The following is a 100,622-nucleotide window of genomic DNA, read 5'->3' as shown; positions in this document are numbered from 1 at the left end:
AATCGCCGCAAGCCCCCCGGCGACAAGAGGGGCGCGCCCGTTTGATGGTTCAGACATGCATTTCTCCTTTCGAGCATTTGATCGATGGTTTAAGGTTAGTCCCGTAGTCATGTACGGAATCAAGCGGTATGAAAAACAATTTGGAAAGCCTGACCATTGGCGCTTTCGCCAAGGCGGCCGGGGTCAACGTGGAAACCATCCGGTTCTATCAACGCAAGGCGCTGTTACCCGAACCGGACAAGCCCTACGGCAGCATTCGCCGTTACGGTGAGGCGGATGTCGCCCGGGTGAAATTCGTTAAATCCGCGCAACGGCTGGGCTTTAGCCTCGATGAAGTGGCCGGGCTGTTGAGGCTGGATGACGGTGCTCACTGCGATGAAGCGCGTGTGCTCGCCGAGCAGAAGCTTGGGGATGTGCGTGGCAAGCTCGCGGATCTGCGACGGATCGAGTCAGTTTTGGAGCAACTGGTTCACGACTGTTGTGCGAGCCACGGGACTGTTTCCTGTCCGCTGATCGTTTCGCTGCATGGGGACAACTCGGGCGTTAACCGAGGATTTCCCGTTGCGTAAGGCGCCCCTGTTGGTCGGCTTGCGCTTAGAAAAAAGCGGCGCTCAATGAGCGCCGCTGAATGGCCAAAGGAGCACTTGCAAAGGGCACAGTTTGGTATTGCTATTTGCCCTCGCGCCTCAGCAGAGTGGGCTCACGTTGCATCTGGTCGAGTAGCACAGGCTCTACTTTGCAGGCGGACAGGCGGGCTGCGCTTCGCTACGGCCTGCCGCCGTGGGGCCCAGTTGCTTAATCTCCTTGACGGTTTCCGCCACCAGGGTCGCTTCAGCCCTCTCGCGTGCAGCAATTCGCTCAATCGCTCGGTCGCTCCCGCCCTCGGCCCATACGGTGGATGACAGCAGAGTCGCACCCACTACCAGCAGCAGTCTTAGGTGTTTCATAACGGCGATCTCCTCTCGGGTTTTCGATCCACGATTCAACTCTACCTCCGTAGTTAAGTACGGAATCAAGGAGAGAGGAGATGAAGGTCCTGGATTATGGCGCTGAGAGGAAATGGCAGGGCTCCGCCATGAAGACGGCGATTGCTTCAGGGCCGTCTAGGGCTGCTGCTGGGTCGTAGTCGTAAATTTTTTCGCTCATTCTGACCTCCACTCGCTGGCGAGTTTTTTAGCCGCTTCAATATCACGGCTTTGGCTGCTTTTGTCGCCGCCGCACAACAGCAAAACGAATTCATCACCTCGCTGCTGGAAATAGGGGTTGGGGGAGCAACGGAACAGAAAGTGCACTTAAGCTCAGTCGCTGCCCCGCAAACCCTTGCAACGTCTGGATAGTTTCGAAAAACGACCGTTTTATGAAACCGTTTCCGCTATCGCGAGGAAAGGTCACCAACACCCGAAAATCAGTGCAATAAACCTTTCTCACGAATCAAAGTTCGTTAATTCGCAGTCGCTGACGAGTAAAACGAACTCTAATTCGGCTTACGTTGGTTTTCAGTTCCATTGCTCCCCAACCCCCGATGTCGCCCGGGTGAAATTCGTAAAGTCCGCGCAACGGCTGGGCTTTAGCCTCGAAGAAGTGGCCGGGCTGTTGAGGCTCGATGACGGCGCTCACTGTGATGAAGCGCGCGTGCTCGCCGAGCAGAAGCTTGGGGATGTGCGTGGCAAGCTCGCGGATCTGCGACGGATCGAGTCTGTTTTGGTGCAACTGGTTCACGACTGTTGTGCGAGCCACGGGACCGTTTCCTGTCCGCTAATCGTTTCGCTGCATGGGTAAAACGCTCTGCGTTGGCCAGTGGTTGTGAAGGGAACCAGCGGACAAGGTCTACGGCTGCCGCGGCTGTGAAGCCGCACCGGTCACCGCCGACAAACCGGCTCAACTGATCGAAAAGAGCATGGCCAGTCCTAGCGTCCTGGCGATGCTGTTGATCACCAAATACGTCGATGGTCTGCCGCTGCACCGCTTCAAAAAAATCCTCGGTCGTCACGGCGTCGATATCCCCCGCCAAACCCTGGCGCGCTGGGTGATCCAGTGCGGCGAGCACCTGCAACCGCTGCTGAATCTGTCTACGAAAACAGCCCGGCGTGCCGCGTCGGCACGAAGGCCGTATTGCGGTGCAAACCAGCGATACGCGTTGGTGCTCGGACGGCTTTGAGTTCCGCTGCGAGGACGGAGCCAAATTGAGCGTAACCTTCGCCCTGGACTGCTGTGATCGCGAGGCCATCGGCTAGGTCGCGAGCCCGACCGGGTACAGCGGCGATGATATCCGCGACTTGATGCTGGAAAGCGTGGAGAGGCGCTTCGGTGATCAACTGCCCGCCACGCCGGTGCAATGGCTAAGCGATAACGGCTCGGCGTACACCGCCGACCAGACGTGCCTGTTTGCTCGACAGATCGGCTTGCAGCCGGTGACCCCCCAGTTCGCAGCCCGCAGAGCAACGGCATGGCCGAGAGCTTCGTGAAGACGATCAAGCGTGATTACGTGGCGCACATACCTAAGCCGGATCGAGAAACGGCACTACGTAACTTGGCCAATCCCTGTGATCCTGCGTGGTCGTCTTACTTTGCCCAACGTCGAGCTGCGATAGACGTGGATTGATTGCCCGGTACTAGACCATGGTGCTGACGAAAGACTTGAGCCGGATGAGGCGCGACTCTCATGCCCGGTTCTTTGGGGGCGGTGGCGCAGTAATGCGCTGCTGTTACCCGACGAAAGTGTACTTAAGCCCTACCATCTTATCTCGGCGCCATAAACCAGGACCTTCATCTCCTCCCTCCTTGATTCCGTACTTAACTACGGAGGTAGAGTTGAATCGTGGATCGAAAACCCGAGAGGAGATCGCCGTTATGAAACACCTAAGACTGCTGCTGATAGTGAGTGCGACTCTGCTGTCATCCACCGTATGGGCCGATGGCAGTTCCGATCGCCTGTACGGTAAGATGATCCAGGCCAACGAGCAATCCATGCGCGAATACGCTAGCGCCCAAGGCAAGAACCCGCCAGAAGTCACTCACTACCGCTATGGCATGAAGCTCGACATCGCCAAGGTCATTCACGTCACGTCGACCAATGGCAACTGCGATGTGATGCCTGCGCAAATGACCTACGAGGATTCGAGCGGAAACCTGCATATTCTGGAGTACCGCGTATCAGGAACGGACTGCAGGAGCCAGCACTGAGCATTGTTGACGTGTTGCTGACGGAAAAGTAATTTTCACGTCACCCTGACGTTATTTTGCATGTGGAAGTATGTAAGAAGCGCACCCGGCTATGCCCGGCGCGCTTCGGCATATACACAACCGCACAATGAAAAATCTGCCAAAACATCAAGAGCGTTTATGAACAACGGGTATACGGATTTAATGGTTGATGGGGCACCTTCACCCCATCAATCTGATACCACCCTCAGATGGTTGATAGATCGACTCCGTAGTTGAGTTCCTCTGCGAAGTCCGGCAGTCCGTAACCGATGGTTTTCTTGTAGAAAGGAGAGACCTTCGCAGTCGGTGCCTTCTTCTTGTGCTTCGTGGTGTAGAGCATTCGTGCCCGCATCACCTCGAAGGAGTAACCGCGCCCTTCACGGTTCTTGTCCTTGGCCAGTCGGTTGATGGACTCCGTGTAAGCGTTGGTGACGGGCATGTCCGTCTCGAAGTAGGTCATGGTCTCTTCGCGCCAGTTTCCCACTGCCCTGACCAGATCGCTCCAGACTTCCTTTTGGCCCTTCGGGATGGTGGCTATCCACTCGTCCAGGGCGGCTTCTGCCTGGAGCCGTGTGGTGGCGTCCCAGATGCCGTAGAAGCGCTCCTTGTGCTCGTAGGCGGCCAGCAGTTGCGGGAACGCGCCTGTCCAGGTCTCCATGATGAGGCGCTCCCGGTCTGAGACTTCGTGAGCGCGTTTCAGCAGGATTTTCCGGTCTCCCTTGAGAGTCCGGCTCTGGGACGGTTTCAGCTCCTTTCTGAGGCCCTTGCGCACTCTCTCTAGGGCATCGTTGGCCATGCGCACCACATGGAACTTATCGACCACGATACGGGCCTGGGGCAGCACAGCCTTGACCGCTGCCCGGTAGGGGTTCCACATGTCCATGCTGACGATCTCGACCTTCTGCCGGTCTTTCAGCTTCATCAGGTAGTTGGTCACCACGTCCTGGCGGCGGGTGGCCAGCAGGTCGAGCAGGGTTCGCTCCTCAATGTTGGTCAGAATGCAGCGGTAGCGCTTGTTCAGGTATAGCTCGTCAATGCCCAGGATGCGGGGCGTCTCGAAGCGGTGCCAGCGCCCCAGGAACTCGGCGCGGGCGTTGAAGATGTCGCGCACCGTCTTCTCGTCCAGGCCGGTCTGTGCCGCCACAAAGGTGTAGGGGTGGTTGAAGGATTCCTTCTCCACGTACTCATGCAGCCGCAGTGTCATACGGAATCCGTCCACCATCTCCGGTAGCTGGGGCCTGAATGTTGTCTTGCAGGCCCGGCAGGTGTATCGGCGGCGGACCACCCAGAGAGTGACCCGCTTGCCGTGGATGGGCAGATCACGATAGGGAACGTCACGCTTGCCGAACCGTACGAACTCACCCTGCACGCCGCATTCCTCGCAGGCGATGGGATCGGGCACGTCCACCTGGAAGTGCATTTCGTCGTCGGTTGATTTGCAGCCCAGTACTTGGTATTGCGGCAGGTGAAGGATGTTGTCGGGAAGTTCGGTCATGGTGTTGTATAGGCGTAGGTGTCAGTCAGATCCATCCGACTCGGCATTGGTGTTTGCTTTTTTACCCAACAAGCTGCTGGAAACGAAAAGTAAGGCACCGAGGACAATTGCAATATCAGCCAGGTTGAAGGCCGGCCAATGCCAGTCTCGCCAATAGAAATCAAAGGAATCCACAACATAGCCGCGAAAGACCCGGTCAATCAGGTTGCCCATGGCGCCACCGAGGATAAGACTGTAAGCGATGGCTTCTCCTTTATGACGATTTTCAAGGATCAGCTTGATCAGAAAAATCGAGACCACTACCGCGATTCCGATAAAAAAGTAGCGCTGCCAGCCTCCACCATTCGCAAAAAGACTGAATGCGGCACCGGTGTTCCATAGGTGCACCCAGTTAAAGAACGGGGTCACCGAAACATACTCGCCATAGGCCATTGATTGCTGCACCAGCCACTTTACAGCCTGATCAGACGCTGCCAGCAGGCCCGATATGGACAATAGGGCATACGGCGAGAGCTTTTTGCCAATAATGAGCATTATTTAACCCTTCAACGCCAAAATGCGTCTGGCACCGTTAAGTACAATGCCCCCCGCGATGGTGCCGATAATCAGATCCGGATAATTGGAACCGGTCCACGCGACCAGGGCGCCGGCGGTGATGACCCCCAGGTTGATCACCACGTCGTTGGCCGAGAATATCCAGCTTGCCTTCATGTGCGCCCCGCCTTCCCGATGTTTGGATATGAGCAGCAGACAACTGGTATTGGCAATCAATGCGACGAATGCGATAGCCATCATCACCAGCGATTCAGGCTCACTACCGAATACAAAGCGTCTCACCACCTCTACGAGCACGCCCACAGCCAAGATCAGTTGCAGTACACCAGCAAGATGCGCGGCACGTACCTGCATTTTCACGCTATGTCCAACCGCATAAAGGGCAAGCCCGTACACCGCCGCATCGGCAAAATTGTCCAGGGATTCTCCAATCAGGCCGGTGGACCGGGCGATCAGACCGGCAGTCATTTCCACCACGAACAGAAGTGCATTGATGCCGAGCAACCAGCGCAGGGTCCCGGATTCTTGCTTAGCAGAAGCTGCCGAAAACTCGGCGGCCTTGATGGTCTCCGGATTTGCAGCGACGGTTTCCTGAAGCGAGGCGCCTAGCCCCAAGGTCTTCAGTTTCGAGGTGACGGGCTCGACCTCGCCGTCATGCACGACCTTCAGCCGGCGGTTCGACAAGTCGAAGGACAGCGCCCGAATCTCCTCAAAGCCGTTCAGGGCTAGGCGAATCATTCGTTCTTCTGATGGACAGTCCATCTTCGGCACGGCATAAACACTGACCCATCTCCCTGGCGCCTCGGAGGAGGCCTGTATATCGGTATCCGCTGCGGACGTTGCATCACCGCCACAGGCGCCACCACAGGATTTGCTCATGATACGACTCCACTTGAACAATGTTGTGGTACCATTTAAAACTATAAAGCTACTATAAGGTCAATAGAGTAAAGAATCCGTTGGGGAGGAGGCTGATGCGCATTGGTCAGTTGGCGCAGTTGGTAGGGGTCGAAACACAGACGATCCGCTTCTATGAACAGCAGGGCTTGTTGCCGCCGCCTGATCGGCAGGACAACGGTTACCGTGTCTATACCGAGAAGCATGGTGAGGGGCTGGCCTTCATCCGTCGCTGCAGAATCCTGGGCCTGTCACTGGCTGAGATTCACGAACTACAGAGCTATGAGGACGACCCTCATCAGCCTTGTACCGCCGTCAACGCCTTGCTCGATGATCACATCTCTCATGTGCGGTCGCAGATAACCGCTCTGCAAGCGCTTGAGAAACAACTCGTTTCACTGAGAGCGAGTTGCAACGATGACCGGGAAGTTGAGGCGTGTGGGGTTCTTGCTGGAATTAGCGAAGGAAACATGCACCAGCAGTAGGTGAAGCATCAACCAGATAATCCGATGAGATGCCGGTCTGTCTCACTCTCATGCAAAGGTAAGATCAACCATTTAATCCGCTTACCCTGAACAACAAGGCCCTGTTGGGACTTTCTCAGATCGTCTTGAGCATCAGCGCTGCGCAGGCTGCAATGGCCGCCGAGGAAAAAGGCGAGGGATTCATCGAAGGCAGCAGCCTGAGCATCCTCAATCGAAATTTCTACTTCAACCGTGATTTTCGCAAAGGCCAGTCCAGCAGTACAGGAAATGGCTACTCGGAAGAATGGGCCCACGGAGTCATAGGCCGATTCGAGTCGGGCTCGGCCAGGCCGAGGACAATTACTCCAAGCTCGGCGGCGCCGTAAAGACCCGTTTCCTGGACACTGAAATCAAAGTAGGCGATGTCTTCCCTGTCACGCCTGTCGTGCAGTACGGCGATTCGCGACTGCTTCCGGAAAGCTTCCGCGGCGTCACCGCATACAACACCAGTGTCGAGGGCTTGGTGCTACAGGGCGGACGCCTGCACGCGATGAGCCAACCCAGCTCCAGCAGCATGCGGGATGATTTTGCAACCTTCTACGCAGGCGAAGTCGGCTCTCCGTGGATAGTCGGCGGTGATTACACACCCAACGACAACCTTGGCTTCAGCCTTTACACCAGTTGTCTCAAGGATGCCTGAAACCAATACTATACCGGCACTACCTGGAGCTACCCGCTTGCAGATGATGTCGCCTTGGTCGGTGGTTTGAATTACTACAAGGCCGTCGATGAGGGGAAGCAGCTCCTCGGCAGTTTTGAGAACGATATCTGGAGCGGCAAGGTCGGCCTCCGTGTCGGGGCGCACACCGGCGAGGGACGGAGACGGCCGACGTGAACCAGATCGCTATTGTGCCTTGCTATCGCCCTTCGGGGACTCCATTCCAATGTGTTGGTTCATGTTCTCCATCATTGTATTGCAGTTTTTCATCATCTTGGACATTTCCTGCATGTCCATCATCGGCATATGGTTGCCGTCCATCATGTGCATGTCCTCACCCTTATTTGTCTCGGCACTGCTTTGGGCGGGGGCTTTGGCCTGTTCGGCAAATCCCGTGGCAACAGTTCCAAGGGCTATGAAGGTAGCAAGGACGGTGTAGGTAATGGCGTTACGCATGGCGACTCTCCTCATCTACGACCTTGGTTTCCAGCCAGGCTGTGTATTGAAGAGTTGATTGCTCCACTGTCCTCCTGTTTGGCTCCTTTGGTTTGGAGGATGGTTTCAGGCGCCTGAGGTAGGCGCCTTTTTCGGTCAACAAGTCTTCGGCTTCATCGCTCTGGACTCTGCGAGCTGGCTTGACAGCACCGCGTTGTCTTGCACGAGAAGCTGCTTTTCTGTGGCCAACTGGCTCAATTGGCTTTCAGTTTGGCTTAAGCGTTCCGCCAGCAGGCTTCGCTCCCGTTCATTGACGGCCAGGTAAGTCCGCGTCTCAGCCAAACGCTGCTCACCTTGGCCATGGCGCTGCTCCAGTGCCTGATGCGACTGTTGCAAGTCGGTGAATTGAAGTAAGACGTGTTCATGCGCAATCTGACTCTGCGCGAGCGTCGCTTGCGTCGTGAGCAGGGTGCTCTCTAGACGATCATGGTCCTGCACCAGGCGTTGTTCCTGCGCCTGCAGTTCGCCCAGGCGGGTTTGCTGCGCGAGCAGACGCTGCCGGAGCGCTGCCAATTCGTGTTCCAGGCGCTGCTGGCGTTGCTCAGTGGCCTGGCGCTCGTCGCTGCGTTGTTGCGCGACCGATGCCTGGTAGTGCTCAAACTGCTCCCGCGCTTGTTGCAGTTGCCGGGTCAGTGCGGCCGCCTCGGCGGCGCGGTCAGCCAGACGTTGTTCGAGCCCGGTCTTTTCACTGCCCAGGCTGGCCAGGGCGATCTCCTGACGCTGCAGGGTGTCAGCCAGCCCCTGGCTGCGCGTAGTGGCTACGGCAAGTGCCTGGGCCTGCTGCTCCTGAACGCTGAGTTGCGCGTCGCGCTCGACGAATGCCTGCTGCAACTGTTCCTGCAACGCGTCGGCCTCTGCCTGGTGAGCCGCTACGGCCTGCTGGAGTTGGACGGCCGCCTCCGCCTGAACTTTTTCGTACAGTCCTTTCAGCGCCAGGACCAGCTCCGCGGGCAATCCCAGTTCGGCCTGGGCCAGCGTGCCGGGATGCGCGGCTTTCCAACGCTTTAACAACGGAGCAATCGTGCTTTTGCTGCCCGTCCCACCCAGGGCGACGCGGATGCTGTCAATGGTGGGGTTGTGGCCCGCAGCCACCAGTTGGGTGGCCGCCTGGGCAACATGCAGGTAGAGGACGCCGGAACGGGCCATGAACACCTCGGATTTTTTCGTACCGTATTATGGAAAACGTAATACCTCGATTTAAGTACAGAATAGTTCAGCCGACTGAGACCGTCAGTTGACCCACGATAAGCGCGGTTATCGTGAGTTAAGTCATCGCGATCGAGGGTTGTGTCTATAATCTGCGGTACACATGGCCTAAACAGGCGCTTCGTGATGACAGCCGGCAATAATGACGAAAACCTCCCCACCAGGCGGCACGAAGAGCCGACAGTACTTGCGCGTACCCCCGGTACGCTCACCACCCCCGAACAATTGGCTGAGCAACATCAGCGTTTTCTCGCCGCCGCGACAACCGACAACACCCGGCGCACCTACCGCTCGGCCATTCGCCACTTTCTCGCCTGGGGCGGCGTGCTGCCGTGCGATGAAGCCGCGCTGATTCGTTATCTATTGTCTTTTGCGGAAGTATTGAACCCGCGCACCCTGGCCCTGCGCCTCACGGCGCTGTCGCAATGGCACCGTTATCAGGGTTTTCCTGACCCTACCGCCAGCGCCACCGTGGGCAAAACCTTGCGCGGTATTGAGCGGGTGAACGGGCGGCCTCGACAAAAAGCCAAGGCCCTGGTCCTAGAGGATCTCGAACGCATCGTGGTGCACCTGAACACGCTCGACGGACTGGCGACACTGCGGGACAGTGCACTGCTCCAGGTCGGGTATTTTGGTGCGTTCCGGCGCAGCGAATTGGTCACGCTGGAGATGCAATACCTCGAGTGGGAGCAGGAAGGTCTACGGATCACGCTGCCCCGTTCCAAGACCGATCAGGAGGGCGAGGGACTCGACAAGGCGATCCCATACGGCGACAGCATCTGCTGCCCCGCGACAGCGCTACGCCGGTGGTTGGACGCGGCTCAGATCGTTCAGGGGCCACTGTTCCGGCGCATCAGCCGCTGGGGCGTACTCGGCGAGGTGGCACTGCACGAGGGCAGCGTGAATACCATCCTGACGGCACGTGCCGAAGCCGCAGGGCTGTTGTATGTGCCCGAACTGAGCAGCCACAGTCTGCGTCGGGGACTGGCTACCAGTGCGCATCGGGCTGGGGCGGATTTCCTTGAGATCAAACGACAGGGTGGCTGGCGGCACGATGGCACCGTACACGGCTATATCGAGGAAGCTGGAGCTTTCGAGGAGAATGCGGCTGGCTCGTTATTACGACGCAAACCGTAGCCAAGGTTTGTAAGCAGGGCTGGTTAGAATCCCAAGTGGCCACCCTCTATTCTCGACCGTCCTTCCGCAGCACATGAGCAGTTCCCTTAAAAACAGTTACTTACAGAACGAATGTCCTAATTTTTGGCTTATCTCGGCACGCCCCCTGGACGAAATCGCCGAGCTACTGCGGCTGGAGGATGGCACCCATTGCGAGGAAGCCAGCGGCCTGGCCGAGCACAAGCTCAAGGATGTGCGCGAGAAGATGGCCGACTTGGCACGCATGGAGGCCGTGCTGTCTGAACTGGTGTGCGCCTGCCATGCGCGGAAAGGGAACGTTTCCTGCCCGCTGATTGCGTCACTGCAAGACGGAACGAAGCTCGCTGCATCGGCGCGGGGGAGTCACGGGGTGACTACGCCTTAGCGTGCTTTATTTTCCGAATTCTGAGACGACCCCCTGAAGGGATGTCCCCGATAGTGAGGTGGCAGAACATGCAACCACCCAAGGTACCGAATCCGGCATGGATCGCTCCGCACCTGGTCACGCTGACGAGTCGGCCCCCGGAAGGAGAATGGAGGTATGAGATCAAGTACGACGGGTATCGTCTGATGACCCGGATCGATGGTGGCCAGGTGCAGCTTTTTACCAAGAACGGTTTTGACTGGACCGATCGCATGCCACTGCTTGCCAAAGACCTCCGCCGTCTGGCTGTACATTCAGCCTGGCTTGATGGCGAGGTCGTGATCCAGGAGGACGACGGTCGACCGGCCTTCCAAGCCTTGCAGTCGGCGTTCGCCACTCGAGCGACCGATGACCTGGTCTACGTGGCCTTCGACTTGCTGTACCTCAATGGTGCGGATCTTCGGGGTGAAGCCGTTGAGCTAAGGCGGCAAGTCCTCGAGGCGCTGCTCGAGCATTGTCCGCTACAGCGGGTCCGCTTCTCCGCAGCCTTGGATGCAGACCCTTTGCAACTGCTTGCCAATGCCTGCCGGATGAACCTTGAAGGCATCGTAGGCAAGCGAGACGGTAGCCGCTACAGCAGCACCCGGGACGGCGCCTGGGTGAAGCTTAAGTGCGGCAGTCGACAAGAATTCGTCATAGCCGGTTACACACGTGCTGCAGGTGGCATTGGATCGCTATTGCTGGGACTGCATGACGACGATGGCCAGCTGGTCTACGCAGGGAAAGTTCGTTCTGGCTTCAGCGGGCGAACTCTGGAGGCTCTGCGGGTTGCTCTCGCACCGCTTGTGCAGGATCGCCCCTCTCTTGCCGACCCACCTCGAATGAAAAGCGCAGGGGTTGTTTGGCTAGCCCCGCACCAGGTGTGTGAAGTGAAGTTCGCTGAGATTACCCCTGCCGGCAAGGTCAGGCACGCGGTGTTCGTCGGGCTACGCGATGACAAGCCGGCCGACGCTATAAGCCTGGAGAGCGACAGCGAGCCGGTATGAGCGGACGTTTTGAGGCGTCCTGGGAGGTGGGTTTGTATCAGGTGGATATCGAGGCCGAGGCCTGCGTGATCCAGTGCGAGATCACAAACCTGGTTACAGCAGAACCTCAACCTGGTGCCTGGTCAAGTGATTGGGATGCCGAGGGATACCACGAACTTGAGTTCAGGGTGGTATCTGGTCAAGCGTTCGATACGGATGGCACATCCGTGGATCTTGGACGCAATGGCTGCGCTGAGCTTGCAGAACGCTACTCTGAGTACATTGAGGCCGAGCTGTGGCGTCACCTCAATGCGCAACAACTGACCGGTTAGGGTCAGCGTCTGCAAGCCGGCGGCGGCAGTTTAAAAATGAATTTGCTTGAACTGCGCGATTTGTCCTTTCTCAAGCATACGGACTGCGCCGCTGGTTTGGGGGCGAAGGTACTTGAGATCTTTCACATCGATTTTGAGCTTGCGAGCGGCCTCATCCCAATCTGCAGTAGCCAGGTTCAAAAGCAGCAAGGTGCCGGCATTTTTGATGAAGTCTGAGCTGAAATGAGCCGGGGACTGTCCAGCAAGGAGGATCGACAAACCGAATTTTCGCATTTCAGTAACGATGATGTTTATAGGGTTACTGACATCTTCATCGTTGAATTTTTTTGATTCATCGAGAACTACTAAACGACGAAGTTTCCCCCCTGACTCACCCCGCTGCATCATCTCGCGGATGATTGAACGGAGGCGAAAGCGAACGAACATTTTGAGTTCGTCTTCTGATTGAGCCAAGGGTTTCAAGTTGTAGCGACGAACCCTCGCATTACCAAAGGGAGGAGGATTGGGATTGAATACACCGGTTGCATGCAGATTTTCCAAGCGTGTAATCACGCTCAGCACAACGTCTTTACTGTGATACTTGATGGCATCCTCAAACTCATGCCCGGTTTCGATATTATTCAGAAACGTCTTGTGAGCCTCCTCCGCTTTGTCCTTCGCTGCATTGAGTCGCTTTTGCTGCGCCTCCATATCGGAATCATCGCCGCGTGCTTTTGCCTTTGCGAGCTCCGTGCGGCGTTTATTCACTGCCGACATACACCGGCAGTATTCCTCAAAGCAACTCAAGGCTTTCTTCCCATCGCCACTGTCGTCGACGCCCATCCAGAGTGATCGCAATTTTCGCTTCGCGAGTCGAATCACATCAGGGAGGGTGGGATAGACTCCACGAAGCTCATTCCACTGCTTGGTCTGAATGATGTGGCGAATTTCATCCTCAGTCGCTTCCCGACGCACCCAGGTGCGCGGGTCGCCAGGCAAGATTCCCCGAGCAGTATAGGCGTCTGTAAGGAGGTGGCGAAGCACGCCTTCCTGGTTCCCTCCGAGCTTTCTGGATGTCGAGTTGATTGACTCGATAACGTCGTTCACTGCCCGACGGACACCGCCATAATGTGGGTCAGTATTCAGAATGAGCGGGTTGAATCCAAAGCGCGACGACTCGCTGAACATCACTGTCTCAGCACCAGGGATCTCGATGTCGCCGTGATAATCGAAGATATCAATTTCAACATCTTCATTCATGTTGGTCACGAATTCGCGGATCCAGTGCGTTTTACCAGCACCAGAAGTACCAGCCACGCCGACATGATGATTAGATACGCGGTCCTCAGACCACACGACGGGTAACTCAACATTGTCTTTTTTGAGTTTCCAGTAGTCATTCCCCAATTTGATAGCTGTGGACATATATTCTCCTTAGTCGTCGAAGGCTTCTTCGGGGATGTCTAAATCATCCGCTTCGTCACCAAGCAACTCCTCAAATTCGTCTTCTTCACGTACCTGATGGTAATACCCAGTCAAACCTTGAGCTTCGGCAGCGTGCACAGCTTTGCGGGCCGCTTGGAACAATACGATGCCGCGTTGCTCTGGGGTTACTTCAAATCGGGTAATTCCATCCAAGTGCGTCGCAGTGGCCACGACTTCATCAAGGATAGGATCATCAAGTTTCGGATAGTAAGCTGATTCGACTCTGCGCAGCTGAGCCGTAATATAGTCAACCGAATGGTGATCAGTGGTGCTGATCTTCTCTGCGCTGTGAGGCAGTCTCGAATATTCCGGACGTTCAATTTGAAGGAACCGGTTAATTCGGGCAGATAGTTTGCTAGTTTTTTTGTGCTCATCCGGGATGTAGAAACTAGAGCTCGGCACGACGCTATCTTTGAAGATGACCATGCCTTCGCCCGCTTGGAGCTTTTTCAAGTCAGGCAGCTCGATCTTGTTGCGCTTTTCAATATTGGCTCCCGCTTGGGCGCGGAAGGAGGATTGCATGGCACCGGAGCTTTCGTCATACCCACCCAGGACACTGTAATACCCTTCACCACCAGCCTTGCGGATGAAGTCATAGGTGTCCTCGGGGTCTTCCAGTGCGAGTACCCACTTAACCTTGGTGTTGGCCAGCATCGAGGCGGCTTCGTCAGCTGCCTCGCCACGTTTCAGACCTTGCATGTCCTGAACTGCCGCAACCATCATGAAGCCCAGACTTCGAGCTTGTGCGAACATTACAGCGATCCCGGCCGCGAAGTAGTACGCCAGCTCATCACTGATGATGAGGTAGGGGTTGGGCGCATTGGTCGCTTTTGTATCCAACACCTGCTCTTTCGTCCCCTCTAGTTTGTAGCCGAGGTTTTGAGCCATCATCAAGCGGATGGACGAGATGTAGAGTTTCCCCAGCGATGCCGCTTCGGAGGCTGATTTCTCCAAGCTCGGAATCATCACCACGAGCAGCCTATCGTTGAGCAATACATCCATCATGTCGATTTCAGGATACTTGTCGCTGAACACATGCGAATAGGTATCCATCATCATGGAGAAGATGCGAGAGAATTGGCCAGTCAAATAGCCATGCTGGTTGAATACTTCGGCATCCCATTTGGAGGGATCGTCCACAAGGTCGGGGTTGAAGCCCGGCAGGCCTGTCTCAAAGTAAGCTTTGATCGGAAGATAGGCGGTCTCGGGAATCAATCCCTGTTGACCCTCTTTGTAAAGTTCGACCAGATTCTTGAGCGCGAGATAATGGCGGAAAGTGGCGACAGAAATTTCAATCTCGCCCCTGGCTCGTTTGTAGCAAAGCGTCCTGATCACTGCGTCGACCATGTTGATCGCTTTTTCCTGCCACTTTGCTCCATCGCCACTGGCCGCTGGCAGCAGCGACGCCAGGAGCTGCAGCAAAAAGTCGGCCGCACCATCACCGAACGGATTCAGCGAGTTCGACTGAGCCCTAAAATCTGAGGTCCACTCTTTACCGTTCTCGCGGGCCACCATGCTGTCGAAGGGGTCCATACCCCCCGTCAAATAGTTGAGAATTAGGAAATCGTCTTCACGGCCAAGGCGCCTGGCGAGCGACCACAGGCAAAACGCAAGGTTAGAGTCTGCTTTGCCGTCGGCGTAGCAAGCACCCGATCCCCAGCAAAGAGCGTTGAAGAACAACGCCATGAGAGTTTCACTTTTGCCACTGCCGGTGGTTCCTGGAATCCACATATGCGTACGGCAGTCAGAATTATTGAGCCAAAGTTCTCGACCTTCGTCCTCGCTTCGAGCAATGCCCTCTGCGTTTGGCGTACGCAAGTAACCCAAGTACATAATGCCACCTGCAGCCATGAGCTTGCGAAACGTTCTAGAGCTTTTGAATAAGCCCCATAAGGTTTTTTTCTCGACCAGCTCCTCATAATAATCAGTTCGATCTTTGCCGCCGATGTCTTTAGGCATCCGCAATGGCATTCGAAATCGCTGGTCGTTGAATGACATTACCATCATGCACATTACGAGTATCCAAACTGGCCACGCGGCCGGTTGATACACCATCAGCCCAATAAGTGCGAGCATCGCAAGCTTGAAGTTGTTGGGCCGGTGAAGCGAGACCATGAATCGGGTCCAGCCTGACCGGGTGTCCCTGGACAAACGTCCCGCTTGGATCTCATGTTGAGAATCGATAGCCATTATGGTCTCCTACGCGCTCAAGGAAATGCCAATAGCGCGCTCAAATTGCAAGCTAAGCGCTTTCTTGAAAAGTGCAGCGCCGTGGATACGGGCAATTACGGCTCGACCTCGTTCCGCTGCTTTAACTTGGGATTCCGGAATGCTGTGATCGAGGCGATGACATACGAAATCAGTGAGGAATTGGCTGAGCGGCTGTGCCTGGTTCAGCATATCCTTCCAATAGTCGACACCATGCTCTCGAATAATACTGTCCGGATCAGTGCCTTCTGGCAGGAACAGGAATTGCGCATTTGTTCCGTCGCGCATTTCTTCTAAAACAACTGCAGATGATCTCAATGCTGCATTACGCCCTGCTTTATCGCCATCGAAGGCGAAGGTAACCGTATCTGCATTCTGAAAAAGCCGACGCATTTGCGTATTGGTTAGAGCCGTCCCCATGGGAGCAACAGCGCGCGGATCGCCAGCCTGGTGGAGGCTGATAACATCAAAAAACCCTTCAACCACTACTGCATGCTTGCTGGCTCGAATAAATTGCCGAGCAATGTTGAAGGCATATAGCTCCTCACCCTTCCGAAACAGCTTCGTCTCAGGCGAGTTAATATATTTCGGCGTTCTGTCTGGTTTCTCGACCACAGACCGCCCTGCAAAACCAATAAGCGCGTTTGCCTGGTTGTAAATAGGGATCATGATCCGGCTACGGAATCTGTCGAATATCCGGCCATCCTCAGCCTCACAGACAAGGCCGCAGTCAATAAGGGTCTGCCGGTCGTGCCGTTTAAGCAGAAGATCCGCAATTCCCGTACCGACGGTTCCCAGCCCATATTTTTCGATTGTCTCGGGCGTCAGAGCGCGTTGCTGGGTCAGATAACCAAACGATTTCACATTCCTCTGAATCCCCCCCATGTAGAGCGCCAGGGCGTCTTTGAGGGCACGATACATGGCTGCCATTTCAGCATTCCGGGCTTGGTCATCCGGAGTAGCCTGGCTCGTCTCTGGAAGTTGGATTCCCGAAAACTCGGCAACCGCTGCAACAGCATCAGGGAAGGGGAGGTGGTGGTGATCCATCATCCACGTGATAGCGTCACCCTTAGCTGAACATCCGTAGCAGCGGTAGAAATTCCGCTCTGGGGAAACACTAAACGACGGCGTCTTTTCCTTGTGGAACGGACAGCAGGCACTGAAATTCTTACCAGATTTCTTCAGTGTGATGTCACGCGAGATCAACCCAACCAAATCCGCGTCTTTGCGGACTCGATCGAGAAACTCGTCACTGTATCTAACGTACTTCCCCATGAGCGATTCCTACTGAGCCTGGGTCTGTTCCAGCCACTGGGCAATAGCTGCCGCCTGGTTGGGTAGAGTGAGCGGCGTCTGAGCGCCCTGTTGGTTGATCACAGTTGGGGTACCCAAGAACTGCAGTTTCCGGAAGACCTGGTCGTTCGCCCTCACATGGGTAAGGCCCTCTTCGCATACTGGACCTTCAACCGGACGCCCCTTGGCAATGGCCTTCCACATTGATGCGCGCTGCTCGACCGGGGCGCAAAGCATCTGCGCGATTGGCTTGGCTGAGCCTTCGCCACCGATCACCGATACTGGGAAGATTTCAACGGTATGATCCGCGGCGAGTTGTTCCAGCTCAGGCTCGAATTTCTGGCAGTGGGGGCATGACGGATCGGAGAAGATGTAGACAGTCCCTTTTGCCCCTTCGGAGAGCTTCACCGAGTACTTGCCCGTGGCTACCCCGGCTTTGATCGCCTCCCTGACGACTTTCGGGTCTGCCGCCTTGGGCAGCCCTGGGATGTTGGCGAGGTCAGGAGCGGGCTGTTGCAATGGCTGTGGGCGCTGGGGTGTGAAAACCGGCGCAGGGGGTTGAGTGCCGATGCCAGGATCGTACTGGGCCTCGGTTGGAGCCTGCAGGCCGGTCAGCTTGGCCGCAAACATGTTCAGCCCGAGAGCAAAGATCACTGCGAAAGCTGGGATGATTCCCCATTTCACAATGCCCTTGGCCCGGGAGGACCAGCGCCGGCGCAGCCCATGCGAGACGATCGCTGCCTGGAGCGCCTCAAAGGCGTCTGTGGCCAGTTGTTCGGTGCCAAAGGACTCAAGAACGACCTGCTCCAGTTTCCCACCGAAAGCACTCGTCACGAGGAGTTGCTTACCTTCTCGCTTCAGCGACAGCCCGCGCTCCAGCGGCAACAACGAGACGCTCCGTTCTTCACCCGTCGAGCCGAAATGAATGTGGAGAGTGTTATCGTATTGACGGATCTTGTCTCGGTTTTTCATTGGCTATCTCCTGTATTCGGGTCGACGAGACCAAGCTTGGCCAAGTACTTTTCAACCCCGTCGATTGCATCTTCGATAAATGGCTCGGTTAGCCTATAACCTGTGTCATCGGCAAAACTTTCCCAGTGGGTTTGCGTATAGACTGCCCCGGCTTCCATAAGCGGAGCTTTACGCTTTCCTAAATTCAGGGCGTAGAACAAGGGACGGTCCATACCTTTCAGCCAACGAAACTGTGACGATGGCAGTTTCCCCAAGTTACTCGCTTGTTCATGCATGGCGTACAGCATCGTTCTGGGATAGGGGTGTTTATTCAGCCAGGCTTGAGCCTCTGGGTGCGCGGCGTATTTTTTGAAGGCATCCTCGGCCAAGCTCAGGTCGGGATAGCCTTTTTTCCCTTCGTGAGTGTTGTGGTGACAAGAACGATTGAGAGCGTCCAGCAGCTCCTGGGCTTTCTTCATATCGCGACCATCCGATAACAGCCGGGCTCCAAAGACAGCGAATAGTGCTCGTTCAGTAACACTCAGCTCATTCAAGTTTTTGATAGGACTGCCCAAGTCCTTGACCAATAACTCCCGGCAACGCTCGCGATCAAGCCTACGGTTGACGATGAGGCCATGTTGCAAAGCCCATTCTTCTGGGTGTATCGCACTTCTGTGTTCAGGAGGGTCATCATTCAGAAGCAGTGTATGCGGATCACCGTAATACAATGATGGAATGATTGCCGGCGAATGGTTAGACATGACCCACGGGAGTGTTTCTACAGTGATAACGCGGCGAGTTTTGTTGGCTGAATGGCGATGCGCAGCGCGGAATCCACGCAGTGCCAACAAGATAGGAACGAAAATGAAAAAGTAGCCGGAAATATTGAGTAGGCGTAGCAAGTCGCCGAATTTTACTTGCGAAGGGTTCATCGCAAGTAGGGCCGCTTCGTATCTCCATTGGCGAATCTGATCTGGCATAAATGACCAGTCGAACACGCCCAATTGGTACCAAGCCCATTTCAAACCCCAATAGCTAATGGTGCCATGCCAACGGTGCCAACACATCCAGCCGAATACCACAGGAACTGCGATCATGAGCAGCCACACTGCCCACATGCCATCCGATTCGACTTGGTTATTGCGCGCCATAGTTCCTCCTAGAATCGCAATGAGTTGTTATATACGCGCTGTATATAGGGGTATTTGTATTTGGGGGTCCTTGAGTGGTAATGGCCTACGCCATCCCAGAAGCTCCCGCCGGCTTGATTGATCTCATACCGAAGGATGTAAGCGCCGGCCCTAGCCGCCCAGCAGAAATCACTTGTGATGAGCTCAGGGGCTACGCCGAACTCGCTTTGCAGTCGGTTTGCCCAAACCGTGTTGATTTGAAAAGGTCCGTGATCGACCGTCCCGTTCTTATTAAGGCTCTTCAATGGTTCGCCGCTGCCGCTTTCGGTCAGCCATACAGCGATTAGGCCGCGCAATGGCAGGCTGTAATCCCGGGCGGCCTGCACCATGCAGGCAGGTACCAGGTCTTGGGCGACATCAGGCGGTGGTGCAGGAATTGGAACCATTAGGCAATCCTTCCGTAATGACCCGTGATGGTTTATGCTTTTCCGTATGGTAGCTATTCTACGGAATCAAGGCAAGGCAAACCACACCGGTCGCTGGGTAGATCCAAGCGGCTCCAGGCTCAAGGGTAAGGAGGGTTGATGGAAAAAATTCTTTGGATAGCTGAGAAAGAATCCCAGCTGTCCCAGGGTGTATTCCCTGTGCTCAATGGACACACTTCTGACCGTGGGGCAGGCTGGACAAAACACGGTAATGACTGGTGCGTCTGGCTGGATGGGCATGCCTTTCAGCAGGCGACGCCTGATGACTATCTGCCTGACGATCTGCCTAAAACAGGCAAGGGTCGGAAAATTTGGCGGATGGAGGACCTGCCGATTATCCCACCAGAACAAAACTGGAAAATTCTGCCTGATCCTCGCAAACGGCCCCGGCTCAGCAAACTAAAGGAGCTTTTGGCCTGGTGTGACGTTGTGTATCACCTCGGCGATCCCGACAGCGAAGGACAAAGCCTGGTGGATGAGGCGCTTGAGTACTTCCGCTGCCGCAAGCCTGTTAAACGGGTTTTGATCAACGACTACAACCCCAGCAAGGTCCGCGAGGCGCTCGCTAACATGCGTGACAACTCGGATCCGCTGTTCAGGGGATGGCGGTTGTGGGGGCTTGCTCGGAGCCGTTACGACTGGCTCTTGGGCATGAACGGTACGCGGGCGATGACCCTTCGGGGGCGCGACATGGGTCACCAAGGGCTGTTGCCAGTTGGTAGCGTGCAGAGCCCTTTGCTCTACGTAGTCCGTGAGCGCGACCGCGCGATCGAGTCTTTCAAACCTGTCCCTTATCAAGACATCACCGCCGTATTCACGACCAGCGCCGGGGTTGAGATTCGCGGCCGCTGGTTGCCACAAGAAGACCAAACAGGCCTGGATGAATCCGGTCGGCTGGTAGACGAGGAAGTTGCGAAACAGCTTCTTGCACGCCTGCAGGAAGGCGTGCCCGGGGAAGCCTCGATCATCGAGCACTCGATCACTGACAAGAAGAAAAAACCTCCACTTCCCTTGTCCATGAATGAACTGCAAATGGAAGGTTTCAGCCGCTTCGGCTACACCGGTGACGAGGTGATGGAGGCTGCTCAAAAGCTCTACGACACCTACAAGGTCATGACATATCCTCGCACCGATGTGCGCTTCCTTTCTGAAGCTCATCATGCCGAAGCCCCCGGCGTGATCGCTGGCATCATGCAGCTGCGGCCAGATCTGCTGACTATTGCTCGTGAGCTGGACCCTGAGCGCAAATCAGCAGCCTTTAATGATGCGAAAATGCGTACCCCCACGGGCGAGCCTACCCCGCACCACGGGATCATCCCGTCAACCCCGGAAAATCCAGTCAATTCAGCTGATTGGTCCGAGGCTGAGCGGAACGTGTATGACATGGTGGTCCGGGCTTATCTTGCCCAGTTCGCTGCCGATTACCGGTATCGCTCGATGCTGTTGCGCATTGGCGTTCAAATTGGCGAGGTCTTCGGTGCAACGGGTGTCTGCCCAACCGATCAAGGTTGGAAGGCTGTGTACAAAGAGCCTCCGCCGCTGGACGGTGCGCCTGCCGAGGAAGAAGGGCCAGAGGGTGAACTTCCTGACGTGAAGTCGGGTGATTTGCTGCAGTGGCTGGAAGTGAATGCGACAGGCAAGGTAACCACCGCGCCCCCGCGTTTCGACGACAATATGCTGCTCGATGCGATGAAGAACTTGCATCGGTACGTAGACGATGCGGAGTTGAAAAAGCGGCTCAAAGAAGGGGAGGGGATCGGTACTACAGCCACCCGTGCAGGCATCATCGCCGACATGAAGCGGCGCAGCTTGTTCGTGCCGGCGGGAGGAAAGGGCAAAAAGCTCATGACCAGCCCCGAAGCCAGAAGCCTGATTGACGCGCTGCCCATGCGCGTTAAGGATCCCGCGCAAGCCGGTGCTTTCAAACGTTCGCTGGATCAAGTCGCAGACGGGGCCATGAGTCTGAGCGACTTCATGCGCTACGCCGAGGAGTTCGTTCGGGACGTTGTTGCAACTGCCAAGGCCGCCTCTATTACACCTCTTCCGCCCACAGCCGGCGAAGGCGTTCCCTGCCCTAACTGTAAGAGTGCTTTGCAGAACCGGGGCAAGCGAACCGTGTGTTCCAGCTGCGAGTTCGTGCTTTGGCACGAGGTTTCGGGTAAATCACTCACTCCAGGCCAGATCGAGCTGTTGTTGGTGAAAGGTGAAACACCAGTCATCAAAGGGTTCGTGAGCCGTCAAAAGCAGTCGAAGTTTTCCGCGAAGCTGAAGCTGGACACCGCCACAGGTAAAACGACATTCGTATTCGACTCGGCACCGAGCAATGCAGACCGTTCAGCGCCTGCAGTACCGGCGATGTCATCCAGCAAGCTTGAATGCCCGCGCTGCTCAGGTGAGATTGCAGCGGTACCTGGACACTTCCAATGCTCAGCTTGCCAGTTCAAGGTCGGTGCAGTCATCGCCAGTCGGCCGCTGAGTGCCGCGGAAGCGCAAGCGCTGTTCTCGAGCGGAATGACGGAGAAACTCTCGGGTTTTCTCAACCGTGACAAGCGTCCGTTCACCGCTCACCTGAAGCTCAACCGGGATAGCTGGAAAGTGGAATTCGACTTCGGCAAGAAGGCAAGCTGAATGAACACTGAATTCTTGACCGAACACGACAGGCAGCTGTTGGCCCACAAACAGGAATTCCAGGATCTGGTGCTCAAGCATATGCGTGCCCTAAGTGCGCTCGAGTGGATGATGTTCAGAACCATTGCACGGGACAGATCCGCCTGGGGTGATGCCGCTGCGCGCAACCTCTACAAGCATGGCGATGTGTTGCAAGCATCCTTCAACTTGCCAACGCTGCGCCTGGGCGACCTGCCTAAGTCCTTCTCTGCCGGTGCCACAGTCATAGGCGAGGTCGAGGGACAGCCCGTGCTCTATTTCGAGGGCTCCGGCTATTACGCATGGGCTTTGGCTCCTGAATCTCCAGTTCTAGAAGCGTCAATCACATACCCTGCCTACCCGCCCGGGTGGGCAGAAGGAGAACGTTCATGATCCGTCGCACACTATCGATCCTGCTGCTGATCCTACTGGCCGGTTGCGACCAGGAATCAGGCGCACCGAGGGAACCTGGTGAACATAGGGAAGTGATCCAGGGGATGCACACCCAATTCATCAAAGTCACCGAGGGGAACAACCAATGGTTTGAAATGGCCATTTCGGTTGACGAAAGCAATACGTTCCGTATGCCAGTGTTCTTCGCTGAAGATGGCAAACTGGTTCGTGTCGATGACAAGCAAGCTCGCAAGGTGTTCGATCGGTGGCTTAAAGAACGGGCCAAGGGGATCGCAGCATTCAGCTCAGTTGACGAGCAGGTAGGCTTTAAAGGGCCTTTTCTGGCGCTCGACGTCAAACGGTAGGGATAATCATGTTTAACGCGACCGAAATGAAGGTGGTCCCGGCCTACTTTGCCAAGAGTGATGCTGGCGATCCGGTGCCTTTCATCGTTTCCCTGATGCTGGTGGACGCAGACCACAAACCTGCTTTGCCGCCGGCAGTGGAAGCCTCGATCAACCGCACGGTGGAAATTACAGGTGCCGAGGGTGTGGCATTTGCAAATGTCTATGACACCGATGATCTACGGGCTGTAGCGACCCGCAGCATCAATCGAGCGCGTGGTCTCAAAGACTTGGCCATTGTGCTGTTCAGGTGCCAAAGCGCACCAACTGCAGAACAGCTGATGACGGTGCTGAATGGCTCATACGAGCTGGCCTTGGTCAAAGCCAGCGCCGCGAGGGTCAGCGATGAATAATCGGATCGTGCGATTCCTAGTCGGGGCGCTGAGTCTAATAGTGGGCCTGGCCATGGCGGTCAACTATCACTTCAACGAACTTCGACCCTTGAATGAAGGGTTTCAGTCAGCATTATTTATGATTCTTGGCCTCGCCTTGATCTACAAAGCCTCGAAACCAGCTAAGAAGGACAATGCCATGCCGGCACAGTGGACGGACCAACAGCTTGCGGCCTTTGAGGCAGCGATGGAAACCATAGGCAACATGATCGCCCTCAAAGCCCGTGATATCCACGCCGAGCGTAGCAAGGGCGCTCCGAATCAGGCTTTGATTGATCAGCTTCGGGCCGAGCAAGCTGAGCTCGTGGTTGAGCGGTCTCGACTCCGCATTGACGACTCAGTGGCGGTAGCGCACGCGATCGAGCGCTACGGGCCGATCGTCAAAGCATCGGTTTGAGGGGTAACCTCATGCCATCTCACGAACAGGTCGGACTAACCGTTGCTCAGGCCCAGTCGATAGTGGATCGATTCATGGCTGAATATCGTGGTCACATAGGCGTGACTGCTATCATCAAGGCCACGCAGGAGGAAATTTATGGACCCGACGCCGCAAGAGAAAAAATCGGATATCGAATCGACGCAGCCTACCACCCAGCAAGAGCCCTCTTTACCCTTGCCGCTTCCAATATGGGTGATGAAGGGGCCGTCAAGCGAGCGCTGCGCCACGAGCTCCTCGGGCATTATGGGCTCAACACCTTCAATCCCGAAGAAAAGCGAGAGTTCCTGGATCGCGTTCTTGAAACGCGCGGTGAACCATCGCTAGCCCACATATGGGCGTACGTCGACGAGCACTATGCCAAGCTCCCGGACATTCATCGTGCGGAAGAGATCTTCGCATTTGTCGCCGAGGAGGAGCGTTCGTTCCTCGGTAAAGCGTGGGACCGTACCCGCAGTTCCCTACAAGGCATGTTAAAGGCCGTAGGGCTAACAGACGGTCGGCTTACTATCAGCGAGCTGCGCATCGAAGCTCAGGCAATCGCTGCAGGTATCAAGGAAGGACACCGACAGCAAATGACGTTTCCCAAGGACGACCAGTCGCAATTTCGGCTGTCCCCCGTTGAGCATGATGCCATTTTCGACGACATCGCCATGCTGGCACTCTCCACTACCAAGCCTGTCAATCAACCAACGGCCGTGCTCCTTGGGGGCCAACCTGGTGCAGGTAAGGCCGGGCTCAGCAGTAGAGCGCTGGATGAGTTTGGCGGCAACACCATCAAGGTTGATGCCGATGAGCTGCGCAAGCACCATCCGCAGTACCTGCAGCTTATGCGCGAGAACGATCGTATGGCCGCGGATCGCACTCATCCAGATGCCGGCGCCTGGTCGGTAAAGCTGACCAATTTGGCGATAAAGAATCGCCGAAACTTGCTGATCGATGGCACCATGCGTGACCCCGATAGTCTCGCAAGGCTTTGCTCACGCCTTCACTCTGCAGGGTATCGCGTCGAAGCCCGGGTATTGGCCGTGGACCCTCTGGTCAGTCGCATGAGCATTCATATGCGCTACGAGCTTCAGCGTGAGTCCAACGGCTTCGGCCGCTGGTCAAATCGAGACAAGCATGACCAGGCCTACGCAGGTCTGCCGGTAACCGTAGAACGGTTAGAAGCAGACAACCTGGTCGACACGCTGCAGGTATTCAGCCGAAACGGCACGGAACTGTATGCGCGTCGTCTCTCCGAAGGAGACTGCGCACCTGCAGGTGGCCGACAGCGCATCACCCAGGAGCGCGAGCGAGTTTGGACTCCCGAGGAGATCCGGGGCTTCAGTTACAATCTGGAAATGATCGAAGGGAAAATGTTGGTGCGTCGAGCGGCCCCCAGCGAGCATGCCGAGCTGGATGGCATCCGATCGGAATACCGTCACAAGTACCCGACCGACCTTAGCCAGGGTGACTTCTTGAGGCGACCTAAGCCGGGCTACTGATAGTACCCCTTTAAAAACAGCGAGTTAGAGACTCGCATTGTCGCGCTTTCAGTAGTTTGTATAATGACTATTATACAAACTGAGATAGGAGGCGACGGCAATGCCTAGAAAACGGCGGCAGACCCCAGAAAATCAGGGGCAGATGACGTTCGATTTCGCTTTTCAAGAGACGGTAGATACGATCGAGGACCTACAAGCTGGCCTCGATTCCGACGAAGACCAAGGAGACCGCCATTATGATCACCAATCAAACACAGCCCCTGGAAATCTCAGCGCGAGTCCTGAGCCAGCAGACACTCGCATCGATCCGCCAGTCGCCGTCGTTCAGCCTCCAAGGCTGGAAGATTCTCGACCGCTGGGCTCTGAACAATCCAGAACGCCTCAAGTCTCTGGAGCTGCAGGGCGAGCTGCAATTGCTCAGCCGGCTTCTGGATCAGCAAGCCTTGGAACTGACAGCCATCAACAGCCTGCCGGTGGAGAGCAAGCAGGGGCTGACAGAGCACGAGATCCTGGCAATGCTGGAGATCGAAACGGACCTGTAACACCTACTGACTACGCGATCAGCAGCGCGGACGGACTAGGTTCCGGCGGAGCGAAGTCGAAATTCCGCGATAATATCGCTGCCCTACAGCTGCTGCAGGTGCTGCACAAGGAAGGCCGCGGCCCTACTCCCGATGAACAAGCCACACTGGTCAGGTATGTGGGCTGGGGTGGGCTGCCGCAGGCTTTCGATCATCGAAATGATGCTTGGCGAACCGAGTACCAGGAACTGTCCACCTTGCTGGGCCAAGATGAATACGAGAGGGCCAGGCGCTCCACTCAGGACGCGCACTACACTTCAAGCACCGTCATCGCTGGCATTTACGAGGGACTGGAGCGCCTTGGTTTCGAAGGCGGCAAGGTATTGGAGCCAGCTGCCGGCACCGGCAATTTCATCGGCCTGATGCCGGCCCAAATGCGGCGCAACAGCCGCATCACTGCCATCGAGCTTGACCCGCTCACTGCGCAAATCGGCGCCCATCTCTATCCGTCGTCTACCTTCATCAATCGTGGGCTGCAGGATGTGGCTATCCCAAGCGCATACTTCGATGCCTGCGTTGCGAATCCCCCCTTCGGATCGCAATCGCTATATGACCCGCATCACCGCGAATTGGCAGGCTTCTCGATTCACAACTACTTCTTGGCCAAATCGCTCAACACGCTCAAACCCGGTGGTGTGATGGGAGCGGTGGTGAGTCGGTACTTCCTCGATGCCGCCAACAGCAAGGCGCGGGAACATATCGCGGATACGGCTCACTTCCTGGGGGCGATTCGCCTACCCAACACAGCGTTCAAAGAAAATGCGCTAACGGAAGTGACAACTGACATTGTGTTCTTCCAGAAGGCGATGCCAGGCGATAGGCCTGAGCGGCGCTGGGTGGATGTCGGTGAAATACGAGATCGCGAAACCGGTGAGCCGATCACGATCAACCAGTATTTCATCGACAATCCTGCGCAAATGGCCGGCCGCATGGCCCTTACTGGGAAGATGCGCCGCGACGCCGCTGATTTACTGGCCGAGCCAGGCCAGGACCTGGCAGCGGCGATCACCGCCAGGCTTCAAGTATTGCCTGCAGGTGCTATGCGCAACCTCGAAGTTGACGCAACTGGTGAAGGCGAACCAGGTCAGGAAGGAAAGCCCGAGGTCGACCTCCCCGCGAATACCAAGGTGGGCTCCTACTTTGTTACCGCCGACGACCAGCTGGCTCGCCGCTTGCCTGATCAGCTCGCAACCCACGACTACCAGTTCATAACCCCTAAAACAGAGCGAGCTGGCCAGCGAATTCGTGGAATGATCGAGGTGCGGGACGCGCTGCGCGCTTTGATGAATGCTGAGCAATCCGTTGATCCTCAGGATCTGGACAACTTGCGAGGCCGTTTGAATGGCCTCTACGACAAGTACGTTCGCCGGCATGGTCATCTGAGTAGCCAGGCCAACCGCCTGGCGATGGGGGAAGATCCTGAATATCCCCTGCTGAACTCATTGGAAAGCAACTACGATCGCGGCGTTTCGGCAGACATGGCGCGAAAGCATGGTGTACCGGCGCGCAATCCCTCTGCGGATAAAGCCGCCATTTTCTCGCGCCGAGTGATGAGCCCACGGGAAGAAATACGCCATGTTGAATCGGCTAAGGATGCACTGGTTGTCAGCATGAACCAGGTAGGGCGTGTCGACCTCGAGCGCATGATCCGGCTGTGCGGTCTCAGTGAGGCTGAGCTGCTTCGGGATTTGAAAGGGCTCGTATACTTCAACCCTGGTAAGGATCGCTGGGAAACCGCCGATCAGTACCTGACCGGAAATGTGAAAGCCAAACTCAGGGGAGCGGAACGTGCTGCGGAACACGATCCCAAATTCCTGGAAAACGTAGAGGCGCTGCGGCCAATTCAGCCTGCAGACATCGAGCCGATCGACATTTCCGTGCAGTTAGGTTCAACCTGGGTACCGGCGAAGACAATCGATGATTTCGTCGTGCACCTCATGGGCGATGTGCGCCGGCGCATCGACTACCAAGAAGCCTTGGGCAAATGGATGGTGAATATCTCCGAAGGGGATAACACAACCATGCGCGTAACCTGGGGCACCGATGCGTATCCTGCGAACAAGCTGGTGGAGGCAGTTTTAACAAACCGGCCGATCCAGGTGAAGGTAGAGGTCGGAAAGGACGATCATGGCCATCCGATCATGCAGGTTGATGAAACTCAGACTGCAGCAGCTAACCAGAAGGCCGACGAGATCCGCGCTGCGTTCACCGACTGGATCTGGGAGGATCAGGAACGTCGAGAATCCCTCGCGCGACTCTACAACGATCGCTTCAACACCAATATTCCTAGCCGCTACGATGGATCACATCTGCAGTTGCCTGGTACTTCGCTGGACATCACGCTCCGACCACACCAGAAGGACGCGATCTGGCGCGGCATTCAGGACGGCACAGCACTTTTCGATCACGTGGTCGGCGCCGGCAAGACGCTCGTGTGCGTCGGCACGGTGATGGAGAGCAAGCGGATGGGGCTGTTCCGCAAGCCAATGGTGCTGGTACCGAACCATCTCCTACTGCAGTGGAAAGATGCCTTCTACGATCTGTATCCCAACGCCAACGTGCTGGTAGCAGAGAAGACGGATTTCAAGAAAGAAAACCGCGAGCGGCTGTTTGCCCGGATTGCTACAGGGGACTGGGATGCAGTGGTAGTGGCGCACAGCTCGTTCAAAAAAATTGGTATGCCACCTGAAACGCTCGAGGAGTTGCTGCAGGAGCAGATCCAGGACCTCACGGACGCGATTCTCGACCTCAAGAGCAGCCAGGGCGATCGTGTGACCATCAAAGAGATGGAGAAGGCGAAGGAACGGATGACCGAGCGTCTGGAGAAGAAAGCCGACACCGGTTCGAAGGACCAAGCCGTTAGCTTTGCCGATTTGGGTGTTGATGCCCTGGTTGTCGATGAGGCTCAGGAATTCAAGAACCTGTTCATCACCACCTCGCTCAGTCGGGTATCGGGCTTGGGGAATCTAGCAGGCTCGGAAAAGGCATTCGACCTTTTCGTTAAGTGCCGTTACCTGCAGCAACGGAACGACGGCCGCGGCGTGTTCCTTGCCACAGGTACCCCACTGAGCAATACGATCGCTGAGCTCTATACCGTGCAGCGATACCTGCAGTACGACGAGATGAAAGCCCGGGGCATCATTCATTTCGATGCCTGGGCTTCGACTTTCGGTCAGGTGGTAACTGGTTGGGAGCTGGACGCTACCGGCGTTAACTACAAGCTCAACTCGCGTTTTGCAAAGTTCCAGAACGTCCCTGAGCTGACAGCGATGTATCGGACCTTCGCCGATGTGATCACCCGCAAGGACCTCCAGGACCAGGCCGAAGCCCGCGGTACCCGATTCCCGGTACCAAAACTGAAAGGCGGTCGCCCGCAGAACGTGATTGTGGATCGATCTGAGGCTCAAGCCTGGTACATGGGCATTCAGCAGGAGGCAGTGGACACAGATGGTAAGCCCATGCTGAAAGCGGATGGATCGACATTCAAGTCATGGAACGAAGGATCCATCATCCATCGCATGGAGCATCTGCCGAAAGACCCACGTCTCGATAATCCGTTGAAGATCACCAATGACGCGCGCAAAGCGGGTTTGGATTTCCGACTTATCGATCCAGGAGCCGGGGATTTCGCCGGCAGCAAAGTGAACGCGTGTGTCGATCAAGCGTTCCGCATTTGGGAGGCCTGGGACGAGCGTAAAGGAACGCAGCTGATTTTCTGCGACCTTTCCACACCGAAGGGTTCAAAACGTCCAGAACAGGCTCCTGTGAGCTCAGAGGATGAGGAGGAGGGTGAGGCCTCGATATCGATGGACGATATTCTGGCTGGGTCCAGCTCGTTCAGCGTGTACGACGATATTCGCTCCAAGCTGCTTGCTCGAGGGATCCCGGCAAACCAGATTCGCTACATCCATGAGGCCAACACGGACCTGCAGAAAGCCAAGCTCTTTGCTGAGATGAATGCCGGTGAGGTGAGGATCATCTTGGGCTCTACGGCGAAGATGGGCGCCGGCATGAATGTCCAACGTCGACTGGTTGCCCTGCATCACCTAGATGCACCCTGGCGCCCAAGCGACTTGGAACAACGCGATGGCCGCATCGAGCGGCAAGGTAATTTGTTCTATGAGATGGACCCTGACGGATTCGAGATCGAGATTCTGCGCTACGCGACGAAGCAGACCTACGATAGCCGCATGTGGCAGACCATCGAGTTCAAGGCGGCAGGCATCGAGCAGTTCCGCAAGGGCGACAGCCTCCAGCGAGTGATCGAGGATGTGGCCAGCGAAGCAGCCAATGCTGCCGAGATGAAAGCCGCCGCCACTGGCAATCCTCTGATCTTCCAGCAGGTGCAGATCGCGGCCGACCTCAAGAAGGTGGAAGCATTGTTCTCCAACTTCAAACGTGGCCAGCACTCTCTTGACAGTCGCATTGCATGGCTGCGTGACGCCGACACGCGTGCCGATCGAGCAATCGCCCGCTGGTCATGTGAGATTGAGCGTCGCAATGCCGGCACCAAGTCCGAATTCGAGTTTTCGGCAAATGGCAGGACGTTTAAGGACGCCGACAAGGAAAGGCTGGCCGCAGTTTTTGCCGGCGCAATGAAGCGTGCCGTCGAGCGCAGGTCAGAAGACACGTTCCAGCGCGCAGAGCTGGTGCCCGTTGGGAGCTATCGTGGTTTCGAAGTTCAGGTGTCGTGCGAGCGGCAGAAAATTCACTTCACCGTCACCGGCCGGGACTCGTACGAGCCGGACAACCTGGTGTATCGCGTCGACGACAAGTTCAGCATTAGTGGATTCATCAGCCGGATGGACAACTTCCTGGAGCGTCTGGAAGGTTGGAGGGATGAGGCCGAAGCTACACGGGGACGCGAGCTGTCGGAGCTCAATAAGGCGATCCAGGAGAAGGCGAAGCCCTTCCAGCAGCAGACCAGACTCGACTACCTGCGCGAGGATGCCCGGGATGTGCTCAGGGAGCTGAAGCTGATGCAGGCTGATGACTCCTATGTGTCCAAGTGGGAGCCAAAATCAGTCCTCCTGCAGGGTTCCGCAGCACCAGGGCGGAGTAAAATGCGGGCGTAATGTAAAAGGGCGCCTGAGGCGCCCTTTTCATTTCTGCTTTCAGAATGTTATGTGCGTTGATGGGAGGTCTGTTTCCCTCATCACCTCGGCGGCTCGTGTTTCCCAGTAACGAACAGGGGCCGAAAGGGCGAGCAGCGGGATTGGAGCGCCCATCAATGCAACCACCGTCCAAGTTTGAAGCACGAGCTCTACTGAACTGGGAACCCAGCCGTAGGGATAGGCCACTGCCACGTAAACGGCGAGCAAAAAAGCCGCGCTTCCTACAAGTGAATGCAGGGAAATTTTTGCTACAAAGACCGCCCAGGCTTTGACCAAAGCATAACGGTTAGCGGGGTCAGCCTTTAGAGCCGCAATCGTGCTATTCAAGGCGACCTGATGGTCCAGCCAGCGCTCTTCTAGTCGATTCTTAAATTCTTCATCCATAAGCACAATTCTCAACGATGCAAAGGGCAGGGACGTCAACCCAGGTTGCCCGAAACATCCAATGCCTGAATTCCTCAACAGTCTGCCCACTTTTCTCCTGCAGGTTAGCAAGCAAACCCGATAGCCGCTGCTCCAGAACGCCCCCGGCTTCTTCCTCCTCATATTGCTCGAAGTAATCACCGTAAGGGTCTTCTGGCTCAAAGACCTGCGAAATGTGGGAGCGGTGTTTCCAGTGGTAGTACTGATGGTCCCGCCACCCCTTGGGGAATCGAGTGGCAAGCTCGCTCCAATCGGTCAAGCTGTAATGATCGGGGTAATTGCAATCTGCGTTGGATGTGTAAACCCAGTACAGCCTGCCCAAGGCCGGATGAACTGTGCTGACAAAAACTTCGCCCATGGCTGGTCCTCCTTTGCCGTTACTGCGCGTGCCGTAACCTGCACTCCGCAAACCAAAAGCCCGCTATCGCGGGCTCCATGGCATTTACTTCCAGACTTCATTCCAATTAGTCGATGAATCCGCCGGGTCACTCGTGTGTCCAACCTCGACGGGGTTGCTGATGTGCGTATCACCGCTACCCACCACGGTACCAAGACCTGTGTCGTTGACACCGGTCTGATTCACGGCATCGGTTACCGCGCCATTCACCTCACTCATGACACCATTGATCTGGCCGTTGACTTCGGAAATCACACCGTTGACCGACGAGCTGGCGATCGAGCAAACCTTGTCCTTGATCATCTGCCAGATGGCCGACAGATCGGGGAACGAGGTTGTGCTGAAAATGCCAGTGATCCCCCCGACACATTTCCCCAGAATGTCAGACGATGTTTGCGCTGCTGTTTGTGTGGTGTCGGCCGCGTCCTGATCTCGGGCCAGGCCGGCCTCACCACCACGCACTGCAGCCTCGCCGCTACGGCAGGTGGCAGCATTGGCTGTCACAGCCGAGCTCAGCAGCAACACAACGAATAACGCGCGGGTCAGTGTTTTCATACCAGTCCTCCAAGAACATTCAGCGGCCAGGAGCATCAAGCTCGAGCCCGGGGTTTAACGGTGGTTTGCGCCGGGCTTGGCTGTGCCATCGCGGGCTGTGCCGGCGCTTCAGGCTTTGGGGTGGCGCTCGATTTCTCCCGCTCTTTTCGTTGCTCAAGGAAACCCAGCTTACGGTGCATATCCGCATCAACGTGCTTGGTGACCTTCGCCTTGAGGATCTGGTTATCGACGTTGAAAAGCACCTCGTCGAAGTACACAGCTTTCCCGTCGCCGCGCCGATTGACTGCGTTACCAAATCCGATCTGCGTCCATTTCTGGTCGCTGCCATCATTGTTCGGCTGGGACAGGGTGATGAAATTGGGCTTGATCTCACCAGTTCCAGGTTCGGGGTGCCGCTCGTTGATAAACGCGAGCACCTGGTGCTTCTCGCCGTTGATCTTCACGTACCCTTGCAGGTAATCACCGCTGCCCTGGTAGAGGAGCACTGTGGTGTCGTACTGGTCGTTATCCAGCTTGGTCACACCGCGAAGGATGAGTTTCTGTTCCGCATTGCTGTCAGCGTTTGCCATACCGACCTCCTGAGGAGTGGTTGAATCACTGGTAGTAGCGCCGGGAATGTCTCCGGGAACACCGGAGTTGCTCGAACTGCCATGAAGGCCAGCGCCGAAGCCTTCAATCTCGGGAAGGGGGGTGGGCTCATCCTTGATGAAGGAATTGGCCATGATCCAGTCGTACTCATTCACTGGTGCAGGAACAGGACGGCCTGTCTTGTCGAACCAGTAGTACTGGTCGGTCGCTGGCTCTGGTCCAAGAGCGGCCAGGTCGTGCTCCAGCTCTTCGAGCGACTTGCTCCAGGTGTTGATGGCCTCCGACTGATCGCGCCACCAGACAGCGGCGTTTACCGCAACAAGGTTCTCCGCCCGTTGCAGATCGGATTCGCCTAAAGGCACTCCCTCGGTTGCCTGGAAATGTTGATGCTCGACCGCGGCTGCAGCTACATCACCAAGCTCCACTTCATCAGTAGGAAGGGCGTCCTCTCCTGAAGGATCCAATGTTCTGGACTTTTCGTATTCGGAGATCGCACCTGCAAGCACGGCAGCATCTGCTTCAGGTTCGTTGGCCAATGGCTGTGCAATGCGCTGACCATTGAGGAAGGTTGCAGGAGGTTTTATATCCCCGCCGGCCCCGGTCAACTCTGTGCGGATATTGGTCTGCTGACCTTCACCGTCAAAGTACGCAATTGTGTAGGTAACACCATCGACCCGATCGGATTCAGGCACTAAATCAATCTTCGCGGTGTAGCCTTGCTTGGCAGCCTCGCTATTCAGCAAATCCCACCTGGCCGAAGGAGTCGTATTTTGGTCATACGGATACTGGCTGTAGCTATCGAGCGCGAATGACTCCAGCACTTCCGCCGGTACCGAATTGGATGGGGAACTAGGCGCCTGATCTGCGCCTTGATGGGTTTCCAGAGCAGCCAGGTAAGCCGCATCAGACTGTTCAATCGCCTTGATGACTTCTTCCGGATCCCAGGAATTTTCTAACTGGACCATCCGGTCAAAACCATCGCTGCCAGGCTCTGGCAGTGGTCCAAAGCGCTTCTCAGCGTCCGCCAGCAGCTCTCTGGCGATGGCGTAACCCTCGGATGCCTCCATCTGTCCGCGGAAGTGCGTGTTGAGCTTACCGACTTCACTCTCAAGCTTGGCATGGAAAGCAGCGCGGTATTTTGCTTCGGCCATGCAGCTTTCGATTGTCTGCAATCCTTCAGGTGAGCGGTCATGTTCCCACATGACGGCCATTGCATGATCCTCGGCCCGATACGGCAGCAAGTCGGGGTAATCATTGATATCACCGGGCAGACCGACTGACTCAACGAATCTCGCATCCCGCCCAGCCACTGTCAGGGACTCAACGGCCAAAGGTTCGACTGGAGGGGCCTGCTCTGGATCTGCTTTAGCAAGCAGAACGGCTTCCCATTCATTGCGATGAACCGTTTTCTCTTCGTAGCGCTCTACACGGCCATCGCTACCACGCACAGGCACTTCTACAGTTACCTGCTTACGTCCCAGGTTGTTCAACGCGACGGTATCGCCTGGAGCAATTTCGTTTTCGCGGAACACTCGAGAAAGGTCCACTCCCCAGGTAACACGTTCTTCGCCGTCGCTATTGCGCAATTTCACGAAGAAGCTTTTGCTCTGCTTCTTGTCGAAAAGATAGGGCGCCGGCCCGAAATCGACGATCACACCCTCGCGGGCATTAACAGGGGTTGGATCGGTTGCAGCCGGTTCTGCGGATGTCGTCGGCCCTTCACTGGGGGTGCCCACCTTCTCACCGGTCGCTTCATCTGACGGCTTCGGCGGCTCAGCTTGCGGGGCGTTTTTGTCTGGTACAACTGCTATAGGAGGCAAGCCGAGCAGCTCGCGTCGAATGGCTTCCTGGGCAGGGTTGTTGAGTTCGACCGGAACCTCATGTTTGATCAGAACTTCGATCGCTCGGCGCTTGAATTCTTCACTGCCCGTAAGCTCGATTGAGCCACCGAACTTCTGTTTAGCCATGTAGAGGCCGGCCAGAATAGCCATCTCATCATCTTTGGCTTCAGCCACCATGAGGATTTGCTGCCCATGGTCGATGAAAATGGGCTTCTCATGGAGGGAATAGAGGACGCTGCCGTCGCGCCGCTCCTTGTAGGTGATGTCCTTCAAGAGCTCGCTGATCTGGATTTTTGGATCCTGATCAACAGTTTCTTGATCTAGATCAGGATTTCCCCGCCCAAAACCGTTACCGAATGCTTCATGCCCCTCCAATCGCGAAATAATTTCGCTGTAAAGGGCTTGGTCTAGTTCCTTTAGCAATTCCGCATATGTATCGTATGCGAAAATATTCTGATAAACGGTAGTTGCTGCATCAGCTGTATTCTTGGCGTCAATCGAGCGCCATGACGACAGGTCTGCAGCGACCCAATGTCTGACCAACGCAGTAGGGACGGCCGCGGCTTCATCTTCGGATGGTTGGCTATTCAGCCAGGCCTGGTACGCCTCAGCACGACGCACAATAGCTTCACGAGGAGAGGCCTCAGCTGCTTGAGGCGAATTCAATCGCTCATAAACAGCCTGGCGGAACTCTTGCATCAAGGCTTCGCTTTCTTCGCTCATGGCAATCCTGCCTCCTTCCGGATGGTGGGGTAGTCCGTTGCCCTGAGCCCCCGTAGAGGGGCTGGGTAAAGTTGGGTTAAACGCTTCGCTCTGGGCTGGACCGTGACTGCTGAAATTTCGTATTGTGTATATTATTCAAAATAAAGCGGAATGGGAAGCTCCGCGCCCTAAGGCCCAGGAGGGCTACGTCTGCTACATTTGAGGGGATCAAATGTCCATTGGAACTGATGAAATTCAGCCAATTTGTGGGACGGATTTGGAGAGATGGCGGATCGAGAACGGTCTGACCAAGGTTGCCGCTGCTGATGCCTTTGGCCTGCAGAAAGCGAAATGGGAAGAGCTAACAGGCCCGGAAAAGTCGGCTGAGCAGATCAACGACCCCGTGGTGGCTATGCTGCTTTTTCTCTACAGGACGCATCCGGAGTCTTCACCGGTGCAGCCACCGCTGGATATCAAGGATTTTTACGACTATTTAGGCCTTCAAGATTCGCCTCAAGATCGAGATACATTTGCCACGCTTATTGGCAGATCGCCACCCTCGGTTTACCGCCTGATGCTTCACGATGGCAAGCCAGGGCGACCTGTCATGAAGTGGGTTGAGGCCTTGAAGCGCATGGATTTGACACCTAAACAGTGCAAACGCGTGATGCAGGATGTCGTAAGTAAAGTAGGTGAACGACAGAAGGTGGAAAAGGTCTTGATTCAGGGTTGGTCAAAAGGTGGCATTGGTGAGCACGACTGAGAAAGCAGACTCGCACATTATCGAGCTCTCCAGCGTTTATTTCTACGCTGGCCAGGCGCCGCGCGCGATCGCCTTGAAGGATTGCGGTGCGCTTCTCAATGGGCAACCTGGGGACGTATTCCCGGCACTTTATGGCTATCAAAGCAAGCAGGACGGCTTCATGGCCGCTAGGGCTTACGCGGACAAGAACCGACTCCATTTTACCGTGATCGATTTCCTGGTGGAGCTCGATCATAAGCAGAATCCACTCATGATGAAGCCTGAGGATCTGGCCAATCACGACTTCGTGTCGTTTGCCAGAATGTCCAGGAGCATGATGGATGATCTGCAGGAGCTATTGCGTGAAAGGTTGGTCAGCGAGGGCCTGACCCCGACAAAAACCGAATTAGCGAAACCTCATCTATTGCTTCAACAACGGCCGGAATTGCTGAGTACTCTGACCGCCGCTCCCGAATGGGAACATATGAAGGTAATTGCCTACCCAGCTAAGGTGGCCTTCAGTGAGAAGGCTTTGACGGTGGGTGTTCTACCCCATAAACACTGGTCTGCTATCAAGGAAGCGACTTGCCGCCTCAACCCCGGAATTCGGATCACGCTGGAACCGCCAGGGCCGGCGAGCTCTGACGCAGCACCATTGGCTGCTCAAGCCAATAGGGACCGAGGTCCTCGAGCACGTTGAAGGACTGAAAAAAAACCGCCTCCAAGGCGGTTTTTTTTAATCCCTGAAACGCTTCCTATACCACCACGGCCGGGCCACAATCCGTCCGCCGCGGGCGAAGCCCAAAAACTTGTTCCAGCACACATTCAGCGTCCACCCGATATGTGCCATGACCCCAAAGCAGACAATGATCAGGACAGCGACGATCCAGATCCACAAGCTGTGCCCAACATAAAGGCAAGCCAACAGCGGCATGTATGCGCCACATGGTATGCCGAGAGCTTTGGGTGAAATCGACGCACTTCTCCAACTAGATGCCATGGTCTAGTCCCTCCTGCTCACAACGTTTTTTGAATTCCTTCGCCCCGGCCAGGCTGACAAACTCGACGGTATCTATGCGACCAGCTCGGAACAATCTCCAAGCCTTATCATCCAGGGTGGCCTCGGCTTTTTCCAACAAACCGCGAATGAAACGCCCCCAGTCTGTGTAAGGCAGGGATTGCAGTTCATTGCGCACTTCACGATCAAAAACGAGGTATTCGCGGATGGCTGCCCGCTTGCCGTCTGTAGTTTTGAGCAAGCGTTGTACCAGAATCACCCGTAATGCACCGGCCAAGCGTGAAGCCATGCCGGCCTGTTGGTCGGGAGGGTAGGTTTGAATCGCACGGTTGATAGTTTCTGCCACTGACTCTGTATGCATGGTCGCAAAGCACAGGTGTCCAGTCAGCCCCGCTTCAGTCATTGCCTCAATCGTCTCACGGTCCCGAGCTTCACCAATACCGATGATACTGGGTTTGCGCCGCATGGCATTTCGTAGAGCTTTCGGGAAGTCGCCGATGTCTCGGCGCAGCTGCGACTGGGATGGTTGCGGTCCCAACCAGTGCGGACCACCAAGGACGTACTCGATGGGGTCTTCATAGGTGATGACTTTCCGGTCAGGCATTTCTGCACCTGCCTTCTTGTACAAGCCGGCGAGGAAAGTTGTTTTTCCAGATCCCGTAGGGCCGCAGACCAGTACGAGCCCCATTTCTGCGTAGCAGCCCCGAATCAGATCAGGCTCGATGCCCATTTTGTCGATGTCGGGCAGATCCGAGGGGATCACTCGCATGGTGATCGAATAAGCCTCATCAATACCGGCGATGCGCGCTTGAACGAAGTTGGTCCGAAAGCGCAGCGTCGTGCCTCGTGCCAGCCCAAAGCCTTCGCCTGCCAGCTCCAGGGCCCGGTCAACACCCTCGTCCCCCTGCTTGATCATGCTTTCAATTTCTGCTGACCAAGCTGAGGCCATCAACGGTGACAACTGACCTTGTTTGATGGTCGTCGTCGACGCTTTCAATTGCCGGCCATGCAGCTCGACCCATATGTAGTCGCCGCCCTGGACAAGGATGTCCGATACGCCCCGGTCCGCACACAGCTTCAGAAAGCGCATGAAATTATCGGGAGACAAGTCACCCTCAAAATTGTACGGCTCGAAGGTTGGACTGATCACTTAGGCGCACCTTGACTAGGTTGGCGGATCTGCGTTTTAACCGAGGGACGCCATTTCTTTGGGTCAGTCTCGAATGTCGCCCGGCCGGTGACGCGACGCAATTTGTCGCCAAGCATCATCTGCTTACCATCACCTGTGACAGTCTGCTGGCTTTCAGCCACGCTCGTAGAGCTAATCATGTCGGACTGCAAGAGCGAGGAGTACAGGTGCATTCCGAGATAATCACGGCTCAAGCGATTGAAATTGGCCTCGAGGATAGCGTCAGCCTGCTTGTATCCGTCGTCCCAACCTTTCCGAACAGCCTGCTCCCAGATTTCAGCCTCGTCGCTGTCTTGGGGACGCGCTTCGAAGTCGGGCAGTTCAACACTGCCATTGAGGGGCAGACCAACATAGAGATAGTCCCGCCAAGTAGGTGGGACGCTCACGAACCTTTCTTCCCGCTCAATTTTGTAGACCCGATTTGCAGTGCGCACTTGGTCTTGCGAGAAGGCAGCAACGTCCCGGGCCTCTACGATCACCGGGGGAAGTGTGCCGTTCTTGGCGATGAGAGGTGCGAATTTGAACATCGCATCTAGTGACGGCGATCGGGCATTAAGACCGTCAACTAGCTCACGAGCTCGGGCTGCCATACCGCCGCGGAAACCGACAGTGTTACCCATGTCGGTCAGCAATTGGTTTCGGATATCGGTGACCTTGGTGGTCGCTTTGGACTGGGGCTTAAGCAACGAGTCGAGATCAGGCGGTGCCGTTTCAACGACCGGCGCGGTGACCTGGCCGCTTGCGTCAAGCTCAGGACTTTCACTGGCATGGACAGCAAGGGATACCATCAAAGGCAACAATGCGAGAATCCGCTTCATAACGTGCCTCCAGTTCAGGCCTTGGGCCGGTTGTAATGGAGTTCCAACTTGCCAGGCATTTGGGTCACATCGGCTCGGTACCCAACCTGGGAGCGGATCATCAACATCAGGGTGTCGTAGGGCACCTTGTTGACATCGATGTCGACCGGCAGCGGCATACGCACGCCCATGAATGAGAACTCAAGCCCACGGTCTCGGGCCAAAGCCGCCAAAAGCTCGACTGCATCGCCCTGCCACTTGAGCGACACACGTTGCTTGTCGTCCAAAATGGTCGAAGGTAGGCGCATCACCACGCGGCTGTTGATCGCCCCTTGCTGATAGAGATCGGCCTGGGCCATCTCGATACGCTGTGACGCCTCGAGGATCTGTTGGTCGATCAGATGCTGTGCCGATTCATCAGGTTTCTTTGATGCGCAGCCCCCCAGGGCTACAGCCAGGGCAACCAGAGCCATCGGATATCGTTTGTTGGCCATTTTGCGAACCCTCCATTGATTTCGTATAGATACTATAATACGGAATGAGCACAGGCAAACACTATCCCCCGCGGGGGCCACTTCTTGACCTCTGCTGTGCGTCCCGTTCGGCCTTGACCTTCCGCAGCAATTGTTCAAGCTCCGGATCTGCCAAGGGGCCGGCGTACCGTTCATCAACCAAAGCCTCAACCACTGAGCGCTTGAATTCGGTGCTGCCTGTAATACGCAACGCAGCATCGGAAGCCGATATGTTTGGCATCGCACGTATGGCTCGAGTGATCAGCTCACTGTCAACCACCTGGCCAGGGAAACTGAACTGACCCCCTAGGTCTACGAACCCTGGATCGCCTGCAGCCCGCCGGTAGATGATCGATCCGTTTTTTCTAACCACGCCGAGCATTCCATCAATCGATTGATATTTGGGATCAAGATCCAGAGCAAATTCGAACCTGTTAGCCCCTTCGGCTTTTGCAGCACGTTTTTCGCCATAGGCGAAACCACGAAGTTGGCTGATTGCCCCCGGATCTCCAGTGGCTGCTTCTTTCTCAACCCATTCACGATAAGAGAACCTTTTGTTAGATGGATCATTTTTTAGCTCTGCCCGCATTTTAGAAATCTTAGTTTTCAGTTCTTCTCTGGCCCTTAGTGTTTCGAAAGCCAAGATACTGTAAAATGCTTTTCGATCCTTAGGATTTCTGATACGCACTCTGATGTCCAGGCGCTGCTGCCTGGCGTCGTCGCGTATGCGCTTGAATTGTTGCTTTACCCACTCTTTATCAACTCGGCGATAAACAAATTTTGTCCGATAGGCTTCATATCGGGCACGTAGCGCCCTGCGCAAGTTAGCCCGCTCTGACCGGCGCTGCTGGCGATCTTCCGGATTGCGTCGTGGACTGACAAACTTGTCATAGCTCATAAGAGCCATCAACTCTTGAGAGACTCTGCGCTCTTCATAGTCCCCTAGTCGCTTTTCCAAGCGCGCTTTAGAAAGCGCTTCATGCATATCGCTTGCTTTGATAGGCACCAGACTCAAATCATCAAGAGAATAAATACCCATCCCGCGGCCTTTGGGTTTCATCCCCAACCCGTAACGTGCCAGTTCGGCGTGAAGCTTCTGCCAGGTTAAACTTTTCTTTTTCAGAAGTGAGGCAACAGCCTCGCGGGGCTCACCACGACAATAAGTGTGCAAGCTTTCCTGGTCCAAATGATGTTCCATATCCGCAGCCCGAGTTGGCTGCTTACCCTGGAATTTCGGTTTGGGGGCCGACCAAGAAATTTCTGGTGTGCCTGTGGAATTGGTTACACTGTAAGGACCATTGTCGTGTGCCCAGCCATAACGAAGCTCAAGCTCACGCATTGCATAATCGAGCTTGAAGTAATCTCTATCTGGATACACCGCGTTATACGAGTCAGGGTGGACACGATTCACTGTCATATGTAAGTGAACATTGTCCGTATCATGGTGAATAGCAAACACGTACTGGTGTCCACCCATTCCGACCGCATCCATCGCATGCAGTGCACAATCAAAGGCTTGATCGTCAGTAGGCTTCTCTGATTCTGGCCAGCTCAGAATGACATGGTAAACAGGATCCTTAACACGGGAATTCTGAGCAGCCACTGCTTTCATCTCGGCGGCGGCTGTCGCCAGGCTCAAGCAATTATGCTGGCAGGAGACGCCGGAACGTGTAATTTCCCTTACTGGAGCTCCGAGGAGGAGTCCTGATTCGAGCTCGGCGATAGCATTGAGCTCATCTCCTGCATCCCTTCTTTGAGCGGCTGCAGCATGAAACGCAAGGTTGGCTCCACGGGATCTTGCTCTTGCCGCAAAGTCAGGATGATCTCTAGTAGCTTGTCGGAGATGGTTTGCTGCTGCTGCAAGATGGTGCTGAGCAACGGCAAGACGGCTTTCATGTCCATCAGCGTTTACCCCTCTGTCTGTGATGGGTCCAGGCTCGTCAAAGCGGTCTGGAACTGAGTGTTGATCCTGTTGATATCGACGCCCATTGGTATCAAGAGCAATTCCAATACTTCGAGCACGTTCTCGGATGGCATTTTGAGTTGCAGCATCAATTCGTCCAATCTCTCGCAAACGGTCTGCTGCTCTTTCGATATGTTCTCGAGCAGACTCAAGAATTGAGTCGTCTCTTCGGCTGTGGCCTGGAGTGAGCTCATCAGTTTGTGTCTCCTTATCTTCGTCACGCTCTGTTGCGTAGTCGACCAACGCTGAGAAGCTTGAGCTCCCGTCGGCCCGCTTTGGTGGCACCTTCGCTAACATTACGAACCGATCCTTTCAATAGCAGCCTTCAATGCCACCAGGATCTGTGCGTACTCCTTCGAAAGTTTTCCACCGCCTTCATTGAACAGATGTTTCTGTAGGCCTCCAAGCCTCCTCAACTCATTGAGGATATGGCCCTCCACTTTTGACCTCGTACGCCTTCCCAGCGCAGCAGCGAGCATGAATTGACCCACGCTCTGCCCGCAGTCCTTAGCTTTGTCACGGACGATTTCCTCTTCATCCTCGAAGCACCGGATAGGTGGTAACCGACCGGTACGACGCCTTTGCTCGCTGGTACTCATAAGCAGGATCCTCAGGTGTTCCAAGGGGTCTCGGGGCGTAGCCCTGAGCAGGGTGGTAGGCATCGCAAGGGAGTGAAACGACTGCCAGCGATGCCGGTTGGACGGACGCCATTTATGGCGGGAGTACAAACCCTACCCTGTCCAAAACCATAGACCTCATTTCGTATCAAGGCTATCGTACGGAACTTGACTCCGCAAGGGATGCCCATAGAATCAGGGCAAAGAGGACATTAGGGGGGAGGCCAAATGGGATTCACCATTTCGCAAATCGAGAAGCTCATGGGTGATCTCGAAAACCTGCCAGAGGTGGAGCAACCGGACAAGCCGGTCTCGAAGCTGAAGGCAGTCGAGATGATGCAAGAGTCGATAAAGGTTCTGCAGGCGCGTGGATACAGCCTGGCGAAAATCTCGGAGATTTTGACCGCAGGTGGAATGCCAATTTCAGAGACAACGCTGAAAAGCTATCTCACTAGGGCGAGGGGTTCGGCGAAAGGTCGAAATCGACGCACGCCTGTAACACGTCGTAGGGCTCCCGCTGAGGTTCACCAAGGGAGCAAAGAAAAATCCACTGAGAAAGGTACTGAAGCTGTGCCAAGTGGACGCCAGGTAACAACCGGGGTAACACGACAAGGAAATCCCGGGTTTACACCGAAAAATGATACGGATGACATCTGAGGAGAGAACCTATGAAAGAAAAATCGATTGCCCTGGTTGGTCAAATCTACCTCGTCGGTGGTGGTAAAGGTGGCGTAGGAAAGAGCTTCACAACGGTAGGCCTAGTTGACACATTGATGCAGGCTGGTTTCAAGATTCTGCTGATTGAATCGGACACTTCCAATCCAGACGTTTGGAAGATGTATAAAGACGAAGTTGAGTGCAGGCTGATTGATTTGGACGATGCAAACGGCTGGATTGATCTTGTTAACGTCTGCGACGAATTCCGTGATCATGTTGTAGTTGTCAATACCGCTGCACGGAATAACAAAGGCGTAGCAGCGTATGGAGAAACGTTGAACAGCACGCTCGGTGAGTTGAACAGGCAACTGATCACGCTGTGGGTGATTAACCGGCAACGTGACAGCTTAGAACTGCTCAAGGAATACCGTGAAGCACTCCCAGACTCCACTATCCATGTAATTCGTAATGCTTACTTTGGTGACGAAATAAAGTTCGAGCTTTACAACAATTCAAAAATCAGAGAATCCATCGAGGGTTCTGGTGGTAAGTCTCTGATGCTGCCAGATCTGGCGGATCGTGTGAGTGACGACCTCTACAGCAAACGACTATCGATCGGGCAAGCATTGAAGGAACTGCCGATCGGAAACCGAGCTGAACTTACCCGGTGGCGCCGTGATGTGAATAAAGTGATAGGGGAGGTTCTCAATGGATGATATTGAGGTTGCCTTTGAGAAGCTCTTAGGACGACAGGCTTCTGAGAAAGAGGTGCAGGATCTCTATCGGGTTAAAAATGCCTTGAACCTGCATAACAATGATTCTCTCTGGCTTATCTTAATGGCTTTGCAGTCCTACGATACAATGTATTCCAAGTATCCAGAACTGATTGCCAGGCAAGTTGATAAACAGGTCGACAAGCACAAGTCATTATTTGCTGAGATGGCTGATGCTGAGACAAAGAAGGCACTGTCCACATTGTCGGCTGCTGTAAGCGAAGCGAGCCAGGCTGTGGCTCTCAAAGTGGCTGATGCTGCTCGATGGAGGGCCTGGGGTTTTGTTCTATGCGCACTGCTTTGTTTTGCAGGTCTGTGCATGACTGTTGGGTTTGTGCTTGGCAGTGGCCAAGTTCCTTATTGGGCGAAAATTGCCTCTGCAAAAGGACCTCTATTCAATATCTGCTCGATGATTTTCAATGCGCCCGTGGGATGGCTCCTGCCTTTAGTCGCTGCTGGGCTGTTCGGAACGACATTCATCAACCAAAAACCAACTCTAAAGTCGGTGTTGTTGCTGGGCCTGTTGCTTGCCACATCGTCGCTTTCTCTGGGATTTGTACTTTGAGTAGGGGCCATTTTTTTTGGCCTCTTTATTCCGTATAATATACACAATACGGAATTAACGGGTATAATGTCTGTACGTTAATACGGAGGTCAATTATGGACAGGTACTCAAACATCAAGGCGTATCGCGGTGTCGGGCTGGACATTAAGGGTTACAAGGAAGCCGAAACATCGAGAGGCCTCGCGTGGTCATGCAAAGTCTATCTCCATAACAAAATGCTTGGACTCGTATCCAATAATGGCGATGGCGGCATGACTCGCGTTGAAATCGACCCTGCGCTGCAGACGGCTTTGGTTGCGGAGTTGAAAGCGAACGGCTACCAACTTCAATTGACTTTCCAGGGCCTCGCCATGGATGAACCTACAGATGCACCTGAATGGTTCGACATGGCGATCACTCAGATGGTCGACGAAGTTGCCCAACTGCGGAGGCTGAAACGCCTTGGCAAGACTCATCTGATTGTCCTGCAGCATTCGAGCTCGCCCGAGTTCTCGTTTTATAAGGCGGCTCCAACGGATAGCTCTGTTGCTCGTATTCGCCGGCAACTGGGCGCCGATCTGGCCTGCATCATGAACGCTGAAATCACCGCCCTGTAGGCCGACCGCGGCTCTTATTGTTGGGTTACGAAAGGATGGATCCTATGGACTTGAAAGACATGCTCAGCCAGCTCGACGATGATTTGCTTGCGCAAATTTTGGAAGCTGCTCATTGCGCGTTGAATCGACCAGGTGCAGCCAAGCGCGTTGCCAAAGCAATGAACACCTCGGTTGATCGCGTTCGGACGCTGGCCTACATCTCGGCGCAGCTCAACCTGACCCCAAGACTCGTTCCTGACATCAGCACTATGCAGGAAATGGAAGCATTTCAAGCTCGTTTAAGCGCAGGATAACCACCCTCCCCCTACGTTCCTAAATTGGTGATAAAATACGTTATCACCAATTTTAGGCAGGGAGTGGATTCGTGGACTGGTTTGATCCTCTGCGTGACTTTTTCGAACACACGCGCCGAAAATCCCCTAAAAAGACCAGAATCGAAGAACCTGTTCAGTTAGTGACTGAACGGGAAAGTTCGCACCCGCTGCAGTTTGGCTTTCCCTCTCCGACTCTTTACGCTGGCATCTATGCCGGCGCTACTCGTGTGGGCAGCATTGAGTACGGTTTGAACCCGGCCCTCGACCGCGTTTACGTTCACAAGATCGAGGTCGACGATCAGTACCGTGCGAATGGTCATGGCCTGGCCACGCTCAAAGTGCTTCATGACCAGCATCAGGTCCCGATCGTCCCGGTACACATTTGGGGATCGGCACTAGGCTTTTGGTCGAAAGCAAGATCCGCGCTAGCAAAGGCTGGAGGCTCCATTGCCGCGGAAATCCGTGGTGAAGCTGAAATGGATGCGGAGACCCAGCGGTGGGAGCAGCTGCTTAACGCGAAGCTTGTTGATCCTGTCGAAACCAGCATGCCCAATAGACGACGGCGGATGCGTTGATGAAAGAACTCCTGGTAACCAGGCAGCCTGGCAAACTCACCGAAGCACAGTACCTGGCTCTATCGGATGTACCAGCTGCTACCGAGTGGTTGGCCAACATTGATAATCCTCAGACCAGACGCGCCTACAGTATTGATATCGGCGACTTCACCGCCTTCGTAGGCATTGTCCACCCAGACCAGTTCCGGGAGGTTCAACGGGCGCATGTTCTTGCCTGGCGATCGGACCTAGAGCGAAGAGTGCTGTCAGCTGCGACGATCCGGCGAAAGCTGGCGGCGCTGACCAGTTTGTTTGACCACCTTTTGGACAGCAACGCTGTAGCGGGAGGAAATCCTGTTCATGGCGTCAAGCGGCCTCCGAATGAGAGCAATGAAGGTAAAACGCCGGCGCTGGGCGACGACCAGGCCAAGGCGTTGCTCGAGGCTCCAGATCAAGACAGCGTAAAGGGGCTTCGGGATCGAGCACTGCTGGCGGTTCTCCTGTACCACGGTTTGCGTCGTGAGGAGGCAGCAAGCTTGGATGTTGTCGACCTGCAGGAACGCCGCGGCATTCGTCATTTGAAGGTGCATGGCAAGGGCCGCAAAGTTCGTTACCTCCCACTCCATCCGGTGGCGGCAGAGCGGATCTACCAGTATCTGGAGGCTGATGGGGAGCGGACTACCGGCCCATTGTTTCGCTCCGTTCGCGGGCGTACGCCCGGGGCTCGTTTGCTGGCCAACGGTATCTATTCGATCATCGGGTTTTGGGCCAAATCAGCCGGCATAGCGGTGGCTGGCCTGGGCGTGCACGGGTTGCGAGCTACTGCGGCAACCAACGCATTGGAGCACGAGGCTGATATCGCGAAGGTTCAAACCTGGCTGGGACATTCCAATATCAGCACCACACGTCTCTACGATCGGCGCGGCCAGAGGCCGGAGGATTCTCCGACCTATAAAGTAAAATACTGAATCGACTTCCCGAGTTTCCCTACGGGAGATATTTCAGAAACCCGTACAGGCCAATGGCTAGCAATATCACCCAGCCAAGACTGTAACCCGCAAGACGCAACTCTGCCGCCTTCATGTCTTTACGGTAGTTCGAAGCTAGTATCAGGCCTTGAATGCCCTTGGGCGCCAATGCTACTACCCCGAATAGGATTACGAACAACCAGCTCTCGGTCACCCCACCATGAGCGGCAGAGTACACCGCAAGCTTGCTAACGATCCACGCCAGGGAGCTGAACCATATTGCCCAGGCGTAAAATCGCAATGCTCCTTCCTGAGCGTCCATCAAATGTGCATCTCCCAAATCAAAGTGCTAGAGGTGACCAGCGCATGGCACCATTGTAGGGGTCACCACCCTCAGCGATGAACACCTTCCCGGCTGAATCGACGGCGAAAGCGCCTGGCTGTTCATGCTGGGGGTCACGCAGCTCGTTTTTCCAACCGTACACAGCCCCCTGCCACATCAGGACAATTCCCCCCTGATGACACTGATTACTTTCTCGCCAATGCTGAGCCGTCTTCTGAAGGGTTTCGATCTCAATATTCACTTGCTCCTCCCATCAAAAATCCAGTCCGAATTTAGTTGAAGCTTCTCCGGTACAGCCAGTAGTACCCACCACCCAGTATTGCTGCGAGTCCTAGCCACTTCACCGCGCTCGAGGCCCACCAAGCAACCGGTGGCGTCTGTCCAGGAAACGCCAAGCCGACCGCTCCCCACTCCGTCATCGCAGGCCAAAGCCCTCCCCAGAAAGCTGCAACGGCCAGGGGTGTAACAGCAATTGCCGAGATCATGCCAAAGTTATCAGGCTGGATTTCGCACCAGAGACCTGCCCCCAGTATGCCGACAGCGATCAGCACCCCGATCATCATCCAGCTGTGCGCGGCAAAGCTCACTTCTGGTAGCAGCTGCAGCACACCATGAGTGCAGGCGGCAGCGACAACTGCCACCAGCGCAGTACCGACCGAGATCAACCCCTCGGTTCCTACAGACATAACGATCTCCTTGAATTCAGATCGAGGCGTCTACGCGCCTCGAAGCGATGTGTTTACTTGATGATGCGTTGGTGCAGCTCGGCCAGCGATTCCGGCAAAGGAATGTTGGCGATCGAAAGCAGCTGAGCGGCGGTAGCTTTGGTCCCGTCGACCGTCTTCTGCATTTTGCCCAATACCACGCACCGATTCTCCCACATGCCGTCGCTTTTCGACGGTTGAAGAGCTTCGAGGGGTCTCATGACATGCCACTTAGCCTTGCCAGGATCAACGACCTTGGCGTTCTTTTCTTGAGGCGATAGATGCGTACCGTAGAACAGCGCTTCTCGACCGAACATCCCGAGCGCCTCAAGGAAGACCGCGTGTCCGATGACGAAATTTTCGCGAACGTCCGAGGCAGCGATCTTGCCGGATAGCATGTCGCCCCACTGAGGGATGTACTTCTCGCAACCTTCAAGGAACTCACGCACAAGGTCGGCGCAGTCCATTAGCTCTTCATCCTCCAGGCCAGTGATGGTTTTCTCGCTGAGCCCAGTGAGCAGCGTCACGAATTTTTTGAAGGCAACCAAGCTCCAAAGCTTAGACGAACGCATGCCCGGGGAACCGTTCTCAAAGTCGATTTTGCGCTTGATTGCAGGCAGTTGGGTGAGGAGATCCTGGAGCCAGGTGTTGTAAGGATTGCGGTGGTCATACAGAGCATTGATCGCACTGGATGGCTTCACCGCCTTACTGTTGATGTCAGCAAAGATTTGCTGAGAGCGCTGCAGGCCCTGGTCAAAGTGAATCTGTACCGGCGCTGTTTCGTGGCGAAGGGTTTCGTCGTTGCGCAGTGCCATTTCGATAGCCAAGCGACGGTGCTGCCCGTCATTTATCAGCATGGTGGCGCTCATTGGAATGTGAAGCGTGCCAAGCTGCTCGATACCTTCAAGTGCTTCGAAAGCCATAGCCTTGTCGACGCTAGCTGTGAGCGCCGGCAGTACATAGGTGTCCCGGTTGTCGAGCATGTATTCACTAATGGATTCTGCCCGTTTCTTGTTCAACGCGCGCTGAGCGCGTAACTCTGCAGGCACTGCTTCCTCTTCGTCGAAAACAAACAAGCGAGCCAGGATCGGGTATGGAATCTGTGCCAGAAAATACTCCTGCCCGGCCTGGATACCGCGAACGGCCGGCACGGCGAAGCAGGGTTGGTTCCGAATCTCGTCGATCGCCTTTTGAGCCTCGAAGCCTCTTGCGCGCAAGTGTGCATGCTCCTGGGAGCGGATCTGTTGCTCAAGATGCTCTGCCCGAACCTCTTCTTCGTACCACTCCTTGAGGTCCTCCAAGGTAATGCCTAAATGCTGCAGGTGATATCCAGCGTCGTCAGCCATTACGTTGCGCTTACCGGTGAGCTCATCAGACAAGATTGCCCGCATCAGACGCTTGCCATACTCACGGCGCTCATTCAGCTCGTACTGATTCAAAAGGTCTTCTCGCAAATCCCCCTTCTTCACCAGGCTCTCTGAGTGAACCGCCACAAAAAGGCCGTATTCGCCTTTGCGCTTGTTGGCTTTGTCCGCGGCATTACGAGCCGCTGTACCGTCTCTGTGGATCGAAACAACCTCCCCTGGCACAAACTGCTGCGCCTCAAGGGAGCACGCTTCTTTGGCGATCACTGCGTCGTACATTCCAGCCTCCGATTACCTGGTGAATGCAACAATGATAATATACGTACGTACGTATGTATATAGATTTTTCAGTGTTGGCGTGCCAGGCTGAGGCGCGGCGGCAAAGCTAACGTATATATGTGTTAGGGTATTGTTATTCATTTACGCTACCGTGGCGGTAGATCAAGCACTCCAACCGGACAGGACCAGCAGGAAGCGGCGATGCCCAAATACTCCAAAATTGAACGCTACGACTGGCTGCTTGGCCAATGCTACGACCGCATCGTGGCTTATCTGGCAGGAACGACAACCAATGCAGTGCAGATCCGTCGGGCCAATAAAGGCATTCCACCATGGTCGGGCGACAATGCGGTCAGCAAGGCGTATGACTCGCTCTTAGGTACAATGTCGGACGTAGCGCTGGCAAAAATATTCGGTGTCACTGCATACGAAATTGGCCGCCGGCGACGGCTACTGCAGGTCGGCATTTTTGAAGCTCGCCCAGGACTAAAGCTGGAAAATTTCGACCATCTTCTGCCAACCACGAGTAATGCGGAGATTGCACGCCGCGCAGGCTGCTCTAGGCAAGCTGTCGCTCAGCGCCGGAAGAGGCTAAAAAGTGCAAAGCCAGGTCTCCCCTAACGAAGCGGCAGTAGATTAAATTCCCTAACATATATATGTATTAGGGTGCCAAACGCATGTATGTATTAAGCTCCTATCACCCTTGGAGCTCCTTTACAGCGGCCTCTACGCGGTCGCCGTACTCCTCCTTGTGGCGTTCACGTATCACAGACATTTCGTAAATGAGCATACTCACCTGCGGTGCCAGCTGCGCTTCAATGCTGGCCATATCCTCGCGCACCACGCCAGATTTTTGAGCTGCAGTACGGCCTGGCGTACCGAAGAAAGTCAGCGCCTTTCGGAAATCTACCCCGCGGCCGATCAGTCGTTCAAAAACGTGCTCAACAACCGTTGGGGTGATATCCATGCCAGCATCTCGAGCGTTCACCAGCTCTGAAAAGACTAATCCACGCTTGCATCGTTTATGCGCTGCAGCAACTCGCGCACCGCATCGACCGGCCATAGACCTAGGATCCCCTACTCCAAGGGTCAGAAAGTTCATAAACGCATCAAGAAGCTCGGCATACGCGGCCTCAATCTCTTCTTCATAGACCTGTAGCAGCCTCTCCTTTTCAATCATTTGCATAATTTTGCCCATGCTAAAACATATATTCGTTAGGGTATCACACCGGCATTCGCCCATGGCTACGTGTTGCTGAAACCGCCATTTGTCTAACTGAAGCTAGTCGCGCGGCGATTGCTGAATTACTGTATATGCAAACAGTTATTCTCTGGTGCCTTTATATGAACGCCCTCACACCATACCTGCCGGCGCCTTCAACGCAGCTGCTACAAGTCCTGGCTGGCGCTGCAGCGGGCGGCTTTCCCAGCCCTGCAGCTGACTACTACGAAGCGCCATTGTCCTTGGATGAGCGCATGAACATCCGTGCTCCCCATGTCTGGATCGTCCAGGTTGAAGGTGACAGCATGCGTGACGCCGGCATCTTCGATGGTAGCCTCCTGGTAGTTGACCGATCGATCTCTCCGACTGCCGGCCATATCGTTCTCGCCTACGTCGATAATCAGCCTCTGGTGAAGCGGTTGGCCAGGTCTACTGCAGGGTGGGTCTTGGAGTCAGCAAATCCAGCGTACAAAAGCATTGCTCCCAGCGAGTATGGCACCATCGAGGTGTTCGGGGTCGTGACCTGGGACCTGACACCACATGCACTGTGAATCGCGGCCGATTTTCGGTCTGGTTGACGTCAACAGTTTCTACTGCAGCTGTGAGCGCATTTTCAGGCCCGAGCTGCGGCAGCGCCCAGTCGTCGTCTTGTCCAACTCGGATGGCTGTATCGTGGCCCGCACCACAGAAGCGAAAGCGCTCGGCCTGAAAATGGGTGACCCCTACTTCAAGGTGCGGGCGTTCCTGGAGCGGCACGGAGTTGCGGTGTTCAGTTCGAATTATTCCTTGTACGGCGAGTTAAGCCATCGCTGCGGGGTTGCTATCGCGTCGTTGGTGCAAGATTGGGAAAGGTACTCAATCGACGAACTATTCGTGCGGCTCGATGGACATCCTGAGCCTATCGGTGATGTTGGCAGGGCCATCCAGGCACGGGTGCTGCAGTGGACCGCCCTGCCGGTCGGCATAGGCATCGGGCACACAAAGACACTGGCTAAGGCTGCGCAACACGCTTCAAAGGTGTGGCGGGAAAGGACTGGCGGAGTTGTCGACCTGCGCAAGCCCGAGGCCATCGAATGGCTACTCCGTCGCATGCCGGTCGATGAAGTGTGGGGCGTTGGCAGACGCATGCGTGACAACTTGGCGCGCGACGGCATCAGTACGGCATGGGAACTATCCCAGGCAGATCCTCGGGCCATGGGACGCAAATACAGCGTCGTACTGGAGCGCACAATACGCGAGCTCCAAGGTGAATCCTGCATGGACCTGGAGCAATCCGTGGCACCTAAGCAGTCAATCTGCTCGAGCAAGATGTTCGGCCAGCGCGTCCACACGCTCAAGGGCCTTCAGGAGGCAGTGGCGACGTACATTCACCGCGCCGCAGAGAAATTGCGCATGCAGAGCTCGCTGTGCGGTGCCTTGCGGATCGGCATCCAAACCTCGTTTCACGGGGATGGGCCGAAGTACGCGAATTCGGCAACGTGCATTCCCTCCTACCCCACCGACGATGTACGCCAGTTGACCAAGTACGCACTGAAGGCAGTCGAGCAGATCTACCGACCTGGCTTTGCCTACAGCAAGGCCGAGGTCCTGTTGATGGATCTACGTAAACGGGGCGAGTTCACGCAAGATCTGTTCAGCCCAAGCCAGCCTGAGCGATCCGACGCACTCATGGCAACAATGGATCGGATCAACCGTCGCTGGGGGCATGACTGCCTGCGTACTGCTGCTGTACCGCTGACGCCGGACTGGGGAATGCGCCGGGCATTGCTAAGCCCCAGTTACATGACCAGCTGGGACCAGCTGTGGAAAGTCAGGTGCGTTTGAGGAGCAAAGCATCCTCAAAGAGGCGGAGGGATAAACAAAGCCCGCACTATGGGCGGGCTCGATGGGGGTATTCCCTGCGACATCACATTGTCATTGCAAATTCCAGCTGAACCGGTAGGGGTCCATGAACGGTATATCGTCATCAAAGCTGTCGAAGTCGGCTGCCGGCTGCGGTGCTGGTTGCTGGGGAGCCTGGCGTGCAGGCTGCTGACGCGGCGCTTGCTGACGCGGCGCTTGCTGGTTGCCTGACTGGCTGTACTGATCGCCGCTCTGTTGCTGGGGCCGGCCGCCGAGCAGCTGCATGGTGCCGTTGATGTCTACGATGATCTCGGTGGTGTAGCGCTTGACGCCGTCTTTTTCCCACTCTCGGGTCTGCAGCTTGCCTTCGATGTAGCACTGCGAACCTTTACGCAGGTACTCGCCGGCAATTTCTGCAACCTTGCCGAACAGCGACACACGGTGCCACTCAGTACGCTCGACCTTCTGGCCGGTCTGCTTGTCTGTCCACTGCTCACTGGTGGCCAGGCTTAGGTTGGTTACAGCGTTACCGTTGGGCAAGTAACGGACCTCGGGATCCTGGCCACAGGTGCCGACCAGAATGACCTTGTTTACTCCTCGAGCCATGATGTCTCTCCTTTTCTCGACACGACTGCGTGCCTTTAGCTGTGTTGATCGAGCCGGTACTAGGCAGGGTGACTTATCGACCTGAATAGCACCGGCCAGCAAGCCACCAGGCGCGCTAGGCTTCCGCCTCTTGGTGCCGCCATTTCAAATAGGTCTCTACGCGACTAAACCCGGCTGCCGCGGCGTTACGTTCAAGTAACCAAAAATTTTCACCCTCGTTGACGAACTGGCGGCAATCCTCGTCAACGCGCCATAGCTCGTCGGCGATCGGCTGTTCATTCGCCATTTCACGCTCGAACTCTGCTTCCATCGCGGCCTCAAGTTCGGGATCAATCGGTTCGTCTGGATCGAAGTCTTCGTGGTAATACTCACCAGGATGATCCTGCTGTTCCCATTCCTTGTTGGCCCAGGCGCGTTTGATATCGTCGTCGGAGTACCCGGCATACACCAGGGAACGGACCAGATAAGCCAGGACGCCCTCGGGGAATTCTGTTGCCTCCAATGCGAGGAGTTTCTGCACATCAGCGGCGGCGTCCTCTTCCATACTGTTTACGTATCGCTCGAACTCCGCGTCTTCCGCTTTTTTTGCTTCATGTGCTCCACGCGCACGCTCGGTCATGGCCTGTTGATCGATGCGCGCTTGCTCGCGAACGGCCTCCCAATTCGGCGGTTCAGGGCACGCACCTGTCTGAACCAACGATGCGTTGATCATGTTGAGCAACGCCATGCTTTGCTCTGGGACGCTTTCAGTCACAACAGGATCTGTCGTCACATCCTCGATGACCGGAGACAGCCCGCGCTTCATACGGCCGCTGCCTACCCGATCGACAAGGTACCGCTCGCTCCATGCCCGGCCCCGGCTTTTCTGCCCTTCCCGCTCCAAGCTCATGGTGTATTTCATGAGCCATTTGTGCATGAAGCGCTGACGCTCGGGGGCCATGCGGATCGAGATGTCGTGGTAACGCTGATAGAAAGCTTCATCATGGCCACACGCAATGCTATCGCCCTGGTGAGCGACTTCGTGCTCAACCAGCCCGAAAATGTAGGCCACCGTCTCCAGTGGTTTGCTGCTAAGCCGCTTGACGATATCGCAACTGATGGCCAGGTACGTCCGACCATCCGTCCAAGCCTCGGCAGTGTTGGACTCACCCAGCAGGATCTGCAACCGCTCTTCGTCGTAGCGAAGGGTTCCGTCCCTGTAGCGCTCAGCGCCTACGCACGCACCGGCATAGTGCTGCAGACACCACCGCAGCGCGGTCCAAGCCCTGCGCGTTTCCTTGTCCAGGGTTTGGCGATCGTCAACGATCAGTGTTCTTTCGATAAAGGCGTCACGAAATGTGGAGTATGCCGCCAATGCTGGCGCATCCAACGGTTTACCTCTCCAGAACCAAGGGCCCCGCTCGCCGCGATCTTCGATCGCCTGCGCTGCCTCACTGACGTTGCAAAGAGCGCGCTCGAGCGCTTCCTCAAAGTCGATGTGATTGTGACAGCCGAATCGCTCCAAGGTCTTCGGGTGGACGATTTGGATCAAACCTTCCCGGGCGATAGCTTCACCTTTGGGAATATCATTGCCATGCTCGATCAGGGTGTACGTGCCCTTGTGCCAGTTGAAAGCCTTGAGGCGAAAGTCCATGAGCGTGATGTGCCGCTTGCCAGGGAGCAGCGTAATGACTTCCTCCTTAGCAAACACATCGCAGATATTCTCGTCACCGCTGAGCAATGATCGCGCCGATTTTTCCCGGCGAGCTTCAGTCTTACGGTGATCCCCCAGCTTTGCCGATACATCCTGAGCCAGGCGCCTGAACTCTTTGGCGATCGGTTTCCAGACGGGGCAAGTTTTGCGCAGGATTTCTGTGCGGGAGACGTTGAGGTTGATCGCCTTTTTCGAAACGATCAGGCCTCCAGCCCCCCAGACATGAGACGAATCATGTCGAATCAGCACCCCTTGGTTGTAGATTGAGACGGGGCCTTCTTCTTTGGCTCGGTAGTAAGCCCAATCGTCCTCGAAGTCCCATTTTTCATTGGCCGGATTGCGCGTAATGACACGCCCGTTCAGCTCAACGCTAATGGGCGTGTAACGAACCAAATCGCGAATTTCCTGCACCGCTGACATCAGCTCGAGGTCGTTGAGGGCTTCGTACCAGGTGCCGGTGATACTGCAACCGTTGAGCGGTTCTTGGAGATCCTCAAGCTCGTAGCTGTAGCCCATGACACGGGTATCAACTCGCATTGACCAGCGGTTAGATATCCATTCAGTCCTGGCATGCGCCATGATCTGGCCGCGGCCTAAACGAAAACGTCCGTAAGTCGCATCGCCTTCCTGGTGCGGCGTGCCGAATCGACCGAAGTAGCGGACAACATCATCACGGCTGGCAAAACCTGTGCCGTCGTCGACGCAATCGAATCCAGCCTTGGTCATGGTGAGTTTCACCGTGGTGGCCTTGGCGTCAACCGAATTCATGATCAACTCGATCACTGCCTTACCGATGGAGCCGGCCTGGCTGTAGATGATGTGGTGGATGATCTGGGGGTCAAGCTCAAAAGGTAGAAGCACGATGCACCTCCTTCATGGTTTATCGGAATGGTCGCAACGTGCCTTTCAACGCATACGCCGGCGAGGACGATCAGGGGTTTCGGCCCCTGCCCTTACCTGTTGCGCGATCCATTCGATTTGGGCAGTGTCCAGTCCGAACCGCTTCGCGTAATCGTCCCGGTGCTGGTCGAGGTCTTTGGAAAACTCACCCGAGTTGAAGTCTTTGCCAACGCGACGCAGGAAGCGGCCGGCGGCATCTTTGCCTTTATGAGTTGGATGTGAGCCATCCAGGATCAACTTCACTTCCTGGAGCAATTCGTCGTGGTTGAAGGTTTCAAGTGACATTTGGGAAATTCCGTATAATAGCCTGAATACGGAATATAGCACACGTGTATGTACTGTGGGCTACCCTGCCCTTTTGCATCAGGCCAAAAAAATCCGCTAACGATAAGCGGCAGATGCAATCGGATGTTGCTACTAGCAACACCAGTCTGTTGCTACTAGCAACACACCATTGTCCCCGGCTGGCTTGGCCAGCCGGGAATCGGAATCGGCTAAATTACCATTGCCAGCTGCCCAGTTGACTCCACTACCGAATAGGCCACATCGCCTAGCCGATCATTTAGCAGCTGAGTAACTGCGCGGTCATCACAGTCGTAATACGCATCGTCCAGCAGAGCCGAAAGGTCTTGAAGCTCAAGCCCGTGCTGAACAGCAAGTGCCATTAGTCGAGGGTCGATGCGGTCATATTTTCCGCAGATTTCCAGTACTGGATTGTCAGCAGCGTTGTTGGCCAAGAAGAAGGCGTATGCAAAACCCTCAGGTGTCACGCTTCGTGCATTCTTAGTAGCCAGACTGCTTCCGCCGTACTGTGTGTGCATTTTTGAGCCTTCGATAGGAAGGACCGGTGCGACGGGCAAATCTGCGTTGAAACGACCCCAAATCAGCGTCTTTTTGGTGTACGGATCGCCGAGATCGCACGGGTTGAAACTGAGCCGCCATGGGGGCAGGCCCGCTAGTTTCTCGATCCGACCTACTGGATTTTCAACCGCCCAAATCGAAGGCCGATAGTACTCAACCAGACGCATCGTTTGATGAACCAGTTCGATCGAGATCGCAGTTCGGCCATCGAGGTCCTTTGCTGCAAAGTGCTTTGCACCAGAGTTCGCAAAGTCGGTGCATGGGCAGGCGGCGATGATCGCGTACACGTCTGCACCCTGGAAATCGCCGAAGAATTCCTTGAAAAATTCAACGTCGAATTTGCTGACGTCGCCTAGTTCAGGGTTGTCTTGAATATCGAATCGATATACCTGGTACCCGGCTTCAACCCATGGATCCGACCATTGACCACTTTTGTCGAACAAGGACAGGACAACTTTTCCGCTGTTAACGCCTGCCTTCGCCTGAGCCGCGGCCTGGTCTTTCCACTTGGTGATGACGCTCGCCGCATCGTGAAGGGACAAAAGACCATGCGATCGAGCCTTGGCACCGAGTCGAACTACATCGGTCGCTGATGGGGCTTCGAAAAGACGATGAGATCCCTCCTCATCCATCTGCTGGGCGATAGAGGCATATGGTGTGACGACTTGGCTCAATGGAAGATCTGGAACTGAGCATTGATGCTCTGGGGCATGGCTTAGTGGGGTGTGGATGGTAGTAAAACCGTTCATGTTCTTGCTCCTAGACGGGTAGACCCGCAGAGGCGGTAGCCGCCACCCCTGCAGGATGTCTAACACAAGAACATTATATACGTACGTACGTACGCATACAACAAACAAGCCAGGTTATCAATGAGCTGTTTCAACTCACTTTGTTTGGTGCTTTTCCATATGGCTCAGCACTACTTGCCTGTCGACATGGACCATCGAGCACGCGGAGAAATCACCCTCCCACACAGCGGTCGCCCATGTTCCATCCAGCCCCGCCTGCCAGAATGCCCCCCACTCGCCATTTGGCAGCTCTAGTAGGAGCCATTCAGGAAAGGGGCATTTCCTGGCCAGGCTTAAAACGTACCTGACATGATGTGGTTCACTAGGCCTTCCCATGCGTTGCACTCCAATCGCTGATTGAACCTGCCCAAATTCGGGCGGGCTCACCTAAGCTCACTTTCCTTTACCAGGTGACGCAAATTCAGCGGCATCAATCGAATCGAGGAAAGCCGCGAGCTTGTCCATGATTTTCTGTGGGTCCACTTCCTTATCGATCTTGAATTCCAGCTTGCGACCATTCAAGCGAACAGATCCAACCCCTTGCAACTTCCGAGGCTCCGCCGCCTGGGCCTTAGGACCGCTACAAGCAGCGAGCTTCTGCCCAATGATCCGAAGTGCGGCCTCCTGGCCAGTCCCCTTTTCAGCCATTTGAATCACTACTCGATGCACGATGTTCACATCAACCTTCGAGTGCTCTACGAACTTTTTCGCATAGTTGGCAGTGATCAGGTCAGGTTTCGTGTTCAGAATTTCTTTGATCTGGTCAGGAAGCTGCACCAGGTCAAGGCACCGGTTCACGACCGTATGATCGACACCAAGGCGTCGAGCTAATGCACGCTGACTTTTGTCAGTACCTTTCAGCATATATCGCTGATAGCTCACAGCTTTTTCGTAGTCGGTCAGGTCATTTTGAATGTTATCGGTGATGGCCAACAGCATTGCCATGTCGTCAGACATGGGTTTGACAAAAGCCTTGATCGTCTCGCGACCTAGCATTTTATGAGCACGCCAACGGCATTCACCGCCGACAAGCTCATAGCGCTCACCCACAGGCCGGATCAAAATCGGTTTACCGAGGCCAACAGAATCAATTGATCCGGCGAGCTCTTCTAGCTTTGCCTGGTCGAAGAACATCCGTGGCTGATATGGAGATGGATCAATCAGTTCAACCAATACCTCTTCGAGCCATTCATCCTTTGGTATAAATTGACCTTCCCGCGGTACTGGTGCCAGGGGCACCGAAATTTCTGCATCCTGAGCAGACCCCATGGCCTGCTCAAGCATGGCGGATCTGCTGCGACGGCTGCCCGTTGATGGTGGCATTTCTGATGGCTTTCGTAGCGATGCCATTGCTGTGCTTGGCTTGCCTGGGTAGTCAGTCGATTTCATACGTCCCTCCTGTGTTGCTACTAGCAACAATCCATTCGGCTGTTGCTAGTAGCAACAAATTTCTGGGTGTTGCTACTAGCAACACTGTGAAAACCTGTTGCTACTAACAACATTCAATCCAGGGGCTGCGCAGCAACACGGCGGATTTTCTCCAGGACCTCTGCATGCACAGCACGAGCATTCTCGATTGTTTCCCGGTTTGCGCCTTTCCAGAACATCAGGGGAACACCGTCGTCGAGGGAATTTACGTAATCTGCAGAGTGGTAGATCTTTTCCTCAGTAACGCGCCCCGGAAATAGCTGATTCAACCGATACAGATTGTTCAACATCCGAGGCCGGCCCTTAGAAAACATCGTAGGCACCGCGACCAACTCTGGGGCAAATTTGTATTCACGGGCGAAAGCCGCGCACCATTCATGCAGTCGCAAGATCGCTTTGAATGAAAACTTATCCATTCGTACCGGGCTCATGAGCAAATCACTAGCAGCCACCGTGTTCTTGGTAAGGCGGGAACCTGCGGGTGCGTTATCGAAAATTATTACGTCGTACTGCGAGAGGTTGCAGCCTGGAATCAGTCCTGCACTGCCATCTTCAACCCACTTGGTGTACCACATATCCGAATTGTTGGCTGCGTCCAGGGCAACCCCAAGGTCCTCCAAAGAGGCGTCGGCGGGGATTAAATGAGGACCGTTTTCACCAAACGGTTTTTTAATGACTTCATCGAGAGTTTTAGGTTGAAACGATCGCATACGAAGCATTGGGCTGATTAGGTGGCCAAGATGGCCATCAACGATTCGGTCAGCGGGGATGCCCAACTCCTTCAGATCTTCTGGAGTAGCGTCTGGGTCATAGCCCAGCATGCTCGAGGTATCCCCCTGCGGATCATTGTCGACCAATAGAACCCGCAAGCCCGCAAGGGAGCAGGCTATCGCCTGACCGACTGCAGTGGTGGTTTTATTAGTGCCGCCTTTCGAAATGTATGTAGACATGACCACCTGACGCGCCAAGCCCTTAAAGTGGCCAAGTTCACGACGAAGCGCTGCCAAATCGAAAAGGTCCGAAGGTGTGTAAACCCTGGAGGTTACCGTCCCACGCGGTACCCGCCGAATTTCAATATTGTTTGCTTCTTCAATGTCCTTCAGGCGCCGAGTCGTGAGGCCGAAGCAATCCGCGGCGAAACGCGGCGTGAAAAAGAGCTCGTTGAAATCCACATAGGTTGCGACATCATCGACCATTTCTACATTTGAGTTCATAGCACTTCTCCGTTTTGCTGATGAATCTAGTATAGAACCTGAATTTCTATTGTAAACCAGTGGATTCAGGTTATTCCTAGTTTTTTGCCTTTAAACCTGAATTCGGAGCCGTGACGTTGCTAGTAGCAACAGACCGGCCGCCCATGGCAGCGCAGGCATGCAGCGAGCAGGGCTGAAAGCATCGGAGGAGGGCGGGAAGGAGGGTAGATAAGCTGAAGAGGCGTGGTGCGACGAAGGTTAAGCAGGGTTCATACGAACCCGCTCGAGTATCACTTATTAGGCTGAGTTGGTTCGATACCCCAGAACTTTTCCAGGGCTTCCTCGATCAGGAATGACATCGCAGTGTTTTGTTCGAATGCCTGCTTGCGAAGACGCTCGTGGTAGTCGTCACGCATGGTGATAGTTTTTTGGCTCCGCTTGGTTTGCGAAGGTGCTGCCGCAGCGTCTTTTCGTCCAGCCATGACCAGGCCTCCATATGGATTGAAGTAGTGACAATAATAAACCGTTTGCTGTGTTATAGATACGTACGCACGTACGATGCGTACGCATCAGCACAGATCTTCACTGGGGCTCAACAAGCCTCGCGCCGCGCCCGTCGCTGGCTCCTCGTTTCAAGCCTGACAGCTGTTGGATAGTGTCTTGGAGGTTGCGCATGACATACGCAGGAAAGCCTGGCTTGCCTTCAGAATGGCGGTTCTTCAGATCTGCGATGTGATCGATGTCGAAGCCTAAACGCGTAAGGCTCAAATCATCTCCTTCAACAAGGGCACGATTAGCGGTGGTCATTACCGAATAGGCCTCTTCCAGCTTCCCGATTTCATCATCGAGATGGAGGGTGTCGTCGCGATCAACGGACCATAACGAAATGCGCTTCATGGTATAGCTCCTAGACGCTGATTGGTGGGCCTGGTAGCCGCCAGGCACAACACGGTGGGTTTCCTTACACACATTATACGTATGTACGTACGCATGCAACTATCAATGTCGGCGATATACGACGACATGGCTATTTTTTCTATCTGGTGTCGCGGTTTGCTGAGACATTGAGCCGCAGCCGACGCTTGCGGGCGCACTCTTTCGAGCAACCTGCAAGATCGGCAATGGCCTGGTCAGACATAGTCCCCTGGAGATGATCAAAGTCGGTGATCGCTGATCTCTTGAAGGTGGGCTTTTCCAGCTGCTTGATGCGCTTTATGACAAAGTAGGCCGACACGCCTGCGAGCTTGGCGATTTCAGCCACTGGGCGCTTACCGAGGAGATGCTGATGCTTGAGAAGGGCAGGGGGACAAGCCTCAGCCAGGGCAAATCGAACCTTTCCGATCTTGAGCCTGCGCCGACGCACGGCTTCGGCGCTGCAGTCTGCTAATAGGGCAATGGCCTGGTCAGTACGCTCTCCCATCAAATGATCGTATTGCTCAAGCCTCGATCGTGCCGGCATTCAACACTCCATGTCTCGCTTTTCAAGAGCAGCGAACCACTCCATTTCACCTTTTGCAGCCAACTCCTCGAGGAGTGATTGCTCATCGCGTGTGTAGAACACGATCCGATGGGGCTTCACGCTGGTATCCAGCCCCATGTGGTAATCCGGTAGCAGGTCTCGCTGAATGATTTTGCGAATATCCGCCCTGAAATGAGTAAGGCTCTGTTTTGAGCCGCATTTTTGCTGCAGCGCAGCGATATCAGCTGCCCAAATCATCTTGCTGCCCAGGTGCTTACGAGCGAGCTCATACAGGCGTCGCTCAAGAGGCATCCGCAACCCAAAGTAACGTCGGTCAATGCTCATTACTTCAAAATGTAGAAAGGCGTTGTAGATCCACTCCGACAGCACGACCTCGCATTCCAATACGCCCTTGCCATTGGATGCAGTCTTGGTGACGGTGTAGTCTTCAATCCAGCCAAATCCCTTCGTCTGCTCTTGACCACCAGTTACGATATTGGTTTCGATCTGGGTGCCTCTTAATCTTCGAAGCATGTCCAAGACGTTGGAATACGCATTTCCACCAGGATCCCGAGATGTACCCGTCAAAAAATCGTACGTATCGAACTTGACCCGCTTGGAAATTGGCATTCCTGCTTTACGTGCCTCGATAATCTGCGAGCCGAGGAACAGCAACAGGTCTTTATCGAATACCGTGGCAGCACCGATCACTGGCGGAATAATGCGTACTCGCTTGTTCGTGCCTGGTTGGCTGTACTCACGAACGCTCGTATCAGGTTTGGTCGACAGGCTGAATAGCGGGAATTCCATGCTGGCCAGGTCGTCCTTCACTGGCCACTCGACAATGTTCGCCTGGAACATGTCGGTCTGAACGTAGGGGGCTACGTTTGATTTTCGCCCTCTTTTGAGGGGCTTATCATCGTCCGCTGCCATATCGGCTATCTTCATCTCGATCATTACGCGATCCCGCCATTGTACACAGGTACGTACCGCCGCTTGTGCAGGAGGCGGCTGACCCTACGTATCAGTTTTGAACAGGCCTCATCAGAGACCAATATGGTTCGTATTTCACCGACACCAGGCTCTCCGGCGATTCCCCAGTTGCGCATCGCGACTGTGTGACCGATCAAGTCCACGAGGATCCGCAGCTCGTAAAAACGTGCACCACGTTCCCATCTTGCATAGTAGGGTCGGTTGAGGTAGCTGGTTGCAGTCGTTATCATGTGCGAACCCAGACGCTCCTAGACGAGTTCATTTCTGGTAGAAGCCCGGATCCGGTAGCCGCCGACCGGGCTTCGCTCTACTTAGGAAAGGACTTTATCGTCGTAGAGCATCACCATCTCGGCCATCACACACAGCTCCCCCTTCACTTTGGCCAACAGGCCGCGGCAATCACCTCGCTCCAGGATGCCTGCATCCCACAAACTGCATAGCTCCGAATAGGTGTAGGTCTGTTTCGGCCAGTCACAGTGCCGAACGAACGTCCAACCATGACTGTCGCGAAATTCGCGGGAATATGACGCGCCCATAATCACAAATTGTCGCCCATTGACCTTGACCGTTGGGACCGACGGCACCTTGTCCCCGGCCTCAGCGAATGCTCCAGGACAAACTGCATTATCCCACCGATGAGAATCGAGCTTGTGAAGGTGGACCACATCTCGAAAACTGGTGCGGAAAAAGCTCGACTCCCACGGAACAAACTCGCTCCAGCAACGTTGTTCAGCGCTTTTCAGCCAAGCCTGTATGACTACCGATCCTACGCCAGGAACATGGATTCCGAGGGTCTGTGAGCGCGGTGCCCGGCGCTGTTTAAAACGGCATCCAACTGAGCCACCCGCGTCCGCCAAAAAGGACAAATCAGCCCATTGATCCATCGAAACAGGTAACGCGGAGCGCCACGAATATGAGCCTGCTTGAACGGTGTCGGTGCCACAGCGCTTTTCCTGCAGCAACGCTTGAAGACAGGATTCGATTCCTTGCTGGAACATCGGCCGGACCTCGGCGGGGACCTCGTCCAAGCGGCTAAAGGCGGTGTCCAACAACATCTTGTAAGCATCATGGGTGTATTCAGGTGATGACCAGCTCTCACTTGCACTGAAAGCCGTTTCAGCGACGCTCTCATCAAAACTCAAACCCATTTGCACAGGATTCATCTTCAGCACTCCTAGAAAAATTCAACCCGGTAGCCGCCGGGGAAGCAGGACAAGCTTCGGAAGAAATTCTAACATACGTACGTACGTATGTGAAACCACGTAAATTGGAAACACCTGTGCGAGCTGGTGGAGGGGAGTATGAGACTGACGCAGGGCTGGACAGCTTGGCCTGGGGGCGTTATCCGTTATTCGGGTTCGTTGATGGCCAGCTCAACACCTCCATCCCACTCGGCCAGGACCTCGGCACCGCACGAAGCACAAACCGTCGTCACATCGAGCGCAGATTCTGCCAGGTGCAACTGGCCGGCTTGCCCGCAAGCCTTGCAGCGATAAACGTACAGCACTATCGGGGCGGTCGTATCCATGGTCACATTTTCCAAAGGTGCTGGTTTCGCAACCTTCACGGGCAGCGTCTGATCCTGGTGATAGGCGGGCATCCAGCGAGTAAGCAACTTGATCCCATGGAACGAGCTACCCTGACCGCTGACTACATAAGCGATGGGAGCCGTACCCTTCGGCACTCGTCTACCTTCCTTCTTCCAATAGCCCTCGGTTTTTACATCATTCGGTTGAAGCGGCCAACAAGACACATCTGGCTTGCAATCGTAATGCGGAACATTCGGATGCTCGGCAGCTTCGATCTTCAAACGCTCAATGATTGCGGAGGAACGAGCCATACACACCTCGATCTACGTGTGATGAGAAATGATGCTACTTGGGGTCAGCAGGCTTGCCTGTAGTAGGCTTTATTCCCTGACCTTTCTGCCGGCTGTTGGCGGGACCTAACCGGCTCATGAGCTCGCTATTCTGACGTTGCACCTCTTGGAGACCGCCTGCAGTTTTTGCCAACTCGCGGGAGCTTTCGTCAGCTACCTGCCGCCACTTCTCTGCATCAGCCTGCAGCGCGGTATGTGATCGCTGGAGCTCAGAATGCTGGGCAACAACAGTAGCAACCTGCGACTGTAGACTCTCGTTCTGTTGAAGCCTTTCATCCAGGGCCGCACGTACCCGAACCAACTCCGCATTCGATGCCTCAGCCTGGGCCTGTGTTTGAGCAAACTTCACCTGGAGATCGGCCAAAGCGGCTTGGCGCAATTCAGCTTGTTCCGTGGCAGATTCAAGGCGAGCTTTGGTTGTAACCAGGCTCTCGTTCAGTCGCTCGATCTGCTCGGCCGCGACGCCCTTCTGCAGGTCGAGCTCGGCTACGTGACTCATCCGAACCTGCGACAATTCCTGACGCACCGAAGCTGTTTCATCGTGCGCAAGCCTCAACTCGTCTTTCAGATCGTTTGCCCGACGTTCGTTCTCGACAGCCTTTGTTGTCTGCTCGGCCAGGCCCTCGCGTACCTCAGCCAACTGTTGAGTGAGCTGCTGATTCTGTTGAGTGAGCGAATCGTTGGACCGCTGTACCTCAGCGTGCGCGCTACGTGCCTCCTCTGCATCGGTCACAGCACCTTCATATGCCTCCGCAAGCTCGCGGCGCATGGTCTCGTTGTCACCACGCTCCAGCTCCCATTTAGCTTCAGCTTCCCGGAGGCTGGAATTTGCTTGTTCCTGCGCTGCGGTCCAGACGATACCCACCGCTTCCAAGTGAGCGAGCTTTACCTGGTCAGGTACTGCCACTGCGACAGGGGCAGGTTTGGCAGTCTGCTGCCGCTTCCATTCTTTGAACACCGCTGAGCAGGTGTTCATGTCAGCCCGCGCACGCCCGCGGACATCGCTAACAGTTGGAAACTTATCGACGCGGCCAAGCTGGTCATACAGCTCTTCAATCGCATTGATGATCCGCGCACGAACGTCGGGATTGACCGGTGAATGTTCCATTCTCAGCTCCAAAGGGATGATCATAAGAATAATAATATTCTTCTTATTATCATTATGCAATCGAATCCACGGGCTCCTGCAGAGATGGCAATGGGAGCCGACGCCAGCCTGCCAAGAATGCTTTGGACGGGCCTCAGGGCTGGCTGAAGGTGGAGGGATAAAGAAAGGTGATCGAACTAGAAGTTGCGAACGCAACATGAGCAGGGGGACTGGCTACGCTCATCCATAAGGTGACGGCTTCCCTTTGATCGAATCGCCCCGGCGACCGCGCCGGAAACCAAGTGCTGATCGACGCCGCCCCAGTAGCGCTAAAAAAAGAGAGCGCTCTATGCTGCAATCTGAGCAATTCGCAAGGGTGAGCTGCACCAGAATCGACGTAGAAGCGAGGTCTTAACCAAGCCTGGCAGTACACCAACGCGATGGATCATGAATTAAGGTCAGCCAGGGTAGGTGCAATGCAGGTTATTCAGTGCAGGCTGGAGGTTCAGTGTGTCGTATCACTCCCCATTAGCCTGCACCATCTACTGACTAATCAGGCAAAGGCGGAAGCAAAGCAGCCCCGGTAGGGGCAGGTACCTGATATACAGCATCCTTTACACCAGCTTCGGATGGCTCAGGCCCCCGATTTTGAATGGTCGGGATTCCTTCGGAGGAGGTAGAAGCGGTTATCTGCTTAGGGCGCAGGGGAACAACAGAAGGCGACTGCGCTTCAGCGATTACCGCCTTGTACTTGGCCACTGTTTGGCGAGACACGCCGGCAGCCAAAGCGATGGATACATACGTAAGCCGATTCCCGTTAGTGACCAACTGCCGGCAAGCACGACGGATTTTGTGCGCGGTTTGGTTTTGCCTGACTTCATGGGTCCGTTTAGCGGCGAGACTCTGCCGCTCCTCTAAAGGCAGCGATCGATCAAGCTCCATCACACCACGGTGATAATCGCCGGCACCGCGGTAATGCGACCAAGTCCACCGGGCGATCGACTTCGCTGTTGCGCGCACTGATGACAAGGGCAAGTCGTTGTAACGCTCTCTCGTGCGGAAACGGTTATCGTTGTGACATTGCGCCAGGACCCGAGAGTAGAAGGACTCGAAGTGACCATCAGCTCGCTCAGCATTGACGATGCTGTAAGCGTAAAACCGCACACGTTCGAACAAGGTGCAGTGCCTTGAGTGGGATACTGCGTCCATGTCCGGTCCTTTGGACCACAAGGGCATCGGCCTGGCCAGGTCCAAATCATCGGCGAGTTCGCCCAAGTCATAGACATGGTTGTGAAACTCGGTAGTGATCCACCAGGGGTGGCCTGGTGTCTTGGCCACTGGGCCACTGTGGTAATCCGGATCTGCCTTGAGCAACGCGGCCATGCTGTCGTAGACAGCCTTCATGTACAGGATCGGCTTTTCACGGGCGCGTTCAGTGGTGCACACCGGAGCAATCGCATAGTAAAGGTGCGAGTTGCCTGAATTTCGATTTCGCACAATGAAGTTCGGCGGTGGCAGGCCATGCTCTTCCCAGATCAGGGCGTTGGAATGGTCAAGATCGAAAACGAGCCATGACACACGCCCAGGACGATTCACCTGCATGTAGGGATAGCGGATCGCGTACTCCCGCGGCCGTACTCTCATCGCGGTTTTGTTGTCGCTGCAGCGCGCGAGGTAGGAAGCTTCTTCGAGGATCCGGCTCATCGCTGATACCGGTTGGAAATACCCCGGGTGTGCAGGGGCTGTCGAAGCAGCTGTGATGAGATTGTTCACCTGCAGGCCTCAATGAAGAAGCTGATAAATTCAGGGCGAATTAACCCGTACCGCGTATTGCGCAGCAGAGTGCAGGTGTCCATACTCGAATTACCTGAAAGGGGCCCTCACGTCATCGATCTGCCAGGACCAGATGTGTGGGCTCTTTTTTTTTGCCCGGCAACAGTGGCCGGATTCCGCTTTTAGTCGCTCGACTTTTCGATAAAACCTTCCTAAAAAGCGCCATTCGTTGAGCAAGATTTGGCGAAGGCTAGAGCCTCATTTCTTCCCCGTCAACCCGCTGAAACCCGCGTATTTACTGGGTTCTAGGCTGATGCAGGTACCGATTTTTTAATTTAGATCGGCTCGGTTGCAGGACTGGTTAACGGCTTTTACCTCTAACCCCATTTCCGCACCCATCCTTGCATTTCGCGGTGTGTAGCCCCTTTGTATATCGGTGAAATACGAAACTCCGTATCGGCGATATACGAGCCCGGTGTCGGTGATGTACGAAATAAAAAATCGGCGATATACGAGGCATGCCAAACAGAAAAAACTCTCATCGGCGATATACGAACCACATCGGTGATGTACGAACGCTGGCCACGTTACCTGCAGGGCATCCAGGTGCTTGGAAATACCCTTTGAAGCCCCTGTTTTTGGGGGGTTATGTACACCGGAGCAACTCACTTTTTATCGGTGAAATACGAGCCGTACCAGAAAATATCGGTGAAGTACGAGTCACCATGAAATCACATCGCCATTACTGGCGATTTCGTATTGTAGGTATGCCGTAAACCTAGAATCCATGCGGCCCCCGTGAACACGGGTCAGGCAAAAGGTTTTTTTGTGTTGACCGATTCCGCATCATGGTTAGAATACGGAAAACGGAGGGGCACACATGACCGACACCAAGGACGCCGCAGCGCCGCATCTTGACCAGCCTGGATCAAAGGAGGATCTCGGTCGGGCAGCATACGAACAAGAGCTGATGGCCATCGCTGAAAAACTGCATCAGAACCAGGATGCCGTCGATCCAATCGCACGCGATCTCGAAGACCGTAAGCAGCTGGCTAAACATACGTCCAGCATCGTGAAGTCAAACCTGGTTTTGTCTTGGGGGCTGGGGATCTCGATCTGCCTGAACTGCGTGTTTGGGTGGTTTGTCATGCACCCGCATTACGTGTACTTCGCAGCCGATGGTCTACGGATCGTCAGGCTGGTTCCTCTCAATGAGCCGTACATCACCGACGCCGAGGCAATTCAGTTTGCCCGCGAAGCGTTGAACCGTTCGATGACGATCAATTTCACCGACTACAGGCAACAGCTTGAGGCCGTGCGTGGCGATTGGACCAAACGCGGGTTCGCTCAGTACTTGGAGCAGTTGCAGTCTGCAGGTTACCTGGACCTCGTCAAAACCAAGCGCATGAATATGACGGTTACCACGGAAACCGGCGTGCTTGTGAAAACCGAGATGGTTGACGGTGTTCTCGTGCGCCATATCGAAGTACCGATCGAGATCAAGCTGGTCGGCCAAACCACCGACCTTCAACCCAAGCGATTCATCGCCAAAGTGCCTGTCGCACGTATTCCCACACTGGATTCCATCGTGGGCGTAGGGCTGGACGGCATTGTCACCACGCCCAGGTAAGGAGGAACCCATGATGATGAAATCAGTTTTCGTCGCGTCAGTACTGACGCTCGCGATCGGCACAGCTCAGGCAGAGCAACAAGGCAATGGCGCGCAACCCCAAGGCCAACCGATGCAAGGTCAACAGCAGCCCATTCAACCCCCAAACGGCGGGCAATGGGTTCGAGTAGAAGGTCCAGCTCGGCAGCCGGGATTTCCGGCGGCACCTGGTGCTCAACAGCCTGGTGTAAATCCCCAGATGCAGAATGCCTTCCCGCAGACCAACTACGGCCCGGCTAATTACGCGGTCGCTGGGCAACCCGCTGGTGGTGCACAAGAGCAAAACGGCACGGCTCCACTGCCACCCCTCAACCCGCCTGAAAATGACCACTTCGACGAAGCGATGGAAGTCGCGCAGCCCTTCACGCCTGAGCAAATCAAACAAATGCGTCAGGCGTTGGAAAACACTCGAAAGGCCAAGGCTTGGCAGCCAGTGAGAGGTATACCTCGCATTTCCAGTGTATCGGTTGATCTGAGCCCTGGCGCATCAATGCCAGTGCTACGCGTGGTTCCAGGCGAACTGTCCAATCTCATTGTTCTGGATTCAACGGGAGCGCCCTGGCCGCTGGCCGCTACGCCCCGTGTTTCAAACCCCGATCTTTATAGCGCGGAGTGGCTGAAGGGCACCCATACATTGGTGGTATCGACCCCATCGCCTTACGAGACTGGCAGCCTGGCTCTGTACCTGGAAGGGGCCACGACGCCAGTAATCGTCAAGATCGTCAGCGGTGAGCCCGATGGCAAGAAAGATCGCGCTCGGGTGTACGACGCCAGGCTCGATCTTCGCGTTCCCGGCCGAGGCCCACTAGCCAAGGCCGCGGTAATGGGGCCAGGGAAGATCGCGCTGTATGACGACCTGCTGCAGGCGTTCCTGGATGGGATTCCGCCAAAAGACGCCAAGCAAGTTAAAGCGCAAGGTGCAGTGCCCTCCCATACCCAGATCTGGCAGTACGACGGAAATCTTTACGTCCGTACCCGGCAGGATTTCCAAACTGCATTCGATAACACCTTGGCTGCCGGCGACGGTACTCGCGTGTACCGCTTACCCGTGACTCCCTTCATCACCCTCTCGCAGATGGGTCAGAAAGTCACCCTCCAACTCGATATTTACTGAGGTAGCGCATGAGCACTCAAGCGGACATTGGACGGCAGACCAAGGTAACCATTCTCGCGGCAGCAATTGCTGTCGCAGCCCTCGGTTATGCCGGATACACCTGGTTCAACAGCCGTCATCAAACCAGCTCAAACCTCGGTGTGATTACCGCTGATGGGAAAGGTGGGGCTACTCAGGAAAGCGAGGCCTATCGCCAGGTCTTGGAGAAATACAACCACAACAACGCCAAACAGGCGGAATCAAACGGGCAATCTTACATGTCCGTAATGTCAACTACGCAAGCATCTCCAGCCGATGCCTCAAACAAGACAGGCGCGGGCCAGCAGCAACAACCCCAAGTCAACTATTACTACCAAGCCGCCCCGCAGCAACAACAGCCTGTCGAGCGCAACAAGGAAATGGACAAGCTTGTAGCGCAACAGGTCAGCGCCTTCATGAGCGGGTGGACGCTGAAAACCCATGGTACCGGCACCACTACTCAGGAGGAGGCTTACTCGCAATCCATCAAACCCGCTTCCCTGACTGGAGTAGGCGGTACGGCCGGTAGTCAAGGCGCTGCGCAAACCTCGAATTCGCGCGCCGCCAAGGCTCAGGACCAGGTTGTCGTTGATGGATTTTTCATTACGCCTGCACTGCTTAAAACCGAGCTCGACACTGATGAAAATTCGATGGTTACAGCTGAGGTTCCCGGAGGCCGACTTGCCGGCGCACGGGTCTTCGCGATGGGCTACAAGCGTCTGAATGAAACCATCGACATGACCTTCACCTACATGGAATGGAAGGGGCGCAGTTACAAGATCACAGCCAAAGCTGTTGATCCTGAAAGCATGCGTACTGCTCTGTCCGGTGAAGTAAACAACCGCTATTTCAGCCGAATCATTCTCCCGGCTCTGGCGCTGGCGATCGGCAAGACGGGCCAGCTTTACGAGCGCTCCGCCTCGGAGAACATCATCACCAGCGAGGGCGCAGTAATCCAGACGTATCCCACTACGCCTAGTGGGAAAGCAGTCGCGGGCACCTTTGCGGGCGGTATTGGCCAACAGGCCGGGCAGGTGCTGGCCAATGACGCCGCAAACATGCCACAGAAACAAGTAATCCGTCCGATCAACTCCACGATCGGTATTCAGTTCGTAGGGCCGGTGCTGGCCAGTGACCAGCTGGAAAAAGACGCGCTGATGGCGAATCAGAAAGCTGAGCTGAATACGCTCGGGCAACCAGGTGGCCAGCCTCAGCAGCAGTACCGCCTCTCACCGAATGCCGCAGGTGCCACCAACTCAAACGGGTTCGGCGGGTACCAGGGTGTCTCGCCAGGATACGGCCAGCAGTACATGGGCCAGCCAACCATCATCGATCCAACTCGCTACTGAGTTAGGGCAGGGGACTTCAGATGACTACACAAGCAGCGGAAGAGTTGGACATTTTCAACGCCGGCGTTAAGCCGGGTAAACAAGCTGAGACGCCGAAAGCTCAGACGCAACAGCCTGAGAAAACGCCTCCGGTTAACTCGATCCAGGGCGATCGCAAAAAACGCATTGCCAACTTCGTCAATCGGATCGAGGCCTGGCACTTTTTGGTGTTGGCGGTAGTGCTGGCGGCAGTGTTCGTACTTGTTCCAAAAATGCTTCCAAAGGCGCAAACCAGCGCTCCACAGCAGCAGCCTACTCCCGTTCAACAAGCGGCCCCTGTAAGCCAGGTATCGGATGTGCTGGCACCACAAGAGCCAGTAGCACCCGTTGCAGATCCGGAACAGGCGGGTATCACTGTCGAGCAGTTGAATGCGCTTAATGAGCAAGTCCGGAGCCTGGGCGGGATCGTCGTCGGCCTTCAAAAGACCATCGACGAATTGGAGGCCAAGGTTTCTCTCCTTGAAGCCGCCCCTGCAGCGAGCAAAAAGGGGGTGCGGCAACAGGCAGTGCGCCGCCAACCACAAGCAACACAACCTTCGGCAGTGGCTGGCTATCGCCTGAACACAGTTTATGCAGACCAGGCATGGATCGAGCACGGTGAAAAAACCTTCGTTGTGCAGGTAGGCGATCTCGTAGATGGGGTGAAGATCATTGGCATTGATCCAGTGGCCCGCCGAGTCACCACTTCGCGTGGCGTGATCCGCTGAGGAACCGAAAATGGATCTGGCGAGCATGATCATCTCGGCGGCCAACGGTCTGGTCGCCGCACTTTGGGGGTTGCTCTGGTCCTTGAGCGCACTCGCTGGGATGGTTTACGCCGGTAGCGTTCTGCGTCGGATGCAGCTGGCCACAATCGAGCCCGGCCATCGTCCAATTACCCTCGGGAGCACGTTTGCGGTGCTAGTGATTGGCGCTGCTCTGTTCAACATGCCCGGGATGATCACCGCAACTTGGACCAGCTTCGGCAGCGGTGCAACAACCTACGGTGCCATCTCCTACAGCGGCGCCGAGAATTTCGGCAAGTTCAAGGAAGCTGTAAACGCTGTACTGACCCTGGCAGCTTTTGCAGGGGGTTGTTTCTTCTTCAAGGGCCTGTTGCTTATGAAAAAAGCAGTCATTGAAGGAGAGGGTTCGCAGGGAGCGGACGACGCCGTTTGGCGCGGCCTCACCCACATGATTTTCGGTGCTGCGTTGACCCATGTCGACAAAGTGATCGAGGCCTTTCAGGCCACCTTCAAACTCTATTGGTAACAACACTAGGAGCGTCATCATGAAATTCAAACCTTTCGAGTTCGCTGTCGATGCTGTTCGCCGTGGTCACATCCGTCTGTTGACCAAGGTCGAGGAATACAAAGCCGATCCCGTTCAGCGGGGGATCATGCTCATGGGCGCAGGCCTCACCATGTCAACGCTGTTCGTGACCAAGGCTGCGTACGCGGATGGTCTCGCTGGCATGGCCGAGAAGGGCAGTGAACAGGGCGACTCCATCAAAGACAGCCTCGGTCCAATTTTCCTGGCCATCGGTTTCGCGTTGGCGTCCTTCGGCGGTTTGAACGCCTGGAAAAAAACTAACGATGAAAACTCGCGCATCACCGGTAAGCAGATCTGGGGGCCATTCCTCTCAGGAGCTGCCCTTGGTGGCACTGGTTTCATGATGACCACTGCCGGCGAGACTGTTGGTATCAGCGGCAGCGAGTTTGGCAAGGTTCCGAACTGACTACGACCACTTGGCAGCCTGAAACATGGCTGCCTTGGAGACTGCATGAGCGACGTGAAACAGGATCAGACAGTACCGGTATCGGGGCTTGGGAAAAACTTCGAGAAGCCAGTTCTGCCGTTGATGGCCATGGCCACAAAAGCGCGCGTGTGGGGCGATGCCACTCCAAACGCTATTGAGCCGAACCCGGCACAACTGACGACCGAAATGCGGGCGACCATTACCCGCCAGGCGCAGGGGCAGTGCTATTTCTGCGGTATACACGCTCGTGCCGGTCATGTTCATAACATCAACCACAACCATCAGGATCTACGGCCGGAAAACCTCCGGCTTGTAGATCCGCTGTGTCATGGGTGGCAGCACCTTGGAGAAATCGATGACGGCGATGCCTTCATTGCGTACCTCCCGGGCTTGTCTCCCCAGGACACGAATCATCTGCAGCGGGCCACCATGATCGCCCTGGAAACCGGGGACGAACAAACAAAGGCGGACGCCAGAAAAATCCTCAATTGGATGGCTTCCCATCGGGAATACACCGAAAAGGCCTGGGGCACCCACTCGCCCAAAATTTTCGCTGAGGCGATGACACGCCTGGGCAAGGTCGACGCCGATGTTAACTCCCTCGTTTTCCAAGGGTTGAGCGTCATCTTCAATCCCGCTCAGTTCAGCCAGGTTGTAAAGGGCTGGGCACAGGATGCGTATGGTGCAGCCCCCACCTCAACGTGGGCCCAGATTCATCACGATGTGATGAACGCGCCGAGCTAAGGAGGCAGCATGGGACTTCTCGATAAGTGCGTGGATGCACTTGAAGGTACTTTGGAGTACCTCGCAAAACACTTCATTCACAAAGACATGACCAGTTACTGCGAACTGGCCACTGCCGTGGGGTTGACCGATGCCGATATCGAGAAATCCCCGGATCTCAAAGATCCCTACACCTTGGTCAATAGCGATTACTCGCTGCTGACAGTATTCGACCTCCAAGGTACCTATCAGATGCTCTCTGAAGCCGAGTTTTCAGAGATGCTGGAGTCCTTGCGTGTCCGCATGACTGGCTATATGCGCGAGAAAGGGCATAGCCTCACGTTCAGCTTCGAGCGTGATCCGGAACGGGCCACCGATGAATTGATGCGCCTGGCCGAACCGCTACTGAACACTGCACGGCGCATCGGTTTGAAAAGCGAGGACATCATCCTTGACCGCGTGAAGCGCAACGCTCCGCACTGTGCTTGGGAACAAAACCTGTTGGTTGTGTACACGCACCTGACTTCGTTGAGTAATGAGGAGCAGGATCGCGAGCTCGGCGAGCTGAGCAAGAAGGCATCAAAACACAAGCTCCCGCGACTGGTTTACGGGCAGAACCCTGCATTTGCCCTTGCCGCTCTCAAATATCGGCATGACACGATGATTGAGCGACTCATGGATGACTTCATCTCGTGTGGGGTCGAGGGTAAGAAAGGCATCATGATGAAGCCCCTAAGCGCCCACGAGGCGGCTAAGCGCATCAGGATCATGTTGAACCGCGAAGGTACTTCCCAGAAATTCCGGCCCCAGATCGTGGGTGATCGTTTTATGTTTCGCGGGGCTACCGATGCAAAGGATTTCTCGGAACTTGTGCCGCCACGCCTTAGCTATCAGATCTGCAGCAACGATGTGGAGCCCGTAGGCAATTACGTCAAAACGGACAGCCTGTGGCACGGCTCGCTTGCGATGGAGCTTGGACCACAAGACGTTGTGCACTTCACCAAACTTTTTTCGGCTGTTGGCAAGAAAGATCCGTGGAGGATTCGATTCGATATCGCACCAGGCGGTCTTTCGATGATGCGCGCCCGCCGATTGATGGTTGGTTTCGTCGGGGTTCTTCCAGACAACAGGCCTATTCGTGATTCCTTCAAAAGGCTGGAGACCATTGCGAAGGATGAAGCCGTGATGTCTATGAAGGTCATGGCTTCTTCCTGGAGTACCACAAAGGCGGACCTCGAGACTCGACTTTCTCGACTGGAAAAAGCCATTCAGTCCTGGGGTACCTGCCAAGTTCAGAAAACGCATGGCGATCCCATGGCCGCGCTAGCTTCCTCGATCCCCGGCTTTACCACCAAAAATACCGCTAACCGACTTCTGCCCCCCCTCAAGGAAGCCATGAACATGTTGCCGCTGCAGCGGCCGGCAACCCCGTGGCCCGACAATGGCTCGTGGATCACGCGAACACCAGACGGGAAGATTTATCCCATTGGTCTTGGCAGCTCGATTCAGGATACCTGGATCGAGCTTGTTTCAGGCATCCCGGGCTCGGGTAAGTCGGTTGCAGCTAACTGCATGCACAATGCGACTCTTCATCGTCCAGGTGCTACCCAGCTCCCCTTGCTGACGATTGTGGATGTTGGTCCATCGTCCTCAGGTTTGATCCAGATGATCCAGGATTCGCTGCCAGATCACCGTAAATCTGAAGCTGCATATCTCAGACTTCAGAACAGCCGCGATTTCGCATCGAATCCATTTGACCCCCAGCTGGGGGCGCGTCAGCCCACTCGCCGCGAACGCGAATACTGCGTCGACTTCTTGAACTTGCTCTGTGCCAGCGTCGCCACTGATGGTCAAGGTGGGGCCAAAGCCCGCACGCCTTCCGACTGTGCTGCAGTGAACGAAATGCTCATGACCCTCGTGTATGACGACAAAGCGGGTCGAGGTGCGAATCAGTATGAGGCAGATGTGGTGCCCGCTGTTGACAAAGTGCTAGCCGAGTCAGGCATCAGCGCTGAGCATGACGAGAAGTGGTGGAGCGCTGCAACCTGGTACGAAGTGACTGACATGCTGTTCGCTGCTGGCTATGTGCGTGAATCGACCTTAGCTCACCGCCAAGCGACCCCCGTTCTACCCGACTTCACGGCGATGCTGAACAACGAAGGCGTGCGGCAGACCTTCGGTGAAATCAAAACCGCCGCGGGCGAACCGCTGCTGAAGTACATGAGCCGTTGCTTCACTTTGGCATCGACGACCTACGCCGTATTTTCCGGACGCACCCGATTTGAAGTCGATTCGACGACGCGAGTTATTTCGGTGGATCTCAACGACGTTATCGGATCGAAAACACCTGAGGGGTCGATTAAAACCTCCTGCATGTACATGTTCGCCCGCCACTTGGGGGCGAAGAACTACTTCCTCCGCGAGGAGGACATCCGTCTTGTAGCTCCGCCGCTGTACCTCGACTACCACCTGAAACGTGCCGAGGATGTGGCTTCGCAGCAGAAGACCATTGCCTATGACGAATGGCACAACACCGAAGGCATGGATACCCCAGTACAAACGCTGGTGAAGGACGGCCGTGAAGGCCGGAAGTGGGGTATCCGGATCATGGTGATTTCGCAGTATCTGCGAGATTTCCCGCTCCCCTTGCTCAATGCGGCCACATCGGTCTACGTGTTGCGCGGCGGCAACGTGGATGACGAAAACGTGCTGCGGGAGACCTTCAAGGTATCTCACGAAACGATCCAGCAGCTGCACCTGCAGTGCACGGGCCCAGGGCGCAACGGTGCCAACATGCTCGCTCTGTTTAAGACGAACCAAGGCACGATCACCCAGATTCTGACCAACACAACTGGTCCCCTCGAGCTCTGGGCAATGTCCACCACTCAGCAAGATACGGCGCTGCGAACGGAGTTGTACAAGCGAATTGGTCCTATGGCTGCTCGCCAGGTCCTCGCCAAGCGCTTCCCGCTGGGCACCGCCAAAACTCACATCGAGGCACTCGAATACTCGTCCCAATCCAACACCAAGCTGAGCGTCGTGAAGCAATTGGCAGAGGATCTGGTAACCGAGTACTACACCGACCGAAGCCACCGAGGAGAACACGTATGAAGAACATTTTCCGCATTACTCCTCTGGCCATAGCATTACTGGTCGGGTCCGCTGGCTCTACCCCTGCGTACGCGCTCTGCGACGGCTGTGTCGTTGGGGCGATCGGTACCTCAACAGTTACTTTGACTGGGGCAATCGCCGCTACTACAGCGTCTGTGAGCGCGATGAACCTATCGGTTAGTCAGCTGCTTTACCAAGTGGGGACCGCGACCACGCAAGGGGCAAGCAAAGTAGCTAACACCATTGAGACTGCAGCTCGGGTGCAACGGGAGTTCGATGCCAACCAGGAGCGCAGCCGTCGGTATGAAAATGCCCGCCAAAATTACTACGTGCCTAACTCTATCTGCAGCGAATCCGGCTCAGGCGGCTTCAACGAGGTTAGAGCGGGGGTTGCTGCAGTAAAAGCTTCCATCCGCACAGGGGGAGGGGGCAAAGCTGCCAGCACTAAAATCAACCAGGCTCTGACTGCCCCCGCACAGCCCCCTTCGATCGATGCGATGCGCTCAGCGAGCATCCATGCGGACTACTGCGATACTGACGATTACGCTGCATATGGTGGCGCCACTGCCTGCCCAGCCGTTTCGACAACGATGCCCGGGGCCGACAAGCGTCTGGATTCGCTGACGATCGGTGCCGGCAAGGATGGAAAGGACCAGGACCTCACATTTACACAGGCACAAACCGACGCAGCCAGGATGTATACGCAAAACTCCGCAAGACGTTCAGTGGCTCCTCAGCTCAAGAAGGGGCAAGCCGAGTCTGACGCAGGCGTCCAGTACATCGGCTTGATGAACCAGTACAACTCAATCATCTCTGCTGCGACCGATCCTCAAGACCAGATGATCGCCGCAAGCCAGCCTCTGGACTCAACGAAGGATCTGCTGAAAGAAGCGCGCTCCTCAAAATCAGCTGAATCCTATTACCAGAAGATCGCTTCTGCAGAAGCTAAACGCACAGGGACAATGTCGGCTCGCGAATTTGAGTACTTCGAAGTCGGGCGCCGTTACGCAAACACTGAGTACCAGGCCGACCTGCAGAACATGACTGGCGATAACCTGGTGCGGGAGCAGATCCGTGTCCAAGCGCAGACCAACTGGTTGCTCCTCGAGCTGCGCAATGATGTGACGCGCGGGAACATCATCAACGGCCTGAACCTGGCCAGCTCCGCACGGCAGGAATTCGAGCCTGTACTGGGCGAAAAATACCGTGCTGTAAATGGACGCATGGGGGGTACCAACTGATGAGTGACGAGCAACAGAAACCTTCCAAGACTGATGACCAACCGCAACCCTCCAAGGTACGTCGAGGGCTATCCATCGGCCTGCACGTGGTGCTTCCGTTCTGGGCCATGCGTCAAACGTATCGGCTGGCAAAGAACGAAGTAGCCAGGTCCAAGGAGCATTTAGGGATCATTCGGCAGCTTTCGGCTGAAGCCAAAGAAACGCTTCGCGACCGCCGCGAGAAGGCCGATGATGAACAGCAGTCGTTCAGCGAGGCGATTAACAGCCGCAAGCCTGGATCGATGTCCATTCCCGAGCTCTATCGCTACTTCCTATCACGCAAGCGCGCCTGCCAATTGGCTGCTCTAGTCCTTGGACTCTTCGCGGCTCTCGGCATCCTGCTAGGGGTTCATTTCGACTCGTCGAAGGGTGTAATCCAAGGCTTGCTCTCGATCGCAACGGCAATGCCGCTGCTCTTTGCGATGGCGCTGAGTGCGCAGCTTCGCCTCTGGCAGCTCAAAACGGAGCGCCTTTCAAAAGCTGAGAAGGGTGGCTTGAAGGACTTTTTCCGGGAAAACCGGAATTGGTTCAGGCAGCTACTTGATCCGGAATACGGTCACGGGAAAGGAGGCCGGCCATGAGGACTCAACACAAAGCGCTTGCAGCGCTTACTACCATGCTCTGCAGCACCCTCGCTTGGGCAGACAGCACCACACTGGGCGAGATTTCGGAAGCGGCCAAACGCAGTGGCGATAAATCGCGTGAGGCACTTGTATCCATCTATGGCCAGGTCGTGAACAACCCATTAGCCGCGGCCGGCGGAAGTGGCGACACGATCCTCGCGAACATCTTCCAGGTATTCAACAGCGCTTTACTTGTCGTTGGTGCGATGTGGGCTTGCTATATCGTGTTCCGGAAGCTGACGCGCACTGCCCACGATGGCTCTATCTTCGACCGTCAGCAATCCTCTTCGTGGGGGCCGGTGCGACTTGTGTGGGGTGTCGTCTCGTTGGTTCCAACTGCCAACGGGTGGTCGCTTTCGCAGCTGTTGATGCTGTGGTCGGCATCAGTAATGGGTGTTGGTGTGGCCAACCTGGGCGTCGATGCTGCGATCTCCAGTTTTGAAGATGGCCAATCGATGGTCGTACAGCCAGTCATGCCGTCTACGGCCGCTCTGGCGCACAGCGTTTATGAGGCGAATCTCTGCTTGCACGGCATCAACGCCGGCATCGCTCAAGCCCAAGCAAGCGGTGGACTTGTCATCCCAGGTGGCTACATCCAGCAGACCGCGACGAACAAAGGTTTCATCCTCAAGAACAACAGCTTTGTCTGCGGGGGAGCGGACATCAGCGGCGATCTCACAGCACAACCAGCCTCCACCAACGTCATCAGTGGCACCATCGATGTCGCCGACATCAGGAAGGCGCACCTGGATGCCCTGAAGGCGATGCAGGCCTCCTTGAGCCAGTCCGCTCAGTCATTTGTTAATGCCTCCGTGCAGCGTGCAAATGGTTCGAAAACCGCGTTGCCCGATAGCGAATACGCCATTCAGATCGCTGCACAAACCTACGAAAACTCGGTCAACAAGGTGGCCGGAACCAAACAGGGCGATATCAAGCGGCTTGCTCAAGAGCTCAGCTCGAACATCAGCAAATCAGGGTGGTGGGTACTCGGTGCGTGGTACCAGACATTCGCTCAAGCCAACACCAAGCTTTCTGACGCCATGGCAGCCAAAGCAACCGTGTTCGGCATGTCGACCAGTGGCGACCCTTCAGTCGTATCCGTGTACGACGAAGCCTACGCGGCCTACAAGGCCCAGCAGGAGACAACGTCCTACACGCCTACCGCTGGCACCAGTACCAGTGGCGACTACTCCAAAGGGGTTGTGGGTGCGGATGCCGGCAACATTATCGGCAGTATGTTTGCTGCGCCTGGTCAGCGGATCGTGAACTACCTGATCGATGTCAATGCTGGCGGCGAAGGCCTGGGCCAGCTCAATCCGCTGATCAAAATGAAGAACCTGGGCGACTACACAATGGTTGCGGCCGAGACCGCCATGGGCGCTTACGTGACTGCCAAGGCCATCGAGAAGGTGAAAGATGGGTGGAGCGTCGCCGGCGTATTCGCCAAGGTGGCAAACGCGGTTACATCGGTGGGAGATGCTTTGAGCGGTGTGCTTGAAGGGGTATCGCCTTTCATCATCGGCCTCGTTCTGGCGATGTTTATCCTGGGCGGTACGCTCTCCACCTATCTCCCCATGGTCCCGTTCATCATCTGGTTCGGCGCAGCTGTCAACTGGTTAGTGGTGGTTGGCGAGGCGATCATTGCAGCACCGCTGTGGGCCTTCACGCATTTGGGCAGCGAAGGGGAGGGCATGGGCCACAAAACCTCTCATGGCTATATTTTCCTGCTGAACGTGATGATCCGTCCTGCGCTGATGGTTGTCGGGTTCTTCCTAGGCGGGGCTGCGCTCATCGCAGGGGGGACATTGCTCAATCAAGGCTTTGGGATCGCTCTGGCCAACGCACAGTTCGATTCCGTGACTGGGTTGTTCTCGATCATCTTCTTCTTGGCTATCTACTGCGGCATGTGTTTGACCTTGGTTCACAGCTGCTTCAACCTGATCTTGATCGTTCCCGACCAGGTCATTAACTGGGTCGGTGGTCACGCTGCAGCATCGGTTGGCCGTGAGGACAACGAAAGAATGCGCAACGCAATGAACATCTTCGGCAGCCGCCTCGAGCACTTGATGCCCAAGGGCGGAGCAGGGGGCGATAACAAGGTCAACAAGGGAGGCGATGGGATCAAGGGATGATCAAATCGGGGGCCTTCGGGCCCCTTATCAATTGAGCATTGACCTGTCAATGGGTCATGGTAGAATGAACCTAACCTAATTCCGTATTGTGTATCTCATACGGACTTTTGAGGGGATCGATATGAATATTATCTGGTGGGTCCTTCGTCCTTTTTACTGGCTCGGTCTGTTGCCAGTGATAGCCGTATTCCTGGTTGCCTGTGTCCAGTTCTCCAGGGACACCGAGGTATCGCTGGGGATCATGGCCATCGCGCTGGTTTATTTCGGGATCGGCTACCTGCTGTTCGCGGTAGCTCCACGCTACTTCAAATCGCGCCTCGATCGCATGGTCGAGAAGGTCAAGCTGACGGGCTTCAACCCCAGCCACGAAGCTGTCTCGGTAATGTTCAACCGCTATGTCGGCTTCGATGCCGCCGCGAAGAAGGCCTTGTACGTCGACGTCAATCTGAACAGCGCAACGGTGATTGATTTCGATCAGGTGTCCAGCTGGGAGCTGGTACCCGATAAGAGCCCACACCTGCTGTTCAAATTGGTGACCCGCGTGCCGAACTTGCATGAGATCGGGGTACGCATCAAGGCGAACCAGTTTGGTGCCTGGAAGTCGGATATGCACTCTCTGTTCGGCTGACCACGAAATTCAAAGGAATTGATGTTTTATGAACCTGAAAATGACTGCCGCCGCATGCGTTGTCATGGGCCTCCTGACTGGATGCAATGACAAGGAACCGTCCGCACCTGCACCTGCATCTGCTCCTGTACCTACGCCTAAGCAAGGCCAGAGTGAGCAGACCCAGTCTGTGGAACCGGCAAAACCAGCAAAGGTGATCGACACTTCTGTCCCGCTCAACCAATACCAGGACTTGGCTCAAAACAATGGCCAGCCACTGACCTACCTGGTGCTGGCAAAGGCCCCTGGTGCCACGACGGAAGACAAGATGGGCTACCTGTCCCCCGACTACCTGGCCACCAACGACTCGTTCAAGCGCAAGGACATCGAAGCGGCACAGTGGCCTGCCTTTGAGGCATCGCTGAAAACCTATGCCGCGAATGACTACTACTCGCTGCCGATTTCTGGTTTTGGGGTATCGAGCGTACTGAGCATGCAGAACATTTCGGTCGGTCCATACGATTTCAGCACGCAGTCTTTCCCCCTGAACAGCTATGGGCAGTACTGCTGGGCCAATCCGGTTCGTAATGCCCAAGGAATGAACCTGCAAGTTAAGCCATCGGCATTCCCATGCAGCTTGGAAGTCAAAGACGCAGCACAGGCACGAGTCATCGAGGAAGCCAGGGCCAAAGGCAGCCTTGACCTGCGAGGCACTTTGTATCTGTACATCCCCGAAGCCGATGGCAACACCGCAGTAGGTCAGGTCGTGCGCGGCTCAATCGACCTGGTCAACCAACAAACCAATCAGGTTATGGCGAACTTCACCATGTGACGATCTAAAGCGAAGGAGGTGGCCTATGAAGCAACTTGTGACTCGCGAGCCGTGGTGGGCTCAACCGCCCAAACCCGGGCAAAGTGACAAAGACTGCACGTGGGGCTACCTCGAGCGCTACGACGACGGGTCGTTCTCGTTCGATCAGGCCAATCGCCCAAGCGATGAAGAAATTCAAAACCGAAAGGGATGCCGAGTGCCGCCGCACTCTACGTCGCCCTCGACCGGGATTTTACAAGGCAAGGAGACTTCGATGAGTGCGAACTCGATCCAAGAATGGCAAGGCATCCTGCAGGACATTGCCGAACAGAAACGGCATCGCCTGACGGGCAGCGAGTACAAGGAGGTCATCGCCGCGATCGAGGCGCAGCCTAAGGACATCGAAAGCCTGCACATAGCTCGTCAACTGGTGGCCAAATTGGCTCAGCACCAGGGCCATGAATCCGAAGCCCCCTTTCGTGATCAAAGCCTGAACCGAGTGTTCAATGTAGAGAAGATGCCTGCAGCACCTGCAGAAGGCGACGAGCGCCTACGCGAGCGCGTCATTGCCGGTACCACGATCTTCAAGTCTCGGGAGTTCGATCACACATCTGAGCCATCGAAGCTCAATGATCGGGGGGAGCCTGGCCGACTTGTTCACGGGAAACGCCTTGACGTATTTCACAACACCGAAGGCCCCGGCGATAAATTCGAAGTCTTTCAGGTGCGTACCTCCACGCACATACCGTACAGCACCGGCATTCCTGGTAAGCCAGTCGACGGCGAGCGTAAGCCTCATGGGGTGTTCCATAGCTTCGAAGAAGCAGGCAAAAGCATCGACAAGACGGTGGGGGTGGTGAGGCACTCTGAGATGATCAGACAACGCCAGGCCGAGCACGGTATCCACTGGAAGGAAGCACCACCTGCACCGAAACCCCGGGCGCCGCGGCCGGCATAAACATCCATGAGAGGGCCGCGGCCCTCTCGTTCATTTGGAGCAAGCGTGTGATTCTTCAATTCAAGTTTTTCAACACCGAACAACAGGAAACAGCTCTTTTCCAGACTGAAATCGACCTGAACGGGTTGGTAGCTGTCGCAGAGTCAAAACGCGCAATGATTCAAGAAAAGGGCAAGGCCTTCGCGCAGAGCGCTGTCCCATTCTGGGCCGGCGAAATGGTGAAAGCTATCGAAGAGAACGATGAGCAGTCGATCAACCGGCATGCCATTCAAGCCGCGATGGCGGCTTGGTTGGCTGATTCGGTTTTCGACGGTGCTACCAAAGCTGATTACGAGTCGAGTTACCTAGAATTTAACGTCCACCCATTGGGTATGGTCGTTCTGAATCGGCACCCGATGGCAAGGTATAAGGCGCCTCCTGGGGCGCCTTCCAATTAAAGGATGATGAAGGGGCAGGCCGAGCTGTGGCAGACGGTCGTGCCCCTGGCTTGCACTGGCTCCGCTCGATCGATGTCGATGAGGCCTTGTCCGACCGGGACTGCACAGACCACCCCGTCGACCATGATCAACGCACTTGATTGGCAAGCCTGATCTGTGCGGGCCTGAAGCAGATGGGAGTACGCCTGCTTGATGTCCTGAACGCCCTGCAGAAGAACGCAGCGATGAGTATTCATGATTGTCCCCTCACGCTGCGCCGGCAATTTCTGCCGTACGCCGAGTAACGATGATCACTGGAATGGGAAGGGAACGCTCATCCCGCACTATCAGGGCTTTGTTCTGGCTGAACATAGCGGTGTCCAGCTGACGGCGGGCAAGCATTGACCCGATGCTTGACTGAGTGGACTGGATAGTTTTGCCATTACAGGGCACAACCAGGGATTCACCAGGCTTCAACTCAGCCAGGCCTTGAGAAACATTCCTGCACGAGATTTTGAGTTCCATTTCTTGCTCCTAGAGATGGGGTAGCCGCCCCGTTAGAAATTGCACGTACGTACGTACGTATTTATAATAATCCCTGTCTAATGGCTTGTCAGCCAGAAATGCAAAATCCCTAGAACCAATTGGCATCAACATTCACGGAAGGAGATCGGTATGAAGCGAGCAATGAGAGTGAGTGCGGGGTTAGGGCTGTTGCTAGTAGCAACAGTAAGCGTGGCCGCCGAAGAGCAGGGTCCAGCACCCATAGCAGCGAACCTCACTGCACAGTTTTATGACGTTGCGGAAGAAACCGTGGACATTCAGGTCCTGCGGCAAACACCGCTGGCAGCCACAGTTGTCGCGACCGCGCCAGGGGGGCATGAGTGCACCTACGACTTGGTGCCGGCTCCTGCCGAAACACAGGTTCAACATGGTTGGTTGATTGCACACACCAGCTGCAAGTCAGAAGGCAGCGAATTCTGACTCCGACCAAGAGCCGCGAGCCTGTCTAGCCTGCTTGACGTTCTTGGCAGATGGCCATATGATTAGGGCCGTCAGGTGATACGCTACCTTTAAGTGCGAGCTTGAAATCGGGTGATACGCTACCCTAAGTGCGAAATTGAAATCGGGTGATACGCTACCCTAAGTGCGAAATTGAAATCAGGTTCTCGCCGCCTATAAGGCGAGGAAAGAAAGTGGCGATGGCCACTTTTTTTTTGCTCTGATGCGAGGATCTATGAGGTTTTACACAGTAACGGACGACTACATCTCCTTCTTGCAGCAGTTTGATGGAAAGGTCCCTAACAACGGCGGGGCCGGTTACAAAGGCAAAAAGGTATATGTCGGTGTCTTGCTGGAAATCGGAAATCACAAATTTCTAGCACCCCTGACCTCGTACAAGCCTGCCCAGGATCGCATCCAGTCCTCTTCCTGCTCAGCTTTCAAGCTTCATGAGCGTTCTAATCCAGACAACAAGCTTGGCCTGATCGCCCTGAACTACATGGTTCCGGTTCTGGATAGCGAGCTGGTAGAGCTGGACATTGATGCCCAGGAAGGCAGGTATAAACAGATGCTCTACAAGCAGTATGAGTTCATCAAAGCCAACAGACAGGAAATTATTGACCGCGCAACCAAGCTCTACGAGCATGTTGTCATCAAGCGCAGCGATTTCTTTGTCAGAATTTCTTGCGATATTCCCAAGCTCGTAGACGAGCACAAGAACTTCAATAAGGCCTAACGAATTCTGACCGGCCAGCTCTTCAGTCAGGATCAAGGGCATAATTTATTTCAACTTGGCGGGAAGGCGAGCATCTTGCTCTCTTGCCAATACCCGCTCAATGCGTTGAAACAAGCCCGCATTCTTCACTTTGGCGCCTGGACGCAGCCGATCGGCCTCCTCGATCACAGCCTGAAGCGCTTTTGCTGGGTCGGGTTGCTTGCTTGAATAGCCCAATCGCTGGCCAAGGTCGTACCGCAAGTTCTGTGCTGCGCCGTTGACCGCCTGGGTAAGGGTTTCCTCGCCGCTCTCGAAACGGTCAAAATCCCGACCGAACTGTGAAGAAAGTCCCCCGTCGTAATAATCTTCCAGGTAGTTACAGTCGAATAGGGCCAGGTGGAGCTCCATGATCTCCAGCAGCTGCTCCGCGCGCCCGGGGGTTTCGTCGGTGACTGATGGAAAGCGCTTTGCGATCAGCCCGCTGATTGCGCCCAGGTAAGCTTTCCGCGCCTTGTCTTCGCGTTTCTCAAGCGCAACTCGCACTTCTTTTGCCCGCTCAACATGACGGTTGAGATCACGCAGAAGCGCTGCAGCCTGCTTGAGCAAGTCGCGTTCGTCCATATTCAGGAGTTCGCTCAGACCAATATTTGGAGTACTGAGCTGTTCGAGCTGATTGCAGGCGGTCGTGAGCTGGGCTTGTTGGGATGTCAGGTCTTTACCACTGCTGTATTTCAGCACCTCCAGAACCTGAGCGGACGTGATACGCCCGTAGAGCGGGATAGACTTGGTAGCCATGCTGGAGCCTCAGATAACCGAAGATGAAGTGTCGGACCAGCTACACAATACAGAGTGGCTAAGCCCGTTCGCCAGAGTATAGGAGGGTACCACGCAGCGCCTCTAGGGGGTGGCAGTGGAGTGCCGGCGCAGAGTCAGGTAGCAAGCTTCTTTGCCCTACAGAGATCCTGAACTCGTGACGCTGATACCCCAGCAAGTTTGGCCAATAATGTGTGGGGAATAACACCGAGGAGGTGGTCATACCTCGCTGCTCGGGAGACCCGCTCGTAAGGCTTCACACCAAGAAAATCCCGACGCTTCTCAACGACGCTGTAGGGCACACCCACGATGCGGCTGATCTTAGCGATCGACATGCAGTGCAGAAGGGATTCGTAGCCCAGCAAGGGGCCATGGCTGTCCTGCAGAGGGACGACCTCACTGGGCTGTAGCAGCGGCGCAACAGGTGCAAACCCCAAAGACTCTCTCGCTTGCTGCACGGCGTCTAGGTGCACACCAGACACTCGAGCGATGTCCTGGTCGCTAACGAAGCCGAATAGTGGCTTGTAGGGCCTCAGAGGGTGTCCAATGGGTAACCTCTGCTCCCGCGGCTTGGGCCTGAACACCGGCAAGATTCCTTGCGACTCCCGGTAGTTTTTCACCATGTGGGACGATACACCGCATCGAGTAGCAACAGAGCGATCGGAAATCACGCCCAGAAGATGCGTATAAGGGGCAATAGCCTGGGCAACGGTGTAGGCGGGCAGCCCGTACGCTTCACGCCGGCGTTTGATGGCATGCCTCGAAGTGCCCACCTGAAGGGAGAGGTGAAGATCCTTCATGGTGCCCAGCAGGTGGTCATAGTCACGGGGTTTCCCGATCGCAGCCGGATTCACGACCTTCGGCGCGCTTGCATCCATTCAATGCTCCAACACTTGCTCTATGCCGCCTGCGCATCTGATCAGCAAATGCCCGAGCCAGTTGTGCGGCAAAAGGAACATGTTACCAGTCCTTCAACAAAGAATTCATACAGGCCTTTGGGCGGACGCGGTGATCTTTCTGACAGTCCAGCACTCCACCCTGAAGGGGAGGCCGCAGAATTCGGAAAAAATCGTACGCTAAGATTTTCCGGGCATCCGTAGCGGCCTGAACTTCCCGTCTTCCAGCCTGCGGCTTTGCCGCCAAACGTAATCGCCGGTCAGGTTGATGTGCTCCCAGCCCAGCGGCGACAGGTATTGCAGCAGCTCGCCGTCCACCGGCTTGTCCGTGTCGCCCATCGCCTGGGTAGCGCGCTCCAGGTACACCGTGTTCCACAGCACGATGGCGGCCGTCACCAGATTGAGGCCGCTGGCCCGGTAGCGCTGCTGCTCGAAGCTCCGATCCCTGATCTCGCCGAGGCGGTTGAAGAACACCGCCCTAGCCAGGGAGTTGCGTGCCTCGCCTTTGTTCAGCCCGGCATGCACGCGGCGGCGCAGCTCGACGCTCTGCAACCAGTCAAGGATGAACAGAGTGCGTTCGATCCGGCCTAGTTCGCGCAGGGCCACGGCCAGGCCGTTCTGACGCGGGTAACTGCCGAGCTTGCGCAGCATCAGCGAGGCGGTGACGGTGCCCTGCTTGATCGAGCTAGCCAGACGCAAGATGTCATCCCAATGGGCGCGGACGTGCTTGATGTTCAGGGTGCCGCCGATCAGCGGGCGCAGCGTCGGGTAGGACTGCACGCCCTGTGGCACGTACAGCTTGGTTTCGCCGAGGTCGCGGATTCGCGGTGCGAAGCGAAAGCCCAGCAGGTGCATCAGGGCGAAGACATGATCGGTGAAGCCGGCCGTGTCGGTGTAGTGTTCCTCGATCCGCAGGTCGGACTCGTGGTACAGCAAGCCGTCGAGCACGTAGGTGGAATCGCGCACGCCGACGTTCACCACGCGGGTGCTGAACGGCGCGTACTGGTCGGAGATATGAGTGTAGAAAAGCCGTCCCGGCTCGCTGCCGTACTTCGGGTTGACGTGCCCGGTGCTCTCGCCCCGGCCACCAGCCCGGAAGCGCTGGCCATCGGAAGAGGAAGTAGTGCCATCGCCCCAGTGGGCGGCGAAGGCGTGGCGGTACTGGTGGTTGACCAGCTCGGCCAGGGCCGCCGAATAGGTTTCGTCGCGGATGTGCCAGGCTTGCAGCCAGGACAGCTTGGCGTAGGTCAGGCCGGGGCTCGACTCGGACATCTTGGTTAGCCCGAGGTTGATCGCATCACCGAGAATCGCGGACAGCAGCAGCGCCCGATCTTTGGCCTCGGCACCGTTCTTCATGTGGGTGAAGTGGCGGCTGAAGCCCGTCCAGTCGTCCACGTCCATCAGCAGTTCGGTGATCTTGATGCGCGGCAATAGCTGGCTGGTCTGGTCGATCAGCGCCTGCGCGGTATTGGGCACCGCGGAATCCAGTGGGGTGATCTTCAGCCCGGACTCGGTGAGGATGACATCGGGCAGCTCGTTGTCCTTGGCCAGGCGGGTGACGGTGGCCAACTGTTCGTCCAGCAGCTGCAAGCGCTCTTCCAGGTACTGGTCGCTGTTCGGGTTGATCGCCAGGGGTAGGGCCTGCGCACGCTTGAGCGCGGCGAACTTCTCCGCCGGCAGCAGGTAGTCATCGAAGTCTCGGAACTGCCGTGATCCCCTGACCCAGATGTCACCGGAACGCAGGGCGTTCTTCAGCTCGGACAGTGCACATATTTCAAAGAAACGCCGGTCGAGGCCTTCAGGTGTTATAACCAGCGGCTTCCAGCGCGGCTTGATGAAGGCGATGGGAGCATCGGCCGGCACCTTGCGCAGGTTGTCGGCGTTCATCTCGCGAAGCGTCTGCACGGCTGCCAGCACGTTTTGCGCGGCCGGTGCGGCGCGCAGTTCCAGTACCTCTAGCAAGGCCGGCGTGTAGCGGCGCAGGGTGGCAAAGTTCTCGCCGACCAGGTGCAGATGATCGAAGCCCTCCGGCCGGGCCAGCAGCCCGGCCTCGCTGACGCTCTCGGTGAACTCGTCCCAGGGAATCACCGCCTCGATGGCCGCATAGGGGTCGCTGCCGCTTTCCTTGGCCTCCAGCAACGCCTGACCGATCTTCGAGTACAGGCGCACCTTGTCGTTGATCGCCTTGCCCTGCTTCTGGAACTGCTGCTGATGCTTGTGCTTCGCGCCGCTGAACAGCTTGACCAAGATGCGGTCGTGCAGATCGACCAACTCGTCGATCACGGTCGCGGTGCTCTCCAGTACCACGGCGGCCAGGGTCGCGTAGCGCCGCTGCGGCTCGAACTTGCCGAGGTCTTTGGGCGTCATCTGCCCGCCCTCGCGAGCCAGCTTGAGCAGGCGGTTTTGGTGGATGTGCCGGCCCAAGCCTTCGGGCAAGTCCACCAGCTGAAATGTCTTCAGCCGCTCGATGTGTTCGAGCATGTGCCGGGAGTTGGGTTTCAGTGGGGCCTGCCGCAGCCAGGTCAACCAGGTGATGCTGCTGCCGGCCTTGAGCTTCAGCAGCTCGTCCAGCTTGGCCCGATGCGAGTCCGTGAGTGGTTCGACCAGGGCGCGGTAGACCCGCCGATTGGCCCGCGCAATGGCCTCCGAGCAGGCTCGGTCAATTACGCTCAGCGCCGGCAGAATGCGCCGCTTCTCCCGCAGACTATCCAGAGCCTGGCCGGCCAGCAGCAAGCCCTTGTCGGTCTGCTGGGCCAACTCGGCCAGATCGCGCACCAGGTTGCGGAAGTCCGACAGGCCGAACGGGACCAGTTGCAGGTAGGTGCGCAGTTCCTGGGCGTGCTCGCGGCGGGTCACGTCGCGCTCGCCGTACTTCGCCCAGCTCGCCGGATCGGCCTGAACTTGCTTGGCTACCCACAGGATGACCGGATCGGGCAGCTCGCTGCCGGTTCCCAGCGCATAGCCGGGGTAGCGCAGCAGGCATAGCTGCACCGCGAAGCCCAGACGGTTGGCGTCGCCGCGCCGCTGGCGGATCAGCGACAAGTCGGAGTCGTTGAAGGTGTAGTAGCGGATCAGGTCATCCTGGCTTTCCGGCAGCGCGAGCAGGGTGTCCCGCTCCGTGGCCGAGAGGATCAAGCGACGCGGCATGTATCAGTCGTCCGTGCGGAGGTACTGGTAGAGGGTTTCCCGGCTGATGTTGAACTCGCGGGCGAGCTGCGCCTTGGGCTCGCCGGCCGCCGCCCGCTGCCGCAGGGTAGCAGCCTGCTCGTCGGACAGCGCTTTCTTGCGGCCTCGGTACGCGCCTCGCTGCTTGGCTAGGGCTATGCCTTCGCGCTGCCGCTCACGGATCAGGGCGCGCTCGAACTCGGCGAAGGCCCCCAACACCGACAGCATCAGGTTGGCCATGGGCGAATCCTCGCCGGTGAACACCAGGCCTTCCTTCAAGAACTCGATGCGCACACCGCGCTTGGTTAGTTTCTGCACCAAGCGGCGCAGATCATCGAGGTTGCGGGCAAGGCGATCCATGCTGTGCACCACCACGGTATCGCCCTCGCGGACGAAGCCGAGCATGGCCTCCAGCTGAGGACGCTGTGTGTCCTTTCCCGAGGCTTTGTCGGTGAACAGCTTGCTGACCTCGACCTGCTCAAGTTGGCGTTCCGGGTTCTGCTCGAAGCTGCTGACCCGGACGTAGCCGATGCGGTGCCCCTGCACGATGTCTCCTTAGTGAGGGCGGCTTAAGTGCCTTTCTGTTCCGTTGTGCCTCAAACCCCGTTTCTGTCAGGCTGAAATCTATGACCTTCGCAGGCATGTGTCAAAAAATGCGAAAGATAACTCTATTCTGACTAAGCGGCGCGGCCCTTGTCGTTTTCAGAAGACGGCTGCACTGAACGTCAGAAGCCGACTGCACTATAGCAGCGGAGGGGTTGGATCCATCAGGCAACGACGGGCTGCTGCCGGCCATCAGCGGACGCAGGGAGGACTTTCCGCAACCGGCCGTTCGATGCGGCACCGATGGCCTTCGCGCAGGGGTAGTGAATCCGCCAGGATTGACTTGCGCTGCCCTACCTCTCACTAGTGAGGGGCGGCAGCGCATCAAGCGGTGAGCGCACTCCGGCACCGCCAACTTTCAGCACATGCGTGTAAATCATCGTCGTAGAGACGTCGGAATGGCCGAGCAGATCCTGCACGGTTCGAATGTCGTAACCGCTGCGGAGCAAGGCCGTCGCGAACGAGTGGCGGAGGGTGTGCGGTGTGGCGGGCTTCGTGATGCCTGCTTGTTCTACGGCACGTTTGAAGGCGCGCTGAAAGGTCTGGTCATACATGTGATGGCGACGCACGACACCGCTCCGTGGATCGGTCGAATGCGTGTGCTGCGCAAAAACCCAGAACCACGGCCAGGAATGCCCGGCGCGCGGATACTTCCGCTCAAGGGCGTCGGGAAGCGCAACGCCGCTGCGGCCCTCGGCCTGGTCCTTCAGCCACCATGCCCGTGCACGCGACAGCTGCTCGCGCAGGCTGGGTGCCAAGCTCTCGGGTAACATCAAGGCCCGATCCTTGGAGCCCTTGCCCTCCCGCACGATGATCGTGCCGTGATCGAAATCCAGATCCTTGACCCGCAGTTGCAAACCCTCACTGATCCGCATGCCCGTTCCATACAGAAGCTGGGCGAACAAACGATGCTCGCCTTCCAGAAAACCGAGGATGCGAACCACTTCATCCGGGGTCAGCACCACCGGCAAGCGCCGCGACGGCCGAGGTCTTCCGATCTCCTGAAGCCAGGGCAGATCCGTGCACAGCACCTTGCCGTAGAAGAACAGCAAGGCCGCCAATGCCTGACGATGCGTGGAGACCGAAACCTTGCGCTCGTTCGCCAGCCAGGACAGAAATGCCTCGACTTCGCTGCTGCCCAAGGTTGCCGGGTGACGCACACCGTGGAAACGGATGAAGGCACGAACCCAGTGGACATAAGCCTGTTCGGTTCGTAAGCTGTAATGCAAGTAGCGTATGCGCTCACGCAACTGGTCCAGAACCTTGACCGAACGCAGCGGTGGTAACGGCGCAGTGGCGGTTTTCATGGCTTGTTATGACTGTTTTTTTGTACAGTCTATGCCTCGGGCATCCAAGCAGCAAGCGCGTTACGCCGTGGGTCGATGTTTGATGTTATGGAGCAGCAACGATGTTACGCAGCAGGGCAGTCGCCCTAAAACAAAGTTAGGCATCATGGGTGAATTTTTCCCTGCACAAGTTTTCAAGCAGCTGTCCCACGCTCGCGCGGTGATTGAGCGCCATCTGGCTGCGACACTGGACACAATCCACCTGTTCGGATCTGCGATCGATGGAGGGCTGAAGCGGGACAGCGACATAGACTTGCTCGTGACCGTCAGCGCCGCACCTAACGATTCGCTCCGGCAGGCGCTAATGCTCGATTTGCTGAAAGTCTCATCACCGCCAGGCGATGGCGGAACATGGCGACCGCTGGAGCTAACTGTTGTCGCTCGAAGCGAAGTAGTGCCTTGGCGCTATCCGGCGCGGCGTGAGCTTCAGTTCGGTGAGTGGCTCCGCCACGACATCCTTTCCGGAACGTTCGAGCCTGCCGTTCTGGATCACGATCTTGCGATTTTGCTGACCAAGGCGAGGCAACACAGCCTTGCGCTTCTAGGCCCATCCGCAGCCACGTTTTTCGAGCCGGTGCCGAAGGAGCATTTCTCCAAGGCGCTTTTCGACACTATTGCCCAGTGGAATGCAGAGTCGGATTGGAAGGGTGACGAGCGGAACGTCGTTCTTGCTCTTGCTCGCATTTGGTACAGCGCTTCAACTGGTCTCATTGCTCCTAAGGACGTTGCTGCCGCATGGGTATCGGAGCGTTTGCCTGCCGAGCATCGGCCCCTCATCTGCAAGGCACGCGCGGCGTACCTGGGTAGCGAGGACGACGACCTAGCAATGCGCGTCGAAGAGACGGCCGCGTTCGTTCGATATGCCAAAGCAACGATTGAGAGAATCTTGCGTTGAGCGGCATGTGCGAAAAGTGCATCGACCCGCGCCGAGGGCATCTGATGCCTAACTCGGCGTTCAAGCGGACGGGCTGCGCCCGCCGCTTAACTATGCGTTCGTCGGCAATAGCGCTGAGGGCGCGCTTCGCAAGGAGCATCTGGCTGACATGATGAAGTGGAGCCGCCTGATTGACAGCCTCTCGCAAAGATCGATACTCGGTAAGCGCCGCGCGCCGCCGGATAACTCTTGTTGATCCGGCGACGCGCGGCGCTTACCGATTTTCGGAAGCTTCGAGCCGGTCGCTTCGGAGCCACTTCGCGTGACGCGGCACGAATGACTTTGGCGGCTATCAGCACTATTGTCGTCGAACAGCGCGTTCAAGTTGACCGTCCGAGCGCTGACGCGAACATCGGATTCTGTCGCGCGGCAACTTAACTTATTAGCGTTAGATGCACTAAGCACATAATTGCTCACAGCCAAACTATCAGGTCAAGTCTGCTTTTATTATTTTTAAGCGTGCATAATAAGCCCTACACAAATTGGGAGATATATCATGAAAGGCTGGCTTTTTCTTGTTATCGCAATAGTTGGCGAAGTAATCGCAACATCCGCATTAAAATCTAGCGAGGGCTTTACTAAGCTTGCCCCTTCCGCCGTTGTCATAATCGGTTATGGCATCGCATTTTATTTTCTTTCTCTGGTTCTGAAATCCATCCCTGTCGGTGTTGCTTATGCAGTCTGGTCGGGACTCGGCGTCGTCATAATTACAGCCATTGCCTGGTTGCTTCATGGGCAAAAGCTTGATGCGTGGGGCTTTGTAGGTATGGGGCTCATAATTGCTGCCTTTTTGCTCGCCCGATCCCCATCGTGGAAGTCGCTGCGGAGGCCGACGCCATGGTGACGGTGTTCGGCATTCTGAATCTCACCGAGGACTCCTTCTTCGATGAGAGCCGGCGGCTAGACCCCGCCGGCGCTGTCACCGCGGCGATCGAAATGCTGCGAGTCGGATCAGACGTCGTGGATGTCGGACCGGCCGCCAGCCATCCGGACGCGAGGCCTGTATCGCCGGCCGATGAGATCAGACGTATTGCGCCGCTCTTAGACGCCCTGTCCGATCAGATGCACCGTGTTTCAATCGACAGCTTCCAACCGGAAACCCAGCGCTATGCGCTCAAGCGCGGCGTGGGCTACCTGAACGATATCCAAGGATTTCCTGACCCTGCGCTCTATCCCGATATTGCTGAGGCGGACTGCAGGCTGGTGGTTATGCACTCAGCGCAGCGGGATGGCATCGCCACCCGCACCGGTCACCTTCGACCCGAAGACGCGCTCGACGAGATTGTGCGGTTCTTCGAGGCGCGGGTTTCCGCCTTGCGACGGAGCGGGGTCGCTGCCGACCGGCTCATCCTCGATCCGGGGATGGGATTTTTCTTGAGCCCCGCACCGGAAACATCGCTGCACGTGCTGTCGAACCTTCAAAAGCTGAAGTCGGCGTTGGGGCTTCCGCTATTGGTCTCGGTGTCGCGGAAATCCTTCTTGGGCGCCACCGTTGGCCTTCCTGTAAAGGATCTGGGTCCAGCGAGCCTTGCGGCGGAACTTCACGCGATCGGCAATGGCGCTGACTACGTCCGCACCCACGCGCCTGGAGATCTGCGAAGCGCAATCACCTTCTCGGAAACCCTCGCGAAATTTCGCAGTCGCGACGCCAGAGACCGAGGGTTAGATCATGCCTAGCATTCACCTTCCGGCCGCCCGCTAGCGGACCCTGGTCAGGTTCCGCGAAGGTGGGCGCAGACATGCTGGGCTCGTCAGGATCAAACTGCACTATGAGGCGGCGGTTCATACCGCGCCAGGGGAGCGAATGGACAGCGAGGAGCCTCCGAACGTTCGGGTCGCCTGCTCGGGTGATATCGACGAGGTTGTGCGGCTGATGCACGACGCTGCGGCGTGGATGTCCGCCAAGGGAACGCCCGCCTGGGACGTCGCGCGGATCGACCGGACATTCGCGGAGACCTTCGTCCTGAGATCCGAGCTCCTAGTCGCGAGTTGCAGCGACGGCATCGTCGGCTGTTGCACCTTGTCGGCCGAGGATCCCGAGTTCTGGCCCGACGCCCTCAAGGGGGAGGCCGCATATCTGCACAAGCTCGCGGTGCGACGGACACATGCGGGCCGGGGTGTCAGCTCCGCGCTGATCGAGGCTTGCCGCCATGCCGCGCGAACGCAGGGGTGCGCCAAGCTGCGGCTCGACTGCCACCCGAACCTGCGTGGCCTATACGAGCGGCTCGGATTCACCCACGTCGACACTTTCAATCCCGGCTGGGATCCAACCTTCATCGCAGAACGCCTAGAACTCGAAATCTAACGTCCGTTCGGGCATCGAGGTCCATGTCGGGGTGGGACGGGCCCGTGGCTTCAAGATCACTTGCAGTCCGACCGCGATGTCTTGGTTGCGCGAGAGGTTGTCGATATCCTCCACTTCCATCATCAACCCTGGATAATGCCGCCGCCGTCATCGCCGCCGACGCCCGTGCCGGGCTTTTCGGGCCTGTCAGGCTTGCTCGGCCTTCAGCCTGCCTGGGCGAGATCTCCGGCGGACGGATTAACGGCGGAGCTTCGCCGCCTTTCGTGCGTGTGAAGGCCGAAGATAGTTCTCTCAAAAACATCCGTTTATGAGAGATACCAAATGTCATTTTCAGAAGACGACTGCACCAGTTGATTGGGCGTAATGGCTGTTGTGCAGCCAGCTCCTGACAGTTCAATATCAGAAGTGATCTGCACCAATCTCGACTATGCTCAATACTCGTGTGGGCTCTGTTGCAAAAATCGTGAAGCTTGAGCATGCTTGGCGGAGATTGGACGGACGGAACGATGACGGATTTCAAGTGGCGCCATTTCCAGGGTGATGTGATCCTGTGGGCGGTGCGCTGGTATTGTCGCTATCCGATCAGCTATCGCGACCTTGAGGAAATGCTGGCGGAACGCGGCATTTCGGTCGACCATACGACGATCTATCGCTGGGTCCAGTGCTACGCCCCGGAGATGGAGAAGCGGCTGCGCTGGTTCTGGCGGCGTGGCTTTGATCCGAGCTGGCGCCTGGATGAAACCTACGTCAAGGTGCGGGGCAAGTGGACCTACCTGTACCGGGCAGTCGACAAGCGGGGCGACACGATCGATTTCTACCTGTCGCCGACCCGCAGCGCCAAGGCAGCGAAGCGGTTCCTGGGCAAGGCCCTGCGAGGCCTGAAGCACTGGGAAAAGCCTGCCACGCTCAATACCGACAAAGCGCCGAGCTATGGTGCAGCGATCACCGAATTGAAGCGCGAAGGAAAGCTGGACCGGGAGACGGCCCACCGGCAGGTGAAGTATCTCAATAACGTGATCGAGGCCGATCACGGAAAGCTCAAGATACTGATCAAGCCGGTGCGCGGTTTCAAATCGATCCCCACGGCCTATGCCACGATCAAGGGATTCGAAGTCATGCGAGCCCTGCGCAAAGGACAGGCTCGCCCCTGGTGCCTGCAGCCCGGCATCAGGGGCGAGGTGCGCCTTGTGGAGAGAGCTTTTGGCATTGGGCCCTCGGCGCTGACGGAGGCCATGGGCATGCTCAACCACCATTTCGCAGCAGCCGCCTGATCGGCGCAGAGCGACAGCCTACCTCTGACTGCCGCCAATCTTTGCAACAGAGCCTCCGTCGCCATGCTCACCTCGCTTTGGTGCACACGAGTATTGAGCATAGTCGAGATTGGTGCAGATCACTTCTGATATTGAACTGTCAGGAGCTGGCTGCACAACAGCCATTACGCCCAATCAACTGGTGCAGTCGTCTTCTGAAAATGACAGCCCTGCCTGACATCCAGTTAGGGTATGCCTCAATCTGACAGGTTCAAGCAGCCAAACCGGGCACGACGACAAAATAGGCGTTGAGCATGTACAGGCCAGAGAGGATCAGCAGAATTCCGCCGATAATTTCAAAAACCTTGTGGAATCTCCTCAGCCCCGACAAGTTTTCCAGCCAACCCACGGCAATTGCGCCCAGCACGATTGGAATCGCGCGCCCCAAAGCGAAGGCCAGCAGCAGTGCTACGCCGAAAACGGGTGAGCCGATGCCAGCAGCAACGCCAAGTAACACGATCAACGCTGGCGTGCAAAACGGGCAGATCGCCACCGAAAACGGCACGCCCAATGCAAAGGCACCCCACGCCCCTGTTACGGGTTTGGCTCGTAACTTCAATGCCGGCAGTGGAAGACGCAGCCATCCCGGCCAGATCAGGCCCAACACAATCAGTAGCGGGCCTAGCACCACGCCCCATGCACGGCCAAGCAGGTGTTGCACCCATCCGCCGCCCAGACTGGCGGCCAGACCCAAAGCCACATGCGTCAGGATCATGCCCAGGACAAAGAGACCTCCGTAGAGCGTTGCTTGGCGCGGGGTGCGCGATGTCGTCACGTAGGCGAGCGAAACCGGGATCGCAGCTAGCGCGACCGGATTGAAGCTGAATACAAAGCCTGTCACGAATCCGACCCATAGCGCCCCGAAGCTGGCTTGAGCTACCGCCTGGCGCAGTGCTTCGGCGTCCATCAGAAAGACTCCAAGCTGGTCAGCATGGTACGGAACTGCTCAGGGGTAGGCAGCGATGAGAACTTCAATTCGCCATTCACAGCAATGGCCGGCATGCTCAGTACGCCGAGCGAGACCGCGTACTCGAATTCTTTGAGCACGTTGACCTCGCGCCAAACGACCTCGTTCTCGCCGAGCATGGCGGTTGCGATGGCGCGGAGCTGCTTTTGCGCCGCTACACATTTGCCGCATCCAGGCGCAGCAATGAGTTCGATCTTGACGCTCATCGGGCCACCTCGGCGAGACTGTTCTCCAGCGCCGCCAGGATGGGACATTCGTCGGTCGCGGCCTCGCCACCGGCGCAGCGCTCGATCAGTTCATCCAGTGCGCGTGACATCGCTTGTAAGCCTTGGAGCTTGTGTGCGATACGCAGCTTCTTTTCGATGGCCACGCTGCGCACGTCCTCGCAACAGGCACTATCGGCCTGCTTTAACGTCAGAAGCTCGTGAATGTCCGACAGCGTGAACCCGCAGTGTTGCGCGGTCTTGATGAAGCGGATGCGGCGCACGGCGTCATCGTCGTATAGGCGGTAACCTGCATCGGTTTTCGATGCAGGCGTGATCAGATGTTCTTTTTCGTAGTAGCGCAGCGTGTCGCGGCTGACCCCTGCCAGCGTGGCTACTTTACCAATAGTGTGCATGGCGCTCTCCAAGTCATAACCATCAGAATAAACCTTGGAGTTAACACCATGGTCAATCGTTCATCCAAAAAATTTGATTGAACGGTCACGGCGAGAAGCCGAAGTTTCTCGCCAGGAGCATGATTTATGCTTGACCGATGCCAGCAGCGCGAAGCGCCTGTTCCTCGACACCGGCACCCGAGCAGCACGATGCCAACTGGCCGTTGATGGCGACAGCCGGTACTGAGCGAACACCCAGATCACGCGCACGTTTCGCGACATTGATGTCGTTCATATCGAGGATTGATACTTCACATGAACTGCATGCGAGGCGATTGACGAGTTCGATGGCGGTCTGGCAGGCGGGGCAGCCTGCGCTAAAAACTTCGACTTTACGTTTGGTAGTCATGATAATTCTCCAAGTTAATGATGTAACGGTGCGCGACGGCGAGCGACCATAAGAAGCCTATCTATCCTGCGCACCATCACGATAGACCTTAGTCACTACTCCAAGGTCAAGCGTTAATTGAGGGGGCACGAACTACCCTTGAAGGCCCGAAGCAGCCGCACAACAGACAGAACAAACAAGCCGGTCAGCGTAAGGGCTGCAAGGCCCCAGTGGTCCCCGATGAACGCGCCGACCGTCGTTCCCGCAAGCACAACGGCGAGAATCGGCAAATGGCAGGGACAGGTGAGCACGGCCAGCGCACCCCACAGGTAGCCGGTGATTGGCTTGCGTGTCTCGGTCGGCAAGCGTTCGGGGTCGTTCATGACAAACTCTCCGCTTGCTGTGCCGGTTCGGTTGGCATCGCGGCCAACTGCACTTCCAGATCGGCCAACGCTTCGCGTCGGCGTTCGACGAACTGACTCAGCACGGCAAGCTGTGCGGCTGTTTCATCGCAGTCCGCCGCATCCAGCGCCCGGCACAACCGCGCCAATGCGTCCAGGCCGATGCCCGCCTCAAAAGCGGCCCGCACAAAGCACAGCCGCTGCAAGGCGGCGTCATCGAACAAGCCGTAGCCGCCCGTGGTGCAGGCGACTGGCCGCAGCAAGCCGCGCAGCAGGTAGTCGCGCACGATATGCACGCTCACCCCGGCCTCAAGGGCCAGCCGGGACACTGTGTAGGCGCTCATTGAACACCTCCTTTTCCTTATCCGGCGCAGCAGGACAGTTGCTTCACGTCCTTGCTGAAGGTCTGCGCCGCGAGCTTCAAGCCCTCGACCATCGTTAGGTAGGGGAACAACTGGTCGGCTAGTTCCTGCACCGTCATGCGGTTGCGAATGGCGAGAACAGCCGTCTGGATCAGTTCGCCCGCTTCCGGGGCCACCACCTGTACGCCAATCAGCCGTCCGCTGCCTTCCTCGATGACCAGCTTGATGAAGCCGCGGGTATCGAAGTTGGCGAGCGCACGCGGCACGTTGTCGAGCGTCAGCGTGCGGCTGTCGGTTTCGATGCCATCGTGGTGCGCTTCCGCCTCGCTGTAGCCCACGGTCGCCACTTGCGGGTCGGTGAACACCACGGCCGGCATCGCGGTCAGATTGATGGCGGCGTCGCCGCCGGTCATGTTAATGGCCGCACGAGTGCCGGCCGCTGCCGCCACATAGACGAACTGCGGCTGGTCGGTGCAGTCGCCGGCCGCGTAGATGTTCGGGCTACTGGTGCGCATGCCCTTGTCGATGACGATCGCCCCCTGCGCATTGACGGCTACCCCCGCCGCTTCCAATGCCAGGCTGCGCGTGTTCGGTGTCCGGCCGGTGGCGACCAGCAGCTTGTCGGCGCGCACTTCGCCCTGTCCAGTGGTCAGCACGAATTCGCCGTCCACATGGGCGACTTGGCTGGCTTGCGTATGTTCCAGTACCTTGATTCCTTCGGCACGGAAGGCGGCTGTGACGGCCTCGCCGATGGCAGGGTCTTCGCGGAAGAACAGCGTGCTGCGCGCAAGGATCGTGACCTGGCTACCCAGCCGGGCGAAGGCTTGCGCCAGTTCCAGCGCCACCACCGACGAGCCGATGACGGCCAGGCGTTCGGGAATGGTGTCGCTGACCAAGGCCTCGGTCGAAGTCCAGTAGGGTGACTCTTTCAGGCCCGGAATCGGCGGCATGGCCGGACTGGCACCCGTGGCGACCAGGCAGCGGTCGAACATCACGACGCGCTCACCACCCTCGTTCAAACTAACGATAAGGCTCTGGTCGTCCTTGAAACGCGCTTCACCGTGCAGAACGGTGATGGCTGAATTGCCGTCCAGGATGCCTTCGTACTTGGCATGACGGAGTTCTTCGACACGGGCCTGCTGCTGGGCCA

The 100,622-nt window shown here is 56.1% G+C and carries 102 protein-coding genes and 6 pseudogenes; 53 read left to right on the top strand and 55 right to left on the bottom strand.

What is annotated here, in order from left to right; translation table 11 throughout:
• Window positions 1-128: 128 nt before the first annotated feature.
• Entirely contained in the window at window positions 129-569 is a 441-nt protein-coding gene (gene merR / locus APH28_RS23620; RefSeq protein ID WP_003131870.1) for an Hg(II)-responsive transcriptional regulator, read from the top strand.
• A gap of 162 nt (window positions 570-731) precedes the next feature.
• Here the strand turns inward: merR and APH28_RS29355 are convergent, their stop codons facing one another.
• Window positions 732-947 (bottom strand): co-regulatory protein PtrA N-terminal domain-containing protein, encoded by a 216-nt coding sequence (locus APH28_RS29355; protein WP_017849619.1) that lies wholly within the window; start codon window positions 945-947, stop codon window positions 732-734.
• A 195-nt stretch (window positions 948-1,142) separates the two neighbouring features.
• Window positions 1,143-1,259, bottom strand: a pseudogene (locus APH28_RS29275) (type II toxin-antitoxin system RelE/ParE family toxin); the annotation flags it as partial.
• 262 nt (window positions 1,260-1,521) lie between these two features.
• Here APH28_RS29275 and APH28_RS28365 point away from each other — a divergent pair.
• From APH28_RS28365 to APH28_RS23600, 4 genes and pseudogenes are all read left to right on the top strand, one after another.
• Window positions 1,522-1,779, top strand: a pseudogene (locus APH28_RS28365) (MerR family DNA-binding protein); the annotation flags it as partial.
• Between the two features lie 43 nt (window positions 1,780-1,822).
• Window positions 1,823-2,068, top strand: a pseudogene (locus APH28_RS28360) (transposase); the annotation flags it as partial.
• Between the two features lie 13 nt (window positions 2,069-2,081).
• Window positions 2,082-2,536: pseudogene (locus tag APH28_RS29270) on the top strand (DDE-type integrase/transposase/recombinase); the annotation flags it as partial.
• Window positions 2,537-2,850: 314 nt separating this feature from the next.
• On the top strand, window positions 2,851-3,183 hold the full coding sequence (locus tag APH28_RS23600; protein ID WP_033979951.1) for a DUF2790 domain-containing protein: 333 nt from the start codon (window positions 2,851-2,853) through the stop codon (window positions 3,181-3,183).
• A 226-nt stretch (window positions 3,184-3,409) separates the two neighbouring features.
• Here APH28_RS23600 and APH28_RS23595 read toward each other — a convergent pair whose 3' ends face one another.
• From APH28_RS23595 to APH28_RS23585, 3 genes are read right to left on the bottom strand one after another with little or no spacing between them, the layout of a single operon-like run.
• Window positions 3,410-4,699 (bottom strand): ISL3-like element ISPpu12 family transposase, encoded by a 1,290-nt coding sequence (locus APH28_RS23595; protein ID WP_004574636.1) that lies wholly within the window; start codon window positions 4,697-4,699, stop codon window positions 3,410-3,412.
• A gap of 21 nt (window positions 4,700-4,720) precedes the next feature.
• Window positions 4,721-5,233 carry a signal peptidase II gene (gene lspA / locus APH28_RS23590; RefSeq protein WP_003821921.1) on the bottom strand — a complete coding sequence of 171 codons (513 nt, stop codon included), beginning with the start codon at window positions 5,231-5,233 and terminating at the stop codon, window positions 4,721-4,723.
• 3 nt (window positions 5,234-5,236) lie between these two features.
• Window positions 5,237-6,133: a cation transporter gene (locus tag APH28_RS23585; RefSeq protein ID WP_004364974.1), complete on the bottom strand. Its 897-nt coding sequence runs from the start codon at window positions 6,131-6,133 to the stop codon at window positions 5,237-5,239.
• A 95-nt stretch (window positions 6,134-6,228) separates the two neighbouring features.
• Here APH28_RS23585 and cadR point away from each other — a divergent pair, with 95 nt between their 5' ends.
• Window positions 6,229-6,636, top strand: a complete 408-nt coding sequence (cadR, locus tag APH28_RS23580; RefSeq protein WP_009403731.1) for a Cd(II)/Pb(II)-responsive transcriptional regulator — start codon at window positions 6,229-6,231, stop codon at window positions 6,634-6,636.
• 86 nt (window positions 6,637-6,722) lie between these two features.
• Window positions 6,723-7,483: pseudogene (locus APH28_RS23575) on the top strand (OprD family outer membrane porin); the annotation flags it as partial.
• Between the two features lie 36 nt (window positions 7,484-7,519).
• On the opposite strand, the gene APH28_RS23570 reads toward APH28_RS23575, so the two are convergent.
• Together APH28_RS23570 and APH28_RS28350 are read right to left on the bottom strand one after the other, a co-directional pair.
• Window positions 7,520-7,789, bottom strand: coding sequence for a hypothetical protein (locus tag APH28_RS23570; protein WP_033979952.1), 270 nt, complete (start codon window positions 7,787-7,789; stop codon window positions 7,520-7,522).
• Window positions 7,790-7,924: 135 nt separating this feature from the next.
• Window positions 7,925-8,974 carry a DNA-binding protein gene (locus tag APH28_RS28350; protein WP_011154388.1) on the bottom strand — a complete coding sequence of 350 codons (1,050 nt, stop codon included), beginning with the start codon at window positions 8,972-8,974 and terminating at the stop codon, window positions 7,925-7,927.
• A 186-nt stretch (window positions 8,975-9,160) separates the two neighbouring features.
• Between APH28_RS28350 and APH28_RS23555 the strand changes: the two genes are divergently transcribed.
• The 4 genes and pseudogenes from APH28_RS23555 to APH28_RS23545 all read left to right on the top strand — a co-directional run bounded on the left by APH28_RS23555 (window position 9,161) and on the right by APH28_RS23545 (window position 11,910).
• Window positions 9,161-10,171 carry a tyrosine-type recombinase/integrase gene (locus tag APH28_RS23555; protein WP_077747747.1) on the top strand — a complete coding sequence of 337 codons (1,011 nt, stop codon included), beginning with the start codon at window positions 9,161-9,163 and terminating at the stop codon, window positions 10,169-10,171.
• 145 nt (window positions 10,172-10,316) lie between these two features.
• A pseudogene (locus tag APH28_RS28345) lies at window positions 10,317-10,574 on the top strand (MerR family DNA-binding protein); the annotation flags it as partial.
• 68 nt (window positions 10,575-10,642) lie between these two features.
• Window positions 10,643-11,599 (top strand): non-homologous end-joining DNA ligase, encoded by a 957-nt coding sequence (ligD, locus tag APH28_RS23550; protein WP_060512884.1) that lies wholly within the window; start codon window positions 10,643-10,645, stop codon window positions 11,597-11,599.
• On the top strand, window positions 11,596-11,910 hold the full coding sequence (locus tag APH28_RS23545) for a hypothetical protein (protein ID WP_060512883.1): 315 nt from the start codon (window positions 11,596-11,598) through the stop codon (window positions 11,908-11,910). The genes ligD and APH28_RS23545 overlap by 4 nt, the downstream gene beginning before the upstream one ends.
• 30 nt (window positions 11,911-11,940) lie before the next feature.
• Here APH28_RS23545 and APH28_RS23540 read toward each other — a convergent pair whose 3' ends face one another.
• Genes APH28_RS23540 through APH28_RS23515 form a run of 6 tightly spaced genes read right to left on the bottom strand, consistent with a single transcriptional unit; the run spans window position 11,941 to window position 19,402 of the window.
• The gene (locus tag APH28_RS23540; protein WP_060512882.1) at window positions 11,941-13,314 is read right to left on the bottom strand and encodes a hypothetical protein; all 1,374 of its coding nucleotides are present in this window, start codon (window positions 13,312-13,314) and stop codon (window positions 11,941-11,943) included.
• 9 nt (window positions 13,315-13,323) lie between these two features.
• A complete protein-coding gene (locus APH28_RS23535; RefSeq protein WP_060512881.1) occupies window positions 13,324-15,564 on the bottom strand; it encodes a hypothetical protein in 2,241 nt (746 codons plus the stop codon).
• Window positions 15,565-15,573: 9 nt separating this feature from the next.
• Window positions 15,574-16,857: a DNA primase gene (gene dnaG / locus APH28_RS23530; protein WP_060512880.1), complete on the bottom strand. Its 1,284-nt coding sequence runs from the start codon at window positions 16,855-16,857 to the stop codon at window positions 15,574-15,576.
• A gap of 9 nt (window positions 16,858-16,866) precedes the next feature.
• Window positions 16,867-17,847, bottom strand: a complete 981-nt coding sequence (locus APH28_RS23525) for a DsbC family protein (RefSeq protein ID WP_060512879.1) — start codon at window positions 17,845-17,847, stop codon at window positions 16,867-16,869.
• A complete protein-coding gene (locus APH28_RS23520) occupies window positions 17,844-18,977 on the bottom strand; it encodes a hypothetical protein (RefSeq protein ID WP_060512878.1) in 1,134 nt (377 codons plus the stop codon). The genes APH28_RS23525 and APH28_RS23520 overlap by 4 nt, the downstream gene beginning before the upstream one ends.
• An 8-nt stretch (window positions 18,978-18,985) precedes the next feature.
• Window positions 18,986-19,402 carry a lytic transglycosylase domain-containing protein gene (locus APH28_RS23515; RefSeq protein WP_060512877.1) on the bottom strand — a complete coding sequence of 139 codons (417 nt, stop codon included), beginning with the start codon at window positions 19,400-19,402 and terminating at the stop codon, window positions 18,986-18,988.
• 138 nt (window positions 19,403-19,540) lie between these two features.
• Here APH28_RS23515 and APH28_RS23510 point away from each other — a divergent pair, with 138 nt between their 5' ends.
• The 8 genes from APH28_RS23510 (at window position 19,541) to APH28_RS23480 (ending at window position 30,855) form a co-directional block, all read left to right on the top strand.
• On the top strand, window positions 19,541-22,069 hold the full coding sequence (locus APH28_RS23510) for a type IA DNA topoisomerase (protein ID WP_060512876.1): 2,529 nt from the start codon (window positions 19,541-19,543) through the stop codon (window positions 22,067-22,069).
• The gene (locus APH28_RS23505) at window positions 22,070-22,480 is read left to right on the top strand and encodes a hypothetical protein (protein WP_060512875.1); all 411 of its coding nucleotides are present in this window, start codon (window positions 22,070-22,072) and stop codon (window positions 22,478-22,480) included. It begins immediately after the preceding gene.
• Window positions 22,477-22,845, top strand: a complete 369-nt coding sequence (locus APH28_RS23500) for a hypothetical protein (RefSeq protein WP_054913743.1) — start codon at window positions 22,477-22,479, stop codon at window positions 22,843-22,845. Before APH28_RS23505 ends, APH28_RS23500 begins: the two co-directional genes overlap by 4 nt.
• 8 nt (window positions 22,846-22,853) lie before the next feature.
• Window positions 22,854-23,237: a hypothetical protein gene (locus tag APH28_RS23495; protein ID WP_054913744.1), complete on the top strand. Its 384-nt coding sequence runs from the start codon at window positions 22,854-22,856 to the stop codon at window positions 23,235-23,237.
• A 52-nt stretch (window positions 23,238-23,289) separates the two neighbouring features.
• A complete protein-coding gene (locus tag APH28_RS23490) occupies window positions 23,290-23,673 on the top strand; it encodes a hypothetical protein (RefSeq protein WP_218186525.1) in 384 nt (127 codons plus the stop codon).
• A gap of 11 nt (window positions 23,674-23,684) precedes the next feature.
• Entirely contained in the window at window positions 23,685-25,199 is a 1,515-nt protein-coding gene (locus tag APH28_RS23485) for a zeta toxin family protein (RefSeq protein WP_060512874.1), read from the top strand.
• Between the two features lie 236 nt (window positions 25,200-25,435).
• Window positions 25,436-25,741 (top strand): hypothetical protein, encoded by a 306-nt coding sequence (locus APH28_RS28340; protein ID WP_054913746.1) that lies wholly within the window; start codon window positions 25,436-25,438, stop codon window positions 25,739-25,741.
• A gap of 98 nt (window positions 25,742-25,839) precedes the next feature.
• A complete protein-coding gene (locus APH28_RS23480) occupies window positions 25,840-30,855 on the top strand; it encodes a DEAD/DEAH box helicase family protein (protein ID WP_082432378.1) in 5,016 nt (1,671 codons plus the stop codon).
• A gap of 39 nt (window positions 30,856-30,894) precedes the next feature.
• On the opposite strand, the gene APH28_RS23475 is transcribed toward APH28_RS23480, so the two are convergent.
• The 4 genes from APH28_RS23475 to APH28_RS23460 all read right to left on the bottom strand — a co-directional run bounded on the left by APH28_RS23475 (window position 30,895) and on the right by APH28_RS23460 (window position 35,421).
• Window positions 30,895-31,278 (bottom strand): hypothetical protein, encoded by a 384-nt coding sequence (locus APH28_RS23475; protein ID WP_060512872.1) that lies wholly within the window; start codon window positions 31,276-31,278, stop codon window positions 30,895-30,897.
• Window positions 31,271-31,675, bottom strand: a complete 405-nt coding sequence (locus tag APH28_RS23470; protein WP_054912937.1) for a hypothetical protein — start codon at window positions 31,673-31,675, stop codon at window positions 31,271-31,273. Before APH28_RS23470 ends, APH28_RS23475 begins: the two co-directional genes overlap by 8 nt.
• A gap of 84 nt (window positions 31,676-31,759) precedes the next feature.
• Complete coding sequence (locus tag APH28_RS23465) at window positions 31,760-32,269, bottom strand: hypothetical protein (protein WP_054912936.1); 510 nt, start codon at window positions 32,267-32,269, stop codon at window positions 31,760-31,762.
• 35 nt (window positions 32,270-32,304) lie between these two features.
• Window positions 32,305-35,421, bottom strand: a complete 3,117-nt coding sequence (locus APH28_RS23460; RefSeq protein WP_060512871.1) for an LPD7 domain-containing protein — start codon at window positions 35,419-35,421, stop codon at window positions 32,305-32,307.
• A gap of 211 nt (window positions 35,422-35,632) precedes the next feature.
• Here APH28_RS23460 and APH28_RS23455 point away from each other — a divergent pair, with 211 nt between their 5' ends.
• Window positions 35,633-36,163, top strand: a complete 531-nt coding sequence (locus APH28_RS23455; protein WP_054912934.1) for a hypothetical protein — start codon at window positions 35,633-35,635, stop codon at window positions 36,161-36,163.
• A complete protein-coding gene (locus APH28_RS23450; RefSeq protein WP_155741775.1) occupies window positions 36,150-36,842 on the top strand; it encodes a hypothetical protein in 693 nt (230 codons plus the stop codon). The genes APH28_RS23455 and APH28_RS23450 overlap by 14 nt, the downstream gene beginning before the upstream one ends.
• A gap of 36 nt (window positions 36,843-36,878) precedes the next feature.
• On the opposite strand, the gene icmT is transcribed toward APH28_RS23450, so the two are convergent.
• The 6 genes from icmT to mobA form a co-directional block, all read right to left on the bottom strand.
• Entirely contained in the window at window positions 36,879-37,142 is a 264-nt protein-coding gene (icmT, locus tag APH28_RS29015) for an IcmT/TraK family protein (RefSeq protein WP_054912933.1), read from the bottom strand.
• Window positions 37,132-38,310, bottom strand: a complete 1,179-nt coding sequence (gene traJ / locus APH28_RS23440; protein WP_060512870.1) for a plasmid transfer ATPase TraJ — start codon at window positions 38,308-38,310, stop codon at window positions 37,132-37,134. The genes icmT and traJ overlap by 11 nt, the downstream gene beginning before the upstream one ends.
• Window positions 38,307-39,167: a type IV secretory system conjugative DNA transfer family protein gene (locus APH28_RS23435; protein WP_060512869.1), complete on the bottom strand. Its 861-nt coding sequence runs from the start codon at window positions 39,165-39,167 to the stop codon at window positions 38,307-38,309. The genes traJ and APH28_RS23435 overlap by 4 nt, the downstream gene beginning before the upstream one ends.
• Window positions 39,168-39,181: 14 nt before the next feature.
• On the bottom strand, window positions 39,182-39,640 hold the full coding sequence (locus tag APH28_RS23430; RefSeq protein ID WP_054912930.1) for a DotD/TraH family lipoprotein: 459 nt from the start codon (window positions 39,638-39,640) through the stop codon (window positions 39,182-39,184).
• Between the two features lie 61 nt (window positions 39,641-39,701).
• Window positions 39,702-41,864: a TraI/MobA(P) family conjugative relaxase gene (traI, locus tag APH28_RS23425; RefSeq protein WP_218186524.1), complete on the bottom strand. Its 2,163-nt coding sequence runs from the start codon at window positions 41,862-41,864 to the stop codon at window positions 39,702-39,704.
• A gap of 53 nt (window positions 41,865-41,917) precedes the next feature.
• Window positions 41,918-42,220: a plasmid mobilization protein MobA gene (gene mobA / locus APH28_RS23410; protein WP_009682506.1), complete on the bottom strand. Its 303-nt coding sequence runs from the start codon at window positions 42,218-42,220 to the stop codon at window positions 41,918-41,920.
• Between the two features lie 246 nt (window positions 42,221-42,466).
• Between mobA and APH28_RS23405 the strand changes: the two genes are divergently transcribed.
• The 7 genes from APH28_RS23405 (at window position 42,467) to APH28_RS23375 (ending at window position 46,665) form a co-directional block, all read left to right on the top strand.
• On the top strand, window positions 42,467-42,895 hold the full coding sequence (locus tag APH28_RS23405; RefSeq protein ID WP_060512867.1) for a hypothetical protein: 429 nt from the start codon (window positions 42,467-42,469) through the stop codon (window positions 42,893-42,895).
• A gap of 11 nt (window positions 42,896-42,906) precedes the next feature.
• Entirely contained in the window at window positions 42,907-43,611 is a 705-nt protein-coding gene (locus tag APH28_RS23400) for a P-loop NTPase (protein ID WP_060512866.1), read from the top strand.
• Window positions 43,604-44,233 (top strand): hypothetical protein, encoded by a 630-nt coding sequence (locus APH28_RS23395; protein WP_060512865.1) that lies wholly within the window; start codon window positions 43,604-43,606, stop codon window positions 44,231-44,233. The genes APH28_RS23400 and APH28_RS23395 overlap by 8 nt, the downstream gene beginning before the upstream one ends.
• A 95-nt stretch (window positions 44,234-44,328) precedes the next feature.
• Window positions 44,329-44,829, top strand: a complete 501-nt coding sequence (locus APH28_RS23390) for a hypothetical protein (RefSeq protein ID WP_060512864.1) — start codon at window positions 44,329-44,331, stop codon at window positions 44,827-44,829.
• Window positions 44,830-44,873: 44 nt separating this feature from the next.
• Complete coding sequence (locus tag APH28_RS23385) at window positions 44,874-45,122, top strand: hypothetical protein (protein WP_054912923.1); 249 nt, start codon at window positions 44,874-44,876, stop codon at window positions 45,120-45,122.
• Between the two features lie 71 nt (window positions 45,123-45,193).
• The gene (locus tag APH28_RS23380; protein WP_060512863.1) at window positions 45,194-45,718 is read left to right on the top strand and encodes a hypothetical protein; all 525 of its coding nucleotides are present in this window, start codon (window positions 45,194-45,196) and stop codon (window positions 45,716-45,718) included.
• A complete protein-coding gene (locus APH28_RS23375; protein WP_060512862.1) occupies window positions 45,718-46,665 on the top strand; it encodes a tyrosine-type recombinase/integrase in 948 nt (315 codons plus the stop codon). Before APH28_RS23380 ends, APH28_RS23375 begins: the two co-directional genes overlap by 1 nt.
• Window positions 46,666-47,006: 341 nt before the next feature.
• Here the strand turns inward: APH28_RS23375 and APH28_RS23365 are convergent, their stop codons facing one another.
• Genes APH28_RS23365 through APH28_RS23355 form a run of 3 tightly spaced genes read right to left on the bottom strand, consistent with a single transcriptional unit; the run spans window position 47,007 to window position 49,355 of the window.
• Window positions 47,007-47,249 carry a hypothetical protein gene (locus APH28_RS23365; protein WP_060512860.1) on the bottom strand — a complete coding sequence of 81 codons (243 nt, stop codon included), beginning with the start codon at window positions 47,247-47,249 and terminating at the stop codon, window positions 47,007-47,009.
• A 31-nt stretch (window positions 47,250-47,280) separates the two neighbouring features.
• Window positions 47,281-47,694 carry a hypothetical protein gene (locus tag APH28_RS23360; protein WP_060512859.1) on the bottom strand — a complete coding sequence of 138 codons (414 nt, stop codon included), beginning with the start codon at window positions 47,692-47,694 and terminating at the stop codon, window positions 47,281-47,283.
• A gap of 53 nt (window positions 47,695-47,747) precedes the next feature.
• On the bottom strand, window positions 47,748-49,355 hold the full coding sequence (locus tag APH28_RS23355; protein ID WP_060512858.1) for a DNA sulfur modification protein DndB: 1,608 nt from the start codon (window positions 49,353-49,355) through the stop codon (window positions 47,748-47,750).
• Between the two features lie 201 nt (window positions 49,356-49,556).
• Between APH28_RS23355 and APH28_RS23350 the strand changes: the two genes are divergently transcribed.
• Window positions 49,557-49,976: an AsnC family protein gene (locus tag APH28_RS23350; RefSeq protein WP_060512857.1), complete on the top strand. Its 420-nt coding sequence runs from the start codon at window positions 49,557-49,559 to the stop codon at window positions 49,974-49,976.
• Between the two features lie 76 nt (window positions 49,977-50,052).
• Here the strand turns inward: APH28_RS23350 and APH28_RS23345 are convergent, their stop codons facing one another.
• Window positions 50,053-50,553 (bottom strand): hypothetical protein, encoded by a 501-nt coding sequence (locus tag APH28_RS23345; RefSeq protein ID WP_060512856.1) that lies wholly within the window; start codon window positions 50,551-50,553, stop codon window positions 50,053-50,055.
• A gap of 146 nt (window positions 50,554-50,699) precedes the next feature.
• Between APH28_RS23345 and APH28_RS23340 the strand changes: the two genes are divergently transcribed.
• A complete protein-coding gene (locus APH28_RS23340) occupies window positions 50,700-51,128 on the top strand; it encodes a LexA family transcriptional regulator (RefSeq protein ID WP_060512855.1) in 429 nt (142 codons plus the stop codon).
• Entirely contained in the window at window positions 51,118-52,401 is a 1,284-nt protein-coding gene (locus APH28_RS23335; RefSeq protein ID WP_060512854.1) for a Y-family DNA polymerase, read from the top strand. The genes APH28_RS23340 and APH28_RS23335 overlap by 11 nt, the downstream gene beginning before the upstream one ends.
• Before the next feature lie 90 nt (window positions 52,402-52,491).
• Here the strand turns inward: APH28_RS23335 and APH28_RS23330 are convergent, their stop codons facing one another.
• The 14 genes from APH28_RS23330 to APH28_RS23255 all read right to left on the bottom strand — a co-directional run bounded on the left by APH28_RS23330 (window position 52,492) and on the right by APH28_RS23255 (window position 67,079).
• Complete coding sequence (locus APH28_RS23330; protein ID WP_060512853.1) at window positions 52,492-53,025, bottom strand: single-stranded DNA-binding protein; 534 nt, start codon at window positions 53,023-53,025, stop codon at window positions 52,492-52,494.
• Window positions 53,026-53,140: 115 nt separating this feature from the next.
• A complete protein-coding gene (locus APH28_RS23325; RefSeq protein WP_060512852.1) occupies window positions 53,141-55,579 on the bottom strand; it encodes an ATP-binding protein in 2,439 nt (812 codons plus the stop codon).
• 45 nt (window positions 55,580-55,624) lie between these two features.
• Window positions 55,625-55,903: a hypothetical protein gene (locus tag APH28_RS23320; protein WP_060512851.1), complete on the bottom strand. Its 279-nt coding sequence runs from the start codon at window positions 55,901-55,903 to the stop codon at window positions 55,625-55,627.
• Between the two features lie 209 nt (window positions 55,904-56,112).
• Window positions 56,113-57,228: a DNA cytosine methyltransferase gene (locus APH28_RS23315; protein WP_256250248.1), complete on the bottom strand. Its 1,116-nt coding sequence runs from the start codon at window positions 57,226-57,228 to the stop codon at window positions 56,113-56,115.
• A 432-nt stretch (window positions 57,229-57,660) separates the two neighbouring features.
• Window positions 57,661-58,656: a ParB/RepB/Spo0J family partition protein gene (locus APH28_RS23310; RefSeq protein ID WP_060512850.1), complete on the bottom strand. Its 996-nt coding sequence runs from the start codon at window positions 58,654-58,656 to the stop codon at window positions 57,661-57,663.
• Window positions 58,657-58,769: 113 nt separating this feature from the next.
• Window positions 58,770-59,909: an AAA family ATPase gene (locus APH28_RS23305; protein WP_054913830.1), complete on the bottom strand. Its 1,140-nt coding sequence runs from the start codon at window positions 59,907-59,909 to the stop codon at window positions 58,770-58,772.
• Window positions 59,910-60,178: 269 nt separating this feature from the next.
• Entirely contained in the window at window positions 60,179-60,370 is a 192-nt protein-coding gene (locus APH28_RS23300; RefSeq protein WP_054913829.1) for a hypothetical protein, read from the bottom strand.
• A gap of 100 nt (window positions 60,371-60,470) precedes the next feature.
• Window positions 60,471-60,785: a hypothetical protein gene (locus APH28_RS23295; RefSeq protein WP_054913828.1), complete on the bottom strand. Its 315-nt coding sequence runs from the start codon at window positions 60,783-60,785 to the stop codon at window positions 60,471-60,473.
• Between the two features lie 139 nt (window positions 60,786-60,924).
• Window positions 60,925-61,347: a hypothetical protein gene (locus APH28_RS23290; RefSeq protein WP_060512849.1), complete on the bottom strand. Its 423-nt coding sequence runs from the start codon at window positions 61,345-61,347 to the stop codon at window positions 60,925-60,927.
• Window positions 61,348-62,304, bottom strand: a complete 957-nt coding sequence (locus tag APH28_RS23285) for a replication initiator protein A (protein WP_054913826.1) — start codon at window positions 62,302-62,304, stop codon at window positions 61,348-61,350.
• Between the two features lie 347 nt (window positions 62,305-62,651).
• The gene (locus tag APH28_RS23275) at window positions 62,652-63,503 is read right to left on the bottom strand and encodes a hypothetical protein (RefSeq protein WP_060512848.1); all 852 of its coding nucleotides are present in this window, start codon (window positions 63,501-63,503) and stop codon (window positions 62,652-62,654) included.
• Window positions 63,504-63,688: 185 nt separating this feature from the next.
• Window positions 63,689-64,180 carry a hypothetical protein gene (locus tag APH28_RS29265; RefSeq protein ID WP_256250247.1) on the bottom strand — a complete coding sequence of 164 codons (492 nt, stop codon included), beginning with the start codon at window positions 64,178-64,180 and terminating at the stop codon, window positions 63,689-63,691.
• A 34-nt stretch (window positions 64,181-64,214) separates the two neighbouring features.
• Window positions 64,215-65,387, bottom strand: coding sequence for a DNA-binding protein (locus APH28_RS23260; protein ID WP_060512847.1), 1,173 nt, complete (start codon window positions 65,385-65,387; stop codon window positions 64,215-64,217).
• A 468-nt stretch (window positions 65,388-65,855) separates the two neighbouring features.
• Window positions 65,856-67,079, bottom strand: a complete 1,224-nt coding sequence (locus APH28_RS23255) for a replication initiation protein (RefSeq protein WP_060512846.1) — start codon at window positions 67,077-67,079, stop codon at window positions 65,856-65,858.
• 880 nt (window positions 67,080-67,959) lie between these two features.
• Here APH28_RS23255 and APH28_RS23250 point away from each other — a divergent pair.
• From APH28_RS23250 to APH28_RS23180, 15 genes are all read left to right on the top strand, one after another.
• A complete protein-coding gene (locus tag APH28_RS23250) occupies window positions 67,960-68,709 on the top strand; it encodes a DotI/IcmL family type IV secretion protein (protein WP_054912954.1) in 750 nt (249 codons plus the stop codon).
• A gap of 10 nt (window positions 68,710-68,719) precedes the next feature.
• Complete coding sequence (locus APH28_RS23245) at window positions 68,720-69,862, top strand: DotH/IcmK family type IV secretion protein (protein WP_060512845.1); 1,143 nt, start codon at window positions 68,720-68,722, stop codon at window positions 69,860-69,862.
• A gap of 8 nt (window positions 69,863-69,870) precedes the next feature.
• Window positions 69,871-71,229, top strand: a complete 1,359-nt coding sequence (gene traO / locus APH28_RS23240) for a conjugal transfer protein TraO (RefSeq protein ID WP_060512844.1) — start codon at window positions 69,871-69,873, stop codon at window positions 71,227-71,229.
• Between the two features lie 20 nt (window positions 71,230-71,249).
• A complete protein-coding gene (locus APH28_RS23235; protein ID WP_060512843.1) occupies window positions 71,250-71,975 on the top strand; it encodes a hypothetical protein in 726 nt (241 codons plus the stop codon).
• A 10-nt stretch (window positions 71,976-71,985) separates the two neighbouring features.
• Window positions 71,986-72,519 (top strand): conjugal transfer protein TraQ, encoded by a 534-nt coding sequence (traQ, locus tag APH28_RS23230; protein WP_060512842.1) that lies wholly within the window; start codon window positions 71,986-71,988, stop codon window positions 72,517-72,519.
• A gap of 19 nt (window positions 72,520-72,538) precedes the next feature.
• Window positions 72,539-72,985, top strand: a complete 447-nt coding sequence (locus APH28_RS23225) for a DUF6750 family protein (protein ID WP_060512841.1) — start codon at window positions 72,539-72,541, stop codon at window positions 72,983-72,985.
• Between the two features lie 45 nt (window positions 72,986-73,030).
• Complete coding sequence (locus APH28_RS23220) at window positions 73,031-73,750, top strand: hypothetical protein (protein WP_054912959.1); 720 nt, start codon at window positions 73,031-73,033, stop codon at window positions 73,748-73,750.
• A 9-nt stretch (window positions 73,751-73,759) separates the two neighbouring features.
• Complete coding sequence (locus APH28_RS23215) at window positions 73,760-76,840, top strand: conjugal transfer protein TraU (protein WP_060512840.1); 3,081 nt, start codon at window positions 73,760-73,762, stop codon at window positions 76,838-76,840.
• The gene (gene traW / locus APH28_RS23210) at window positions 76,837-78,081 is read left to right on the top strand and encodes a conjugal transfer protein TraW (protein ID WP_054912961.1); all 1,245 of its coding nucleotides are present in this window, start codon (window positions 76,837-76,839) and stop codon (window positions 78,079-78,081) included. The genes APH28_RS23215 and traW overlap by 4 nt, the downstream gene beginning before the upstream one ends.
• Window positions 78,081-78,701 carry a hypothetical protein gene (locus tag APH28_RS23205; protein ID WP_060512839.1) on the top strand — a complete coding sequence of 207 codons (621 nt, stop codon included), beginning with the start codon at window positions 78,081-78,083 and terminating at the stop codon, window positions 78,699-78,701. Before traW ends, APH28_RS23205 begins: the two co-directional genes overlap by 1 nt.
• On the top strand, window positions 78,698-80,875 hold the full coding sequence (locus tag APH28_RS23200; RefSeq protein WP_060512838.1) for a DotA/TraY family protein: 2,178 nt from the start codon (window positions 78,698-78,700) through the stop codon (window positions 80,873-80,875). Before APH28_RS23205 ends, APH28_RS23200 begins: the two co-directional genes overlap by 4 nt.
• A gap of 121 nt (window positions 80,876-80,996) precedes the next feature.
• Window positions 80,997-81,503, top strand: a complete 507-nt coding sequence (locus APH28_RS23195) for a hypothetical protein (RefSeq protein ID WP_060512837.1) — start codon at window positions 80,997-80,999, stop codon at window positions 81,501-81,503.
• Between the two features lie 28 nt (window positions 81,504-81,531).
• On the top strand, window positions 81,532-82,314 hold the full coding sequence (locus APH28_RS23190; protein WP_256250246.1) for a hypothetical protein: 783 nt from the start codon (window positions 81,532-81,534) through the stop codon (window positions 82,312-82,314).
• A gap of 25 nt (window positions 82,315-82,339) precedes the next feature.
• Window positions 82,340-83,251, top strand: coding sequence for a hypothetical protein (locus tag APH28_RS29260; RefSeq protein ID WP_177334290.1), 912 nt, complete (start codon window positions 82,340-82,342; stop codon window positions 83,249-83,251).
• Window positions 83,252-83,298: 47 nt separating this feature from the next.
• Window positions 83,299-83,688 (top strand): hypothetical protein, encoded by a 390-nt coding sequence (locus tag APH28_RS23180; RefSeq protein WP_060512835.1) that lies wholly within the window; start codon window positions 83,299-83,301, stop codon window positions 83,686-83,688.
• Here the strand turns inward: APH28_RS23180 and APH28_RS23175 are convergent.
• Both APH28_RS23175 and APH28_RS23170 read right to left on the bottom strand, forming a co-directional pair.
• Window positions 83,685-83,924 carry a hypothetical protein gene (locus tag APH28_RS23175; RefSeq protein WP_060512834.1) on the bottom strand — a complete coding sequence of 80 codons (240 nt, stop codon included), beginning with the start codon at window positions 83,922-83,924 and terminating at the stop codon, window positions 83,685-83,687. The genes APH28_RS23180 and APH28_RS23175 overlap by 4 nt on opposite strands.
• A gap of 10 nt (window positions 83,925-83,934) precedes the next feature.
• Window positions 83,935-84,192 carry a hypothetical protein gene (locus APH28_RS23170; RefSeq protein ID WP_060512833.1) on the bottom strand — a complete coding sequence of 86 codons (258 nt, stop codon included), beginning with the start codon at window positions 84,190-84,192 and terminating at the stop codon, window positions 83,935-83,937.
• A gap of 150 nt (window positions 84,193-84,342) precedes the next feature.
• On the opposite strand from APH28_RS23170, the gene APH28_RS23165 reads away from it, so the two are divergent.
• Window positions 84,343-84,651 carry a hypothetical protein gene (locus APH28_RS23165; protein ID WP_060512832.1) on the top strand — a complete coding sequence of 103 codons (309 nt, stop codon included), beginning with the start codon at window positions 84,343-84,345 and terminating at the stop codon, window positions 84,649-84,651.
• A gap of 253 nt (window positions 84,652-84,904) precedes the next feature.
• Window positions 84,905-85,405, top strand: a complete 501-nt coding sequence (locus APH28_RS23160) for a type III toxin-antitoxin system ToxN/AbiQ family toxin (RefSeq protein ID WP_060512831.1) — start codon at window positions 84,905-84,907, stop codon at window positions 85,403-85,405.
• Between the two features lie 45 nt (window positions 85,406-85,450).
• On the opposite strand, the gene APH28_RS23155 is transcribed toward APH28_RS23160, so the two are convergent.
• The 5 genes from APH28_RS23155 to intI1 form a co-directional block, all read right to left on the bottom strand.
• Window positions 85,451-86,179 carry a hypothetical protein gene (locus APH28_RS23155; protein WP_060512830.1) on the bottom strand — a complete coding sequence of 243 codons (729 nt, stop codon included), beginning with the start codon at window positions 86,177-86,179 and terminating at the stop codon, window positions 85,451-85,453.
• 134 nt (window positions 86,180-86,313) lie between these two features.
• Window positions 86,314-87,075, bottom strand: coding sequence for a hypothetical protein (locus APH28_RS23150; protein WP_256250245.1), 762 nt, complete (start codon window positions 87,073-87,075; stop codon window positions 86,314-86,316).
• 198 nt (window positions 87,076-87,273) lie between these two features.
• Window positions 87,274-90,240 (bottom strand): Tn3 family transposase, encoded by a 2,967-nt coding sequence (locus APH28_RS23145; protein ID WP_060512829.1) that lies wholly within the window; start codon window positions 90,238-90,240, stop codon window positions 87,274-87,276.
• 3 nt (window positions 90,241-90,243) lie between these two features.
• The gene (locus tag APH28_RS23140; protein WP_060512828.1) at window positions 90,244-90,804 is read right to left on the bottom strand and encodes a recombinase family protein; all 561 of its coding nucleotides are present in this window, start codon (window positions 90,802-90,804) and stop codon (window positions 90,244-90,246) included.
• A 350-nt stretch (window positions 90,805-91,154) separates the two neighbouring features.
• The gene (intI1, locus tag APH28_RS23135) at window positions 91,155-92,168 is read right to left on the bottom strand and encodes a class 1 integron integrase IntI1 (protein WP_000845048.1); all 1,014 of its coding nucleotides are present in this window, start codon (window positions 92,166-92,168) and stop codon (window positions 91,155-91,157) included.
• 145 nt (window positions 92,169-92,313) lie between these two features.
• Here intI1 and APH28_RS23130 point away from each other — a divergent pair, with 145 nt between their 5' ends.
• The 5 genes from APH28_RS23130 to APH28_RS23110 all read left to right on the top strand — a co-directional run bounded on the left by APH28_RS23130 (window position 92,314) and on the right by APH28_RS23110 (window position 96,717).
• A complete protein-coding gene (locus APH28_RS23130) occupies window positions 92,314-93,102 on the top strand; it encodes an ANT(3'')-Ia family aminoglycoside nucleotidyltransferase AadA5 (RefSeq protein WP_060512885.1) in 789 nt (262 codons plus the stop codon).
• A 535-nt stretch (window positions 93,103-93,637) separates the two neighbouring features.
• Window positions 93,638-93,985, top strand: a complete 348-nt coding sequence (locus tag APH28_RS23125; RefSeq protein ID WP_000679427.1) for a quaternary ammonium compound efflux SMR transporter QacE delta 1 — start codon at window positions 93,638-93,640, stop codon at window positions 93,983-93,985.
• Complete coding sequence (sul1, locus tag APH28_RS23120; RefSeq protein ID WP_000259031.1) at window positions 93,979-94,818, top strand: sulfonamide-resistant dihydropteroate synthase Sul1; 840 nt, start codon at window positions 93,979-93,981, stop codon at window positions 94,816-94,818. The genes APH28_RS23125 and sul1 overlap by 7 nt, the downstream gene beginning before the upstream one ends.
• 127 nt (window positions 94,819-94,945) lie before the next feature.
• The gene (locus APH28_RS23115) at window positions 94,946-95,446 is read left to right on the top strand and encodes a GNAT family N-acetyltransferase (RefSeq protein ID WP_000376623.1); all 501 of its coding nucleotides are present in this window, start codon (window positions 94,946-94,948) and stop codon (window positions 95,444-95,446) included.
• A 506-nt stretch (window positions 95,447-95,952) separates the two neighbouring features.
• The gene (locus tag APH28_RS23110; RefSeq protein WP_001389365.1) at window positions 95,953-96,717 is read left to right on the top strand and encodes an IS6-like element IS6100 family transposase; all 765 of its coding nucleotides are present in this window, start codon (window positions 95,953-95,955) and stop codon (window positions 96,715-96,717) included.
• A 250-nt stretch (window positions 96,718-96,967) separates the two neighbouring features.
• Here APH28_RS23110 and APH28_RS23105 read toward each other — a convergent pair whose 3' ends face one another.
• The 7 genes from APH28_RS23105 to merA form a co-directional block, all read right to left on the bottom strand.
• The gene (locus APH28_RS23105) at window positions 96,968-97,663 is read right to left on the bottom strand and encodes a cytochrome c biogenesis CcdA family protein (RefSeq protein ID WP_177334291.1); all 696 of its coding nucleotides are present in this window, start codon (window positions 97,661-97,663) and stop codon (window positions 96,968-96,970) included.
• Window positions 97,663-97,929, bottom strand: coding sequence for a thioredoxin family protein (locus APH28_RS23100; RefSeq protein ID WP_041013391.1), 267 nt, complete (start codon window positions 97,927-97,929; stop codon window positions 97,663-97,665). Before APH28_RS23100 ends, APH28_RS23105 begins: the two co-directional genes overlap by 1 nt.
• Window positions 97,926-98,342: a heavy metal-responsive transcriptional regulator gene (locus tag APH28_RS23095; RefSeq protein ID WP_041013392.1), complete on the bottom strand. Its 417-nt coding sequence runs from the start codon at window positions 98,340-98,342 to the stop codon at window positions 97,926-97,928. The genes APH28_RS23100 and APH28_RS23095 overlap by 4 nt, the downstream gene beginning before the upstream one ends.
• Window positions 98,343-98,466: 124 nt before the next feature.
• A complete protein-coding gene (locus APH28_RS28300; protein WP_082432373.1) occupies window positions 98,467-98,730 on the bottom strand; it encodes a thioredoxin family protein in 264 nt (87 codons plus the stop codon).
• A gap of 113 nt (window positions 98,731-98,843) precedes the next feature.
• Window positions 98,844-99,092, bottom strand: coding sequence for a broad-spectrum mercury transporter MerE (merE, locus tag APH28_RS23090; RefSeq protein ID WP_041013394.1), 249 nt, complete (start codon window positions 99,090-99,092; stop codon window positions 98,844-98,846).
• Window positions 99,089-99,454 (bottom strand): mercury resistance co-regulator MerD, encoded by a 366-nt coding sequence (gene merD, locus APH28_RS23085; RefSeq protein ID WP_060512827.1) that lies wholly within the window; start codon window positions 99,452-99,454, stop codon window positions 99,089-99,091. The genes merE and merD overlap by 4 nt, the downstream gene beginning before the upstream one ends.
• Window positions 99,455-99,471: 17 nt before the next feature.
• On the bottom strand, window positions 99,472-100,622 hold a 1,151-nt coding region (gene merA, locus APH28_RS23080), incomplete at its 5' end, for a mercury(II) reductase (protein ID WP_060512826.1).

Source organism: Pseudomonas sp. NBRC 111124 (assembly GCF_001320245.1).
In the GTDB taxonomy this organism is placed as follows: domain Bacteria; phylum Pseudomonadota; class Gammaproteobacteria; order Pseudomonadales; family Pseudomonadaceae; genus Aquipseudomonas.
Note: the sequence above shows the minus strand (reverse complement) of the source record. Positions and strands in the feature narration are given on the sequence as shown.

Coding starts and splice junctions, on each gene's coding strand:
- APH28_RS23405 (WP_060512867.1), top strand. CDS start 42,467: ATGGGATTCACCATTTCGCAAATCGAGAAGCTCATGGGTGATCTCGAA.
- intI1 (WP_000845048.1), bottom strand. CDS start 92,168: ATGAAAACCGCCACTGCGCCGTTACCACCGCTGCGTTCGGTCAAGGTT.
- APH28_RS23195 (WP_060512837.1), top strand. CDS start 80,997: ATGAATATTATCTGGTGGGTCCTTCGTCCTTTTTACTGGCTCGGTCTG.
- APH28_RS23295 (WP_054913828.1), bottom strand. CDS start 60,785: ATGAAGCGCATTTCGTTATGGTCCGTTGATCGCGACGACACCCTCCAT.
- ligD (WP_060512884.1), top strand. CDS start 10,643: ATGCAACCACCCAAGGTACCGAATCCGGCATGGATCGCTCCGCACCTG.
- APH28_RS23150 (WP_256250245.1), bottom strand. CDS start 87,075: ATGGATGCAAGCGCGCCGAAGGTCGTGAATCCGGCTGCGATCGGGAAA.
- merD (WP_060512827.1), bottom strand. CDS start 99,454: ATGAGCGCCTACACAGTGTCCCGGCTGGCCCTTGAGGCCGGGGTGAGC.
- APH28_RS23225 (WP_060512841.1), top strand. CDS start 72,539: ATGAAATTCAAACCTTTCGAGTTCGCTGTCGATGCTGTTCGCCGTGGT.
- APH28_RS23110 (WP_001389365.1), top strand. CDS start 95,953: ATGACGGATTTCAAGTGGCGCCATTTCCAGGGTGATGTGATCCTGTGG.
- APH28_RS23485 (WP_060512874.1), top strand. CDS start 23,685: ATGCCATCTCACGAACAGGTCGGACTAACCGTTGCTCAGGCCCAGTCG.
- APH28_RS23535 (WP_060512881.1), bottom strand. CDS start 15,564: ATGGCTATCGATTCTCAACATGAGATCCAAGCGGGACGTTTGTCCAGG.
- APH28_RS23245 (WP_060512845.1), top strand. CDS start 68,720: ATGATGATGAAATCAGTTTTCGTCGCGTCAGTACTGACGCTCGCGATC.
- APH28_RS23435 (WP_060512869.1), bottom strand. CDS start 39,167: ATGAAGCGGATTCTCGCATTGTTGCCTTTGATGGTATCCCTTGCTGTC.
- APH28_RS29260 (WP_177334290.1), top strand. CDS start 82,340: ATGAAGCAACTTGTGACTCGCGAGCCGTGGTGGGCTCAACCGCCCAAA.
- APH28_RS23595 (WP_004574636.1), bottom strand. CDS start 4,699: ATGACCGAACTTCCCGACAACATCCTTCACCTGCCGCAATACCAAGTA.
- APH28_RS23130 (WP_060512885.1), top strand. CDS start 92,314: ATGGGTGAATTTTTCCCTGCACAAGTTTTCAAGCAGCTGTCCCACGCT.
- APH28_RS23555 (WP_077747747.1), top strand. CDS start 9,161: ATGACAGCCGGCAATAATGACGAAAACCTCCCCACCAGGCGGCACGAA.
- APH28_RS23095 (WP_041013392.1), bottom strand. CDS start 98,342: ATGCACACTATTGGTAAAGTAGCCACGCTGGCAGGGGTCAGCCGCGAC.
- APH28_RS23320 (WP_060512851.1), bottom strand. CDS start 55,903: ATGTCACTTGAAACCTTCAACCACGACGAATTGCTCCAGGAAGTGAAG.
- APH28_RS23190 (WP_256250246.1), top strand. CDS start 81,532: ATGAACCTGAAAATGACTGCCGCCGCATGCGTTGTCATGGGCCTCCTG.
- APH28_RS23515 (WP_060512877.1), bottom strand. CDS start 19,402: ATGGTTCCAATTCCTGCACCACCGCCTGATGTCGCCCAAGACCTGGTA.
- APH28_RS23355 (WP_060512858.1), bottom strand. CDS start 49,355: ATGTACGACGCAGTGATCGCCAAAGAAGCGTGCTCCCTTGAGGCGCAG.
- APH28_RS23300 (WP_054913829.1), bottom strand. CDS start 60,370: ATGGCTGGACGAAAAGACGCTGCGGCAGCACCTTCGCAAACCAAGCGG.
- APH28_RS23340 (WP_060512855.1), top strand. CDS start 50,700: ATGAACGCCCTCACACCATACCTGCCGGCGCCTTCAACGCAGCTGCTA.
- APH28_RS23290 (WP_060512849.1), bottom strand. CDS start 61,347: ATGCCGGCACGATCGAGGCTTGAGCAATACGATCATTTGATGGGAGAG.
- mobA (WP_009682506.1), bottom strand. CDS start 42,220: ATGAGTACCAGCGAGCAAAGGCGTCGTACCGGTCGGTTACCACCTATC.
- APH28_RS28300 (WP_082432373.1), bottom strand. CDS start 98,730: ATGACTACCAAACGTAAAGTCGAAGTTTTTAGCGCAGGCTGCCCCGCC.
- APH28_RS29355 (WP_017849619.1), bottom strand. CDS start 947: ATGAAACACCTAAGACTGCTGCTGGTAGTGGGTGCGACTCTGCTGTCA.
- APH28_RS23375 (WP_060512862.1), top strand. CDS start 45,718: ATGAAAGAACTCCTGGTAACCAGGCAGCCTGGCAAACTCACCGAAGCA.
- APH28_RS23155 (WP_060512830.1), bottom strand. CDS start 86,179: ATGGCTACCAAGTCTATCCCGCTCTACGGGCGTATCACGTCCGCTCAG.
- APH28_RS23160 (WP_060512831.1), top strand. CDS start 84,905: ATGAGGTTTTACACAGTAACGGACGACTACATCTCCTTCTTGCAGCAG.
- APH28_RS23570 (WP_033979952.1), bottom strand. CDS start 7,789: ATGCGTAACGCCATTACCTACACCGTCCTTGCTACCTTCATAGCCCTT.
- APH28_RS23115 (WP_000376623.1), top strand. CDS start 94,946: ATGGACAGCGAGGAGCCTCCGAACGTTCGGGTCGCCTGCTCGGGTGAT.
- APH28_RS23100 (WP_041013391.1), bottom strand. CDS start 97,929: ATGAGCGTCAAGATCGAACTCATTGCTGCGCCTGGATGCGGCAAATGT.
- APH28_RS23600 (WP_033979951.1), top strand. CDS start 2,851: ATGAAACACCTAAGACTGCTGCTGATAGTGAGTGCGACTCTGCTGTCA.
- APH28_RS23330 (WP_060512853.1), bottom strand. CDS start 53,025: ATGGCTCGAGGAGTAAACAAGGTCATTCTGGTCGGCACCTGTGGCCAG.
- icmT (WP_054912933.1), bottom strand. CDS start 37,142: ATGGCATCTAGTTGGAGAAGTGCGTCGATTTCACCCAAAGCTCTCGGC.
- APH28_RS28340 (WP_054913746.1), top strand. CDS start 25,436: ATGATCACCAATCAAACACAGCCCCTGGAAATCTCAGCGCGAGTCCTG.
- APH28_RS23360 (WP_060512859.1), bottom strand. CDS start 47,694: ATGTCTGTAGGAACCGAGGGGTTGATCTCGGTCGGTACTGCGCTGGTG.
- APH28_RS23585 (WP_004364974.1), bottom strand. CDS start 6,133: ATGAGCAAATCCTGTGGTGGCGCCTGTGGCGGTGATGCAACGTCCGCA.
- APH28_RS23165 (WP_060512832.1), top strand. CDS start 84,343: ATGAAGCGAGCAATGAGAGTGAGTGCGGGGTTAGGGCTGTTGCTAGTA.
- APH28_RS23545 (WP_060512883.1), top strand. CDS start 11,596: ATGAGCGGACGTTTTGAGGCGTCCTGGGAGGTGGGTTTGTATCAGGTG.
- APH28_RS23220 (WP_054912959.1), top strand. CDS start 73,031: ATGAGCGACGTGAAACAGGATCAGACAGTACCGGTATCGGGGCTTGGG.
- lspA (WP_003821921.1), bottom strand. CDS start 5,233: ATGCTCATTATTGGCAAAAAGCTCTCGCCGTATGCCCTATTGTCCATA.
- APH28_RS23105 (WP_177334291.1), bottom strand. CDS start 97,663: ATGGACGCCGAAGCACTGCGCCAGGCGGTAGCTCAAGCCAGCTTCGGG.
- APH28_RS23385 (WP_054912923.1), top strand. CDS start 44,874: ATGGACTTGAAAGACATGCTCAGCCAGCTCGACGATGATTTGCTTGCG.
- dnaG (WP_060512880.1), bottom strand. CDS start 16,857: ATGGGGAAGTACGTTAGATACAGTGACGAGTTTCTCGATCGAGTCCGC.
- APH28_RS23500 (WP_054913743.1), top strand. CDS start 22,477: ATGATCCGTCGCACACTATCGATCCTGCTGCTGATCCTACTGGCCGGT.
- APH28_RS23205 (WP_060512839.1), top strand. CDS start 78,081: ATGAGTGACGAGCAACAGAAACCTTCCAAGACTGATGACCAACCGCAA.
- merR (WP_003131870.1), top strand. CDS start 129: ATGAAAAACAATTTGGAAAGCCTGACCATTGGCGCTTTCGCCAAGGCG.
- APH28_RS28350 (WP_011154388.1), bottom strand. CDS start 8,974: ATGGCCCGTTCCGGCGTCCTCTACCTGCATGTTGCCCAGGCGGCCACC.
- APH28_RS23170 (WP_060512833.1), bottom strand. CDS start 84,192: ATGGAACTCAAAATCTCGTGCAGGAATGTTTCTCAAGGCCTGGCTGAG.
- APH28_RS23505 (WP_060512875.1), top strand. CDS start 22,070: ATGAACACTGAATTCTTGACCGAACACGACAGGCAGCTGTTGGCCCAC.
- APH28_RS23525 (WP_060512879.1), bottom strand. CDS start 17,847: ATGAAAAACCGAGACAAGATCCGTCAATACGATAACACTCTCCACATT.
- traW (WP_054912961.1), top strand. CDS start 76,837: ATGAAGAACATTTTCCGCATTACTCCTCTGGCCATAGCATTACTGGTC.
- APH28_RS23390 (WP_060512864.1), top strand. CDS start 44,329: ATGGACAGGTACTCAAACATCAAGGCGTATCGCGGTGTCGGGCTGGAC.
- APH28_RS29265 (WP_256250247.1), bottom strand. CDS start 64,180: ATGGCTCGTTCCTCCGCAATCATTGAGCGTTTGAAGATCGAAGCTGCC.
- APH28_RS23215 (WP_060512840.1), top strand. CDS start 73,760: ATGGGACTTCTCGATAAGTGCGTGGATGCACTTGAAGGTACTTTGGAG.
- APH28_RS23175 (WP_060512834.1), bottom strand. CDS start 83,924: ATGAATACTCATCGCTGCGTTCTTCTGCAGGGCGTTCAGGACATCAAG.
- APH28_RS23475 (WP_060512872.1), bottom strand. CDS start 31,278: ATGGATGAAGAATTTAAGAATCGACTAGAAGAGCGCTGGCTGGACCAT.
- APH28_RS23430 (WP_054912930.1), bottom strand. CDS start 39,640: ATGGCCAACAAACGATATCCGATGGCTCTGGTTGCCCTGGCTGTAGCC.
- APH28_RS23470 (WP_054912937.1), bottom strand. CDS start 31,675: ATGGGCGAAGTTTTTGTCAGCACAGTTCATCCGGCCTTGGGCAGGCTG.
- APH28_RS23350 (WP_060512857.1), top strand. CDS start 49,557: ATGCCCAAATACTCCAAAATTGAACGCTACGACTGGCTGCTTGGCCAA.
- APH28_RS23455 (WP_054912934.1), top strand. CDS start 35,633: ATGTCCATTGGAACTGATGAAATTCAGCCAATTTGTGGGACGGATTTG.
- APH28_RS23400 (WP_060512866.1), top strand. CDS start 42,907: ATGAAAGAAAAATCGATTGCCCTGGTTGGTCAAATCTACCTCGTCGGT.
- cadR (WP_009403731.1), top strand. CDS start 6,229: ATGCGCATTGGTCAGTTGGCGCAGTTGGTAGGGGTCGAAACACAGACG.
- APH28_RS23520 (WP_060512878.1), bottom strand. CDS start 18,977: ATGGCGCGCAATAACCAAGTCGAATCGGATGGCATGTGGGCAGTGTGG.
- APH28_RS23315 (WP_256250248.1), bottom strand. CDS start 57,228: ATGAACGGTTTTACTACCATCCACACCCCACTAAGCCATGCCCCAGAG.
- APH28_RS23490 (WP_218186525.1), top strand. CDS start 23,290: ATGGCGGTCAACTATCACTTCAACGAACTTCGACCCTTGAATGAAGGG.
- APH28_RS23465 (WP_054912936.1), bottom strand. CDS start 32,269: ATGAAAACACTGACCCGCGCGTTATTCGTTGTGTTGCTGCTGAGCTCG.
- APH28_RS23345 (WP_060512856.1), bottom strand. CDS start 50,553: ATGGGCAAAATTATGCAAATGATTGAAAAGGAGAGGCTGCTACAGGTC.
- APH28_RS23510 (WP_060512876.1), top strand. CDS start 19,541: ATGGAAAAAATTCTTTGGATAGCTGAGAAAGAATCCCAGCTGTCCCAG.
- APH28_RS23495 (WP_054913744.1), top strand. CDS start 22,854: ATGTTTAACGCGACCGAAATGAAGGTGGTCCCGGCCTACTTTGCCAAG.
- APH28_RS23305 (WP_054913830.1), bottom strand. CDS start 59,909: ATGAACTCAAATGTAGAAATGGTCGATGATGTCGCAACCTATGTGGAT.
- APH28_RS23310 (WP_060512850.1), bottom strand. CDS start 58,656: ATGAAATCGACTGACTACCCAGGCAAGCCAAGCACAGCAATGGCATCG.
- merE (WP_041013394.1), bottom strand. CDS start 99,092: ATGAACGACCCCGAACGCTTGCCGACCGAGACACGCAAGCCAATCACC.
- APH28_RS23275 (WP_060512848.1), bottom strand. CDS start 63,503: ATGAATCCTGTGCAAATGGGTTTGAGTTTTGATGAGAGCGTCGCTGAA.
- APH28_RS23235 (WP_060512843.1), top strand. CDS start 71,250: ATGACTACACAAGCAGCGGAAGAGTTGGACATTTTCAACGCCGGCGTT.
- APH28_RS23200 (WP_060512838.1), top strand. CDS start 78,698: ATGAGGACTCAACACAAAGCGCTTGCAGCGCTTACTACCATGCTCTGC.
- APH28_RS23145 (WP_060512829.1), bottom strand. CDS start 90,240: ATGCCGCGTCGCTTGATCCTCTCGGCCACGGAGCGGGACACCCTGCTC.
- traQ (WP_060512842.1), top strand. CDS start 71,986: ATGGATCTGGCGAGCATGATCATCTCGGCGGCCAACGGTCTGGTCGCC.
- APH28_RS23250 (WP_054912954.1), top strand. CDS start 67,960: ATGACCGACACCAAGGACGCCGCAGCGCCGCATCTTGACCAGCCTGGA.
- APH28_RS23285 (WP_054913826.1), bottom strand. CDS start 62,304: ATGATCGAGATGAAGATAGCCGATATGGCAGCGGACGATGATAAGCCC.
- APH28_RS23540 (WP_060512882.1), bottom strand. CDS start 13,314: ATGTCCACAGCTATCAAATTGGGGAATGACTACTGGAAACTCAAAAAA.
- APH28_RS23125 (WP_000679427.1), top strand. CDS start 93,638: ATGAAAGGCTGGCTTTTTCTTGTTATCGCAATAGTTGGCGAAGTAATC.
- APH28_RS23335 (WP_060512854.1), top strand. CDS start 51,118: ATGCACTGTGAATCGCGGCCGATTTTCGGTCTGGTTGACGTCAACAGT.
- APH28_RS23395 (WP_060512865.1), top strand. CDS start 43,604: ATGGATGATATTGAGGTTGCCTTTGAGAAGCTCTTAGGACGACAGGCT.
- traO (WP_060512844.1), top strand. CDS start 69,871: ATGAGCACTCAAGCGGACATTGGACGGCAGACCAAGGTAACCATTCTC.
- sul1 (WP_000259031.1), top strand. CDS start 93,979: ATGGTGACGGTGTTCGGCATTCTGAATCTCACCGAGGACTCCTTCTTC.
- APH28_RS23460 (WP_060512871.1), bottom strand. CDS start 35,421: ATGAGCGAAGAAAGCGAAGCCTTGATGCAAGAGTTCCGCCAGGCTGTT.